Source organism: Candidatus Parakkermansia intestinigallinarum, assembly GCF_944389695.1.
GTDB classification, from domain to species: Bacteria; Verrucomicrobiota; Verrucomicrobiia; order Verrucomicrobiales; family Akkermansiaceae; genus Akkermansia; species Akkermansia intestinigallinarum.
This window is the reverse complement of the sequence record NZ_CALXNG010000001.1, coordinates 1-115,343: the sequence shown is the minus strand read 5'-3', so window position 1 is coordinate 115,343 and position 115,343 is coordinate 1. Positions and strand designations below refer to the sequence as shown.

Annotated in this window: 82 protein-coding genes and 2 tRNA genes (1 of these 84 running past the window's edge); 43 read left to right on the top strand and 41 right to left on the bottom strand. The window is 64.1% G+C overall.

Going from position 1 to position 115,343, the window contains the following annotated elements; genetic code table 11:
- The 10 genes from pstS to AC6UAL_RS00375 form a co-directional block, all read left to right on the top strand.
- Window positions 1-284: the 3' portion of a phosphate ABC transporter substrate-binding protein PstS gene (gene pstS / locus AC6UAL_RS00420; protein WP_500681373.1), read on the top strand. The gene continues 703 nt to the left of window position 1, outside the view; 284 of the gene's 987 nt are visible here — the last part of the coding sequence; its start codon lies beyond the left edge, outside the window; the stop codon is at window positions 282-284.
- A gap of 331 nt (window positions 285-615) precedes the next feature.
- Complete coding sequence (gene pstC / locus AC6UAL_RS00415) at window positions 616-1,536, top strand: phosphate ABC transporter permease subunit PstC (RefSeq protein ID WP_500681372.1); 921 nt, start codon at window positions 616-618, stop codon at window positions 1,534-1,536.
- A 112-nt stretch (window positions 1,537-1,648) separates the two neighbouring features.
- Entirely contained in the window at window positions 1,649-2,548 is a 900-nt protein-coding gene (gene pstA / locus AC6UAL_RS00410; protein WP_500681371.1) for a phosphate ABC transporter permease PstA, read from the top strand.
- A gap of 145 nt (window positions 2,549-2,693) precedes the next feature.
- Window positions 2,694-3,455 carry a phosphate ABC transporter ATP-binding protein PstB gene (pstB, locus tag AC6UAL_RS00405; RefSeq protein WP_500681370.1) on the top strand — a complete coding sequence of 254 codons (762 nt, stop codon included), beginning with the start codon at window positions 2,694-2,696 and terminating at the stop codon, window positions 3,453-3,455.
- A gap of 109 nt (window positions 3,456-3,564) precedes the next feature.
- On the top strand, window positions 3,565-4,224 hold the full coding sequence (gene phoU, locus AC6UAL_RS00400) for a phosphate signaling complex protein PhoU (RefSeq protein WP_500681369.1): 660 nt from the start codon (window positions 3,565-3,567) through the stop codon (window positions 4,222-4,224).
- Between the two features lie 188 nt (window positions 4,225-4,412).
- On the top strand, window positions 4,413-5,537 hold the full coding sequence (locus AC6UAL_RS00395) for an N-acetylmuramoyl-L-alanine amidase family protein (RefSeq protein ID WP_500681368.1): 1,125 nt from the start codon (window positions 4,413-4,415) through the stop codon (window positions 5,535-5,537).
- Window positions 5,537-6,772, top strand: coding sequence for an N-acetylmuramoyl-L-alanine amidase family protein (locus AC6UAL_RS00390; RefSeq protein ID WP_500681367.1), 1,236 nt, complete (start codon window positions 5,537-5,539; stop codon window positions 6,770-6,772). The genes AC6UAL_RS00395 and AC6UAL_RS00390 overlap by 1 nt, the downstream gene beginning before the upstream one ends.
- 777 nt (window positions 6,773-7,549) lie before the next feature.
- Window positions 7,550-7,678: a hypothetical protein gene (locus tag AC6UAL_RS00385; protein WP_500681366.1), complete on the top strand. Its 129-nt coding sequence runs from the start codon at window positions 7,550-7,552 to the stop codon at window positions 7,676-7,678.
- 211 nt (window positions 7,679-7,889) lie between these two features.
- Window positions 7,890-8,885 (top strand): hypothetical protein, encoded by a 996-nt coding sequence (locus AC6UAL_RS00380; protein WP_500681365.1) that lies wholly within the window; start codon window positions 7,890-7,892, stop codon window positions 8,883-8,885.
- A 173-nt stretch (window positions 8,886-9,058) separates the two neighbouring features.
- Complete coding sequence (locus tag AC6UAL_RS00375; protein ID WP_500681364.1) at window positions 9,059-11,257, top strand: AMP-binding protein; 2,199 nt, start codon at window positions 9,059-9,061, stop codon at window positions 11,255-11,257.
- Window positions 11,258-11,396: 139 nt separating this feature from the next.
- Here the strand turns inward: AC6UAL_RS00375 and tilS are convergent, their stop codons facing one another.
- Together tilS and AC6UAL_RS00365 are read right to left on the bottom strand one after the other, a co-directional pair.
- Window positions 11,397-12,380, bottom strand: a complete 984-nt coding sequence (gene tilS, locus AC6UAL_RS00370) for a tRNA lysidine(34) synthetase TilS (protein WP_500681363.1) — start codon at window positions 12,378-12,380, stop codon at window positions 11,397-11,399.
- Entirely contained in the window at window positions 12,380-13,189 is an 810-nt protein-coding gene (locus AC6UAL_RS00365) for a type II secretion system protein (RefSeq protein ID WP_500681362.1), read from the bottom strand. Before AC6UAL_RS00365 ends, tilS begins: the two co-directional genes overlap by 1 nt.
- Before the next feature lie 592 nt (window positions 13,190-13,781).
- Here AC6UAL_RS00365 and AC6UAL_RS00360 point away from each other — a divergent pair.
- The gene (locus AC6UAL_RS00360) at window positions 13,782-14,549 is read left to right on the top strand and encodes a 4Fe-4S binding protein (protein WP_500681361.1); all 768 of its coding nucleotides are present in this window, start codon (window positions 13,782-13,784) and stop codon (window positions 14,547-14,549) included.
- A 91-nt stretch (window positions 14,550-14,640) separates the two neighbouring features.
- Here the strand turns inward: AC6UAL_RS00360 and AC6UAL_RS00355 are convergent, their stop codons facing one another.
- The gene (locus tag AC6UAL_RS00355) at window positions 14,641-15,678 is read right to left on the bottom strand and encodes a tyrosine-type recombinase/integrase (protein WP_500681360.1); all 1,038 of its coding nucleotides are present in this window, start codon (window positions 15,676-15,678) and stop codon (window positions 14,641-14,643) included.
- Between the two features lie 296 nt (window positions 15,679-15,974).
- Here AC6UAL_RS00355 and AC6UAL_RS00350 point away from each other — a divergent pair, with 296 nt between their 5' ends.
- The 4 genes from AC6UAL_RS00350 to AC6UAL_RS00335 all read left to right on the top strand — a co-directional run bounded on the left by AC6UAL_RS00350 (window position 15,975) and on the right by AC6UAL_RS00335 (window position 21,112).
- The gene (locus AC6UAL_RS00350) at window positions 15,975-17,150 is read left to right on the top strand and encodes a radical SAM protein (RefSeq protein WP_500681359.1); all 1,176 of its coding nucleotides are present in this window, start codon (window positions 15,975-15,977) and stop codon (window positions 17,148-17,150) included.
- Window positions 17,151-17,590: 440 nt separating this feature from the next.
- Window positions 17,591-18,709, top strand: a complete 1,119-nt coding sequence (locus AC6UAL_RS00345; protein WP_500681358.1) for a radical SAM protein — start codon at window positions 17,591-17,593, stop codon at window positions 18,707-18,709.
- Between the two features lie 38 nt (window positions 18,710-18,747).
- Window positions 18,748-20,448 (top strand): ATP-binding cassette domain-containing protein, encoded by a 1,701-nt coding sequence (locus AC6UAL_RS00340; protein ID WP_500681357.1) that lies wholly within the window; start codon window positions 18,748-18,750, stop codon window positions 20,446-20,448.
- Window positions 20,429-21,112 carry an ATP-dependent Clp protease proteolytic subunit gene (locus tag AC6UAL_RS00335; RefSeq protein ID WP_500681356.1) on the top strand — a complete coding sequence of 228 codons (684 nt, stop codon included), beginning with the start codon at window positions 20,429-20,431 and terminating at the stop codon, window positions 21,110-21,112. Before AC6UAL_RS00340 ends, AC6UAL_RS00335 begins: the two co-directional genes overlap by 20 nt.
- 191 nt (window positions 21,113-21,303) lie before the next feature.
- Here the strand turns inward: AC6UAL_RS00335 and AC6UAL_RS00330 are convergent, their stop codons facing one another.
- From AC6UAL_RS00330 to lpdA, 3 genes are all read right to left on the bottom strand, one after another.
- Window positions 21,304-22,248 (bottom strand): trimeric intracellular cation channel family protein, encoded by a 945-nt coding sequence (locus AC6UAL_RS00330; protein WP_500681355.1) that lies wholly within the window; start codon window positions 22,246-22,248, stop codon window positions 21,304-21,306.
- A gap of 77 nt (window positions 22,249-22,325) precedes the next feature.
- On the bottom strand, window positions 22,326-22,679 hold the full coding sequence (locus AC6UAL_RS00325; RefSeq protein ID WP_500681354.1) for a GYF domain-containing protein: 354 nt from the start codon (window positions 22,677-22,679) through the stop codon (window positions 22,326-22,328).
- A gap of 16 nt (window positions 22,680-22,695) precedes the next feature.
- Window positions 22,696-24,081 carry a dihydrolipoyl dehydrogenase gene (gene lpdA / locus AC6UAL_RS00320; protein ID WP_500681353.1) on the bottom strand — a complete coding sequence of 462 codons (1,386 nt, stop codon included), beginning with the start codon at window positions 24,079-24,081 and terminating at the stop codon, window positions 22,696-22,698.
- A gap of 154 nt (window positions 24,082-24,235) precedes the next feature.
- On the opposite strand from lpdA, the gene AC6UAL_RS00315 reads away from it, so the two are divergent.
- From AC6UAL_RS00315 to pheT, 8 genes are all read left to right on the top strand, one after another.
- Entirely contained in the window at window positions 24,236-26,929 is a 2,694-nt protein-coding gene (locus AC6UAL_RS00315; protein ID WP_500681352.1) for a hypothetical protein, read from the top strand.
- Window positions 26,930-27,138: 209 nt separating this feature from the next.
- Window positions 27,139-29,949: an alanine--tRNA ligase gene (gene alaS, locus AC6UAL_RS00310; RefSeq protein ID WP_500681351.1), complete on the top strand. Its 2,811-nt coding sequence runs from the start codon at window positions 27,139-27,141 to the stop codon at window positions 29,947-29,949.
- Window positions 29,950-30,125: 176 nt separating this feature from the next.
- A complete protein-coding gene (locus AC6UAL_RS00305) occupies window positions 30,126-31,679 on the top strand; it encodes a hypothetical protein (protein WP_500681350.1) in 1,554 nt (517 codons plus the stop codon).
- Window positions 31,680-31,769: 90 nt separating this feature from the next.
- Window positions 31,770-34,004 carry a hypothetical protein gene (locus AC6UAL_RS00300; protein WP_500681349.1) on the top strand — a complete coding sequence of 745 codons (2,235 nt, stop codon included), beginning with the start codon at window positions 31,770-31,772 and terminating at the stop codon, window positions 34,002-34,004.
- 53 nt (window positions 34,005-34,057) lie between these two features.
- Window positions 34,058-36,421 (top strand): hypothetical protein, encoded by a 2,364-nt coding sequence (locus AC6UAL_RS00295; protein WP_500681348.1) that lies wholly within the window; start codon window positions 34,058-34,060, stop codon window positions 36,419-36,421.
- Between the two features lie 224 nt (window positions 36,422-36,645).
- Complete coding sequence (gene pssA, locus AC6UAL_RS00290) at window positions 36,646-37,500, top strand: CDP-diacylglycerol--serine O-phosphatidyltransferase (RefSeq protein ID WP_500681347.1); 855 nt, start codon at window positions 36,646-36,648, stop codon at window positions 37,498-37,500.
- 180 nt (window positions 37,501-37,680) lie between these two features.
- Window positions 37,681-38,691 carry a phenylalanine--tRNA ligase subunit alpha gene (gene pheS / locus AC6UAL_RS00285; protein WP_500681346.1) on the top strand — a complete coding sequence of 337 codons (1,011 nt, stop codon included), beginning with the start codon at window positions 37,681-37,683 and terminating at the stop codon, window positions 38,689-38,691.
- 21 nt (window positions 38,692-38,712) lie between these two features.
- Window positions 38,713-41,205, top strand: a complete 2,493-nt coding sequence (gene pheT, locus AC6UAL_RS00280; RefSeq protein WP_500681345.1) for a phenylalanine--tRNA ligase subunit beta — start codon at window positions 38,713-38,715, stop codon at window positions 41,203-41,205.
- A gap of 244 nt (window positions 41,206-41,449) precedes the next feature.
- Here the strand turns inward: pheT and AC6UAL_RS00275 are convergent, their stop codons facing one another.
- The 7 genes from AC6UAL_RS00275 to nifJ form a co-directional block, all read right to left on the bottom strand.
- Window positions 41,450-42,004 (bottom strand): hypothetical protein, encoded by a 555-nt coding sequence (locus tag AC6UAL_RS00275; RefSeq protein WP_500681344.1) that lies wholly within the window; start codon window positions 42,002-42,004, stop codon window positions 41,450-41,452.
- 52 nt (window positions 42,005-42,056) lie between these two features.
- Window positions 42,057-42,695 carry a hypothetical protein gene (locus AC6UAL_RS00270; RefSeq protein ID WP_500681343.1) on the bottom strand — a complete coding sequence of 213 codons (639 nt, stop codon included), beginning with the start codon at window positions 42,693-42,695 and terminating at the stop codon, window positions 42,057-42,059.
- Window positions 42,695-43,294, bottom strand: a complete 600-nt coding sequence (locus tag AC6UAL_RS00265; protein WP_500681342.1) for a hypothetical protein — start codon at window positions 43,292-43,294, stop codon at window positions 42,695-42,697. Before AC6UAL_RS00265 ends, AC6UAL_RS00270 begins: the two co-directional genes overlap by 1 nt.
- 9 nt (window positions 43,295-43,303) lie before the next feature.
- Window positions 43,304-43,927 (bottom strand): hypothetical protein, encoded by a 624-nt coding sequence (locus AC6UAL_RS00260; RefSeq protein WP_500681341.1) that lies wholly within the window; start codon window positions 43,925-43,927, stop codon window positions 43,304-43,306.
- 34 nt (window positions 43,928-43,961) lie between these two features.
- The gene (locus tag AC6UAL_RS00255) at window positions 43,962-46,709 is read right to left on the bottom strand and encodes a hypothetical protein (RefSeq protein ID WP_500681340.1); all 2,748 of its coding nucleotides are present in this window, start codon (window positions 46,707-46,709) and stop codon (window positions 43,962-43,964) included.
- A 450-nt stretch (window positions 46,710-47,159) separates the two neighbouring features.
- Window positions 47,160-48,539, bottom strand: coding sequence for a CCA tRNA nucleotidyltransferase (locus tag AC6UAL_RS00250; protein ID WP_500681339.1), 1,380 nt, complete (start codon window positions 48,537-48,539; stop codon window positions 47,160-47,162).
- Between the two features lie 438 nt (window positions 48,540-48,977).
- Window positions 48,978-52,508: a pyruvate:ferredoxin (flavodoxin) oxidoreductase gene (gene nifJ, locus AC6UAL_RS00245; protein WP_500681338.1), complete on the bottom strand. Its 3,531-nt coding sequence runs from the start codon at window positions 52,506-52,508 to the stop codon at window positions 48,978-48,980.
- A 263-nt stretch (window positions 52,509-52,771) separates the two neighbouring features.
- On the opposite strand from nifJ, the gene ppdK reads away from it, so the two are divergent.
- The 5 genes from ppdK to AC6UAL_RS00220 all read left to right on the top strand — a co-directional run bounded on the left by ppdK (window position 52,772) and on the right by AC6UAL_RS00220 (window position 60,234).
- Window positions 52,772-55,483, top strand: a complete 2,712-nt coding sequence (gene ppdK, locus AC6UAL_RS00240; RefSeq protein ID WP_500681337.1) for a pyruvate, phosphate dikinase — start codon at window positions 52,772-52,774, stop codon at window positions 55,481-55,483.
- Window positions 55,484-55,739: 256 nt separating this feature from the next.
- A complete protein-coding gene (locus AC6UAL_RS00235; protein ID WP_500681336.1) occupies window positions 55,740-56,723 on the top strand; it encodes a thiamine pyrophosphate-dependent dehydrogenase E1 component subunit alpha in 984 nt (327 codons plus the stop codon).
- Window positions 56,724-56,798: 75 nt separating this feature from the next.
- The gene (locus AC6UAL_RS00230) at window positions 56,799-57,773 is read left to right on the top strand and encodes an alpha-ketoacid dehydrogenase subunit beta (protein WP_500681335.1); all 975 of its coding nucleotides are present in this window, start codon (window positions 56,799-56,801) and stop codon (window positions 57,771-57,773) included.
- Window positions 57,774-57,817: 44 nt separating this feature from the next.
- Window positions 57,818-59,062, top strand: a complete 1,245-nt coding sequence (locus tag AC6UAL_RS00225; protein WP_500681334.1) for a 2-oxo acid dehydrogenase subunit E2 — start codon at window positions 57,818-57,820, stop codon at window positions 59,060-59,062.
- Window positions 59,062-60,234, top strand: coding sequence for an LpxI family protein (locus AC6UAL_RS00220; protein WP_500681333.1), 1,173 nt, complete (start codon window positions 59,062-59,064; stop codon window positions 60,232-60,234). The genes AC6UAL_RS00225 and AC6UAL_RS00220 overlap by 1 nt, the downstream gene beginning before the upstream one ends.
- A 79-nt stretch (window positions 60,235-60,313) precedes the next feature.
- Here the strand turns inward: AC6UAL_RS00220 and ppk1 are convergent, their stop codons facing one another.
- Window positions 60,314-62,401, bottom strand: a complete 2,088-nt coding sequence (gene ppk1 / locus AC6UAL_RS00215) for a polyphosphate kinase 1 (RefSeq protein WP_500681332.1) — start codon at window positions 62,399-62,401, stop codon at window positions 60,314-60,316.
- A gap of 420 nt (window positions 62,402-62,821) precedes the next feature.
- Here ppk1 and AC6UAL_RS00210 point away from each other — a divergent pair, with 420 nt between their 5' ends.
- The 3 genes from AC6UAL_RS00210 to AC6UAL_RS00200 all read left to right on the top strand — a co-directional run bounded on the left by AC6UAL_RS00210 (window position 62,822) and on the right by AC6UAL_RS00200 (window position 67,645).
- A complete protein-coding gene (locus AC6UAL_RS00210) occupies window positions 62,822-63,367 on the top strand; it encodes a rubrerythrin family protein (protein ID WP_500681331.1) in 546 nt (181 codons plus the stop codon).
- A 67-nt stretch (window positions 63,368-63,434) separates the two neighbouring features.
- Complete coding sequence (locus tag AC6UAL_RS00205; RefSeq protein ID WP_500681330.1) at window positions 63,435-64,592, top strand: glycosyltransferase family 4 protein; 1,158 nt, start codon at window positions 63,435-63,437, stop codon at window positions 64,590-64,592.
- 74 nt (window positions 64,593-64,666) lie between these two features.
- The gene (locus AC6UAL_RS00200) at window positions 64,667-67,645 is read left to right on the top strand and encodes a chondroitinase family polysaccharide lyase (RefSeq protein ID WP_500681329.1); all 2,979 of its coding nucleotides are present in this window, start codon (window positions 64,667-64,669) and stop codon (window positions 67,643-67,645) included.
- A 157-nt stretch (window positions 67,646-67,802) separates the two neighbouring features.
- Here AC6UAL_RS00200 and AC6UAL_RS00195 read toward each other — a convergent pair whose 3' ends face one another.
- From AC6UAL_RS00195 to AC6UAL_RS00135, 13 genes are all read right to left on the bottom strand, one after another.
- Window positions 67,803-68,384, bottom strand: coding sequence for a hypothetical protein (locus AC6UAL_RS00195; RefSeq protein WP_500681328.1), 582 nt, complete (start codon window positions 68,382-68,384; stop codon window positions 67,803-67,805).
- A gap of 317 nt (window positions 68,385-68,701) precedes the next feature.
- Window positions 68,702-69,301, bottom strand: coding sequence for a hypothetical protein (locus AC6UAL_RS00190; protein WP_500681327.1), 600 nt, complete (start codon window positions 69,299-69,301; stop codon window positions 68,702-68,704).
- 231 nt (window positions 69,302-69,532) lie between these two features.
- Window positions 69,533-73,801, bottom strand: coding sequence for a DNA-directed RNA polymerase subunit beta' (gene rpoC, locus AC6UAL_RS00185; RefSeq protein WP_500681326.1), 4,269 nt, complete (start codon window positions 73,799-73,801; stop codon window positions 69,533-69,535).
- Between the two features lie 63 nt (window positions 73,802-73,864).
- Window positions 73,865-77,935, bottom strand: coding sequence for a DNA-directed RNA polymerase subunit beta (gene rpoB / locus AC6UAL_RS00180; RefSeq protein ID WP_500681325.1), 4,071 nt, complete (start codon window positions 77,933-77,935; stop codon window positions 73,865-73,867).
- Between the two features lie 241 nt (window positions 77,936-78,176).
- Window positions 78,177-78,551, bottom strand: coding sequence for a 50S ribosomal protein L7/L12 (gene rplL, locus AC6UAL_RS00175; RefSeq protein ID WP_500681324.1), 375 nt, complete (start codon window positions 78,549-78,551; stop codon window positions 78,177-78,179).
- 150 nt (window positions 78,552-78,701) lie between these two features.
- Complete coding sequence (rplJ, locus tag AC6UAL_RS00170) at window positions 78,702-79,232, bottom strand: 50S ribosomal protein L10 (protein ID WP_500681323.1); 531 nt, start codon at window positions 79,230-79,232, stop codon at window positions 78,702-78,704.
- 20 nt (window positions 79,233-79,252) lie between these two features.
- Complete coding sequence (gene rplA / locus AC6UAL_RS00165) at window positions 79,253-79,954, bottom strand: 50S ribosomal protein L1 (protein WP_500681322.1); 702 nt, start codon at window positions 79,952-79,954, stop codon at window positions 79,253-79,255.
- 49 nt (window positions 79,955-80,003) lie between these two features.
- Complete coding sequence (gene rplK, locus AC6UAL_RS00160) at window positions 80,004-80,432, bottom strand: 50S ribosomal protein L11 (RefSeq protein ID WP_500681321.1); 429 nt, start codon at window positions 80,430-80,432, stop codon at window positions 80,004-80,006.
- A 67-nt stretch (window positions 80,433-80,499) separates the two neighbouring features.
- Window positions 80,500-81,132 (bottom strand): transcription termination/antitermination protein NusG, encoded by a 633-nt coding sequence (gene nusG, locus AC6UAL_RS00155; protein ID WP_500681320.1) that lies wholly within the window; start codon window positions 81,130-81,132, stop codon window positions 80,500-80,502.
- A gap of 34 nt (window positions 81,133-81,166) precedes the next feature.
- Entirely contained in the window at window positions 81,167-81,403 is a 237-nt protein-coding gene (locus AC6UAL_RS00150) for a preprotein translocase subunit SecE (RefSeq protein WP_500681319.1), read from the bottom strand.
- A 61-nt stretch (window positions 81,404-81,464) separates the two neighbouring features.
- Window positions 81,465-81,540 (bottom strand) — tRNA-Trp (locus AC6UAL_RS00145).
- 115 nt (window positions 81,541-81,655) lie between these two features.
- Window positions 81,656-82,837 carry an elongation factor Tu gene (tuf, locus tag AC6UAL_RS00140; protein WP_500681318.1) on the bottom strand — a complete coding sequence of 394 codons (1,182 nt, stop codon included), beginning with the start codon at window positions 82,835-82,837 and terminating at the stop codon, window positions 81,656-81,658.
- Between the two features lie 45 nt (window positions 82,838-82,882).
- Window positions 82,883-82,954 (bottom strand) — tRNA-Thr (locus tag AC6UAL_RS00135).
- Between the two features lie 414 nt (window positions 82,955-83,368).
- On the opposite strand from AC6UAL_RS00135, the gene AC6UAL_RS00130 reads away from it, so the two are divergent.
- Window positions 83,369-84,022 (top strand): hypothetical protein, encoded by a 654-nt coding sequence (locus AC6UAL_RS00130; protein WP_500681317.1) that lies wholly within the window; start codon window positions 83,369-83,371, stop codon window positions 84,020-84,022.
- Window positions 84,023-84,083: 61 nt separating this feature from the next.
- Here the strand turns inward: AC6UAL_RS00130 and truA are convergent, their stop codons facing one another.
- From truA to AC6UAL_RS00070, 12 genes are all read right to left on the bottom strand, one after another.
- Entirely contained in the window at window positions 84,084-84,914 is an 831-nt protein-coding gene (gene truA / locus AC6UAL_RS00125) for a tRNA pseudouridine(38-40) synthase TruA (protein WP_500681316.1), read from the bottom strand.
- Window positions 84,915-85,021: 107 nt separating this feature from the next.
- On the bottom strand, window positions 85,022-85,903 hold the full coding sequence (locus AC6UAL_RS00120) for a hypothetical protein (RefSeq protein WP_500681315.1): 882 nt from the start codon (window positions 85,901-85,903) through the stop codon (window positions 85,022-85,024).
- 100 nt (window positions 85,904-86,003) lie between these two features.
- Entirely contained in the window at window positions 86,004-86,483 is a 480-nt protein-coding gene (locus tag AC6UAL_RS00115; protein WP_500681314.1) for a GNAT family N-acetyltransferase, read from the bottom strand.
- A gap of 187 nt (window positions 86,484-86,670) precedes the next feature.
- Complete coding sequence (locus AC6UAL_RS00110) at window positions 86,671-87,735, bottom strand: Mul1B family putative transporter subunit (RefSeq protein ID WP_500681313.1); 1,065 nt, start codon at window positions 87,733-87,735, stop codon at window positions 86,671-86,673.
- A 39-nt stretch (window positions 87,736-87,774) separates the two neighbouring features.
- A complete protein-coding gene (locus AC6UAL_RS00105) occupies window positions 87,775-88,479 on the bottom strand; it encodes a hypothetical protein (RefSeq protein ID WP_500681312.1) in 705 nt (234 codons plus the stop codon).
- A gap of 30 nt (window positions 88,480-88,509) precedes the next feature.
- A complete protein-coding gene (locus AC6UAL_RS00100; RefSeq protein ID WP_500681311.1) occupies window positions 88,510-91,998 on the bottom strand; it encodes a tetratricopeptide repeat protein in 3,489 nt (1,162 codons plus the stop codon).
- A 109-nt stretch (window positions 91,999-92,107) separates the two neighbouring features.
- Window positions 92,108-92,599, bottom strand: a complete 492-nt coding sequence (locus tag AC6UAL_RS00095) for an ExbD/TolR family protein (protein ID WP_500681310.1) — start codon at window positions 92,597-92,599, stop codon at window positions 92,108-92,110.
- Window positions 92,600-92,619: 20 nt separating this feature from the next.
- A complete protein-coding gene (locus AC6UAL_RS00090) occupies window positions 92,620-93,159 on the bottom strand; it encodes an ExbD/TolR family protein (RefSeq protein WP_500681309.1) in 540 nt (179 codons plus the stop codon).
- An 83-nt stretch (window positions 93,160-93,242) separates the two neighbouring features.
- Complete coding sequence (locus AC6UAL_RS00085) at window positions 93,243-94,034, bottom strand: MotA/TolQ/ExbB proton channel family protein (RefSeq protein WP_500681308.1); 792 nt, start codon at window positions 94,032-94,034, stop codon at window positions 93,243-93,245.
- Between the two features lie 467 nt (window positions 94,035-94,501).
- Window positions 94,502-94,690: a hypothetical protein gene (locus AC6UAL_RS00080; protein ID WP_500681307.1), complete on the bottom strand. Its 189-nt coding sequence runs from the start codon at window positions 94,688-94,690 to the stop codon at window positions 94,502-94,504.
- Between the two features lie 80 nt (window positions 94,691-94,770).
- Window positions 94,771-95,634, bottom strand: a complete 864-nt coding sequence (locus AC6UAL_RS00075) for a hypothetical protein (protein WP_500681306.1) — start codon at window positions 95,632-95,634, stop codon at window positions 94,771-94,773.
- A 33-nt stretch (window positions 95,635-95,667) separates the two neighbouring features.
- Window positions 95,668-95,835: a hypothetical protein gene (locus AC6UAL_RS00070; protein WP_500681305.1), complete on the bottom strand. Its 168-nt coding sequence runs from the start codon at window positions 95,833-95,835 to the stop codon at window positions 95,668-95,670.
- A 106-nt stretch (window positions 95,836-95,941) separates the two neighbouring features.
- Here AC6UAL_RS00070 and AC6UAL_RS00065 point away from each other — a divergent pair, with 106 nt between their 5' ends.
- The 6 genes from AC6UAL_RS00065 to clpB all read left to right on the top strand — a co-directional run bounded on the left by AC6UAL_RS00065 (window position 95,942) and on the right by clpB (window position 103,289).
- On the top strand, window positions 95,942-97,573 hold the full coding sequence (locus AC6UAL_RS00065; RefSeq protein WP_500681304.1) for a hypothetical protein: 1,632 nt from the start codon (window positions 95,942-95,944) through the stop codon (window positions 97,571-97,573).
- Window positions 97,574-97,666: 93 nt separating this feature from the next.
- On the top strand, window positions 97,667-97,900 hold the full coding sequence (locus AC6UAL_RS00060; RefSeq protein WP_500681303.1) for a hypothetical protein: 234 nt from the start codon (window positions 97,667-97,669) through the stop codon (window positions 97,898-97,900).
- 74 nt (window positions 97,901-97,974) lie between these two features.
- Window positions 97,975-99,381 carry a sugar transferase gene (locus tag AC6UAL_RS00055; RefSeq protein ID WP_500681302.1) on the top strand — a complete coding sequence of 469 codons (1,407 nt, stop codon included), beginning with the start codon at window positions 97,975-97,977 and terminating at the stop codon, window positions 99,379-99,381.
- A 46-nt stretch (window positions 99,382-99,427) separates the two neighbouring features.
- A complete protein-coding gene (locus AC6UAL_RS00050; protein ID WP_500681301.1) occupies window positions 99,428-99,901 on the top strand; it encodes a tRNA (cytidine(34)-2'-O)-methyltransferase in 474 nt (157 codons plus the stop codon).
- 54 nt (window positions 99,902-99,955) lie between these two features.
- The gene (locus AC6UAL_RS00045) at window positions 99,956-100,531 is read left to right on the top strand and encodes a ribonuclease H-like domain-containing protein (protein WP_500681300.1); all 576 of its coding nucleotides are present in this window, start codon (window positions 99,956-99,958) and stop codon (window positions 100,529-100,531) included.
- 181 nt (window positions 100,532-100,712) lie between these two features.
- Window positions 100,713-103,289: an ATP-dependent chaperone ClpB gene (gene clpB / locus AC6UAL_RS00040; protein ID WP_500681299.1), complete on the top strand. Its 2,577-nt coding sequence runs from the start codon at window positions 100,713-100,715 to the stop codon at window positions 103,287-103,289.
- A gap of 254 nt (window positions 103,290-103,543) precedes the next feature.
- Here clpB and AC6UAL_RS00035 read toward each other — a convergent pair whose 3' ends face one another.
- Both AC6UAL_RS00035 and AC6UAL_RS00030 read right to left on the bottom strand, forming a co-directional pair.
- A complete protein-coding gene (locus AC6UAL_RS00035; protein WP_500681298.1) occupies window positions 103,544-104,803 on the bottom strand; it encodes a hypothetical protein in 1,260 nt (419 codons plus the stop codon).
- Between the two features lie 30 nt (window positions 104,804-104,833).
- Window positions 104,834-105,892, bottom strand: coding sequence for a polysaccharide pyruvyl transferase family protein (locus AC6UAL_RS00030; RefSeq protein WP_500681297.1), 1,059 nt, complete (start codon window positions 105,890-105,892; stop codon window positions 104,834-104,836).
- 801 nt (window positions 105,893-106,693) lie between these two features.
- On the opposite strand from AC6UAL_RS00030, the gene AC6UAL_RS00025 reads away from it, so the two are divergent.
- The 5 genes from AC6UAL_RS00025 (at window position 106,694) to AC6UAL_RS00005 (ending at window position 115,181) form a co-directional block, all read left to right on the top strand.
- On the top strand, window positions 106,694-108,001 hold the full coding sequence (locus tag AC6UAL_RS00025; RefSeq protein WP_500681296.1) for a tetratricopeptide repeat protein: 1,308 nt from the start codon (window positions 106,694-106,696) through the stop codon (window positions 107,999-108,001).
- 52 nt (window positions 108,002-108,053) lie between these two features.
- Window positions 108,054-110,177, top strand: coding sequence for a sugar-binding protein (locus AC6UAL_RS00020; RefSeq protein ID WP_500681295.1), 2,124 nt, complete (start codon window positions 108,054-108,056; stop codon window positions 110,175-110,177).
- Window positions 110,178-110,410: 233 nt separating this feature from the next.
- Entirely contained in the window at window positions 110,411-112,087 is a 1,677-nt protein-coding gene (locus tag AC6UAL_RS00015) for an SLC13 family permease (RefSeq protein WP_500681414.1), read from the top strand.
- A 213-nt stretch (window positions 112,088-112,300) separates the two neighbouring features.
- Entirely contained in the window at window positions 112,301-114,313 is a 2,013-nt protein-coding gene (gene tkt / locus AC6UAL_RS00010) for a transketolase (protein WP_500681294.1), read from the top strand.
- A gap of 604 nt (window positions 114,314-114,917) precedes the next feature.
- Entirely contained in the window at window positions 114,918-115,181 is a 264-nt protein-coding gene (locus tag AC6UAL_RS00005; RefSeq protein WP_500681413.1) for a transposase, read from the top strand.
- Window positions 115,182-115,343 lie beyond the last annotated feature (162 nt).

The following is a 115,343-nucleotide window of genomic DNA, read 5'->3' as shown; positions in this document are numbered from 1 at the left end:
ACGTGAAACCCAGCCTCGAGAGCTTCTCGGCCGCAGCCGCCGGAGCCGACTGGAGCAACGCTCCGGGCTTCTACATGGAGCTCACGAACGTGCCCGGCAAAAACTCTTGGCCGATCACGGGCGTGACCTACGTCATCATCCGCAATGACACGCCCGCCGAGCGCCGCCAAGCCATTCTGAACTACCTGCGCTGGTGCTACACCGCCGGAGCGCCGGAGGCCGTCAAACTCAACTACGTGCCGCTGCCCATGAGCGTCGTCAAGCTCATCGAAGAGCGCATGTGAGCCCCGCCCCTCGCGGCACGCTGCCGGCAGCAGCACAGGCAAAACTGCCGGCAGACGTGCCGCCCGACCGGGAAAAGCGCCTTTTCCCCGCGACCCGGCACTCCCCCGAACCCGCCACGCCCCGAGCGCCTTCCCCGCCCTCCCGGCACCACCCGCACGCGGCACCCGGCGCACACCGAACTCCCGGCACTCCCGAACTCCGCCGCTTCGCCGCTCCCTGCCGCTTCGCCTCCCCGCCTCCCCGCCTCCGCATTTTGCCGCATCGGACCCCGCCCCGCGCTCCCTGCGCGCACCATCACCCACACCCGTCCACCCACCGCACGTCACCACGATGCAACACACCGACAAACTCTTCCGCACCGTCTGCCTCAGCTGCGCTGCCCTCATCGCCCTGCTGACCGTCGGCATCTTCCTGCAGCTGGGCATCCACTCGTCGGATGCCTGGAGCAAGTTCGGCCTCTCCTTCATCACCTCAGACGCATGGGATCCGGCAACGGATACCTACGGCGCCCTCGCCAACATCGTCGGCACCCTGCTCACCACGGGCATCGCCCTGCTCATCGCCATCCCGCTCGCCTTCGTCTCCGCCCTCTTCGTGACGGAGGCCCCCGCGTGGATCAGCCGCATCCTCAGCCAATGCCTCGACCTGCTGGCCGCCATTCCGTCCGTCATCTACGGCATGTGGGGGCTCTACGTTCTCGTCCCGCTGGTGGACAAAGTCCTGCTGCGCCTCATCGACGAGCACAGGCTGCTCGACATCGACTTCTTCCGCCTGCTGCTCGGCGAGACCTGCTACGGCATGTCCTTCCTGACGGCCGGGCTGATACTCGCCCTGATGATTCTGCCCTACATGAGCGCGGTCATGCGCGACGTCTTCCGCATGACGCCGCCCATGCTGCGCGAGTCGGCCTACGGCATCGGCTGCACCCGCTGGGAAGCCACGCGCGACGTCGTCATGCGCTACGGCATTCGCGGCCTGCTCGGCGGCATCTTCATCGGCATGGGCCGCGCGCTGGGCGAGACCATGGCCGTGCTCTTCGTCATCGGCAACATCATGGAAATGCCCGACGGCCTGCTGAGCAGCGGCACCACCATCGCCGCCACCCTCGCCTGCAACTTCGCCGAAGCGGACGGCATGCAGCGCAGCGCCCTCTTCGCCCTCGGCCTCATCCTGCTGCTCATGAGCTTCGGCATCCAGATACTCTCGCAATACTACCTGCACCTCACCCGTAAAAACCGAGGCGAAAGCTGACAGCCCCCCTATCGGCCTTCGGGCATCGCGCCCCATGTTGCCTCACACGCCTTTTCCCCTCCCCTCTTATTCCCCTCCTCTTATTCCCCTTCCCCACACAGACCTCCCCGCCATGCCACACCCCCACCACACCTGCACGCCTCCCGGCAGCATCGCCGCCGCTCCGCGCCCGCTGCTCTGGCGCAAGGCGCAAAACAGCCTGCTCGGCCTCTTCTCCTTCTTCTCCATCATCATCGCCGTCGGCGGCATGGGCTGGATTCTGCAAACCGTCCTCGAGCAAGGCATCGGCGTCATCAGCCTGAGCTTCCTCACCGAGCCGAGCAAACCCTACGGTGAACTCAACGCCGGTATCGCCAACGCCCTGCTCGGCACCGTCCTCATCGCCGGGCTGGCCACCCTCATCGCCGTGCCCCCGGGCATCGCGGCGGGCATCTACCTTGCCGAATTCGGCAAAAACTCCCGCTTCGCCGCCGCCCTGCGCTTCTGCGCCAACGTCATGATGGGGGTTCCGTCCATCATCGTCGGCCTCTTCATCTACGTGCTCATCGTCATACCGAGCGGGCACAACTCGGGCTTTGCGGGCTCGGTGGCGCTGGCCGTCATCATGTTTCCGGTCATCATGCGAACGACCGAAGACATGCTGGCCATGGTGCCCGACACCCTGCGCGAGTCGGCGCTGGCGCTGGGCATGTCGCGCAGCCGCGCCACCCTGAGCATCGTCGCACGCGCCGCCCGCAACGGCATGATCACCGGCGTACTCCTCTCGCTGGCCCGCGTCAGCGGAGAAACGGCCCCCCTGCTCTTCACCGCCATGTTTGCGGACTCCTGGCCGACGAGCTTCTTCAGCCGCCCCACCGCCAACATGCCCGTGCTCATCAACGAGTACACCATGAACTCCCCCTTTGAGCAAATGAACGCCGCCGGCTGGGGCGCCGCCCTCATCATCACCCTCATCATCCTCGCCCTCAACATCGGCACCCGCTGCCTCTTCCGCGACCCCAAAAACCGCTGACGAGCCCCCCCATCCCGAGCCCCTCAGCCCACCCACCGGCACTTCACAACACCCGCACTTCACAACACCCGCACTTCACAACACCCGCACTTCACAACACCGCGCTTCACAACACCGCGCTTCGCACACACAACCGCAACACCGCATGAACACCAACATCAAAATCTCGGCACGCCACCTCAACTTCCACTACGGCGACCACCAAGCCCTCTTCGACAACAACCTCGACATCCCCGCCAACACCGTCACCGCCGTCATCGGCCCCTCGGGCTGCGGCAAATCCACGCACCTGCGCATCTACAACCGCATCTTTGAACTCTACCGCAACCAAAAAGCCAGCGGCGAAGTCCTGCTCGACGGCAAAAACATCCTGGACCCCGACGTCGACCTGCTCAAGCTGCGCCGCCGCGTCGGCATGATCTTCCAAAAGCCGACCCCCTTCCCCATGAGCATCTTCGACAACGTTGCCTACCCCCTGCGCCTCCACTACAAACTCAGCCGCCGGGCCATCGCCGAGCGCGTTGAACAAGCCCTCATCGGCGCGAGCATCTGGGACGAAGTCAAAGACAAGCTCAAGAGCAGCGGCCTCGCCCTCTCCGGCGGCCAGCAGCAGCGCCTCTGCATCGCCCGCGCCATCGCCGCCGAGCCCGAAGTCCTGCTCATGGACGAGCCGACCAGCGCCATCGACCCCGTCGCCACGCTCAAAATCGAAGAGCTCGTGCTCGAACTCAAAAAGCGCTTCACCATCGTCATCGTCACGCACAACATGCAGCAAGCCTCGCGCATCTCCGACCAAACCGCCTTCTTTTACAAAGGCCAAATCATCGAGACGGGCCCCACCCCCCTCATCTTCACCAACCCGCAGCAAAAAAAGACCGAAGAATACATCACCGGCCGCTTCGGCTAAAGCCACCGCCGCATAAGCCACCGGTCCCACAACGCAACTCAACGCAACTCAACGCAACTCAACGCAACTCAACGCAACTCACCCCCGCACACCATCACCGCTCCGACACATGAAAGAACACTTCGTCAACGAACTCCGCAACCTGCTCAACACCATCGTCGCGCAGGGCGGCCAAGTCGAAACCGCCATCCGCCGCGCCATCGACGCCGTCACCTCACGCGATGCCGCCCTCGCCCGCCAAGTCATCGCCGACGACGCCGTCATCGACGCGGAAGAAATCCGCATCGAAGAAGAGTGTCTCAAAATCCTCGCCCTCTACCAGCCCGTCGCCTCCGATCTGCGCACCGTCGTCGCCATCCTCAAAATCAACGCCGCCCTCGAGCGCATCGCCGACTTCGGCGCCCACATCGCCGAACGCGCCGTCGAACTCGCCGAGCTCGGCAGCGACACCCCCGCCGACGGCGTCGACTTCAGCCAAATGGAGCAAAACGCCCTGCGCATGCTGCGCGACTCCATGAAAGTCATGCGCCACGCCGACACCGTCCTCGCCTACAGCGTCATTGAACGCGACGACGCCGTCGATCAAGCCCACCGCGACAACAGCCTGCTCATCGGGCGGCTCCTCAGCCGGCAACCCCTGCATGTCGCCTACTGCCTCGCCTGCATGGGCATCTCGCGAGACCTCGAGCGCATCGCCGACATCGCCACCGACATCTGCGAACACATCATCTATCTGGAAACCGGCAAAATCATCCGCCACCGCCACTGAGCCCCCCCCCGCGGAACACATCGTCCCCACCCGAGCGGCGCAGCCTTCCCCGCAAGGCTGCGCCGCCCTGTCATCTCCCCCGCCCGCCCGAGACCGCAAGCCGCAAAAAAAAACAGCGCCGCCGCCGCAAAATCTTCCCTTTAGCCTTGCACACCCCCCTTCTCGTCTGCTATATTAGCTTCGAATCTATGCCCCGACCCTTCGTCTACCTGATCTGTGCACTGGCGGCATTCCTCACCCTCTCCGCCGAGACGGCCTCAGCCGCCCCGCGCAGGTGGGATGTCACCTCCATCAACGGAACCGAATACGTGCGCGTCAAAGACCTCTGCGACTTTTACCGATTCAGCCCGCGCAAAGGCCGCTCGGGCTTTGTCTCCTACGGCGCCGGCAACCGCACCGTCTCGCTGCGTGCGAATCGTCAGGACTTCTACGTCAACAATTACCGCTACATCCTCTCCTACCCGGTGCGCCGCATCGGCAGCGAGCTCTACATCTCGACCACCGACATCAAAAAACTCGTCGATCCCGTCCTGCGCCCGCGCTACTCGACGGAGGCCTCCACCGTGCGCACCGTCGTCATCGATCCCGGCCACGGCGGGCATGATGCCGGCGCCGTCAGCCCGTGGGCTCGCGAGAAAGACTGCAACCTCGCCGTCGCGCTCAAGCTGCGCGACAAACTCGTCGCGCGCGGCTACAAGGTCGTCATGACGCGCGAGGACGACCGCTTCCTCACCCTGCAACAGCGCGTGCGCATCGCCAACCGCATCCCCGACTCCGTCTTCGTGAGCATCCACCACAACTCCAGCGGCCGCCACGCCACCGGCATTGAGACCTTCACGCTCGCCCCGCAGGGCACCACCTCTCCCTTTGCGCGCACGCGCCGCTTCGAGGAGCTGGCCGGCAACGACCAGGACGCCGAGAACATCGCTCTGGCCACCTCGATACACAGCCGAGCCATCAAGAGCACCGGGGCGGATGACCGCGGCATTCAGCGCGCCCGCTTCTCGGTGCTCTGCACCATCTGCCGCCCGGCCATCCTCTTTGAGGGCGGCTTCGTCTCCAACCCCGAAGAGGGACGCCGCATTGCCACGGAGGACTACCAGAACAAGCTGGCCGACAGCATCTGCGACGGCATCGTCAACTACACCGCCGTCGTGAGCCGGAGCCGCATCAAACCCACGGGCAACCGCCGCATGGGCGCCACCTCGATCGGCGGCCGCTCCAAGCGCAGCGAGAGCGCGCCGAGCGCGTCCCGCGGCAGCGCCACCCGCATCCACGGCAACAACAACTACCGCGGCACCACCCGACTGTAATGCCAGCCCATCCCCTCCGCCGCGCTGAGCGCGGATTCCGCGCCGCTGCGCCCGGCTCTCTGCTCGCGGCTCTGGCGGCGTTTGCCCTCATCGCCGCGCCCGCCGCCCTGCACGCACAAGACGCCGTCCCCTCGCGCTGGGATCCGCAGACCGTCAACGGCGTCCCGCGCATCTCGCTAGAAACGCTGCGCAGCTTCTACAAGTTTCCCCCCGAGCGGCACAATCCCCGCAGCGGCACGACGGACATCAGCAACGGCAGCCTCCGCATCAGCTTCGGCCCCGGCGAGCGAGACATCGCCATTCAGGGCTACCGCCTGCAGCTCGCCCACCCGCTGCTCACGAGCAGCGACGGCAAGCTGCTCATCTCTCAGCTCGACCTCACGAAGCTCATCGACCCCATCCTGCGCCCCTGCTACATCCGCAACCGCGAACCCGTGCAGCGCGTCGTCATCGACCCCGGCCACGGCGGGATCGACCCCGGTGCCGCTGAAGCGGAATACCGCGAGGCCGATCTGGCGCTCTCCCTCGCTCTCGAGCTCGAGAGCATCCTTAAGCAAAAGGGCTACGAAGTCATCCTCACGCGCCGGGGCAACGCCTACGTCTCCGACCGCCGACGGGCAGACATCGCCTGCGGCGCGGCAGACTCCGTCTTCATCAGCCTGCACCTCAACAGCGGACGCAGCGACATGCGCGGTGTGCAGAGCTACATCGCCGCCCCCGCCGCCCCGGGCTCGGGCCACATGCCCGGCAACCGCCACGACGCCGCCAACACCGCCCTCGCCTTTGCCCTGCACAGCGCCGTCATCGCCGCCACCGGAGCGCAGGACGGCAGCATCCGCCACGCCCGCTACAGCCTGCTGAACTCCATCACCCACCCCGCCGTCATCATCGAGGCCGGCTACGCCACCAACCCCGACGACATCGCCCAACTCAGCCAAGCCGCCTACAGGCGCTGCTTCGCTCAGGCCATCGCCGACGGCCTCGATGCCTACGCCGCCGCCATGAAGCCCGACGCCACCCTCAAAGTCGCGCGCGAAACAAGCGCCGGCCCGCCCAGCACCTATCAGGAAGAAGCCCCCGAGCTCGGTGATAGCGCTGACGCGTCCTCCCCCTCCGGCAGCAAAGCGGCCGAGGGCGGCGGCAAAGCCAAGGACGACAGCTCGAAGAGCCGCGCCAAGAGCACCTCGTCGGAAAAGCGGCGCAGCAGCAGCTCCCGCCGCCGGCGGCGCAACTGACTGCCAGCGGCGGCGAACCCGAATCGCGCCGCCGCCTCTCCGCCCATCCCCGACGATGCCGCGAGACAAGCGAGCCGCTGCCCCCTTGCTGAGGGGCAGCGGCTCTGTTGCATCCATAACGACGGCGGCGCCTCGGGCGCCTCTCATCAACTGATACGAAACAAAAAAGCCGCCTTGCGGCGGTTATGAAGCAGCGGAAGCTGCCTTGCAGGATGCCCGCTCTCTGAGGGCATCGCCGTAATGGCCGAGCTCAGTCCTGAGCAATCGCGGCCGTCTGCTCCGGAGCCGGAGGCAGAGTGTTGGCTGTAGCAACCATCGCAGCCATGCCGAGAGCAACCACAATCATTTTCATCATCGTAAGAGTCCTTTCTAAGTGAGGATATGTGCCATTAAGAAGGCGGCGACATTTTACGCCTTTTCGCGCGGATGTCAAGCGGAATTTTTGCATTATCTACAATTTTTTCCAACATATTGAGTACGCGCGCGTAAGAGCGAGACAGCAGTCGGCAGGACACGCAGAGCAATCGCGCGCATCGCGTTCCGTCGAAGCTCAGGCAGCCCTTTTGTGGTCTTCTGACCCGTTTTCCGGCCGCCACCGGAGAGCTTTTCGCGCAAAAGGCGGATAAAATCAGGGCTCACCGGGAAAAATTTGCAGTTCTTTGTCACTTTTGCACCATTTTAGGCTTGCAATACGATGCAGATTGGGTATACTGGCGTCGTTGCAAGTCCTATCATTGGCCTTGCAACACCAAAACAACAAACCTAAACAAGATAATTATGAAGACTATCGCTGTTCTCATGGTTGCCGCCGCTGCTCTCGTTTCCTGCCAGCAGCAGCAGCAGCAGCAGGTTCCCCCTCCCGCTGATCCCGTCACGCCTCCCCCGACCGTCACGGACAAGAAGTAAGCGGACTGCGGGGTTAACCGCAATCGATACTTCCGAACGCGCTCGCTTTGCGAGCGCGTTTTTTTGTGTCCGCGCGTCTTTGCGGCATTTTCTTCACGACAAAGCTTGACTCAACTCAAGCTATCAGGTAAACTAAGGCCGCCGCGGACGATAACAACTGCTCCTCAGGAGCGGAAGCGCCGCTAGCACATAACACAACAACAAGATAACTATGATCCGCAACTCGCTACTGACCGCCCTCATGGCTCTGGCGGCCCCGGCCATCAGCTTGGCCGAAGGCACGCAGCCGGTGATAGACACGACGACCAAAGACACTTCCGCCGCTGCCAACGGCACTCTCGGTACCGACGCATCGGCCTGCCCGCTGAGCGGCTCGCTGACCGTCGGCTACAACACGAACTACATCGGCCGCGGCATCGTCATCTCGCACTCCGTTGCCGAAGGCGACAGCAGCGAGTTCGCCGCCCTGAAGCTCAACTACGAGCTCAACGAGAAGTGGTCGATCGACAGCACGCTGGCCTACACGATGGTGAGCTCGGGCCACACGCTCTACGGCAACCCGAACTTTGCGCCTGCCTTCGAGATCATGGGCATCAAGGGCCCGATCAAAGAAGCGAACATCGAAAACGAGTTCGCCGTTGTCACCGCTCTCACCTACCGTGAGAAAGAGTGGGGCGTCTCCTTCGGCCACGACTTCATCCACGGCGGTCTGCTCGGCGTGATGGCCAAGCACTACCGCGACCAGGGCGCCTCCTGCGTCAACGAATTCTTCATCAACCCGATGTGGACGCCCAGCTCCGCTCCCTGGTTCGACGTTGAATGCACGGTGCGCTACAGCTGCCAAGGCATCACGGGCTGGTGGTTTGAGCCCAAGATGCACTTCAAGGCTCCCCTCATCGGCACCGCCGAGAACCCGCGCCTTGCCGGCGTGATCGAAGTGGGTCTTTCCGCCACGGCCGACTACTTTGAGAGCCGCTACTTCGCCTGCTCCAACGGCTGCCAAGCCTACTGGGTGAAGTTCATGCTCCCCTACTTCATGACGGACGACTTCATCGTCACGCCCAGCCTCAGCCTCAACTGGATCGGCCGCGCCGCCATCAAGGCCAACAAGGTCTCCGAGTACTCCATGCTGAGCGGCAACCCCGATAACCGGCCCTTCCGCAACTTCGGTCTGGTCGCCGGCATCAGCTGCACCTACCGCTTCTGATTCCGAACGGCAAACACCGCCCCGCGCGCTTTGCCGACTAAGGGGGAAGAGCCGAGGCTGCACCACGCAGCCCGACTCCTCCCCCTTTTTTCGGTGCGCGCGCCGGAGCGGAAGCGCCGCCCGGCTGCCCGCCACCCGCCTGCCCGCCACCCCTCTACCCTCCCCCTGAAAACATGCCGAAACTCACCATCTCCGGGCGCGACAATCTCCAAAGGCCGGGCTTCTACATGCCCAACCGCCTGAGCGCCGAAGCCGCCTGTGCCCTGCACGAGCTCCTCGACGGCCGCGTCAGCTACCTCGTCGACGAGCACTTCCCGCCCGCCAAACCCACCATCCGCGCCCTCCGGCAGCGCCATGCCCGCCTCCTCAGCTTCGACTTCCGGCAGAGCAGCCCCCGCGGCATGCGAGAGCTCATGCTCAGCGAGCTCGAAGCCGGCCGCAGCCTGATCTTCCTGCCCGGAGAGCCCGCGCGCCTCATCGGCACCCTCAGCAACGTCCCCTCGCCCTTCCTGCAGCACCTCGGCAGCGTTCACATCGCCCCCGTCCCCGTCTTTCTGGGCTACTACGGCGAAAGCCTCGACACCCTCAGCAGCGACCGCAACACCGAAGGGCGCCAGCAGCTCTGCATCCTGCCCAAACTCGCCGCGGGGCCTCAAGCCGGCGCGCGCCTGCTGGCCGCCTGGCTCGAACAAAGCGCCGCCGCCTTCAGCGAGCAACGAGCCCTGAGCGGCTCGCTGACCGAGCAGCTCGTGCGCTCCATGCGCCGCCACCCCGACACGCCCATCATCGACGGCATGACCGGCAAGAGCCTCAGCTTCGCGCGCGCCCTCGGCGTCGCCCTCCTCGTCGCCCGCCGCCTCAAGCGCGACTACCCCGGCGACAAGCGCATCGGCCTGCTGCTGCCGCCCAGTGCCGGCGCCGTCATCGCCACCCTCGCCTGCCTGATTGCCGGCATCACCCCCGTCATGCTCAACTACGTCTCGTCGCACAGCGCCTTCACCAGCGCCGTGCGCCGAGCCGAACTCCGCCGCTTCATCACCGCCCGAGCCTTCCGCGAGAAACTGCCGCAACTCCCCTGGCCCGACGACTCGCAGCTCATCTACATCGAAAAACTCATCGCCTCCCTCAGCAAAGCCGCCCTGATCGGCAGCATCCTCATGGCCCGCAGCGCCCCGGCCGGGCTGCTGAGCCTCGCGAGCGGCGCGGGTCGCCGGCGCGACCGCGATGAAGCCGTCATCCTCTTCACCAGCGGCTCATCGGGCGAGCCCAAGGGCGTCGTCCTCACCCACCGCATGCTGCTGGCCAACGTCGCCCAGAGCGCCGCCAGACTCGACCTGCACGACGCCCGCTTCCTGAGCAGCCTGCCGCTCTTCCACAGCTTCGGGCTGACCGTCACCATGCTGCTACCCCTGCTCATGGGGCGCCCCATGTGCACGCACCCCAACCCGACCGAAGCCCGCAGCCTCTGCGAACTCGTCCGGCGGCACCGCCTCACCCTCATCTGCGCCACCCCGACCTTCGCGCGCGCCATGCTGCGCCGCGCCCGCGACGACAGCTTTTCGAGCGTCAAACAATTCATCGTCGGGGCGGAAAAACTGCGCCCCGAACTCGCCGCCGAATACCGCGAACGCTTCGGCGTCGAGCTGCTCGAAGGCTACGGACTGACCGAAGCCAGCCCCGTCTGCTCCGTCAACCTGCCGGATGAGCCCCTGCGCGAAAACTGCCCCTACTACATCCCCGGGCGCGTTGCGGGCAGCGTCGGCGCGCCACTGCCCGGCATCGCCGTGCGCCTCACCGCGCCCGATGACGACAATCGCCTGCTGCCCCTCACCGAACAGGGCATGATCTGGCTCAAAGGCGCCAACATCTTCAACGGCTACCTCGGACTCCCCGAACTCAACGCCGCCATCCTCCGCGACGGCTGGTACAAGACCGGAGACCTCGGGCGCCTCGACCTCAACGGCTTCATCACCCTCGACGGCCGCCTCGCGCGCTTCTCGAAAATCGGCGGCGAAATGGTGCCCCACGAAGGCGTCGAGCAAGCCCTGGCCCGCCTGCTGAAGCTCTCGGCCGACGACGGCATCCGCCTGGCCGTCACGGGCGTTGCCGACGCGCAGAAAGGCGAAGTCCTCGCCCTGCTCTCCACCCTGCCCGAGCACCGCCTCCACTCCGAAGAAGCCCGCCTCCTCGCCGAACTGCGCGACGGCCTCAGCAGTCTCAGCATCCCCAACCTCTGGGCACCCAAACACATCATCCCCGTCGAAGAAATCCCCCTGCTGCCCACCGGCAAACTCGACCTGCGCGCTTGCCGCCTGCTCGCCGAAGAGTCCCTCCGCCACCCCGCCGCCGACAAGGCAGCCCCTCAGCCCTGAGCGGGTCGGGCAATCCTGCGCGGCGCAGCGCTCCGCAGCTCTCGTCGGATCCGAGCCCCGTGCTCCCCTCGCCGTCGCTGAAAAGCGGGCGCGGGTCGGGGCGACTTTCGCCGCAGCAGCCCCTCGCCCGGAGACAAGCTCACGCGGCACCCCCGGCAGCGGCTCCTGCGCCCGCCTGCCCGCGCTGCGGCAACAGCTCCAAGCGCCGATGGCGGCGGCGCACCTGCAGCCCTCCCGGCAAATCGAGACAGTGCGCCTTCGCCTGCGGATCCAGCAAAGCCTCGACCGCCCTCACCATCTTTTCGGAAAGCTGCGGCACCGCCCCACGCTTCAGAAAACGATGCAGCACCGCCCGGCGAAAAGACGGCGAACGCCCCTCGAGAAAAGGCAGATACAGACGCCCCTGCGGATCGAGCAGAGGCAGAGCTTCCAGCGCCTCCTCCAGCGCCTCGGCGCACTCACTCTGAAGCCGCGCGCTGCGGCAAATCACCGGAATGACATCGCGGCCGAGCGCCTCGCAGAGCGCGGGCAACACCTCGTGGCGCAGGCGGTTGCGAGCCGCATCGAGCTCGCCGTTCGTCGCATCCTCGCGCCACTCCAGCCCCCGCTCGCACAACCAATCCGTAATCTCGCGGCGGCGGCAGTGCAGCAACGGGCGCAGCCAGGTCAGATTTTCAGCGCGGCTGACTGCCAGCATCCCGCGCCAACCCGCCGCCCCGCGGGCGAGGCGAAAGAGAGCCGTCTCCGCCTGATCATCCGCGTGATGCGCCAGAGCAATCGCCGTGCAACCCGCGCGCCGGGCCGCGGAAACCAAGGCCGCGCGGCGCAGGCGGCGAGCCGCCGTCTCCGGAGACTCCCTGCTCGCGCGCACCTCCGCCGGCACATCGACCCGCAGCCGCTGCAAGCGCAGCCCCAAGCGCGCACAAAGCTGCGCGCAAAACTCCTCATCGGCATCGGCGGCCGCCCCGCGAATACCGTGGTGCACGTGGCAAGCCTGTACCGCGACCCCCTGCTCGAGCAGAAGATGCAGCAGCGCGACCGAATCGCGCCCGCCGCTCAGCCCCAGCATCACCGAAGAGCCGCGCAGGGCGGGCAAGCACTCAGGAGCAAGCGAGAGGCCCATCAGTCGTCCTCGCGGCTCGCGCGCGACTTCTTTTTGCCCTTCTTGTCCTTTTTATCCTTCTTGCCCTTCTCCTTAGCCGCCTTGCCGGGGGCAGCGGCATCGGGCATCAACGGCGCTATCTGCTTGTACACATCCTCGTCGCTCATGTCATCGAGCACCTCGACGGGGCGCACCACCAAATCGGCGTAAAGCACCAGAATCGTATTCTTGTGGCGAGTCACCGCGGGCATCACCATGCTCTTGAAGGACGCGAAGTCCGTCACGCTGCTGCCCTTCACCGGCTCACCGTCCGAGAGCCACGGCGTGCGCGACAAATCCCTCTCCGACAAAGCCGCCGTGCGAATCGGCCCATTCTCCTCATCAGGCGTCCAGGACACATACGAAATCGTCTCCGCCGAAGCCTCAAAAAGCCCCTCGGGCTTCGCGGCGCGATCATCACCCGGGCAGCGGAAGATACCGTCAACCTTCACCGGATCCCCGTCGGCCGTGGGCATGACGCAGGTATCGCTCTTGCGGGCGATGGACACCCACCAACCCTCGGACTCGTCAAAATTCTCCGTTGCCTCATTGTCCGGCATGCCGCCGGTGGGCAGCATGCGGCCTCGGTTAATCGCCTTGTCATCCTTGTACAGCTGGGCGAGAGCGCCGATCTGGCCGAGGTTCTCGCGGCATCGGGCCACGTCCTTCGACTCGGACGAGCTCATAATCGTCACGGCAGCGATGGTGCCCAACACCACAATGATGGAGATCACCACAATCAATTCAATCAGCGTAAAGCCGGTGCGTCGGCGCGTCAGGGAAAGCTTCATACGATCATTACTCTATCACAAACCCGCCCTCGTTCAAGCAAAAAGCAGCGCGCAGCCATCGCCAAATGCGAAAAATCCGCCGCCGACGGCTCCGACATCCCGCAACCCGCCCCGCGGCAGCGCGAATGCGCCGCCTCTTTTCGCCACAGCCCTCCAGGGCAGACGCATTTGGATTACGTCACGACCATAACGACATCCAGAAAAGACTGAACAGGGCCAAATTGCTCGATTTCACCCAACTTCACCCTCGTGCAAAGGAGAATGCGCGTTGTTATTACAAGAAACAACTTAAAATCCGACGTGAAATTCTCTAATGCGTCTGCCCTGCACAGCCCTCGGCGGACCTTGATTCCGAGCGAGTTTTCTGCTATAAGAGGGGGAGACAGGCGACCCCGCCGCGCGAAAGCGCCGTGCGCTCCCCGCAGCCCCGCTTCGGGCAGACATCGCGCCACCGACTCCGCCGAACCCCACCCGTCTCATCTCCACCGCGTCTCACACCACCGCACAGCCCACCGCGACACACACCACCGCACAGACCATCGCGTCGCACCCCACCGCAGCACAGCCCATCATCACACCGCAGACCGCACCTGTGAACACCGTACGCCTCATCTTCAGCCCCACGGGCGGCACCCGCCGCGCGGCCGACGCCCTCAGCGCCGATTGGATTTCACCGAACAGCTCCCGACGCGATTGCGAGCTGAGCGACCCCGGCACCGACCTCTCCTCGCTGCCGCTCAGCAAGAGCGATCTCGTCCTCATCGCCCTGCCGTCGTACGGCGGGCGCGTCCCCGCGCTCGCAGCCGAGCGCCTCGCGGCACTGCGGGGCAACGGCGCCGCCTGCGTCCTGCTCTGCACCTACGGCAACCGCGCCTACGAAGACACCCTCATCGAGCTCGCCGACCTCGCCGAGCGAAGCGGCCTGAGCGTCCTCGCCGCCGTCACCGCCGTCACGGAGCACTCCATCGCGCGCTGCTACGCAACAGGGCGCCCCGATGAGCAGGATAGGCAAGAGCTCCGCGCCTTCGGGCAGCGCATCGCCGAAACTCTTTCGGCGCGACCGACGACCACCCCGGCCCTGCCCGGGAATCGCCCCTACAAAGCCCTGAGCACCCGCAAGCTCATCCCCGTGCCCGACGAGAGCTGCAACCACTGCGGCCTGTGCGCGGCGAGCTGCCCCGTGCAGGCCATCGACCCGGAGACGCTGCACACGGACGACGCGAGCTGCATCGGCTGCATGCGCTGCGTCTCCGTCTGCCCGCAGCAGGCGCGGCGCCCGGATCCGGCAACGCTGGCTCTGCTCACCGAAGCCCTGCGGCCGCTTTGCTCAGACCGCAAAGCCAACGAACTCTTCATCTGAACACCCGCACCGCTCCCGCCGCGCACCGACCTCCCCGCCTCAGCCGTCAGGCACGGCGCAAACTCGGCGCATGAAAGAGAGCGACGCGGGCTCATTCACCGATCTCTCCCCAAAAGTCTCGAACCGCTTGACGCGTGCCGTACTGCGGATTCAAATAACGCGAACTGAGCAGCGAAAGATCGCGGTGCCCCATCTCCATCTGCAACGCCGGCAAGTTCTGAAAATAAGCCGCATGATTGCTCGCAAAGGTATGGCGCAGCACATCGGCGCGCCACTCCCTCAAGCCCGCTGAGCGACGCAGAGCCCGCCAGCGGCGCTCCCAATCGCGCGGAATCGTCAACGCCCCCGCCCCGCACCTCAGCGCTCGCGCCCCGCGCAGCGGCACCAAGCGCCCGCCGCCCGTCTTGCTGCGCCCGGGCCGGATGATCACCCGCCTCTCACGCCAGTCGATATCAGACTCAGGATTGATGCGCTGCACCTCGGCAGGGCGAATCCCGCAGTAGAGCATCAAATGCAGCGAAAGCCGCATCACCTCATGCTCCGGGCGGTGCGCCGCCCGGTGCAAACGCCGCACCTCATCGGCGCTCAGCGGGCGGATCTCGCGCTCCTTGACCCGCGGCATTTCAATGCGATCCACCGGATTCGCATCACACCATTCGCGCCGAAACCCGTAGGCAAACACACTGTGCAGAATGGCGCGTCCCTTGCGGTAAGCGTGCAAACTGCCGCCGAAAGCTTTTTGAAGCAAGGCCCGGCATTCCTCTGCGCTCATGGCGCGAAGCGGGCGAGCAGCCACACCCGCCACCCTCAGCATCCGGCGCACGAAAGTACGCAAATCGCGCAGCGTCACCGCCCGCCTATCGCGCCGCGCCTCCACACTCGCCCATGCAGCCTCCTCAAAACTCACGGTTTTCTCAGCGAGGCGCACCGTCTCAACCCCGGCGCGAATCACGCGCCGCACGAGGGAAAGGAAGGCCTCGCCCTCGGTCGACTCCCTTCCCGACGGCCAGATTCCGGCGGCGACCAATTCCTCTTTAATCTCCAGCATCATCCTCGCCGCCGTCTTAGCCGTCACCGGGACGTCTCTGAGCAGCGCCTTCATCACCATCATCGTTTCGTTCTCTCTCATGGGATCAGCTTTCTGTATGCTTCTGTCAATACCCAATCTATCTATTTTTGAATTAAAAGCCTAATTTTTTCATCTTACGGCCTTGTCTTTTGTCGGATGGCGGGATCGGAGTCACGCCTTCCCCCCGCCGGAAGATCCTTTTACATTACACTTATAATCAACGCTGTAAGCTGATTAAGCATACAGAATGCTGTATACTGTGCGGCGAAGACAGCTTATCGGAACGCACAAGCCACCCCGAACCGACACTCTTATCACCTACCAAGAAAGCGCAATAAACATATTCAGGCCAAGCCATGAATGCCGACACCCCTCTCCGCCCCTTCGAATCGTGCCACGACCACCCCAAACGCCGCACCTGCATGCTCATGGTGACGCACGGGTGCAACCTCAACTGCACCTACTGCTATGAGAAATTCAAGAACGGCGCAAAGCAGATGCCCGTCTCGCTCGCCAAGGAAATCATCACCAAGGAAATCGAAATCGTCAAGGCTGACGAACGCTTCGAAGAATTGGAGGTCGACTTCATGGGCGGCGAGCCCCTCCTGCGCTTTGATCTCATCAAAGAAATCACGGAATGGATGGAGCAAAGCTGCGACATTCCCTTTATTTGCTTTGCCACCACCAACGGTACTCTGCTCAACGACGAGATGAAGGAATGGTTCCGAGAGCACAAGCGCTCTGCCTGTCTTGGCGCCAGTTACGACGGTGCCGGAGGCAACGCTCAAGGCGTCAACCGCGGAGAAACAGCCGCTGAGGTCGATCTTGATTTCTTCCGTGAGACTTGGCCCTTCCAAGGCCTCAAGATGACGATCTCCAAAGACAGCCTTCCCTATGTGTTCGACTCTTTGGTGGCTGCTGCCCGGCAAGGCGACCATATCGAATCCAGCATGGCACAGGGAGTAGACTGGAATGTGGACGACGCTATCCTTTTTTACGAACAACTTCAGAAACTCTCAGCCTTTTATCTGGAACACCCTGAATATCCCCCTTCCAACCTGCTGACTCGTCCGCTCTCGAGCATCGGCGACAGGACGGAGCACCAAGTCAAGTTCTGCGGCAGCGGTACCTATATGGCCACCTACGATGTTGATGGGACTCTGTACGGCTGCCATATGTTCACGCCTCTCGTGCTGGGCAATCGCGCCCTGAAACACGCCGACTTCACCGGCTGGAATAATGACCAAGCCGTAACCGATCCGGCATGCCGCGGATGCGGCATGATGAACTGGTGCTCCACCTGCATCGGCTTCAATTTGAAAGATCGCGGAGCCGTCCACCTCCGCGATCATCGCTGGTGCGCCATCAACGCAGCCCAAGCCATGGCCGCATGTCAATTTCAAATCGAGTATTTCTCGCGCCTCACGCGGGAGAAGGAAATACATGAGCGCGAAGCCGCCACACTCAAGGGAGCTCTGGATGCGTACGAATACCTCTCAACGATCAAACTCTCCGCCCCATTCCCCCAATAAATCCCCTAGCTGCCCTCAGCCTTCGCTTCTAGGCGAAGCCGATCCCCTTTCCTTGCTCATTTCCGTGCAAGGCAAGAAGCAACAAACCAACACAACATCCATCATGAAAATCGATACGAGCACAATCGAAAAACTGCGCGAGACGATCTCTCGCTACGAGTTCAACAACGGAGCTATCTCGGAAACCAGCACTCCGAGCACGAACTGCCGTACAGGCTGCGTTATGGCGTGCGTCGGCAGCTGCGACAACACCTGCGCCGGTGGTTGCAGAAATAGCTGCAGTGGCCATAATTACGCATAAAGGCGGTATATCGAACACGCCCTGATGAATCAGGGCGTGTTCTTTGCACTCGATGTCCGCCCCTTCTGAACCTCTGTTCGTGTGCGAGCAGAATCCCGAAGCACCAACGCCCTCATAACATTTCAAACACATTGTTCTGATGACCTCTCTTATCGACAGAATGTGTCTGCTCTTTGTGACGCATCAATGCAATCTCAACTGCGTTTACTGCTACGAAAAGTTTAAAAGCCCGAAACGCATGACTTTGGAAACGGCCAAGCGAGTCTTGGCAGATGAATTAAGGGTATTTGAAGAGAGAGCCACGGGCGGAACGTTGACCATCGACTTTATGGGGGGCGAACCTCTGTTAAACTTCGACGTGATACGGGAGACCTGCCGGTGGCTGTGGGAGTCGTATCCGAATGCGCCCTATCGTCCGGAGATGCGAACCAATGGCACCGCCCTCACGCCCGAGTCCATGAAGTGGCTGGAAGAAAACCGAAGCCGCATCCGTGTCGGACTGAGCCTCGACGGGGTTGCGGAGCTGCAAGACATGAACCGCTCCGGCAGCAGCAGCAAAATCCCCGTGGAATTCTTTCTCCGCAACTGGCCGGACATCCCCCTCAAAACGACCATCTCGCCGCAGAGTCTGTCTCTGCTGGCCTCGTCTGCCATCAATTTTCACGAGCGCGGCATTCCCTTTAGTCTGACACTGGCGCAGGGTGTCGATTGGGGGGACGAGGCTCCTCAGCTGCTCAAGGAACAACTCCTCACCTTGGCTGATTACTACACGGAGCACCCGGAGCTTAAACCGGAACCCTCCCTTTTTGTCGACGATTTTCGAGGGCTCAGCCGGTCTGATCCCCCCTCTTTTCCCATGTGCGGCACACGCGAAGAAATCGTGGCCTACAACGCCGATGGAGAACGATCCATCTGCCACCTCTTCACCGAACCAACGATCGGAATCGAATTAGCCAAGCTCTACAGAGACAAAACAAATACTCCTACCATATTGCCGGAAGATCCCGACTGTGCTCCCTGCCCCGCGCGCCCCATTTGCAAGAGGTGCCCGGGCTTCAACCTCGTAGCCACCGGGAGTCTGCATCTTCAGGACAAACGGGTATGTCGGATGATGCGGACGCTTGTTCATGTGAACTGCATTATCTGGTTGAAAAAGAATGAGCAGCGCGCACTTCGGGGAGAGTTGGACGAAGAAGAGATGCAGCTGTTGCGCTGGGCACTTGATCACCTCGAACCAACAGACCCGTCACTGACCTAGTTTCCCCGGCATCCGCCTTCTCGCCAAACCTTCTCTCCATGCGGCAGCTTCTTGCACTCTATCGGCGCTACGGCCGCCATTCTTGGCCGCTGTTCATGCTGCTGCTGTTGGCACAACTGGCGGCCACGAGCTCACCCCTTGTCTTCGGCAAGCTCATCACGCTGCTCGGCACCCCGGCAACATCTACAATGCGGATTTGGGGAATCGTCGGCCTGTTGTGCCTCTTGGATGCCCTGCACATCGCCTGCCAATACGGCTTTAATCGAGCCATGATCCTCCGGACGGCGGCCATGGCCCGTCGGATGAAGGACGAGGCGCTGCGCCGCTTTCTGAACCTCGACTGCGAGCAGCAGGAGGCCGGATCCGCCGGGGAGTGGGAACGGCGCATCAGCGCGGATACCGAAGTTGTCGCCCAAAGTGTTTGCTCCGCCCTCGGAGAAATCGCCGCTACGCTCATCGCCTTCTGCCTCGTCAGCTTGGTGCTGGTCTGCCAACAGCCTGTTTTTTTGGTCTTGATGACGGTGCTGGCCGTCTGCTTTCTGGGCGTGTACCAGGGCAACAAGCTCCGCCTGATCAACAGCGCCCGCCATGCGCGCACCACCACCTACGAGGAAGGCACCACCCTCATCGACCTCATTGCCCTCACCCCCGTCATTCAGCTCTTCCGAGCCGGTCGCAACCTGCGCAAGCGTTTTTCCCGCGTCACCCGACGAATGGAAGAGCATACCGGAGCCGCGGAACTGAGTGCGAACGCCTACACCTCGCAAATCCGCGCCATCATGGTGCTGGGCTCGGCGGCTTGCCTCATTCTCTCGGTGGCGCTGTTTCTGCTGGGGGTGCTGGAGGCCGGCGCCATCGTCGCCTACACGATGCTGGTGGGCCAAATCGCCGGGCAGATGGGGCAGCTTGTTTTCGTCGTTCCCACCCTGGCCCGAGGCAGTGAAAGTGCACACTCTCTCGAGCAGGCCTTTCGCCTCACCTCTTCGCCCGACGCAGATGAGGCGGAGGATGAGGGGGCGCCTCAAGCCCCGTCGGCCGACCATGCGTCTTCTCTGATTCAGCTGCAAGGGGTCAGTTTCTCCTACCGCAACGGCAGGCGCATCCTCGACGGGCTCGACTGGGACATCCGTCCCGGCGAATACCACTCCGTGCTCGGCAGCAACGGCGAGGGCAAGAGCACGCTCATCCGCCTCATCCTCGGCTCGCTGCAAAACAGCGGAGGCTCTCTTCAACGCCGTTTCTCCCGCCCGGGCTATGTTCCTCAGCAAACCGCCATCTTTCACGGCAGTCTGCGCGACAACATCACCCTCTGCAATGACGCTATTGCTGCGGACCGCCTCAGAGACATCCTCCGCCTCTGCCACTTGGAAAAACTCATCGCCCGGCCGGGCGGGATCGACGCTCCCATCTCCCGCGAGCAGCTCTCCGGCGGGGAGATTCAGCGCATCGGCATTGCCCGCGCTCTGGCCATCGACCCGGATCTCATCGTGGTGGATGAGATCACCAACAACCTCGACATCGTGAACAAAGCGGTCATTTTCAACACCCTGCGTCAACTGAAAGGCGATCGCACCATTATCTCCGTCTCGCACGACACGGATGCCCTCGCCGATTCCGACTTCTGCTGGCTCTTGCATCAGGGCCGCCTGCACCTCATCCCCGGCAACTCCATCGAACAAAGACGTTCCCATGCCTTCCGCATCATCGAATCTCAACACCATGCCGAACTCTCGAAGTGACCTCGTCATTCTGGGCGCTATTGACGACAGCCTCGTCCGACACCTCACGGAGGAACTCCGGGACGACCGCTACCAGCGGCACATTCCCCTGCGCCTCTTCATCAGCTCGCCCGGGGGCAGCATGCCTCTGGCCCTAGCCGTAGCGCGCCTCTTGCTGAGCCTCTTTGAGCATATCGAGACCTACAACCTCGCGACTGTCGATTCTGCCGCCGTCTGCCTCTACCTCACGGGCAGCAAGCGGCACAGCTTCGCCGGCTCGCGCTTCTTCCTGCACCCCGCCTCCATCTCCCTCACCCAACCCGTCACCGAGGAGCAGCTTCGAGAAAATATCCGCCTCATCCGCTCCGACACCGAATCCATGATTCGCTTCTACCGCGAGCGAACGAACCTTGACGAAGCCACTCTTCGCCACTGGTTCACCACCCCCACCGTTTTCACCGGCGACGAAGCCGTCGCTCAGGGTATCGCCACCGATCTCTGCACCCGAATTGATGACTTCTCACCTCACTACCTGAGCTCAGACCTCCCCCTCCCTCTCGGCGACATGGCTCCCGCAGTGCCCGGAGCGCGCCCGGAGCTTCCCTCCTCCCTGCCCCTGCGCAACGGCACAGCTCAACCTCCCCGTGACGAACCGAGCGGGGACTGCTCGGTCATCGCTCCCTGACGCCGCGCTCCGAACTGCGTAAAGCGCGGCAAAACAACGATGAGTCGCGCTGCCTCCCCAGCTCACAGACAGCCCTCAACTCGTGCGCTTCTCCATCGCACGGCCGGGTTTTCCATCACGCGGTTCGCTTGCCGCAGAGCCTCGCCACGCAGCTTTCGTCGCGCGGCTTTTCCGCAACGCGCGACCTCTCGTCACGCGGCCCCGTCGCGGGGGCTTTGCTCGTCGGAGGGGGCGGGGGATGCGGGTTCTGCGGGCGGCTCCTGCGGCACGTCGCGCGGGCAGGCGTCCGCTGCGGCGGCCGGGGGCACTTGATTGCCCGCCGCGGGTGCGGCGGCTCCGGTGCGGGCGCGGGGCGTCGGGTGGCAGGGGATGAAGGCGCGCAAGCTTCGCATGACGGCGGCCGACAGGCCGCTGAATCCCGGCCGGGCATGGGAGGGATCCGTCTCAAAAATCGGCATGTAGGAGGGCAGCTCCCAATTGAGGTAGACCGCAGCCATGCGCGTCACAAACACCAGCACCGTGCCCGCAATAAAGGCCGCCGGGTAGCTCGCCCCCATCGCCTGCATCGCGATAAAGGCCACCGCCCCGACAAAGGCCGCTGCGGCGTAGAGCTCGCCCGGGCGGAAGATGTAGGGGACGTTGCCCGTCGCCAAGTCGCGCAGGGCACCGCCGGCGACGCCCGTGCACACGCCCATGCAGACCGATACGATCCACGGGCAACCCAGGTTGTTCGCCTTCGCCACGCCGATGAGCGTGAAGAAGGCCATGGCAAAGGCATCCGCCACGCGAATGGTGCCCACGGGCGGCCGCGCGAAGCGGGTGATGTAGAAGATCGCCAGCGAGGTGCCCATCGCGTAATAGAGGTATTTCACCTCGGCTTCGGTCACCCAGTAGACCGTGATGGGCGTGCCGTCATCGCGAATCAGTCCCGTGAGCAGGATGTCGCGCAGGGTACCGCCGCCGAGCGCGGCGAGCGTGCCGCAGGTCACGATGCCGACGATGTCCATGCGCACGCGGCAGGAGGCCGTGGCGCCGCCGATGGCCGCCGCCACCGTTCCGAAGATGGCGCAAAATTGAAAAATCCAGTGTTGCTCGAAGGCGGAAGCGTCCGCCAGCGTCGGAATCAGATTCATCATGCCGTATTGCAGAGGGAGAGAGATGAAAGACGAGCGATGATGCGAACTGTCGTTGTGTTCCGATCGGAGCGCGACACTCAGCGCGTGAGGCGGCTCAACAGCCAAAGCACCAGCAGCACCAACAGCACCGGCCACATGAACGCCGCCAGTGTCACCAGCACCGCGACGACGACGACGAGCACGGCCAGAATCTTGAGCACGCCGAGCAGGGTCATGTTGCGCAGCAGCAGCTTGAGGAGACTCGGGTTGCGCATCTCCTCCTCCTCTTCGCGCAGATCCACACCCCGCAGGGGGCGCCAGGTGCGGCTCGTTTCGCGCCGCACCCACGTGTCGTTATCGATCTCGCCCTCGGCGCGCAGGCGCAGGAGATCTTCCCCGCTCACGGGGCCGATTTCCTCTTCTCCGGAGTCGTAGAAGTAGCGGCGAGCCATGGTGATCGTTGAGCAATCAGGCGTGGACGGCTCGTCCGTCGGCCGCGAGCACCGCCTCGTGCAGCGCCTCGGCAAGTGTCGGGTGGGCGTAGATCATGGCGTTGAGGTCGGCGTCGGTCAGCTCGCTGCTCAGCGCGAGTTCGGGAGCGGCGATGAGCTCGGTGGCGCTCTCGCCGATGATATGGGCGCCGAGAAGTTCGCCGTTCTCCTTGCCGAAGAGCAGCTTGACGAAGCCCTCCGTCTCGCCGGCTGCCACGGCTTTGCCGATGGCTTGGAAGGGGAATTTGCCGACCTTGTACTCGACTCCCTGCTCCTTGAGCTCGCGCTCGCGCTTGCCCGCGCTCGCCACCTGCGGGTGGCAGTAGGTGCAGCTCGGCACAATCTGCGGCTTCTTCGGGCAGTGACCCGGCACGAACATCCCCTCGACCGCCTGCTCGGCCTCATAGCTGGCCGTATGCGCCAGCATGATACCGCCGATGCAGTCGCCGGCGGCGTAGACGCCCGGGATGTTCGTTTCGTAGCGCTCGTCGACCTTGATGAAACCGCGATCCGTCAGCTTGAGTCCCGTGGCTTCGGGCACGACGGGCACCACGCCGATGGCCACAAGGCAAACGTCGGCCGTCAGCTCCTGCGATCGGCCGTTCTTGTCCGTCAGGGTCGCCGTCACGCTCTCGCCGTTGTCCTTGAGGGCCTCTACCTTGGCACCGGCCATGCAGGTGATGCCCTGCTTCTTGAACGAACGCTCGATGGCCAGGCTCACGTCATCATCCTCGTTGGGCAGGATGCGGGGCAGCGCTTCGACGAGCGTCACCTTTGTGCCGAAGCAGTGATAGACGTAGGAGAGCTCGGTGCCGATGGCGCCCGAGCCGATGACAATCATGCTTCCGGGGCGCTCGGCACGCACCAGCGCGTCCTTGCTGCCGATGATGGTGCGGCCGTTGAAGGGGAAGGCGGGCACCTCGCGCGTGCGTGCGCCCGTCGCGATCAAAATCTTCTCGCCCTCCAGCAGCGTCACGGAGCCGTCGGCGGCCTTGACTTCGACCTTGCCGGGAGCTGCGATCCGCGCCTCGCCGGTGAGGCTTTCAATCTTGTTTTTCTTGAAGAGGAAGGCGATGCCGTTGCTGAGGCGCTCGCTGACTTGGCGGGAGCGCGCAATGACCTGCGTCCAATCGACGCCGAGCCCCTCGACGGTGATGCCGAACTCGGAGGCCCGCTTCGCCATCGTGTGATAAAGCTCGCCGTTGCGAAGCAGCGCCTTCGTGGGAATGCAGCCCCAGTTCAGACAGGTACCGCCCACGCGCTCGCGCTCGACACAAATGACACGCTTGCCCAGCTGCGCCGCCCGGATGGCGCCGACGTAGCCGGCAGGGCCACCGCCAATGACGATCAGATCATAACTCATGCCGCCATTGTATCGCATGCGGCCCGCAGTGGCAATCGCAAAGCGCGGCGTATGCCGCAAATTGATGGCCGCCGCTCGGTCGCCGAGCGCATTTTTGTTGCGCGAACGGTCGAATTTGCTTGTCCTGAGGCATCCTTATCGTTAGAATGGGGCAATGACATCCGAGCGCGATTTGCCCTGGCAGGCACAGGTGGTCAAATTATGCACCCGACTCGGGTTGCCGACCCCGCAGCGCCCCTTGTTTGCCGAAGAGGCGGGCGAGAACTCGCGCCTGCCTGCGGACGAGGAGCCGGCGGAGGGCAGCGACAGCGATGCCGCCTTTCGACGTCTGGTGCGCGCCCGCGAGCAACAGCTCGGTCAGGAGCGAGGCGGGCGCCGCAAAAATCTCGGCAGCTACTACACCCCGGACTGCCTCATCGCGCTGCTGCTCGATACGACGCTGGAGCCGCTGCTCGATGAATGCTGCGACGCGCCCGACCCCGAGCAGGCTCTGCTGGCTCTGCGCCTGCTCGACCCGGCCTGCGGCGCGGGTGACTTTCTGCTGGCGGCGGCGCGGCGCCTAGCTCTGCGCCTGCTCGAGATCCGGGGCGAAGCCGCATCGGCGGAAGGGAGCGATGCGGCGGCCGACGAACGGCACCTCCCGGCCGAACAGCGCAGCTTCTGGCGCCGCCCGGAATGCAACGCCCCGCGCGCCGCGCTGCGCGAAGTCGTCGCGCACTGCCTCTGCGGCATCGACGAAGACCCCGTCGCCATCGGCCTGACGCAGCTCAATCTCTACTTGGCCTCCGCCTCGCCGGGCATCGCGGCGGAGCTGCCTGCCGAGCACTTCATCTGCTGCAACGCTCTGCTGGGCTGGCGCTGCGTCGATGAGCTGCTGCTGCCCATCCGGCGCGACGCCTACACCGCCGCGCCCGGCGACAACCCGCTGGTGGCCCGCCGCCTGCGCCGCCGCAACGGCGAAGAGAGCCAAGCCATCCTCAGCGAAGCGGCCCGCCGCAGCGAAACCTTGCGCCTCCACCCCGAGCGCTGGGCGGACATGGCTGACCTCACCCTCGCCGCATGGCTGCTGCCCAAGCAAAGCGATATCGCCGTGCCCACGACCGGCAGCGTCGACGCCTGCCTGCGCGGCGCCATGCCCGCGGATGCGCCGGAGTTGCTCGCCGCGCGCGACATCTGCCGGCGCTTCCGCATCCGCCACCTCTTTGAGCTCTTCCCCGGCGTGCCCCACGACGAGAACGGCAGCCCGAAATTTGATTGCGTCATCGGCAACCCGCCTTGGAATAAGCTTGAAATCAACGAACGCGAGTGGTTCACGGGGCGCTGCGACAGCGTGGCCGGCACGCGCGGTGCGGCACGCAAGACGGCCATCCGGCGCCTGAGTGCGACGCAGCCCGAACTGGCGGAGGAGCTGGAACGCGAGCGGCGCAGCGTGGCGGTCACCTCCAACTACCTGCGCCACGTCTGCGCGCACCGCATGCCGGAAAGCAGCGGCATCAGCAACCTCTACGTCCCTTTTCTGCATCGCTATGCGCTCTGCTGTCGGCGCGGCGGGCGCCTCGGTATGATTGTGCCCACGGGGCTCATGAGCGACTGCGGCGCCCAAGCTCTCTTTCGCCGCCTGCACGGCGGCGACTACATCCGCCATTTTTACGACTTTGAGAATCGCCGCCGCCTCTTTCCCGACGTCGACCAACGGCAGCGCTTCGCCTGCATCAGCCTCGGCCGCGCGGGCAAGACGGCGCGCTACGCCTTCTTTCTCAAACATCCCGCCGAGCTCGAGCAACGGGAGCGCAGCCTCGAGCTCTCGCCGAAGCTCTTTGCTCTGCTCAACCCGGGCACGGGCGGCGGCGTGAGCTTCCGCTGCGCGACGGATGCCGCCATCGCGGGGCGCATCTGCTCCGCCCTGCCGCTGCTGGACGCCGACGGCGACGGGGGGCCTTGGCAGATCGAGCTGCGCCAAGGGCTCTACAACATGACCACGGACAGCCACCGCTTCTACCGCCGCGCCTGCGCCGGCACGGTGCCGCTCATCGAGGGCAAGATGTTTCACCTCTACGAGCCCCGCTTTGCCGGCGTCAACAGCCGCGGTCTCGCCGATGAATCGCGCCCCGCGCAGCTGGCCGACCCCGGCTTCCGCCCCGGCGTGCGCTACCACGTCGTACGCGCCGAGGCCATGGCGCGCCTGCCCGAGGCCGAGCGTCGGCGCGGCTGGCTCATTGCCTTTCGCATGGTCACCAGCCCGACCAACGAGCGCAGCTTCGTCTGCTCGCCCATGCCGCTGGGCGGCTACGGCAACTCCGTCGGCCTGCTCCTCTCGGCGCAGCCCGATGCCCGGCGGCTCGTCTGCCTGGCCGCCAACCTCTCCAGCCTCATCTTCGACTACCTCGTGCGCCTCAAACTCAGCGGGCTGAATCTCAACTTCCACATCGTGCGCCAGCTTCCCGTTCTGCCGCCCGAGGCCTACAGCGACGCCGACGTCGCCTACATCTGCGGGCGCATTCACCGCCTCCTGCACAACAGCCGCCTCATGGACGTCTGGGCGCGCTCCTGCGGCTTTGAGGGCGCTCCCCGTCCTTACGACGAAGACAGGCGCAGCCGCCTGCGTGCCGAGCTCGACGCTTGGTTCGCCCGCCGCTACGGCCTCAGCCGCGACGAGTTCGCCTACATCCTCGACCCCGCCCTCGCCCCGCAGCTGCCCGGCAACCGCCCGGGCACCGCCACCTTCGCCGTGCTGCGCAGCAAAGAAGAGCGCCTCTACGGCCGCTACCTGAGTGCCGAGCTCGCTCTCGCCGCTTGGGATGCCCTCGACGCGAGTCTCGGTCGCCCCGGCGGCACCCCCGAGCCCTGAGTTCCCGCCCGGCAGCCCTCTCGACGCCCCTCCCTGCACCCTCCGGGCACACGTCCGCGACCCGCGCGGCAGTTGCCGACACGGCCGGGCTGCGCGCCGCGCGGTGGCTCGGGCGACACTCAAAATGCGCTTTACAGAGCCGCGCAAAGGGTGTATGCTGAGGCGCGAGCACGCGTGCGCGTGCCCGAAGCCCCTTTGCTCAAACCGATATGATGACCGCAGCGCAGATCCGCCAGAGCTTCCTCGACTTCTTCGCCGAGAAGCAGCACAGCATCGTTCCTTCTGCCTCGTTGATGCCGCAGAGCCCCGGCCTGCTATTCACCAACGCCGGCATGAACCAATTTGTCCCCTACTTCCTCGGCGTGCTCACCCCGCCTTGGAGCCCCGCCCGAGCCACCGACACCCAGAAGTGCATCCGCGCCGGCGGCAAGCACAACGACCTCGAAGATGTCGGGCAGGACTCCTACCACCACACCTTCTTTGAGATGCTCGGCAACTGGTCCTTCGGCGACTACTTCAAGAAAGAGGCCATCAGCTGGGCTTGGGAGCTCACCGTCGAGCGCTGGGGCTTCCCCGTCGAGCGCCTCTACGCCACCGTCTACTGCCCCGACAAGAGCGCCGGCGACCCCGGCGAGTTCGACCAAGAGGCCTACGACACTTGGGCCTCGCTCTTCGCCGCGAAGGGGCTTGACCCGAAGGTGCACGTCGTCAACGGCAACGTGCACGACAACTTCTGGATGATGGGCGAGACGGGCCCCTGCGGCCCCTGCTCCGAACTGCACGTCGACCTCACCCCCGAGGGCGACACCCAAGGGCGCCTCGTGAACAAAGACAGCGACCAGTGCATCGAAATCTGGAACCTCGTCTTCATTCAGTACAACGCCGAGAGCGACGGCAGCTTCCGCAACCTGCCCGCGCGCCACGTCGACACCGGCATGGGCTTTGAGCGCGCCTGCGCCATGATGCAGTGCACCAACGGCTTCACCGACTTCAGCAAGCGCATCTCCAACTACAGCACCGACGTCTTCCGCCCCATCTTCCGCAAGATTGAAGACATCTCCGGCCGCCGCTACGCCGACATCTACCCGCAGGACGCCGATGAGAGCAACCGCGAGACGCTGCGCGAGAGCATCGCCTTCCGCGTCATCGCCGACCACATCCGCACCCTGAGCTTCAGCATCGCCGACGGCATTTTGCCCGGCAACAGCGGCCGCAACTACGTTCTGCGCCGCATCCTGCGCCGCGCCGTGCGCTACGGCCGCGCCCTCGGCCTCGTCAAACCCTTCCTCTCCGAGCTCGTCGACACCCTCGTCGGCGAAATGGGCGGCGTCTTCCCCGAGCTTCAAGCTCGCAGCGCGACCATTAAAGAGGTTCTTCAGCGCGAGGAAACCGGCTTCAACGAGACGCTCGACCGCGGCCTTGAGCTCTTCGACCGCGAAGTCAGCAGCGCGGGGCGCGTCACGGGCGACTTCGCCTTCAAGCTCTACGACACCTACGGCTTCCCGATCGACCTCACCGAGCTCATCGCCCGCGAGCGCGGTCTGAGCGTCGACAGCGCCCGCTTCGAAGAGCTCATGGAAGAGCAGCGCCGCCGCGCCAAGGCCGCGCAGAAGAAGCAGGTTGTGCGCGCGCTCGACCTGCGCACCGACAACGTCACCGCCTTCACCGGCTACGATGAAGACAGCACCGAGGCCACCGTCACCGAAGTGCACGAAGCCGACGGCGCCCTCTTCGTCATCACCGACAAGACGCCCTTCTACGCCGAGATGGGCGGCCAGGTCAGCGACAGCGGCACCCTGCAGCTCGGCGGCGACAGCGTCGCCGTCATCGGCGTGCGCCAGATCGGCGGCGCCCGCGCACATCTCATCTCGGCGGCCGACGGGCTGCGCCCCGCCGTCGGCGACCGCGTGCTGCTGAGCATCGACACCGCCGTGCGCCGCGCCATCGAGAACCACCACAGCGCCACGCACCTGCTGCACCGCGCCCTGCGCCGGCTCATCAGCGACGACATCGCCCAGCAGGGCTCCCTCGTCGACGTCGACCGCCTGCGCTTCGACGTCAACAGCGGCGCCATCAGCAAGAGCGACCTGCGCCGCGTCGAAGAGCTCGTCAACGACTGGATCGCCCAAGACCTCCCCATCGTCTGCCGCGAATACCCCATGAGCGAAATCCGGCAGCACAAAGAAGTCTGCCAGTTCTTCGGCGACAAGTACGGCGACATCGTGCGCCTCGTGCAGGTCGGCGGTGAGCCCGGCGCCTTCAACGGCGTCTCGATGGAGCTCTGCGGCGGCACGCACGCCGCATCGACCGCGCAGCTGGGCTTCTTCAAGATTCGCAGCGAGGGCGCCATCGCCAGCGGCGTGCGCCGCATCGAAGCCGCCGCCGGAGCGGCCGGCTACGCCGTCGTGCGCGAGATGCTCGAGGCTCGCAAGCCCGAGATGCAGGACGACCTGCAAAAGCTCGCCCGCGCCAACGCCGCGCTGGCCGCCGCCGGGCAGCCCGAGCAAGCCGTGCCCGCCTGCGGCAGCGACCTCGAAGACCGCCTGCTGGCCGCCCGCGACATCCGCGACATCAACCGCCTGCTCGACGAGTGGAACGCCTGCGCCGACGCCCTCAAGGAGGCCGCCGTCGAGGCCGAGAAACGCCTCAAGAAGGCTCAGGCGGCCGCTGCCGCCGGCCTTGCCGACGCCCTGCTCAGCGAGCAGCTTAGCGGCGGCAACATCGTGCTGAGCACCGAGGGCGGCACCGAGCTGCTCACCGAGCTCTTCAACGGCCTTCGCAAGCGCCACTACCCCGCCGCCGCCTTCCTCATCGCGCGAGACGGTGATGCCCTTATGCTCGGCGCCTACTGCGGCGAGCAGGCGCAGGCCGCCGGGCTCAAAGCCGGAGACCTCATCCGCAGCCTCGCCCCCATCGTCGGCGGCAAAGGCGGCGGCAAAGCCGACATGGCCCGCGGCTCCGGCCGCGACCTCGCCGCCAAACCCGCCCTCATCGAGGCCGCGCAACAGGCCCTCGCCTAAGCGCAGCACCTCCTGCGCGGCGAGCGCCCTCGCCCCATCAACCCAAGCCGGGCAGCTGTGGTCAGCACAGCGGCCCGGCTTGTCGCGTACCGCCCTCCCGCCGAGCCCCGCGCGTCCTCTCCCCCGCCCTTGACAGCGAGCGGCTCGTGTCGTACCATAGTGACAATCCCCCCACCATGAAACTCTCCGCCCTGCTCCTGCTCGCCGCCCTGCTGCCGCCGCTCGCCGCAGCTGATGCCCCCGCCTCTTCCGTCGCCCCCGCCCACGCCGAAGCCGGCGCCGAAGGCAGAGCGCAGGACGCGCAGAATGAATCGGTGCAGGAAACACAGAAAGCCCGGCCCACCGCCATCTTCTGCCCGTTCAACCGCGCCGATGAACTGCTCCCCGACACGCTCGAACTCACCCTGCGCGTCCCCCGCCCCCAAGGCCTGAGCCCCCTCACCTCCTTTCTGGACGACGAAGAACTGCGGCACCTGAAAGCCACGGATGCCGCCGGCCCCCTGCCGCTCCGGTCGGCCTTCGTATCCCCGGACGACCCTACCGGCGCAAGCACCCTCACACTCACCTTTGAGCGTCCCACCGTCGGCGACCTGCTGAAACTGGAGGGAACCCTTCAACTACCGATGTACGCGGGCAAACAAAAGAGCGCCCCCCTCAGCTGCGCGAGCTCCTTTCAACACGAGGGCATCACCTTCCGCATCAGCCGCGTCAACAACCGCCTCACCATCGAGCTGGACGAACGCGAAGCCGTCTTCGTCGATGACATACAACTCATCACCGCGCAAAAAAGCCTCGGCATCTTCGACGGAAGCTTCGGCTGCAGCTCCGACGGCACGCACAGCTACTCCTTCGATACAGAGACCCCGAACGACGCCTGCGACCTCGTCGTCACCACCTACACCGGTCTCTGCACCGTCCCCGCGCACATCAGCGCGCAGCTGCGCCTGCCCGCCCTGCTGAACAACACCGCCTCACCGAACAACAAACAAAGCGAGCCGAAGGCCGAGCCGACGAACGGCGACTCCGCCCCTGCAGCCGCCTTCCTGCCGCCGCAACAAGCCCGTCTCAGCTCCCTGAATGGCCCCCTGAACCGCCGCTCGGGCAGCACAAGCGGCACCTTCGTCCTGCGCTACACCGTCACCGTACCCCGAGGCATGCGCAACCTCACCCCTCTCGGCAACGAAGCTGCAAGAAAGCTCAAAATCGCCGACAGCATCGGCCCGATTGCCCCGGCCATGCTCCGGATATCGCAACGCGACGATTCGGACGAAATCAGCATGGAACTGTACCTCAAGCGCCTCCCCGTCGGCGAGCAACTCGCGATCACCGGCCTCATGGAGCTAGCCCTCAGCACAGGGGAGCAAATCTGCGAGCCGCAGAGCTGCCTGCGCTCCTTCCGCCTCAACGGCGTCACCTTTCGCATCAGCCACGAAAACGGCGGGCTCTGCGTCCGCATCAGCGGGCGAGACAACCGACGCCTTCAGAGCCTTCAGCTCGCGCCCCCGCAGCAAAGCCCCGTATCGCCGAGCAGCATCCGACACAGCGGCACCACCTGCTGCTACAACTTCAACGCAGCCCCCCCGTTTGACGACCACCGCCTGCTCATCACCATGTACACCGGCCTCTGCACCCTGCCCGTGCGCTTCGACACCCGACTGCGCCTGCCCGCCGCGCTGAACGACCCGAAGAGCGATGAGGACAACCAAGAGCCGATCCTGCCCCGCGAGTAAAACTTCCGGAATTCATCTGAATTTGAATCTCGACAAGCCCGGCATGATGTTGTAGTCTACAGAAAAAACCAACCCACCCGCCTGACAAGCATGAAAACCCGCGCCCTGTTTCCCCTTGCCGCCCTACTGATCCTGCCGCTGCCCGCGCACGGCAACACCGAATCCGCCCCCGCACCCGCCGCCCCGAGCCTTGCCGCCAAACCCGTCGAAGATCGGCCCGCCGCCGAGCTGCTGGATCTCATGCCGGCAGACGCCTCCGTGGTCTGCAGCCGGCGCACGACCGATTTCACTCTCGTCTTTGCCCTGCGGGGAGACCCGAGCGGCATCAGCCGCGATGTGCGGATCGCCGCACAGCTGATGTCGCCGAGAGTCGGCGAGGAAACGTTTCGTCAGCTCGCGCAGGCTTTCAGCAGCGAAGCCCGGAGCGAGCGGATGCCCGAGCTCTTCCTGAGTCTCGCCTACAGCAAAGACGAGAGCTTCGCCGTCAACAGGACGTGCCGCAGGGTCATCTCCACGCTCTCCCTCATCCCGGGCTCGCGCAACATCTCTCAGGGCGACTGGAACGGCTTGAGCGTCGATTTGGTAAGCGTTTTCAGCGAATTTGAGCCCCGATCCAACGAGCTCGCAGGGCAGCAGCTCGGCTCGCGCCGCATCGCGATTCTCTACCGCCTCGACGGGCAGCGGCTCGACATCCGCTGCGGCGAAGACGTCGACAAGCTCATGACCTGCGACCCGATCGACGCCTCCGACCCGGCGCATGCCGACCTCCTCCTCGAACCCTCGAGGGGCGAAGCTCCATCGGCAGTCGATGCAAGCGAAAACACCACCCTGTGGTGCAACAGCGAAGGCCTTAAAGCCCTGCGCAGCCTCGCCGAAATCACCCCGACCCTGCCCGGCCTCGCGACCGCGCTGAGCCTCATCGATGAGAAAAGCACCGTGAGCTTCTGCGCCGAGGAAAGCAGCTGCGGCTACCGCATCCGCGCCAAAGCCGCCCTCAAGGGCCTGCACTTCAGCCCCGGCACCTTCAGCGGCGCGGCGCAGGCCGATGCTGACGGCACTATCGCCTACGCCGCCTCCACGCCCGTGAGCATCACGAACCCGCTGCTACTCGCCGCCTGCGGCGAGCTGCCGAGCCTCCTAGAAAAGGGCGGCGCCGCCCTCATCAGCGAGCAAGACGGCCGGCTGAGCTTCAGCCTGCGCTTCGACGCGACAAGCCCCGCCGCCCGCGACGCTGCCCGACGGCTCTTCCTCAGCCCCGACGGCGCAGGCCTCCCCCTGAGCGAAGCGGCCGATGCCGCCCGCGTCGTCCTCAAGAGCCCGGAAGCCCCCGAGCTGGAGACGAGCGCAGAACCTGCCTGCGGCCTCAGCGTCCGCCTCCGCGCCGACCGTCTCGCGGCAGCCGTCGATCGGAATGAGTCGTCACTGCAAATCCTGCAGCCCCGGCTGATCATCGACTACCTCGCGCTGCGCGGCGCAAACGGCCTCTGCGAACTGAAGCTCAGCGAGCAAAACGGCCAAGCCGACATCAGCCTGAACGTCCGGAAAGAGGAAGCCGCCTCTGCCTCCGGCACTCCCGTGTGGGACGGCAGGCAGAGCGAACTGCCCCCGGTGAAGGCCAAGCCCGTGTTCATCAGCTGCCCGATGGAAGAGCGTGGAGCCTCAAGCTCGCCGAACAATCTCCGCTTGCAATTCGTCGTTGACCTCCCCCGGAATTGCGACGAAGCCTTCATCAGCGACGAGTATGCAGACGGCCGAGGGATAAAAATATCCGACGGCAACGGCATCAAACCCATCAAGCGTGTGTTCAGCGACACCCGGGATGAGAACTCTCGCACCGAAATCCTCGTGGAAAGCCCCTCCGTCCCCACCGGGCGGCAACTCAAGATCGAGGGTCGGCTGCCCCTGACTCTCTGCTTCGGCGAACAAAGCTTCGAGCCTCAGAGCTGCCTGAAATCCTTCCGCCTCGACGGCGTCACTTTCCGCGTCAGCTTCAAGGATGACGAGCTCGGCGTCCGGCTCAACAAGCGCGACGCCGTGCGCGTCAAAGACATTCGCCTTCTGGCCCCCGACGGGGAACAGTCCAGCAGGTGGACCATGAGCGACGAACACGGCCAAACTTACTACTTCTCGGCCACCCCGCCGCTCGACGACTACGCCCTTCGCGTCACCATGTATACCGCCATCTGCACCCTGCCCGTGGAGTTTGACACCAAGCTGCGCCTGCCCGTCCTGATCGAGGAGCCGAGCGACACCCCGACCCCGGCGCCGACCCAGGCCCCTGCCGCCTCGGGCGAAGCTGCGCCTGCTGCCGATACTGCCGACTGAGCCCAGACGGCACCCCACCTCCCAAACCCATCAACCAAACGCACCCGACCGCTATGAAAACCCGCGCCCTGCTTTCCCTCGCTGCCCTGCTGGCCCTGCCGCCGCAGAGCATCGCCGCCCCCGCCGATCCGGCCGCTCCCGTCACCTCAGCCACCCCCGCCGCTCCCGCCGATGCGCCCGCCGGAGACCCGGCGGCAGCGGATGCCGACACGGGCGACAAGTTTCTGCCCTTCAACGCCCTCGTGGGGCACATGCCCGCCGATGCCTCCGTCATCTGGGGCTTACAAATTGAAAATCGGCTCAGCTTCGCCTTTGCCCTGCGGGGCGACCTGAGCTTCATCACCCGCGACGTGCCGGCCTTCGTTCAACTAATGGCGGAGCGCGACTCCGCCCGAGCCGCGGGCGGCGCCCTGCCGGCATCGGATGCGCAGGCTCAGAGTCGGCAGATGCCCGAGCTCTACATGAGCGTTTCCTGCACCGATGAGGAGAGAGACAACAGCAGAGACGGCATCAGCTCCCTCGTCGCCGAGTTATCCCTCACCCCCGGTGCTCGCTTCATCTCACAGGGGGAATGGAACGGCGTGAACTTTGACCTCGTAGCCCTGTACCGCAACATCGCCCCCCCTCTCGCCGAAATCGCGAGTCGGCAGTTAGGCGAGCGTCGGCTTTCGCTGATCTACCGCGTCGGCGAACGAAGCATCGATCTTCGCTGCGGCGAAGACCTCGAAGCGCTCACCCGAGCGATCCCGAGCGACAACGCCCTGTCTCCCATGCAAGCCGAGCTCTCGGAGCTGGTGCAGCGCGCATCCGCGAATCGGCAAGCGGAGTCCGAAGTCATCGCTTTGGGATTCAGCCCCGAAGGTCTCGAAGCCCTGCGCCTCTTTGTCGCCAACATGGTGAGCGCCGCTCCGGAGGGCGAGCTCCTTCCGCCCGCCCTCGTCGCCGCGCTCGGCCTTCTGGATGAGAAAAGCCCCGCAAGCCTGTACATCGAGACCGACGACCAAGGCTACCGCGTCCGCGCCAAAGCCGCCCTCAACGGCCTGCACTTCAGCCCCGGCACCCTCAGCGGGGCAGAGCAGGCCGATGCTGCCGACACCCTGGCCTACGTCGCCACAAGCCCCGTGCGCCTCACGAACCCGCTGCTGACCGCCGCAGCCGGCCAACTGCCCACCCTCCTCGAAGAGGGCGCCTCGGCCCTCATCAGCGAGCATGAGGGGCAGCTGAGCCTCAGCCTGAGCCTCGGAGCCAAGACCCCCGAGGCTCTCGCGCAGCGCCTCGCCGCTCTCTGCCGTCTGCTTGGCGTCCCGGCTCCCGCCGACCCCGGCAGCCCCCTGAGCATCACCCCGGTGCCGCAGCTAAGCCTGAGCGCTGCGCCGAGCGCCGGGCGCCTCCTGCTGAAAAGCGCGGGAGCACCCGACCTCGCGGCGGGCCAAGAGCCCGTCTGCGGCCTGCGCTGCCGCCTCAACACCGACCGCCTCGCGGCAGTCGGCGAGCAAAGCACCTCGGCACTCGAGGCCCTGCTGCCGTCGCCGATCCTCGACTTCCTCGCGAACGAATGCGACTCCGGCCGCTACGAACTCAGCCTCAGTGAGCAGAACGGCCGCGCCGACATCAGCCTCAGCTTCGGCCACGAGCAAGGCGATGACGCCGCCGCCGTTGATCCGAGCAGCGACATACCGCTCACCGAGCTGCCCCCGGCGAAGGCCAAACTCATCTCCGTCACCGGCTCTCTCCTCAACTCGGACGGCTCCAAGTCGAGGGAAGAGCTGACGCTGAAATTTGAAATTGCGTCCCCGATGGAGGGCGGCAAAGTCATCGACAGAAGCATCTCGGAGCCGGAAATCGTCAAAAACGTCAAAACAACCGTGCTCGGCGGCACCGAAAAGTCGATACCCGTCGATTGGCTGCTCACGGGGGAGGACGAAAAGAGGGGCTCCGTTGTTCTGAATTTTTACTACGACGAGGTTCCGGCCGGCGCGATGCTGAAAACGGAGGGCTCGACCGTCGTGACGGTCGCTTTCGACAAACAAGTATGCGAGCCGGAGGACTTCACGAAATCCTTCAGCCTCAACGGCGTCAATTTCCGCGTCAGCCGCGGCAGGGATGAGCTGAACGTCACTGTCAGCGCCCGTGATGCCCTGCGCATTAAAGAGCTCACTCTGCTCTCCCCCAACGGAGAGATGTACCCCAGCAGCGGGTTCGCCACCAACGGCAAGGTCAATTATTTCTTCGCAGCGCAGCCTCCCTATGACGGCTATCGGCTCATCGTCGTCATGTACAACAAGCTGGGTCGGATGCCGGTTGCGTTTGACACTCAGGTGCTGCTGCCGGCTGCAATCGACGACGCGGAAGGCGATGCCGCCGCTCCCGCCTCTGAGGCGCCGTCCGGCAGCTCCGGCGCAGCAGTCGCTCCCTGAGGCCCCGCCGCCCGGCCGCCCTTGCGCGGGGCGGGTCGCCCGCGGTTCGCTCGGAGACATGAGTTGACAAGCGGCGCGAAATCACCGATAATAGCCGCCGACGGCACAGGCGCCGTCGGCGGTTCGGCGCAGGGAGCTTTCCGGCGAACGGCGCCGAACCGCCGCCTCCGCCTCCGCATTCTCCCCCGCCTCAGCCTTCCCCCACCCACCATTCTCTTACAGCCATGGACAAAAACAAGATGCCGGCCTATCCGGACGAGCCCAAAATCCCGGTTCTGCCCAACCTTCTCACGGCGGGCAACCTGCTCTGCGGCTTCTTCTCCATCCTCACCATCTTCAAGGGCATGAACCTGCCCGACGGCACGCCCGAGGCCTTTGAATGTTACCAGAAGGCGACCTACTTCATCTTCGCCGCCTGCATCTTCGACCTGCTCGACGGGCGCGTGGCACGCATGTGCAAGTGCGACGGCCCCTTCGGGCGCGAGTTTGACTCGATTGCCGACGTCGTCTCCTTCGGCATTGCTCCGGCGCTGCTGCTCTCTCGCGCCGTGCTCTTCGACCTGCCGGGCGAATACGTCGGGCAAGTCATCGCCGTGCTCTACCTGCTCTGCGCCGCGCTGCGTCTGGCTCGCTTCAACTGCATGGCCGCCGCGCCCAAGAAAGAGAACCAGAGCACGGACTTCGTCGGCCTGCCCGTTCCCATGGCGGCCGGAGCCGTCGTCAGCACGATGTACCTCGTCATCGACCTGACGACCAACCGCAACCTCGACATCGCCCAGCCTTGGCAGATCACCATGGCCATCTGCATGACGGTCGTCTCGCTGCTCATGATGAGCCGCGTCATCTACCCGAGCTTCAAGCACGTGACCTTCGAGAAGCGCGGCACCGTCGCGGCCATCCTCATCGCCACCGTGGCCATCTGCGCCCTGGTGCTCTTCCCGTGGATTGCCCCGGCGCTGCTCTTCCTCTGCTACCTGCTCTACGGCCTCATCGTGCGCCCCTTCCTCAACCGCCGCCTGCGCCGTGCGCTCGAAATCTGCGAGGATGAGGAGGACGACGACGAGGTCAAGCGAGGCTGAAGCCCGCGGCATGCCCGTCGCTCACCTGCCGCACGCCCGCCGCATGCCCGTCGCTCGCCCGCCTCACGCCCGCCGTGCACCCGCGGCATGTCTGCCGCAGGCCGCCGCGCGAACGCGTGTCGCGCACGAGAATCGCCTTGACAATTCGGCGCGGGGGCGTATAGTTTCTCGTTGTCAGTTATGAAAGAAAAGATAGCAAGCGTACAAGCAGAAGCCCTGGCTCGCATTGCCGAAATCGCCGACATGAGGGGGATTGAGGAGGCTCGCGTGAGCATCCTGGGCAAGAAGGGGTCCTTTACCCAAGTGCAGCAGGGCATGCGCGACGTGCCCAAGGAAGAGAAACCCGCCGTGGGCGCCCTGCTCAACGAAGCGCGCGCCGCCATCACCGCCGCGCTCGACGAGCGCCGCGCGGCTCTTCAGCAGCAGCTCGACGCCGCCGCCGTGGCGGGCATCGACCTGACCATGCCGGGCGCCGCCCTTCCCTCCGGCGGCCTGCACCCCATCAGCATCGTGCGCGACGAAGCCGTCCGCATCCTGCGCCGCATGGGCTTTACGCTTTCTGACGGCCCGGAAATCGAGGACGAGTGGCACTGCTTCGACGCGCTCAACACGCCCGAAGACCACCCCGCCCGCAACGAGAAAGACACCTTCTACTTCGACTCCGGCAAGCTCCTGCGCACGCAGACGAGCACCGTGCAGGCCCGCGCGATGGAGAAACAGGCGCCGCCCGTGCGCATCATCTGCCCTGGCTCTGCCTTCCGCCGCGACGCCATCGACGCGACGCACCTCTCGGCCTTCAACCAGATCGAGGGCCTCTACGTCGACCGCGCCGTCAGCGTCGGCGACCTCAAGGGCACGCTCGAATACTTCCTCAAGGCCCTCTTCGGCAGCGAGACGGCCGTGCGCTTCCGCCCGCATTTCTTCCCCTTCACCGAGCCGAGCTTTGAAATCGACGTGCTGCTGCAGGCCGCGGGGCAGGCGCCGCGCTGGATCGAGATTGCCGGCTGCGGCATGGTCAACCCCGCCGTCTTTGAAAACATCGACCGCGAGACCGGCAAAGAGCTCTACACGGGCTGCACCGGCTTCGCCTTCGGCATCGGTCTGGAGCGCCTCGCCATGATACGCTGGGGCATCCGCGACATCCGCCTGCTCATCGAAAACGACCTGCGCTTCCTCGCCCAGTTCCAATAACCCCCTTTCTCAACAAGACACATGAACGTTTCACTCAACTGGCTTTCCGCCTACATCGACCTCGAGGGTCTCGACACCCGTGAAATGGCCGACATGCTCACCTTCGCCGGCATCGAGGTGGAGGGGATTCAGGAGCGCGGCGTCACCACGGACCTCGTCGTGGTGGCACAAGTCATGCAGAAAACCCCCGTCGAAGGCAGCGACCACCTCAACGTCTGCCAAGTCGATGCGGGCGAGGGCTCGCTGCGCCAAATCGTCTGCGGCGCCGCCAACTACAAGGTCGGCGACAAAGTACCCTGTGCGCTTCCCGGCGCCGTGCTGCCGGGCGGCTGGCAGATCAAGGAGGGCAAGATGCTGGGCGTGGCGAGCTGCGGCATGCTCTGCTCGGCCTCCGAGCTCGGGCTGCCCGACAAAGAGCACGGGCTCTGGATTCTGCCCGAAGACTCCGTCATCGGCACGCCGGTGCGCGAGTTCGTGAAGTCCGACACCATCTTTGAGCTGGAGATCACCCCGAACCGCCCCGACCTGCTCAGCCACTGGGGCATGGCACGCGAGCTCGCCGGCATCACAGGCCGCGCCCTCAAGGCCGATCCCGCCGCCGGCTGCGACGCCTGCAACACCAAACCCGCCGGAGACTTCATCAAGCTCTCGGCGCCCGAGATCTGCCCCTTCTACACCGCCACGCGCATCCGCAACGTCAAGATCGGCCCCTCGCCCGAGTGGCTCGCCGAGCGCCTCATGGCCATCGGCCTGCGTCCCATCAACAACGTGGTTGACATCACCAACTACTGCCTCTTCGAGCTCGGTCACCCCCTGCACGCCTTCGACGCCGCCAAGCTGACGGGCCATCTCAACATCCGCCGCGCCGAGCCCGGCGAGCGCTTCACCAGCCTCATGAACGAGACTTACACGCTCACGAGCGACGACGTGGTCATCTCCGACGACTCCGGTGCGGCACTCTCCATCGGCGGCATCATGGGCGGTCTCGACTCGGGCGTCACCGAGCAGACGACCGACATCGTGCTCGAGTCGGCCTGGTTCCTGCGCAGCGCCATCCGCTTCACCGGGCGCCGCCTCGGCCTCGCCTCCGACTCCTCGTACCGCTTCGAGCGCGGCGCCTCGCCGTGGAACGTGCTGCGGGCGGCCTCTCGCGCCATCGAGCTCATTCTCGAATGCGCGGGCGGTCAGGCCGAGCCGATTCTCGTCGGCGGGCAGGCTCCCTGCCTCGTGTCCGAAGCGCTGGCGCAGACGGCCACCGTGCTCGAACAGGGCAGCGAGGCCAAGGTCTACTACGCCCTCGACCAGGTGCATCTCGACTGGAAGGAGCTCGACGTCATGACCAACGGCTCCATCCCGCACCTCGAGGCCGCACGCATCCTCCGCAACCTCGGCCTGCGCGACACGGACGGCAAGGGCAATTGGGACTGCCCGCCTTGGCGCCTCGACCTCAAGCGCAGCTGCGACCTGCTCGAGGAGATCGTGCGCGTCTACGGCATCGACAACGTCCCCGCCACCAACAGCTCCATCTACGTCGAAGAAACCGCCCACGACCGCGCCCACGACTACCGCATGGCGCTCTCGCGCAAGCTGGCCGGAGCCGGCTTCTGGGAGGTGCAGACCTTCAAGCTGATCGCCGACGAGAGCATCGACCCGACCATCGCCTGCGTGAAAAACGCGCTGCCCATCAAGCCGCTGACGGACGGCGACGTGATTCGCGTCTCGCTGCCCATCTCGGAGGATCACTCGACGCTGCGCCCCTCGCTGGCGCCCGGCCTCATCGCCGTCGCCGCCCGCAACATCAACCAAGGCGTCGAATCGCTGCGCTTCTTTGAGTGCGGCCGCGTGTTCCGCAACACGGGCGGCGGCAAGGGCCGCGACATTGAGACGGAGGTGCTGGGTATCTTCATGGCCGGCAAACTGGGCCCGGCCTCGTGGGTCAACACCAAGCCTGCCGAGGTGCGCGAAAGCGACCTTCGCGCCGTCATCGACTTGCTGCTGCCCAAGGCGAAGGTCAGCTTCGTGCCGAGCCGCCAGCCGCGCGAGGCAGCCGCTCTCGGCGCGGATATCCAGATCAACAACCAAGCCTGCGGCTACGCCGCGCGCCTCTCGCTGGCGAAGTGCCGCGAGCTCGGCCTGCCGATGGAGTCGTATTACGCCGAGCTCGACCTGCGCAAGCTGCAACAGCTGGCAACCGCGCCCTTCAAGGCCGCCGAGCTGCCGCAGTTCCCGGGCTCGAGCCGCGACTCCTCGCTCGATCTGCCGGCCGCCGTGCGCCACGCCGACGTGGTGAAGGCGGTCGAAGCGGCGAAGCAGAAGCTGCTGGTTGACTGCCGCCTCAAGGATCTGTTCTGCGACCCGACGGGCGAGAAGCTGGCGGCGGATCGCAAGGCGATGACCTACACCTTCCTGTACCGCGACGCGAAGAAGACGCTCACGGCCGCCGAGGTCGACGCCGCGCACAAGCAGGTGCTCGACACCCTCGCCGCCAAGCTCAAGGATCTGCGCTTCCGCTGAAGCCCGTCCGCGTGCCGACGGCGCGTCTACTGCGTGCCGGCCGCGCGTCAACCGCGCGTCTAGCTCGCACCGGCCGTGCGTCTACCGCGCACCGATCGCCCAAAAAGCCCCGCACCTTCCTCAAGGTGCGGGGCTTTTTTCGGGTTGCGTCCGGGCGGCGGGAGGGCTCTCAGGATGTCGCCGAATCGCGCGCTGCAGCCTCATCGGCGATGAGTCGGCGCGCGCGGGCGAGGGAAGTCCCGTCTCAGAAGGAGACGGGGGCATCCATCTGCTTCAACACCTCGCGATTGCGCTGTTCAAGCTCGCGGATGCGCCCTTCGGCGTCCAGGGTGTTGTTGTTGATGTAGCCTTCGGCGTATTCCTGCTCGGCGATGGCGACGCCGGCCTTATACTGCCGAAGCAGATCTTCGTTCTCGCGACCCATCTGCGCCAGCTTCTCGGAGACAAGCTTGTCGACACTGGCGGGCAGCATATCCAAATCCTTCAGCTCGGTGAGCTTGCGCTCGACGACGGCGATGACCTTGTGGCGGCGGTTGTAGCGCCGACGCATCTCGTCAATCTGCGCCTTTGCCGTCGGAGAGCTCATACTCTCCACATGAGGACTCGGCTTTTCAGCCTCGTCATCCGAATCCGGCGCCAACTCCTCGGTCGAAGCAATTTCCAGCAAATCCTTCTTGACCGCACCCAGACGGATCGTTGCGACGACGTCCGCCAGAACAAGGACACCGAAAATGACCGCAAAGATGCGAATGAGCAGCGTGCGATAGCTCATTTTTTTGAAGAAATCGTCGTCTTTCATACAAGGTTGCCCGAACGGCATGAGAAAAATGAAAAGGATGTCAAGGGTATCGTCATTCTGCGGGACGGCTCAAAGCTTGGTTACTTTCCGACACAAGGCGGGCCATCTGCTCTTCGAGAGAGCTCGAGTTGACCTTTTCGCCGAGATAGAGGAGCATCTCGGCGAAATAGGCGCAGCCGGCGACGTGCTCCGTCGCCGCAATCATGCGCTCCACCCGGCGCAGATCGGCCTCTTTCTCGCGAATACCCTTCTCAAACGCACGCCGCCCGCCTTCCGTACTCATGGTCTGCATCTCCTCGCGAAGAGCGCGGAGGGACTCCTCCATGGACGCGTGGAGACGGAAGAGATCGCCGTAGTTGTCGGCCAAATTCGGATGGCTCCGCGAGACATAATCGACCATGACGTTGCTGTGCTTCTGCAGCATCGGGTGAACAAGCCTCAGCTCACGGGGAACGCTGCTCTGCATGTCATCGGCGTGGTACATGAGCCAGTTGCCGAGGATCAGGATGGACAGGATGCAAAGAATCACCACCAAGCAACCTCGATTGTCGCCGTCCGCCCCGCGATCGGGCATGACAAAACTCAAAACCCGCAGAAAGCCCGTGATCACCAGAGCTGCTCCGGCGCTCAGCACCAGAAGCCAGATGATCCCCATCCAGAAGTCATATCCGAAATACCAGCTTCCCATCATCACTCGGCCAGGTTGAGAACTTCCGCTTCAGCTTCCAAGAGATTGAGGCGACCGTGGAGGCGATCCACAAGCTCCTCCGCACGCTGCAATTCCTCGTCCTCGCCCGTGTCTTGGAGCGCATTGCCGGCCGAGCGCACAAAGGCGATTCTGCGGCGCACGAGGGCAACATCCTGTCGAGCGTTTTCTCTGAGTTTATCGAATTGCTTGAGCTGCTCGGTAAGCTTGGTGATACGCGCATCGTATTTACCGGATTCCTCGCGATACCACGCTTTCTCCTGCTCCAATCGGACGGCCTGCTCGATCTTGCCCTGCTCGCGAGCTTCGGCGGCTTTGCGCTCCATCTCCTGCTCGGCATGCAGGGCATCCTTGCGGTGTGCGATGAGGATTTGCAACTGGCGAGCCTTCTTGTTGTAGAGCGTGTTGTATTTCTCCAGCGCCAAATCACCGGCTTCCGCACTGTCTTCCAGCATGCGAATGGCGTTCTTCTCCGTCACGTGAAAGACGGCAAGCAGCGATTGCCGGAAGTCCGACGAAAAGCAGCAGAGCAGCACCAGCAGGCCGCCGGCGGCGTACAGGAGGTATTTGACGGCTTTTTTCATCGACGTGTCTTATTGGAGTTCCTCATCGAGCTTGGTGATATCCATCTCTGCCTCCAAGCGGCTACAGGTGCTGCGCACCTCTTCCTCGAGCTCCTGAGCGCGTTTCAGCGCATAGTCCGACTCGCCGCCCTGCATGGCCTTGAGCTCGCTGCGCAGGGCCGTGGCTTGCGCTTTGAGGCTGTCCAGCTCGACCTTCTTGTTGCGTACAAAGAGGGTGAACTCTTTGTAGGCCGCCTCCTGCCTGTCGATGCGTTCGGTGAGCGAAACGAGCATCTCATCGTAGGTCTTCTTCTCTTTCCCTTTGATGGCCAGAGCCTGCGTATCTCCTGCGGCCTTTATACCCTCGATCTTGACCGCCAGATCGTTGGCCTTTCGCTCCGTATCGAGCTTGAGGGCTTTAAGATCAATGAGGGCTTTGCGCTTAGCTGCCAGAGCCGTTTTGTAATGCTCCAGCGCGACGTCGGTCTTGCCCACTCTTTCCTCCATCGCGGAAATGAGGCGATCCACGGCCACGGCACCCGTGGCCTCGACGGAGGCCAGCGTTTTGGCACTGCGCTCGGGGTAAAAGATACTCCATGCTCCGACGACGATGACGACGCCGGCGGCACTGGTGATGATCCATTTAAGTGACATAGTTTACTGAAGGGATAATGGGTTGTGAGGGGTTTTACTTGGAAGCGATGTAGTTGCGATAGAAGTGGCAGAGCGCAAAGCTCATGAAGAAGAAGGGCGCCATGAAGACAATGAAGGCGATGAGGAGAGCCGCAAGGAAGCATCCCGTCGACTGCTCATCGCGCGAGATGTACGCGTTACCCCACCTATCCCGATAGACGGTGGCGTATTTCGACGACGCCATGTCCACGGCCGTCTTCACGGAAGCGATACCGACGCCAATCAAAACGGCGACAAAGAAGCGGTAGTATCCCGGCTCTTCGTTCAGGAGCTTGTAGTTCGGGCACTTCATGGAGAGGAAGTATACGGCCGTCATGAACACCCAAATGATGGAGACCAAGATGGCGGAAACGGTCGGCGCGAGGAAAATCGCGGGGCCGAAAACGAGGAGGGTCAGCGCACTGCCGAGGTAGGGAATCTTCATGTTCCCATTGAAGACGCGCTCCTGAGCTGCGTTGAGCTCCTGCCCGAACTGATTGATGCGGTACCGCGTGGAGGGGGACATATCCTTGAGCTCGCCGAGCTTCCTGAGGATGGCGTAGCCGGTGTCCACCTCGCGTTTGCGCGTGATGAAAGCGCGTTCTTCTCCGTTGTACTCGAAGGTGCTGAGGTGATCGTAAAAATCGCGAATCTTCTGACATTCGGGGGCGACTTCCTCCGGCTTGACGTCGTCTTCCGTCATCCCTTCGGGCAGCGGCAGGGGGACGTGAGCTCGGCGCTTCTCCGTAACGAGCACCCAGATCATGTAGGGCAGAGAGAGCACGGAGGAGATGAGAATCACCAGCAACACCAAGAAGAACAGGTTGCCCTCTGAGCCCGAGCCTTCCCCGCCGCCCGTCGGCGTATCCTGCGGTTTCTGCAGGCTGAAGGAGACCTTCAGTTGCTCCGGCGTTTCCGCGCGGAAGGGCGACGTTTGATAGCGGACGCTGAGGGTCGGTATGCTGTGGGGTCCTATCGTCCACCAGTTGTTCCCTGCCTCAAAGACCAGATTCGACCAGCTGAAGGCTTCGGAACTCACGCGCTCGCCGTCTTCGATGACGCAGTAGACGGTCTGCGTCACTTTCTTGCTTCCGTCCAGCCCGAAAGCCCGAGGCAGTTGGTAGGAGTAGTAGCGGAACGTCACGACGTCTCCGTCCTGCGGACGGAGCAGCTTTTCGGGTTCCGCAATTTCGGAGACGATGTAGCTGACGGTGCCGTCTTTGACGAGCTGCGGAATGGGGCTGCGAAGCACGCGCATCTTGAAGCCGCCATTTCCGTCGCCTTCGAGCTTGAATTGGGCTTCTGCGGCTGCGCGGCCGATGGCCAGCGGCTCGAAGAATCGGTGCAGCGCCGGTGCAATCGTCTTGTGGTAGTAATCAAACCACTCGGCGCTCTCGCTCACTTCGATGATACTCGGGCCGAACCAGTTTTTCCCGCGCCCGGCCTGCTTGGCCGTCAGCTGCTCGAAGGGAATCGGTGCAGACGTTTGACGGAGAATGACTCGGAAGCCCGGGACAAGGTTGCGTTCGATGCTGAGCACGGCTTCTCGGAAGCCGGCGACATCCTGCTTGTCAGCCAAGGGGGTGAAGCCTTCCCAGAAGGCTTTTTCCTCGGCCGTGACCTGACGATTGATGACGACGGAACCCGCTTCACCGAGAATCGGTCCGGTAGCTTTTTCGTCGAACGCAAGTTCCTCACCGGGGAAGAGATCCTGCTGCTCGGCGCCGGGTGCCGGGGTAACGGGCTCGGTACTGCCGGGTGCCGGGGCGACGGGCTCGGCGCTGCCGGGTGCCGGAGCGACGGGCTCGGTACTGCCGGGCGTCGGGGCGACGGGCTCGGCGGAGGGCGAAGGCATGTCAATGGGCTTGGCCGCGAGCTCGTCTCGGAATGACAGTTTCAGCCGCGGATGTTGCGCTTGCCTGACGGGGCAATCCGCTGTTTTAAAGGCCCATCCCAGCTGAAGGTTGCTCGTCGTGAACAAAGAATACATCGAGGCCTGAGACCCGGCCCACATCGGGTTGGCTTTCCACTTGTGGATTTCGGTATGGTCAACGTCCAGCTTGTTGCCGTTCTCCAAAAACTCGTAGCATTGGAGATCCATTCGACGGGTCACCGGCTTGAAGTTTTCAGGGAGGTAGTAAGCCGTGTAGCGAATGTTGAAGGTGCCGCCGTCCTTGGGGTTCAGAATGGGGGTGATATCCGACGCCTCGGGAACGAGGACGGTATACTGCCCGCGCTTCGCCATCTGCCGTTCGGGTCCGGAACCCTTGACGGACAGGCGAATCATTCCGTTGCGATCCTGCTTGATCCGGTAAGTGGTCTCCGTCGTTGCCTTCGAAAGGGCGAGTGCCCCATAGAAGCGGTGCAGAGCCGGAGCAACCGTGCGATGATAAAATTCAAGGCCGCCGCGGCTCGGACGCACTTGAAGAATGGCCGGGCCGTACCAAGTCGCATCTGACTCCCGCCGCGCGGAGGACAGGCGGTTGAGGGGGATGGGCTCCGGGACAGAGAAGAGGTGAATGCCGTACCCGTAATTCAGGTGCTCCGCCATCTCTTCCGTGGCCTCAAGGTAGGCATCGTGGTCGCTCGGATTGGCCAAAGGCTCGAGTCCTTCCCAGAAGCGGACGGTCTCCGAATCAACGGGAGACTCGATCAGGATTTCACCCTTGGTATTGGCAAAATCGGTGGGATCGGCCGCAGCTTGCGCGTGCTCGCGGGGGGTCGGTTTGCTTGTGTCAAGCCGCAGAAGGGCGCCGGTTCGCACGGCGGACAATCCGGATTCGGCCGGTGAGGGGCTATTGACGGCGAGGGCCGGAAGTGCACAGAGAGCGATCCCGACAAGACATGCGCGGAGAGAAAAAAGACGGCGGCTCATAAGCGGTACGGAGAGAAAAGGCGAGCGGAATGGCGTCGCGCCTGTGACTCCACTTTACCATATGCCTATCATATTGTCTAGTTGATTTTTCCGCTTTTGACTTTTCACAACGTAGTTTTTTCCTATGAATTTGAAGGGATTATGACTCATTCCGTCATCACGCGCAGAGAGGCGTCAAGAATGGGACGACTTGCCTTCTCTCTCGGCGTGGCCGTCGCCAAGGCGGAAGGAGCGACGAGGCGGCAGGCGGAGGTGCGCTCGCCGATCGTCCAAAAAGCCCCGTACCTTCCTCAAGGTGCGGGGCTTTTTGCAGGTTGCGTCCGGGCGGCGGGAGGGCTCTCAGGATGTCGCCGAATCGCGCGCTGCAGCCTCATCGGCGATGAGTCGGCGCGCGCGGGCGGCGAGGGGCTCGGCTTCGTTGGCGACGGCTCCGTCCTGCACCTCGCGCAGCAGGGTGGCGAGGATGCGGCCGATGGCGGGGCCGGGGGGTAGCCCGAGGCTGATGAGGTCTCGCCCGTTGAGGTCGAGGTCGCCGATGGTGAAGGCGCAGTGGGCCTCGAGGACTTCTTCAAAGAGGCACTGCGCTTCGAGCAGGGGGCCGCGGCTCTTGTCCTGCGCGTAGGGCGACTGGGCGGCGTTGTCGGCTTTCTTGACGGCAAAGAGGGCGCGTACGCCGTCGATGCTCAGGCGGCCGATGAGGCGGCTCATGCCGGCGCGGGTCTCGGGCAGGTTGTCGTCGTGGTGCTCGACGAGGGCGAGAACGCGGCGGCGCGTGGCGTTGTCCGATTTGAGGCGGCTGAGGATGGCGGCGGCGGCTTCGGCGCTTTTTTTCGGGTGCCCGTGGAAGTGGCCGATGCCTTGTTCATCGAGGGTGAAGCAGGCGGGTTTGCCGATGTCGTGCAGCAGCATGGTGAGGCGCAGCACGGGCTCGGGGGCGATGGCTTGCACGGCGAAGGCGGTGTGCGTCCAGACGTCGAAGAGGTGGTAGGGGTTGTGTTGCTCAAAGCCGATGCAGGGGGCGATTTCCGGCATGATGACGGCGAAGACTTCGGGGAAGCCGCGCAGCATGGCGGCCGCGCCTTTGCCGCAGAGGATGCCTTTGAGTTCGCTGAAGATGCGCTCGGCGCTGATGTTTTCGAGCAGGTGGCGGTTGCGGCGGATGGCGTAGGCGGTTTCGGCTTCGATGTCGAAGTCGTAGCGCCCGGCGAAGCGCAGGGCACGCAGGATGCGCAGGCCGTCTTCTTCAAAGCGTTCGTCGGGTTCGCGCACGCAGCGGATGAGGCCGCGCCGCAGGTCGGAGAGGCCGTCGTAGGCGTCGATGAGGCCGCGGGCGGGGTTGTAGGCCATGGCGTTGATGGTGAAGTCGCGCCGCGCGAGGTCGTCGATGATGTTGCCGACGAATTGCACGGTTTCGGGGTGGCGGTTGTCGCTGTAGTCGCCGTCGATGCGGTAGGTGGTGACTTCGACGGGCAGGCGCTGTTCGATGACGGTGACGGTGCCGTGTTTGAGGCCGGTTTTGATGACGGGTTGGCGACGGAAGACGCGCAGAACCTGCGGCGGGGTGGCGTTGGTGCAGACGTCCCAGTCTTTGGGCTCGTCGCCCAGCAGGCTGTCGCGCACGCAGCCGCCGACGACGAAGGCTTCAAAGCCGTGGGCTTCGAGGCGCTCGACGATGCGTTTGGCGTGCTCGGGCAGGGTGATGGTGGGGGTTCCGGTCATGGGGCGGGGGGTGGAGGCTGGAGGAGGGAGGGGCAAAGCTTTGTCGCGGCGTGCCGAGGTGGCTTGCAGAGGCCTGCGGGGGTCTGCGGGAGGCTGTGTGCGGAGGGCTGCGGCGGGGGCTTGCGGGAGGCTGTGAGGCGGGGCTTGCGGCGGCTCAGCAATGGCTCTGCGGCGGCTCTGCAATGGCTCTGCGGAGGTTTGCGGCGGTTGCAGCGGTTGCGGCGGTGTGCGGCGGTTGTGAGGGGGGCTTGCGGCGGGAGGCGGCCCTGAGGCGGCTCTGTGCGGCGCTTGCTCAGGCGGGTCGGTGTGCGGCGGTTTGCGGGGTGGGGCGCGGGGCTTTGCCGTGCGCGGGGGTGCGGCGCTGCGGGAGAGGGGCACAAAGAGGGGGAGCGGCCGAAGCCGTTCCCCCTCGTGAGTCGGTGCGGTCAGGCAGATCGCTTACTCGGCCGAGGGCTCGGAGTAGTCGATGGCGGCCAAGGCCTGGTACAGGCGCCAGCGGTGGCGGATGTCTTCGGCCTCCAGCTCGATGAGGCGATCGAAGTTGGCCTTGTTGTTCTTGGCCAGCAGGCGGAAGCGGTTCTCGGCGAGGAGTGCTTCGCGCACGTCTTTCTTCGGAGCCTTGCTCTTGATGGTGAGCGGGTTCTTGCCTTCCTTGATGCGGTCGGGGTTGTAGTTGTAGAGCAGCCAGCGCCCGCAGTCGACGGCGTCCTTCTGGCGCTCGAGGCCCTGCGCCATGTTGATGCCGTGGTTGATGCAGTGGCTGTAGGCGATGACGAGGGCGGGGCCGTCGTACTCTTCCGCTTCGAGGAGGGTCTTGAGCGTGTGCTCGTCATTGGCGCCCATGGAGACGGAGCCGACGTAGATGTTGCCGTAGGTCATGGCCATGTAGCCGAGATCCTTCTTGACCTGATCCTTGCCGCGAGTGGCGAACTTGGCCACGGCCGCGCGCGGGGTCGACTTCGAGCACTGGCCGCCGGTGTTGGAGTACACCTCGGTGTCGAGCACGAGCACCTTGACGTTGCGGCCCGAGGCCAGGATGTGATCGAGGCCGCCGTAGCCGATGTCGTAGGCCCAGCCGTCGCCGCCCAGAATCCACACGGACTTGCGCACCAGATAGTTGGCGTGTGCCTTGAGGGCTGCCAGCTCGGGTTTGTCGCCGCAGGCGGCCTTGATGGCGGCCACGGTCTCGCGAGCTTGGTAGATGTCCGCCTCGCTGCGCTGCGGGTTGTTGAGGATGGCCTGCACGAGCTCGTCGCCGATCTGCGGGGCCGCGGCGGTGAGCAGTTCGGTGGCGTACTGCTGCTTCTTGTCGAGCGAGACGCGGAAGCCGAGGCCGAACTCGGCGTTGTCCTCAAAGAGGCTGTTGGCCCATGCCGGGCCGAGGCCGTCGTTGTCGTGCGTCCACGGCGTGGTGGGCAGGTTGCCGCCGTAGATGGACGAGCAGCCCGTCGCGTTGGCGACCACCAGACGGTTGCCGAAGAGCTGGGTGAGCAGCTTGACGTAGGGCGTCTCGCCGCAGCCGGCGCAGGCACCCGAGAACTCGAAGAGCGGGCGCAGGAGCTGGGCGTCCTTCACTTTGTCGCGGCCGACCTTCGTGCGATCCGGATCAGGCAGCTTCTCGAAGAAGTTCCAGTTCTCGGACTCGGGCTTGAGGGATTCGGAGGCGGGCGTCATCGTCAGCGACTTGGTCGGGCAGACGTCCGAGCAGAGCGTGCAGCCCGTGCAGTCGGCGGCCGAGGCCTGAATGATGAACTTCTTGCCCTGCCAATCCTTGTGCATCTTCTTGGCGTCTACCGCCTTGAAGGTCGCGGGGGCGCCTTCGAGGTCGGCGGGGTCGGCCATCTTGGCGCGGATGACGGCGTGGGGGCAGACCATGGTGCACTTGCCGCACTGGATGCAGGTGTCGGGGTTCCAGACGGGAATTTCGAGCGCCAGGTCGCGCTTCTCGTACTGCGTCGTGCCGCTCGGGAAGGTGCCGTCGCAGGGCATTTCGGAGACTTTCACTTCGTTGCCTTCGCCGCGCACGATCTTGCCGAGCACGTTCTTGACGAAGTCGGGCGGGTTGCCGGCCAGCGCGGGCGGAATCTCATGCCCCGTCACGGCCGTGCCGATGACGGCTTCGTGCAGGTTCTCGAGGGTGGCGTCGACGGCGGCGATGTTCTTGGCGACGACTTCTTCGCCCTTCTTGCCGTAGGTCTTCTTGATGGCTTCCTTGATGTAGCCGATGGCTTCGTCAGCCGGGATGACGCCCGAGAGCTTGAAGAAGCAGGTCTGCATGATCATGTTGATGCGGCCGCCCATGCCCGTGGCCTTGGCCACCTTGAAGGCGTTGATGCAGTAGACCTTGATGTTCTTGTCGAGGATCTGCTGCTGCATGCGGGCGGGCAGGCTGTCCCAGAGCTTGTCGGGGGCAACGGGCGAGTTGATGAGGAAGGTGCAGCCCGGGGCGGCGTCCTTGAGGAAGTCGAAGGTGTTGAGCAGGCTGGGCTGGTGCAGCGCGATGAAGTTGGCGCTGGTGATCAGGTAGGTGCTGTGAATCGGCGTGGTGCCGAAGCGCAGGTGGGAGACCGTCGAGGAGCCCGACTTCTTGGAGTCGTACACGAAGTAGCCCTGCACGTAGAGGTCGGTGTGCTTGCCGATGATCTTGATGGCGTCTTTGTTGGCGCCGACGGTGCCGTCGGAGCCGAGGCCGTAGAACATGCAGCGCGTGACGGTGTCCGACTCGGTCGAGAAGCTCGGGTCGTAGCTGATGGAGAGGCCCGTGACGTCGTCGTCAATGCCCACGGCGAAGTTCGTCATGGGTTCGTCTTTCTTGAGCTCGTCGTACACGCCCTTGACCATGGCCGGCGTGAACTCTTTGGAGCCGAGGCCGTAGCGGCCGCCGACCACCTTGGGCATCGCAAAGCCGAGGGTGCCGCGCACGTGGGCGTCGGCAAGGGCCTGAACGACGTCTTGGAAGAGGGGCTCGCCTTGGCTGCCCGGTTCTTTGGTGCGGTCGAGCACGGCGATCTTCTCAACCGTCTTGGGCAGGGCGGCGATGAGGTCTTCGGCCGGGAAGGGACGGTAGAGGCGCACCTTGAGCACGCCGATGTCTTCCTTGAGGGCGTTGACGGTCTCGAGGCAGGCTTCGGCGCCGGAGCCCATGATGACGATGACGCGCTTGGCGTTCGGGCAGCCGATGTATTCGACGAGGTCGTAGCAGCGGCCGGTCAGCTCGCCGAACTTCTTCATCGTCTTCTTGACGATGGCGGGAACGGCTTGGTAATACTTGTTGACGGTTTCGCGGCCCTGGAAGTAGACGTCGGGGTTCTGCGCGGTGCCGCGCACGACGGGGGCGTCGGGCGTCAGGCCGTGGGCATGGAAGGCGTCGACGAGTTTCTGGTCGATGAGGGCGCGCAGCTGGTCGTCGGTGATGTCGGCAATCTTGCCGACTTCGTGCGAGGTGCGGAAGCCGTCGAAGAAGTTGACGAAGGGCACGCGGCTCTCAAGCGTGGCGGCGTGGGCGATGGCGGCCATGTCCGGCGCTTCCTGGGTGTTGGCGCCGCAGAGCATGGCGAAGCCCGTCGAGCGGCAGGCCATGACGTCGCTGTGGTCGCCGAAGATCGAGAGGCCCTGTGCGGCCAGAGCGCGGGCGGCGATGTGGAAGACGCAGGGCGTCAGTTCGCCGGCGATCTTGAACATGTTGGGAATCATCAGCAGCAGGCCCTGCGATGCCGTGAAGGTCGTGGCCAGAGAGCCGGTCTGCAGGGCGCCGTGAACGGCACCGGCGGCGCCGGCTTCGCTCTCCATTTCGACGATGCTGGGGACGGTCCCCCAGAGGTTCTTGCGATCCACGGCCATCCATGTCTCTGCCGATTCACCCATCGGAGAGGACGGGGTGATGGGGTAGATGGCGGCCACTTCGGAACAACGGTAAGCCACGGAGGCGACGGCCTCATTGGCGTCAATTGTGCTGTATGTAGTGCTCATATGTGAGTGGTTTGAACTTCGTGTATGTGAGGGGACATTCCTCGCCCGCCAAGCGGGCTTTTCACGCTCATATAATACACCCCCACCCCTGCCATGGCAACCCCAAAAGCCCCCCGGGAGGTGTTTTTTTGTGTTCCTCCGGCACGCGCACCGAAGTCGTTATCAGAAAGTCGTTATCATATTGAAACGGATGCTTGACGAGGCGCTTCGGGGATGCTAGAATGGGCGTCCGTTTTACAGAAAAAAACAAACGCATCACAACCATGGATAAAATTGTCTACCATTTCGGCGGCGGTACGGCCGACGGCAACGGGAGTATGAAGGAGTTGCTGGGCGGCAAGGGTGCCAATCTGGCCGAGATGGCCCGCATTGGTCTGCCGGTGCCTCCCGGCTTTACGATCACGACTGAGATTTGCACGTACTTTTACAAGAACGGGCAGCGCTACCCCGAGCAGCTCGATGCTCTGGTCAGGGGCGGGATTGCCCGCATGGAGGAGCTGGTGGGCTGCCGCTTCGGCGATACGGCGGCGATGCCGCTGCTGGTGTCGGTGCGCTCGGGTGCGCGCGAGTCGATGCCCGGGATGATGGATACGATTCTCAACCTCGGCCTGAATGATGAGACGGTCGAGGCGATGGCGAAGGCGACGGGCAATCCGCGCTTCGCATGGGATTGCTACCGCCGCTTCGTGCAGATGTACGGCGATGTGGTGATGGGGGTGCAGAAGGCGCCCGGGGAGGATCTCGAGCCATTTGAGCAGGAGATTCACCAGCTCAAGCAGGAGCGCTACGGCAGCAATGTGGCGGATTCGGATCTGACGGCGGATGATAACGGCGAGCTGGTGCAGCGCTTCCGCCGCTTGGTGCTGGCGCGCACGGGGCACCCTTTCCCCTCTGATCCTTGGGAGCAGCTCTGGGGGGCTATCGGGGCGGTGTTCGGCTCGTGGCAGAATGAGCGTGCGATTACGTACCGCCAGAAGTACGGTATTCCGAGCGAGTGGGGCACGGCGGTGAATGTGCAGTGCATGGTGTTCGGCAATACGTCGGATCGCTCGGGTTCGGGCGTGGCGTTCACGCGCGACCCGGCCGTGGGGGCCAATGAGTTTTACGGTGAGTTCCTGATGAATGCTCAGGGCGAGGATGTGGTGGCGGGTGTGCGCACACCCGAGCCGGTGGCGCGCTTAGCCGAGGTGATGCCCGAGGCTTTCGAGGAGCTTTGCCGCATCCGCCACACGCTTGAGGAGCATTTCCGCGATATGCAGGACTTCGAGTTCACGATTCAGGACGGCAAGGTTTACATGCTTCAGACGCGCAACGGTAAGCGCACGGGTATCGCGGCTTTCCGCATTGCCTGCGATCTGGAGCGCGAGGGGCTGATTGATCGCAATACGGCGGTGAGCCGCATTCCGGCCGACCAGGTGGACCAGGTGCTGGCTCCGATTTTCGATGAGCGCGCGAAGCGCACGGCTCTCTGCATCGCCAAGGGTCTCAATGCAGGGCCCGGCGCGGCGTCCGGGCGCATTTATCTGAATGCGTCGCGCTGTGTCAAGGCGCACAAGGAGGGCGAGAAGGTGCTGCTGGTGCGCCTGGAGACGTCACCGGAGGATTTGCGCGGGATGATGGCGGCCGAGGGTATTCTGACGGCGCGCGGCGGTTTGTCGAGCCACGCGGCTTTGGTGGCTCGACAGATGGGCAAGGTTTGCGTCTGCGGTGTGTCGGATATGGAGATTGATTACGTGGGACGCAGCATCACGATCGGCGGCAAGGTTTACCGCGAGGGGGATTATTTGTCTCTCGACGGCACGGCGGGCTTCGTTTACGAGGGCAAGTTGCCGACGGCGCCTTCCGAGATTATTCAGGTGTTGCTCAACCGCACGATGAAGCCTGAGCAGAGCCGCATTTACCGCGATTTTGCCAAGGTGATGGAGTGGTGCGGGCAGCTCAGCCGGCTGCAGGTTCGCACGAATGCCGATTCGCCTGATCAGGCGGAAGCGGCGATCGCTTTCGGCGCGACGGGCATCGGTCTGTGCCGCACGGAGCATATGTTCTTCAACGGCAACCGCATTGATTACATGCGCCGCCTGATTCTCTCGGAGAGCATCGAGGATCGCCGCGAGGCGGTGGCTCAGTTGCTTCCCTTCCAGAAGAGTGATTTCAAGGGTATGTTCAAGGTGCTGGAGGGGCGCCCGGCGACGATTCGCCTGCTGGATCCGCCGCTGCACGAGTTCCTGCCGCAGACGAAGGAGCAGCAGCTCGATCTCGCTCAGAAGTTCCGCATTCCGGTCGAGATTATCATGCGCCGCGTGCTCGAACTGCATGAGTTCAACCCCATGCTCGGGCACCGCGGCTGCCGCCTCGGCATCTCTTACCCCGAGATTACGGAGATGCAGGCGCGCGCCATTCTCGAGGCGGCCATCGAGGTGCAGGAGGAGTGCGGCATAGAGACGAAGCCCGAGATTATGGTGCCGCTCGTTGCCTTCCGCCGCGAGTTGGAGCTTCAGAAGGAGGTGATTGATCGCGTGGCCGAGCAGGTCTTCAAGGAGCGCGGCTGCCGCATCAGTTACAAGGTCGGTACGATGATCGAGATTCCGCGCGCGTGCGTGACGGCTGATCAGATCGCCGAGGTCGCCGAGTTCTTCAGCTTCGGCACGAATGACCTGACGCAGACGGGGCTCGGCATGAGCCGCGATGATTCGGGCAGCTTCCTCGGGCTTTACCGCAATCTGGAGATTGTCAGCGGCAACGTCTTTGCCAGTCTCGACCAGCAGGGCGTGGGCGGCCTGATGGAGCTTGCCGTGGAGCGCGGACGCAGGTCGCGCCCGAATATCAAGTTGGGCATCTGCGGTGAGCACGGCGGCGATCCGGCTTCGGTGCGCTTCTGCCACAGGCTGGGGCTCGACTACGTTTCATGCTCGCCCTACCGCGTGCCGACGGCTCGCCTCGCTGCCGCGCAGGCGGTGCTGGCGGAGCAGGCATGAGGGCCGCTTGAGCCGTTTGACGCGCGGGCGGCGGACGAGGTTTCCCCCGCCGCCTGCGCGCCCGAACTGCGCGCCTGCAACGGGGCCTCGGGCAAAGCGTGGAGCTGCGGCGACTAAACGGCAGGAGGCGGATTTCGCGGCCGTCGCTGCCGCGGAGAGCTTTTTTGGTGCGGGGCGAGGTCTGTGTCCGCATTGCTCCGTCTGACGACACAGTTTCCGCTTGCTTTGGAGTGTTGAAATGCGTAAAATGAGGGACGTGACAGGCACAGACATGAGAGAAGCCGCTCTGCGCGCCTACGAAGCTATGGCGATGGCTCGCGCATTCGATACAAAGGCATCGGCCCTGTACAAGGCCGGCAAGGTGTTCGGCGGTGTGTTTCTGGGGCGAGGGCATGAGGCTATCGCTGCCTGTGAGGCTGTTTTTCTGCGCAAGGGCTACGATGTCTACGCACCCTTCATCCGCGAGCAGGCGGGGCGCTGCGCTTGGGGCGACAGTGTGCTCGAGAGTGCACGCACGTATTTCGGCAGCGTCGAGGGCTGTATGCGCGGCCGCGATGGGAATGTGCACTGGGGGCATCCGCTCGAGGGAACGCCGGCGCCGATTTCTCATCTGGGCGCGATGGTGTCCGTCGTGGCGGGAATGATGATGGCCAAGCGCATGCAAGGTGTTACGGACGCCGTGGGCGTGGCCTGCTGCGGCGACGGGACGACGTCGGTGGGTTCTTTTCATGAGGCCTGCAATTTGATTGCAGTGCAGAAGTTGCCGGTGGTGGTGGTGGTTTCCAACAATCGTTTTGCCTATTCGACGCCCAACAGCGAGGAGTTCGCCTGCGATCTGCTCGACCGAGGCCGCGGCTACGGGATGAAGGCGCTGGGCTGCGACGGGACGGATTTCATGGAGACGCTCGAGGTGATGGAGCGCGCCGTCGGCGCGGCTCGCCGAGGCGAGGGGCCGCAGTGGGTGGTGGCGACGACGCTGCGCATGTGCGGCCACGGCGAGCACGATGACTCGTCCTACATCCCCGCCGAGCTCAAGGCGGCCTACGCTAATCGCGATCCGCTCGAGGTCGCTCGCCGCCAGCTCACCGAGCTGGGCTGGCTGAGCCCCGAGGCAGATGCCGATTTGCGGCAGCGCTGCGCCGACGAGGTGCAACGCTGCGTGGCTCAGGCACAGCGCGAGCCCGGCCCCGACCCGCGCACGGAGGACTGGCACGCGACATCTTGGCTTCCGATTCGCTGAGCGGCCATGCACCGACTCCCTCCTTCTTCGATGATGCGATAAGTTTTCTCCCCATTTCCACCAACACGAGCTATCATGAGTGTGACCTACATCGACGCCATTCACCGGGCGCTTTTCGAGCTGCTGGAGGAGGACCCGCAGGTCTTTCTCTTCGGTGAAGATATTGCCGGCAGCTTCGGCGGTGCCTTCAAGGCGACCAAGGGGCTGGCCGAGCGCTTCCCGGGGCGCGTGATCAATTCGCCCATCAGCGAAGACGCGATTGTGGGGCTCGGCATCGGTGCGGCACTGGGCGGCATGAAGCCGATTCTCGAAATGCAGTTTGCCGATTTCGGCACGCTGGGTCAAAACCAGATGGGCAACAACGCCGGGGCTCACTATTACCGCACGGGGTTGCCCGTCAACCTGACGCTGCGCATGCCCTGCGGCGGCACACCCGGCGGCGGTCCCTACCACAGCCAGAGTCTCGAGGCGCTTTTTGCCCACTACCCGGGGCTCCACGTGCTGACGCCGGCGACGGTGGCCGATGCCTACTACATGCTCAAGCAGGCGGTGCGGATTCCGGATCCCGTGGTGTTCATGGAGCACAAGTTCCTCTACCGCTGGCTGAAGGCCGAGAGCTGCGTCGAGCCCAATCCCCTGCCCGTGGGCAAGGCGCGCATCGCCCGCCCCGGCGAGCATGCGAGCGTGATCGCCTTCTCGGCCATGGTGCCCGAGGCGCTCAAGGCCGCGGATTTGCTCGAAGCGACGAGCGGCTACCGCATCGAGGTGGTCGATCTTCGCAGCGTCAAGCCGCTGGATACCGACACGATTCTCGCCTCGGTGGCGCGCACGGGCCGCCTGCTGGTGGTCAGCGAGGATTTTCCGTGGGGCGGCGTGGCGGCCGAGGTGGTCGCGCGGGTGGCGGCCGAGGGCCTGCATCTCTTGGATGCGCCGCCGCTGCGCCTCTGCTCCAAAGACACGCCCATTCCCTATCATCCCGATCTCTGGAAGGCGCATCGCCCGAGCAGCGAGAGCATTGCTCAGGCCGTTCGCTATCTGATTTCGCTCTGACCCATGTCATTTTCGCACTTACTCTCTCATTCATCTTCTCTGCCATGCCTCAAGTACCGATTCTGATGCCCCAGTTGGGCGAATCCATTGCTGAAGCCACCATCATGCACCTGCTGGTGAAGCCGGGCGATGTCGTCGCGGCTGATCAGGAGGTTTTTGAGGTGGAGACAAACAAGGCCGTGATGGGCGTGACCTGCTCCTGCGGCGGCACGATTGCGAGTCTCTCGGTCAGCGAGGGGGAGACGGTAGCCGTCGGCACCGTGATGGGCATCATAGAGGCGACGGCGGAGGAGATTGAACGCTCCGGAGCCCACACGCTCGAGCAAATGCAGGCCGCCGGCAGCGCCCTGCCCTCCGCCCCCGCCGCCGACAGCCCGTCGGGCGACGATACCGCCCACTTCCGCACCGAGGGAGAGTACCGCGAGGCCATTGCCGCAGCGGGCGCCGACGGGCGCGGCCTGCCCGTGCCCATCGGGGTGCGCGGGGCTCACTACCTCTCGCCGCGCATCCGCGCGCGCATGGACGAGCTGGGCATCACCGAGGCCGATCTGGGCTTCATCAGCGGCACGGGTGCGGGCGGACGCATCACCATTGACGACTTCGAACACTTTCTCAATTACGTGGACGGCTGGCCGTCGCGCAAAGCCTCGCCGATGCGGCGCAGCGTCTCGAGCAGCATGCAGCGCACCTGGAGGCGCCCGATTGCGAGCGCGGGCAGGCCGATTCTGATGGCTCCCGTGCTGCTGCACCGCCGCCACCACCCGCGCAAGCCCGGCATCACGCTCTACTTCCTGCGCGCGCTGGCGCTGGCGCTGGCGGAGTTTCCGGAGTGCGCGGGCTACATGGTCGGCGACCGCATTCTGACGCCGAAGCGCATCGACCTCGGGGTGGCGGTTCAGGTGACGGACGGCGTGATGGTTCCGGTGATGCGCGGCGTCAACGAGTACACGCTCGACGAGTTGATCGACAAATACAACAAAGTGGTCGCTCAGGCTCGCTCGCGCCGCCTCGACGACGCCTACCTCGGCGGCGGCATCGCCACGGTGACGAACTTCGGCGGCTTCGGCCTGACGGACGGCACGCCGATGCCCCTGCCCAGCGAGAGTCTGATTCTGGGCGTGGGAGCCGTGCAGAAGGTGCCGGTGTGGAGCGATGAGGTCGAGTGCTTCATCCCCGTCGAGCAGGCGCGCATCGTCGCCTCCTTCGACCACCGCGTCGTCGACGGCGGAGACATCGGCCGGCTGATGCAGCGCATCGCCTGCTACCTGGAGCACCCCGACAAGCTCTGATGCCCGTCCTGCCCGACCAGATCGGTACGCTCGCCGTCTTTGCCGGCGCGGGGGAATACCCGCGGCTGGTGCTGGAGGGCGCGCGGCGCGCGGGCGTGCGCGTGGTCTGTCTGGCGCTCAAGGGCTCGGCACCCAAGGGGCTTGAGGAGCTTTGCGAGCTCTGTGTGCGCTTCCGCATCGGCGCGGTCGAGCGCATCCGCGATTTTCTCTGCGCGCAGAAAGTGACGCATCTGATGATGGCGGGGCAGATTCGCCCGTCGTCGATTTACACCCTCTGGCCGGATGCGATGGCCCGCCGCCTGCTCGCCGGGCTCGATCGGCGCAACGCCCACACCATCTTCGGCACCATCTGCACCGAGCTGGCGCGCATCGGCATCACCGTGCTGCCCGCCACCACCTTCATGGAGGAGCGCGTGCCCGGCGAAGGGCACCTCGCCGGCCCGGCACCCACCGAAGCCCAGCTTCGCGAAGCCGACGCCGGGCTCGTGCTGGCGCGAGAAATCGCTCGCCTCGACATCGGGCAAAGCGTCGTCGTGCAGGGGGAGCGGCTCACCTGCGTCGAAGCCTTCAAGGGCACCAATGAATGTCTGCAATCCGGAGGACATCGGGGGGCGCCCGTCACTCTCTGCAAGGTGACAAAACCCGGGCACGACATGCGCTTCGATGTGCCCTGCATCGGCCTGAGCACCATCCGCAACTGCTTGGATGCCGGCGTGAATCACATTGCGATTGAAGCCGATCGCACCATCATCTTTCAGCGCGACGAAGTGCTGCGCCTCTGCCGCGACCACGGCATCACGCTGCACGCCCGCCGAGTGCCCTCGGGCGGCCCGACGCTTCGCGAACCCGGGCACATGGCGAGCGACCTCGAGCACGCACGCTTCATCGCCGAGCAAATCGAACGCCTCGGCATCGGGCACAGCGCCATCGTCTGCGACGGAGTCGTCATTGCCGTCGAAGATCCCGACGGCCCCGAGAAGTGCCTCGCACGCGCCGGAGCCTACATGAAGCGCCTGCGCTTTGCACGCCTGCTCAACTGGCTGGGCAACCTGCTGCTGGGGCGGCGCTGTGCACCGCCCGCCCCCATGGTCATGGGCGGCACCGACGCCCTGCACCTCACGCCCGAGCTGCGCCGCTGCGCCCGCCGCGCAGGCGTGCAGCTGCCCGAGTAAAACCCGGCCGCCGCTCAGCCTGCTCTGCCCTCTGCCCTCTGCCCACTCTGTCCACTCGGCCCTCTCCCCTGCGAGCCGCTCAGCCCTGCGTCTTGCGGGGCAAATGCGGCACGAGCGTGCGCTGGCTCGCCTGCGCGCGGGATCGCGCCTGCTGCGATGCGCGGCGGTGCAGGTACTCCTGCATGCGAAAAGCCTTGCCGACCCTGCGGACGGGGTGCGAAGAGCCGTCCGGCTCGATGAGGTAAGCCTGCGTATTATCGCGGAAGCAGGCATCCAGAATCTCCGTCACGCGACGCGCCACAGCCGGATCGAGCACCGGAATCATCAACTCCACGCGCCGATTGAGGTTGCGGTTCATCCAGTCGGCACTCGCGATATAGACAAGCGCATTGCCGCCGTTGTGAAAGCTGAAAATGCGCGCATGCTCCAAGTAGCGGTCGACGATACTCACCAAGTGTGCATGCCGACGCGCCTTCGCCGTCGACGGCGCCCAGCAGCAAATACCGCGCACATTGAGGCTCACCTCCACCCCGGCATCCGCCGCGCGATCGAGGGCGCGAATCATCTCGGCATCATTCAGCGAGTTCATCTTGGCGCGAACATAGGCGCGCTCGCCGCGCTCGGCGCGGCTGATCTCGCCCTCGATCAGCTCGAGCAAACGCGCCTTCATCATCGCCGGAGAAGCGTAGAGGCGGCGGAACTCCATCAGGCGCGTCAGCCCCGTCACCGAATTGAAAAACTGCGACGCATCCGCCCCCAGCTCCTCGCGGCAGGTCAGCAGCGAAAGATCCGAGTAAATGCGCGCCGTCTTCTCATTGTAATTCCCCGTGCCGAAATGACAATAGCGGCGCAGCGAACCGTCTTCGCGGCGCACAATGAGCAAAATCTTCGCATGCGTCTTAAACCCGCGCACCCCGTAGACCACCTGCACGCCCGAGCGCTGCAGGCGCTCCGCCTGCACGAGGTTGTGCCCCTCATCAAAGCGCGCCTTGAGCTCGACGAGCACCGTCACCTGCTTGCCGTTCTCCGCCGCCCGACAGAGAGCGGCAATAAAGCGCGAGTGATGCGCCGTGCGATAGAGCACCTGCTTGATCACCAACACATCGGGATCATCAGCCGCCTCTTCGACCAGACGCACGACAGGCTCGTAATTCTCATAGGGATTGTTGATGAGAATATCACCTTGGGCGATATTCTCAAACATACTCAGGCCCGGATCCACCGACGCCGGATACACCGGCAGCCAAGTCTCAATCTTCAGGTGATCATTGCCGGGCTCAAAGGCCAGAGAGCCCCAGTCGACGAGGCGCAGCATGCCGGGCACGCGATCCGTCATCGCCGTCTCATCCGCCTCGGCAACTGCCGCGATGCGGTCGGCGAAATCGCGCGGCGCCTCTGCGGGCAGCTCGAGGCGCACACAGCCGGAGAACTTGCGGGCGACGAGCACCTCCTCCATCTCGCGGGCGAAGTCTCCGCCCTCAGCCTCCACAACGGCAATATCGCCGTTGCGCGTCACGCGGAACGGCACGGCGTGCAGCACGCGCTCCCCCGGGAAAAGCCCGCCGATGAAACTCATCACCAAATCCTCCAGCATCACGTACCCCTCCTTGCCGAGAGCCGCCGAGTGCACGCGGCGCGGCAGCGACTCGGGCAGAGGAACCGCGACGAAGCGCGTCTCCTCGCTCTCGCCGTGCCCGAGCTCCAGCGCGATAATAAGGCTGAGCGAGGGGAGCGTCGGCGGCTGCTCGACCTCCATCGCCAGCGGCGTGAGCAGCGGCGCAACATTGTCGCGGAAGAGCTGTTCGAGCGCGGCGTACGAAGCCGCGGGCAGCTCGTGCATCGCAACGGGCGAAAGCCCCTCGCGGCGCAGCAGCGGCAGCAGCTCATCATTCATCAGCGCGTACTGCTGCCGCACCATGTCAGCCACGCGGACGCGAATACTCTCCAGCTGCTCATGCGGCGAAAGCCCGGCCGGATCCGTCGTCAGCTTGCCCGACTGATGCAGCAGCATCAAACCGCCGACGCGCACCTGAAAAAACTCATCGAGATTGCTCGCCGTAATGGCGAGAAACTTGATGCGCTCCAAGAGCGGCAGATCCGTGCGGCGAGCCTGATCCAGAACCCGCTGATTAAACTCCAGCCATGAAATCTCGCGATTGATGTACATAGTCACCTCCAAAGCCTCCGACGTACCCTCTCATGCTAGCACAGGCCGCCGCACTCGGTCAAGCGCACAATGCTGATGCGTCCAAAAGCTCACATCGGCCGACGCCGCATCACCAACCGTCCGGCCGTCCAACAGTCCGGCGCCACGCTCAACTGTCCGGCGCCCACTTGGCCACCCAACCAGCCACCCAACCAGCCACCCAACCAGCCGCCCAACCAGCCACCCAACCAGCCGCCCGGCCTCTTCGCCCGGCACCCCGCCCAACCACTCGGTTCCCCGTCGCTCATCCCCCGTCGCTCGGCTACCCGCCTGCTCAGCACCCCGCCCGCTCATCCGCCCGCCCGAAGCGCGGAGAAATTAGGGCGTCGGGGCACACTCTGCGCTTGTCATGTCGGCCGGCTGTGCTACAATGACGACGTTATGACAACAACCATCGACAACCTCCGCACCGCCCTCATCGGCGAGAGCACCGCCTGCGCCACCTACGCCGCCTACGCCAGCAAAGCCCTGCAGGAAGGCTACCCGCAGATCGCCAAACTCTTCGAGGCCGCCTCCAAAGCCGAGCGCATCCACGCCGGCAACCACGCCCGCGCGCTGGCGAAACTCGGTGCCGAGCTGCCGCAATTCGACATCAACATCAAACTCGGCACCACGCTCGAAAACCTCAAAGCCGCCCGCGCCGGAGAGGTGTACGAGTTCACCGAGATGTATCCGCCCATGATTGCTCAGGCCGAAGCCGACGGCGCCACGCAGGCCAAGACGGGCTTTGCCTGGGCCATGGAAGCCGAGAAATCGCACGCGCGCCTTTACTCCGCCGCCATCCGCCAGCTGGAATCCGGCGAAAAGCTCAACCTGCCGTCCCAATACTGGGTCTGCCCGATGTGCGGCGAGACCTTCGACAGCCTTGAAGGCGTCGAGAAGTGCCACCTGTGCAACGTGCCGGTCGGCCGCTTCCTTGAGTTCTGATTCTCACGAGCGTCGGCGGCATGCCCTGCCGCCGACGCCTGCCATCTCTCTCCCTCACCCTTCGGTCGTGAGTCATTCCCTTCGCGCCATCTACACCTGCACCCCCGTCGCCTTTCACGCCAACCGAGCTTTTCACATCCGCGACAGCGGTCTGATTGCCTCGGAACTCCGCAAGATGGGGCTGGAGAGCAAGTGCATCATGCCCCTGCCCTTCTACGAGGACGACAGCCTCACGGAGCAGCTCATCCGCGTCGAAGCCGAAAAACTCAGCGACCCGGCCTGGTGGCGCACACTGGGCATCGACGCGGTCGTGCTCTACTCCTGGGGCGCACCGCGCTACCGCAGCATCGCGCGCGCCATTCAAAAGGCCGGGCTCAAGCTCCTGATTCATCTGGACAGCAGCGGCGACTTCTGGGGCGGCATACGCCTGCGCGATCTGCAGCTCGGCCGGGCTCTCCGCGAGATGATCAGACGCCCTCTGGTCGATCTCCTGCGCGCGCGCCACCTGAGCTACGCCGACTACATCACCGCCTCGCCTCCCACGCGCGACATACTGCGCTTCAACTTCTTTTACGGCCCGGCCATCGCGGATAAAATGCGCTCGATGCCCTGCCCCGTCGCCTCCGACAAACGCTACGACGGCACACCGAAGCGCCCGGAAATACTCCTCATCGGCCGCTGGGATGACAAACGCCAAAAAAGGCCGGAATATTTGGCGGAAGCCCTGACCTACCTCTTCACTCAACTCAGCGGCTCCCTGCCGACAGAGACATGCGTGACACTCTGCGGTAACCTGACGTCCGAATTAAAAGAGTGGCATGCCCAACTCCCCGACGAGCTCCGCCCGAAAATCAGGCTGGTCGGTTACGTCGACAATGCAGAGCTCAATAAGCTCTACTGCCGTGCACAAATCATAGGCTGCCCGTCGCTCTTCGAAGGCTCGCACAACGTCTCCGCCGAAGCCCTCTGCTGCGGCTGCTCCGTCGTCGTCAGCAATCGCCCGGCAGCCCTCCGCACCGTCATCTGGTACACCACGCGAGACTCCGGCCGCGTCTCGGAACAAGACAGCCCCGCCTCCTTCGCCTGCGCCCTGCGCGACGAACTGCTGGCTTGGCAGCGCGGCGAGCGAGACGCCGTCACCATCGCCCGCGCCTGGCAGCCCGTCTTCCACGTCGACCGCGCCCTCACGCGCATCTTCGGCCTCGATCAGCCCGATTCGGCATAAACCGATTCGGCACAAAAGCGCCGCTGCAAACCTTCAAGCTTGAAGCGCAAAGCCCGGCATGTTAACATCACCCCGTGACGACACATCGCGTACGCGAAGCAGCGGCAGCTCTCCTTCTGTGGCTATCGGCAGGGGGAGCAGCGGCTCAGCAGACCCTCAACTTTGAAGCGCCGCAACTGCCCGCCGACCTGAGCTGCACGGAGGGCAGCTCCCTGAGCCTCAGCTCGGCTCGCTACAAAGACGGCAAACAAAGCCTGCAATGGCGCTACAGCGCCGGGAATTCTCTGCTCATCGCCCTGCCCCCGCAGCACATCACCCGGACGATCTGGAATCAGGGCGGCCTGAACATGTGGATCTACCACAGCCGCAGCGAGAGCGCATCGACGAAAAACGCCGCGAGCCGCACGAGCGAGCATCCCGCCGAGACCCGAGCCGAAAGCGCCGCCCCCTGCCTGCGCATCGAGATGCTCGACACCGAAGGCCGCGTCTTGGGCGGATTCGACTACCACCTTCAGGCTTCGGGCTGGCGAGCCTGCCGCATGTCCTTTCGCCGCATGCGCGAGCTAGCCGCCGCCCCCGCCCCGAGCTCGCGGAGCGGGCAGGCGAACCCGCCGAGCGCCCTGCCCGTCGCCTGCCGCATCACGGCAGCGCATGCAGGCGGAACCCTGTGGCTGGATCGTGTGATGCTGCCGGAGCCCAAAGCCGATCCGCGCACAACCCCCGACGCCCAGACGCCTGACAACGCCTTGGTCGAGCCCCTGCAACTCGGGCACTGGAGCATGCTCCAGCCCTGGCATCAACTCCGCTGGGATCTCCCCCTGCGCCGCCCCGACGCCCGCGCACGCCGCCACATGAGCGACATCGAGGCGCGGCTCGATGCCGCCATGAGCCTGCCGCAGCTCAGCGCCGTCGATCGGGAACGGCTCGCAGGGCTGTGGGAACGCTTCGGCATTGCGCCCTCCCCGGCCGGCAGCGGCTACTGCGGAGCCCCGCTGCTCTGCGCCGATGAATGCTTCAACGCAGCGGGCGAAGTCAGCTGGCGCGAACTCGATGAACTGATGAACCTGCTGGCTCGCGCGGCCCTCGGCGGCGACGCCGACGCGCGGCAGCGCTACCTGCTGCTCTGGGAATACGCGCTGGATCAGGGCTTTGCCTCCGGCAGCTGCATGGGCACCAACCACCACTACGGCTACGCCACCCGCAACATCTTCCGCAGCGCCTGGCTGCTGCGCGAAACCATCGCCGGGCACGCCGCCGGACGCCGGATACGCGACGCGCTCACCTACTGGTCGGGCCTTCCCGAAGTCAGGCAACGTCCGGCAGCCGATCGCGCCGACCGCTGCGACAGCTGGAACACCCTGCTGCTGCCCCGGCTCATGGTCGCCATGATGGAGCCGAAGCCCGACGAACGCGAGCGCAACCTGCGCGGCCTCGCCCGCTGGCTCAACGCCTCTCTGGAGACAACACCCGGCACCATGGGCGGCATCAAGGCCGACGGCACGACCTTTCACCACAGCGGCTTCTACCCAGCCTACGCCAACGACGGGCTCAGCGCCGTGGGCCAGTACGCTGAACTCTGCGGAGGCACGCCCTACGGCCTCGACGCGGGCGGGCGCACTCAACTGCGCCGCGCTCTGGAAACCCTGCGCAACTGCTGCAACCTGCGCGACTGGCCCTTGGGAATCTCGGGCCGCCACCCCTTCCGCTTCGGCATGACCGACGGCTGCGCGCAAGCCTTTGCCCGACTCGCGGCCCTCGAAAAAGGAAGCGTCGCACGCAGCCTTGCGCGCGACTACGAAAGACTGAGCGCGACCGAGCCCGCCGCCGCGGCCCGGCGCGGCGCGCGCGAACAAACCCCGCGCAGCCCCCGTGCGCCCGAAGCCTTTTTCGCCTACAACCACGCCGCCGCGGGCGTGTACCGCAGCGGCGAAGCCCTAGCCCTGATGAAAGGGTTTAACCAAGACGTCTGGGGCAGCGAAATCTACACCCGAGACAACCGCTACGGGCGCTACCAAAGCTACGGCAGCGTCTGCATCCTCAGCAGCGGCAAGCCCGTCTCTCAGGCCGCCAGCGGCTTCTCCGAGCCCGGCTGGGATTGGAACCGCATACCGGGCGCCACGACGATACACCTGCCGCTCGAAGAGCTTGAAAGCCCCCGCAGCTCGACCCTCATGGCCTACAACCCGCAGTCCTTTGCGGGCGCCGGCTCTCTGGAAGGGCGGGCGGGTCTCTTTGCCCTGCACCTCCAAGAAGCCGACGAAAAGCGCTTCACGCCCGACTTCACCGCCCGCAAATCGGTCTTTTGCTGCGGCGGCCGCCTGCTCTGCCTCGGCTCGGCCATCCGCAACGGCAACAGCCGCTACCCCACGGAAACCACCCTCTTTCAGTGTGCGCGCTCAGCCTGCACCGACGAAACTCCGGCCCCCGAAGGCTGGCTGGCCGACGGCACGGGCAACTACTTCCGCGTCCTGGAAGGCGAGCTGAGAGAAACCTCCGGTCTGCAACAATCGCGCCACAACAAAACCAAGCGACGAACAGAGGGCGAGTTTCGCACCGCGTGGCTCGACCACGGCAGCGCCCCGACAGACGCCCGCTACGCCTACGAAATTCTCGTGCAGCCCGACGCCAAAGCCCGCCGACAGGCCGCCAAACGCAGCCCCTTTGACATCATCGAACTCAGCGACACGCTTCACGCGGCCCTCCACAAACCCTCCGGCACCTACGCCTTCGCCGCCTTCGGTGAGGCAAGCGTAGCGCAGGGCCCGCTTCGCCGCCTCCCGGCCGGCCTGATTGTCCTCTGCCGAACGAATAGCGAAGGCATCCTGACCCTCAGCGTGACGGACCCCGACCTGCACCTCCCCCGCCACGGCCGCAACGTCACGGAAGAGGGCCGAGCCTGCCCCCGCGACATCGTGCTGCGGGGCTCGTGGAGCTTGGCCGAAGCCACTCCGGGCGCATCCGTCACCCCCGTCGGCGACGCAGACAGCCGCCTTCACGTCAACTGCCGCCTCGGTCTGCCCGTCGAAGTGAAACTGCGACGCGCTCCCCGCTGACAGACCGAAGCGCCTCCCCTCCCCCTCGCGGCATCACCCCCCCCTCGCCGGCATCACCCCCTCCTCTCAAGCAGCGCAAAAGCCCCCTCCCGCCGATCTTGGCGAGAGGGGGCTTCTTCATGAAGCGGTTTCGTATCGGATTCGTATCTCTGTTTCCTCAGGGCTGAGCGGAAGCAGCAGCATCCTCCGTCGGCAGCTCAAACGTCAGCACCTCGAAGGTACCGACGCCGACTTCGGCGTCATTCCGAGACATCTTAGCCGTTCCCCCCGGGAAGGCGAAGGTGACCTCATACGTGTCACTGTCCTTCAGCTCACTGCCTTCAGGAATTTGCCAGAAAGACCTGAAAGCTTCGTCCTCCTCGAGTTTCGCGATATCGTCGGTCCTAAAGCTCAGCGTCAGGGTCGCCTCCGTCGCATTCTCCTGAGCACTCAACTTGTAACGCATCGCGCAGTAGTAATTCTGATGAGCACGGGAAAGGATGAAATAGCCTCCCAGAGCCGGAATGTCGGCCGTCGTATCCCCGGCCTGCCCGTTGCTGCCCTGCAAGCGGCAGGTCGCCCCTTGCGCTGTAATCGAGTAAGCCCGGAAGCCCCCGGCGAAGGCTGCCGTCGTAATCGGCTCGAGAGGCTTTTTGGAGCTGTTATTGGAATTATTGCTGTCGTTACAGGCGCTCATACCCAGCAGCGCGGTAGCTGCCGCTATCATCGTTGTAAGGTTTTTTTCATGGGGTTTGATCATGTTTGTTCCCGCGAACATGACGCGAACAAAAGCGGGCATTGTAGCAGACCGCAAAGCTCTGTCAAGGGAAAAGCGAATCGCGTGATGATAAAGCTGCGCGAAAGGCCGCAAAATCGCGGCATTCTGCACCGCGAGCTCTTGGCCTCTCACCCCGGCCTCTCACCTCGGCCTCTCACCCCGGCCTCTCACCTCGGCCTCTCCTCCTACGCCGCAGCTCCTCCTGCGCTGCGGCCTCGGATGCGGGAGGCAGCCCGCAGACAAGCAAAAACCCTCTCACCCGGACGGTGAGAGGGTTGAACCCGACAAGATCAAAAATCTTACGGCTGCGTGGGCGTGTCCGAAGAATCGTTGCCCGACCCGTACCCCATCTCGACGTGCAAAACACCCTGAACGGGGGTCGCCGCCAAGGTGCCGGAGCGAGCGGACGCGATCGCCGTCGCAGCACCGGACGGGAACTCAACGACGATACGGTAGTCAACTTCCGTCTCGAGATCCGCATCACTTTCATCGGTATCAATATTCCAGAACTCGCAGAATTCGGACGAAGACCTGAGTGCATTATCCGTCGTGCCGGCGAAATTGAAGCTCATCGTAGCCGTCGTCGGCTGCTGCTCATTCGGCTCAAGGCTGTAAGAGACCAAGCACTCGAAGGGAACCGCCGCGCCCTCAATAACCAATCCGGCAGGCAAATCGGTCACCTGGCTGCTCCGCGCCAAAGCGGCCTGCGCCTTGACCAACACCGAGCACCCCATCCCGCCGATTGTACCGCTGTAATACTCTGTTCCGGCGGCAAAATCAGTCGTTGAAATAGCGTGAGTCACGCTCGTGTTGCCACCGCCTCCGTTGCTATCGTTACAAGAGTTCAGGGTCAACAGCGCCGCAGCTGTCGCCATCATCAGTGTGTGAGTTTTTTTCATGTCGATATCAGTTGTATATGTTGTCCTGTTCGCTAGAGTGAACGTCCTTATTCTATCTGACATTCAAACAGAATCAAGCGCAAAATACAATCATCGGCATTTCCCCCTTCCGGCGCCCGCCGCAGCGGGGACAGCGAGAAGGACATCTCCCGCAGCAACCGCGGCACGAAAAAGCCCGCCCGGCATGTAGCCGGGCGGGCGAGAGTATGTCAGAGGCGCGGCGCGACCCGATCAGTCATCGGCGCCGACGGAAATCGCATCATCGGCAGCGGCGGGCTCCTCCTCGATCTCGTACATGGCACGCGGCACCGGAACCGCCCCGGGCGCGGGCTCGACGACGATGTTGCGGTAGCGGCTGAAGCCCGTGCCGGCCGGAATCAGGTGGCCGAGAATCACGTTCTCCTTGAAGCCCTCGAGCAAATCAACCTTGCCCAAGCTCGCAGCCTCCGTCAGCACGCGCGTCGTATCCTGGAAGGAAGCCGCCGAGATGAAGGACTCCGTCTTGAGAGCGGCCTTCGTGATACCGTTGAGCACGGGCTCGTAATCGGCGGGGCGACCGTTCATGGCGATCGTCTCCTTGTTGATGCGGGCGAGCTTCGTGCGATCGACCTCATCGTCCCAGAGCAGGCCGGTATCGCCCGGATCCTTCACGCGCACCTTGCGCAGCATCTGCGAGACGATGATCTCGACGTGCTTGTCGTTGATTTCCACACCCTGCACGCGGTAGACCTGCTGCACCTTGTTGACGAGGTGCTCCTGCAGAGCCTCCTTGCCGCAGATGCGCAGAATCTCATCCGAAGCCTCCGAGCCGTCGGAGAGCGGCTCGCCGGCGCGCACGTAGTCGCCGTCGTGCACGATGATGTGGCGATCCATGGGCACGAGGTGCTTGTGCGAGATGGCGCCGTCCTCGGCGTCACGCTCCTCGAGCTTCGTCGACCGGCGGCGGCTCTTGGCGGCAGCCTCCTTCGCCTCGGCGTCGCGGTAGACGGTCACGACCTTCTTGCCGCGAATCATCGCATCATCAATCGAGACAATACCGTCCATCTCCGCGAGCGTGCAGACATCCTTCGGGCGACGCGCCTCGAAGAGCTCGGCCACGCGCGGCAGACCGCCGGTAATATCGTTGGTCTTCTGCACCTTGCGGGGCGTCTTGGCCACCTGCGTACCGGCAGAGATCTTCTGCTTGTCGGAGACGGCGAGGTAGGCGCCCGTCGGGATGGAGTAGACGCGCGGCTTGTCCTTGTCACCCTTGCCCGTGTGCACGATCACGCGCGGAGCGAGATCCTGACGGTGCTCGATGATGACCGTCGTGCCGCGGCCCGACTCGGAGTGGCCGCCCTCGGTGCGGCAGGTGATGCCCTCGATCATGTCCTGGAACTCGACCACACCGCCGACTTCCGAAATGACGGGAATGGCGAAGGGATCCCACTCGGCCACGAGCTGCTTGGCCTCGATGTGCTCGCCGTCCTTGACGTGCAGCACCGCACCCATGGCCATCTGGTAAGACTCCAGCTCCTTGCCCTCGGCGTCGTAGATCTTGACGCTGCCGTTCTTGCAGAGCACGACCATGTTGCCGTTCTCATCCTCAACGCAGCGATCGCGCAGGTTCTCGTCGTAAATGACGCGGCCCGCCGCCTTCGAGACGTACTCCGGACGACTGGCCGCAGCCGTCGCCGTACCGCCGACGTGGAAGGTACGCATCGTCAGCTGCGTACCGGGCTCGCCGATGGACTGAGCCGCGATGACGCCGACGGCCTCGCCCACCTTCACCGGCTTGCCCGAGGCGAGGTTGAGGCCGTAGCACTTCGCGCAGCAGCCCTTGGGCAGATCGCAGGTGAGCACGGAGCGCACGCGCACCTTCTCGATACCCACCTTCTCAATCTGCTTGGCAGCCTCGTCGGTGATGATCTCGTTCTTCGCCACGATGGTCTTCTTGGTAGTCGGGTCAATGATGTCGTCGCAAGTCACGCGGCCGTAGATGCGGGTCGCGAGGCTGGCGATCTCATCATCGCCGTCGTAGATGGCCGTCATGGTGATGCCGTTTTCGGTGCCGCAGTCCTCATCGCGCACGATGACGTCCTGCGCCACATCCACGAGCTTGCGGGTCATGTAACCCGAGTCAGCCGTCTTCAGAGCCGTATCGGCCAGACCCTTGCGGGCGCCGTGCGTCGAAATGAAGTACTCGAGCACGGAGAGACCCTCGCGGAAGTTCGAGGTAATCGGGCGCTCGATGATTTCACCCGAGGGCTTGGCCATGAGGCCGCGCATACCCGAGAGCTGCTTAATCTGCGCCTTGTTACCGCGAGCGCCCGAGTCAACCATCATGTAGAGCGGGCTGGCCACGGCCGAACCCTCGTTGTACTCGAGCTTCGTGTAGAGCTCCTTCTGAATGGCATCCGTCGTCGACGACCAGATGTTCACCACCTTTTCGTAGCGCTCGCCGTTGGTGATGAGGCCCTCTTCGTACTGCTCGGTCACCTTGGCGACCTGCTCGTAGGCGTCGGCAATCATCTTGTTCTTGTTCTCGGGCACGACCATGTCCACAATACCGATCGAGCAGCCCGAGCGCGTCGCCTCCTTGTAGCCGAGAGACTTGAGCGCATCGAGCGTCTCCACCGTCTTCTGCTGGCCGCAGACCTGGTAGCAGCGCCAGATAATCTCGCCGAGCTGCTTCTTGCCGACGTTGCGGTTGATGTAGCCGATTTCATTGGGCCAGATCTCATTGAAGCGCACGCGGCCGGCCGTCGTCACGATCGTCTTGCGGTGCACGTTCTCCTGGTTGAAGGAGAGCTTGTCGAAGGCCTCGCCCTCCTTGCCGTAATCCGGGTTCTTGAGGCGAATCCACTCGTGGTAGCCGATCTTGCGGGCCGCGATGGCGAACTCGACTTCGGAAATCGACTCGAAGAGCGGCAGCAGGTGCTGATTGTCCTGCTTCTCCTTCACCTCCTTCGCGCGGGTGTGCGTCAGGTAGTAGGCACCCAGAATGATATCCTGCGTCGGCGTGCTGATGGGCTTGCCGGAAGCGGGCGAGAAGATGTTGTTGGGAGCCAGCATGAGCAGGCGAGCCTCGAGCTGAGCCTCGACGCTCAGCGGCACGTGCACGGCCATCTGGTCACCGTCGAAGTCGGCGTTGTAGCCCGTGCAGACCAGCGGGTGCAGGCGGATGGCCGAGCCCTCGATGAGCACCGGTTCAAAGGCCTGAATCGAGAGGCGGTGCAGCGTCGGAGCACGGTTGAGGAAGACCGGGTGTCCCTTGGTCACCTCTTCGAGGATATCCCACACAATGGCCTCCTTGCGGTCGATCATCTTCTTGGCCGAGCGCACCGTGTGCACATGGCCCAGCTCCTTGAGGCGGTGGATGATGAAGGGCTCAAAGAGCGTGAGCGCCATCTTCTTGGGCAGACCGCACTGGTTCATCTTGAGGTGCGGACCGATGACGATCACCGAACGGCCGGAGTAGTCGACGCGCTTGCCCAGCAGGTTCTGGCGGAAGCGGCCGCCCTTGCCCTTGAGCATGTCGGAGAGCGACTTGAGCGGGCGGTTGCCGGCACCCGTCACGTGGCGGCCGTGGCGGCCGTTATCGAAGAGGGCATCGACGGCCTCCTGCAGCATGCGCTTCTCGTTGCGCTTGATGACTTCGGGCGTCTGAAGAGCCGAGAGCTCCTTGAGGCGGTTGTTGCGGTTGATGACGCGGCGGTAGAGGTCATTGAGGTCGGAGGTCGCGAAGCGGCCGCCGGGCAGCGGCACGAGCGGGCGCAGATCGGGCGGGATGACCGGCAGAATCGTCAGCACCATCCACTCGGGCTTGCAGCCGCTGCTGCGGAAGCCCTGAGCGAGCTGAAGGCGCTTGGCAATCTTGCGCTTGTTCTGCTTGGAGTTGGTCTTGTCCATCTCCTGGCGCAGCTGGTCGATGAGGGCCTCCAGATCAATGGTGGCGAGCAGGCGCTGAATGGCGGCGGCACCCATATCGGCCTCCGGGGCATCATCGCCGTACTCGTCCTGAAGCTCATCGTACTCCTCCTCCGAGAGAAGCTGGCCGCGCTCGAGCCCGGCCACGTCCTTCGGGTCGATGACGACGTAGTCCTGGTAATAGATCACGCGCTCCAGGTTCTTGACGCTCATATCGAGCATGAGGCCGATGCGGCTCGGGGCACACTTGAAGAACCAAATGTGCGTCACCGGCACCGCCAGCTCGATGTGGCCCATGCGCTCGCGGCGCACGCGCGACGACGTCACCTCGACGCCGCAGCGATCGCAGATCATGCCCTTGTTCTTGGCGCGCTTGTAGCGGCCGCAGGAGCACTCCATGTCGCGGGTCGGGCCGAAGATGCGCTCGCAGAACAAACCGCCCTTCTCAGGCTTGAAGGTGCGATAGTTGATCGTCTCAGGGTTTTTGACCTCGCCGCTCGACCAGCTGAGGATGACCTCGGGGCTGGCCACGGTGATGCAAACCTGGTCGAAGTTTTTGGGCTTCTCTGTGTTAAGGTCAATGAAAGGCATATAAGTGGAATGGGTAAGGGTTGGTTGCTGCCCGCCCGACGGGGGCGGGCAGCGGTGACAGGTTTACATCTCGGAGTCCTCGTCCTCGTCCGGGGTCGCGGACTCTTCGTCCTCATCGGCGAGATCGGCGTCGAACTCGAGCTCGTAGTCGGAGCCGGCGCTCTCATCGTCGTCATCATCGAGGCCCTCGCCCGAAGCGAGCAGCTCGAAGAAGTCGTCGGTGTTCTGCGGCGCGTTCTCGCGATCCTTCTTCTCCGTGGGCTGAACGTTGAGGCAGAGAGACTGCATCTCCTTGATCAGCACGTTGAATGACTCCGGCGTGCCTGCCTCGAGCGAATTGTCGCCGCGCACGATGTTCTCGTAGATGCGCGTGCGGCCCTGCACGTCGTCGGACTTCACGGTGAGCAGCTCTTGGAGCGTATAGGCTGCACCGTAAGCCTCCATGGCCCACACTTCCATTTCACCGAAGCGCTGGCCGCCGTGCTGAGCCTTGCCGCCCAGCGGCTGCTGCGTCACCAGCGAGTAGGTACCCACGGCGCGAGCGTGCACCTTGTCGGCCACGAGGTGGTTGAGCTTGAGCATGTAGGTGTAGCCCACCACGACGGGGTAGTGGAAGTACTCGCCCGTCAGACCGTCGATGAGGCGGCTCTTGCCGGCCACCGTGCCGTCCTTGCCGTCGCCCACCCACGTGAAGCCCTCGACCTTCTTGGCCTGGCTCATGTAGTCCCAAATCTTCGCCTCGTCGATGCCGTCAAACACCGGCGTTGCCACCTTGAAGCCCAGCGCCTTCGCGGCCACGCCCAAGTGAGCCTCGAGCACCTGGCCGACGTTCATGCGCGAGGGCACGCCCAGCGGGTTGAGAATGAGGTCGACGGGCGTGCCGTCCTCGAGGTAGGGCATATCCTCCACCGGCAGCACGCGCGAGCAGACGCCCTTGTTGCCGTGGCGACCGGCCATCTTATCGCCCACGCCGAGCTTGCGCTTCGTGGCGATGTAGACCTTGACTTCGGTGACGACGCCCGGATCCATCTCCGCACCGGCCTCAATCTGGTCGAGGCGGCGGTCGCGCTCTTCGTTCAGATCGGCGAAGCGCGGCTCGTAGGCGTTGATAATCTCGAAGATCTGGTTGCGCACCGGGCTCTCGTTCATCTCAATCTGGTCGTGATAGACCGCGAGCTTGCGGAGCAGCGTCTTGGTGATCTTGCGGTTGGCGGGGATGATAACCTCGTTCGTGCCGGCGCGCGTCACCTCCAGCGGAATCTTCTCGCCGAGCAGGCGATCGGAGAGCTTGCCGGTGAGCTGATCGATGAGGCTGTCCTTATCGCGCTCGTACTCGCTGACAACCTTCTTGCGCTGCTTCTGCGTCTCCTTCTCGGCATCGACATTGGGCGAGCCGGGAGCATTCGAACGAACGACGCGCACGTCCATCACCACGCCCGTCGTGCCCGGGGGCACGCGCAGCGAGGTGTCCTTGACGTCGGCAGCCTTCTCGCCGAAGATGGCGCGCAGCAGGCGCTCCTCGGGCGCGAGATCCGTCTCGCTCTTGGGCGTGATCTTGCCCACGAGAATATCGCCGGGCTTCACCTCCGCACCGATGCGGATGACGCCGTCGCTGCCGAGGTTCTTGAGGGCTTCGTCGCCGACGTTGGGGATGTCGCGCGTGATTTCCTCAGGCCCGAGCTTGGTGTCGCGAGCCTTCTCCTCAAACTCCTCGATGTGGATGGACGTATAGGCGTCCTGCTGCACGAGGCGCTCGGAGATGATGATGGCGTCTTCGAAGTTGTAGCCGTACCAAGACATGTAGGCCACCAGCACGTTGCGGCCGAGAGCCAGCTCGCCGCCGTCGGTGCAGGGACCGTCAGCCAGCACGTCGCCGGCCTTGATGACGTCGCCGCGCGAAACGATGGGCTTCTGATTGATGCAGGTGGAGGCGTTCGAGCGCATGAACTTGCGCAGGTGGTAGACGTAGATGCCCTTGTCGGGATCGCTCTTCACGCTGTCGGGATCGCTCAGCCAGACCTGCGACGAGACCGGGAGCTCGCCGTCGGGCGTGGTGACGATGACTTCGGCCGTGGCGGAAGCGACGATGCCCGGCCCCTTGGCGCAGATGACCGCGCAGCTGTCCAGCGCGCACTTCTTCTCAATGCCGGTGCCGACGAGCGGTGCCTGATTGACCATCAGCGGCACGCCCTGGCGCTGCATGTTGGCGCCCATGAGGGCACGGTTGGCGTCGTCGTGCTCGAGGAAGGGAATGAGGCCGGCGGCAATCGAGATGATCTGCTTGGGCGAGACGTCCATGTACTCGACGCGGCGCGGGTCAACCTCGATGAACTCGCCGTGCTCGCGCGCCGTGACGCGCGGCGTGGTGAAGTGGCCGGTGCCGTCGTCGTGGTCGATGGGGTTGTTGGCCTGAGCGATGAGGTGGTACTCCTCCTTGTCGGCCGTCAGGTAGTCAACCTCGTTGGTGATGATGACCTCGGTGTCGACGACCTCGCCCTGCTCGTTCTTCTTCTCCACCTTGCGAACGCGGCGGAAGGGCGTCTCGATGAAGCCGTACTCGTCGATGCGGGCGTAGGTGCAAAGCGAGTTGATCAGACCGATGTTCGGGCCTTCAGGCGTCTCAATCGGGCAGATGCGGCCGTAGTGCGAGGGATGCACGTCTCGCACCTCGAAGCCGGCGCGATCGCGGTTGAGACCGCCCGGACCGAGGGCGGAGAGGCGGCGCTTGTGCGTCAGTTCGGCCAGCGGGTTGATCTGGTCCATGAACTGCGAGAGCTGGCTGCGGCCGAAGAAGTCGCGCACGACGGCGCTGAGGGCCTTCGGGTTGATGAGCTTGCTGGGCGTGATGTCGTTGCGCGTGGTGTCGCAGAGCGTCATGCGCTCCTTGACGAGGCGCTCGGTGCGGGCGAGACCCACGCGGCACTGGTTGGCAATAAGCTCGCCGACGGCGCGGACGCGGCGGTTGCCGAGGTGGTCGATGTCGTCCACCTGCCCCTCGCCGTGGCGCAGGCGCAGCAGGTACTTGATGGCCGTCAGGAAGTCGATCGGCTGGATGAGGCGGCAGTCCTCGGGCACGTCGAGCCCGAGCTTCTGGTTGATCTTGTAGCGGCCCACGCGCGTGAGGTCGTACTTCTTCTCCTCCTTGAAGAGGCGATCGAGAGCCGTCGCCGCCTGCTGCACCGAGGCGGGATCGCCCGGGCGGAACTTGCGGAAGATCTCCTTGAGGGCGCTCTCGCGGTCGTGCGCGAGGTCCTTCTTGAGCGTCTTGACGAGCGTCTCCTCTTCGCGCTGGTCGATGACTTCAATCTCGGTGATGCCCAGTTCGACCATCTTCTTGATGCCGGCGAAGCTCAGCGGCTCGTAGGCCTTGGCGATCACCGTCACCTTGCGCGAGCTTTCGTCGCCGTGCTTGACGTCCTCGAAGGGGATGAGATACTCCAGCTCGCTGCCTTCCACGTCCGTGAGCTTGAGCTTCTGAATGGTGTAGAACTGCTCGACGATGGAGCGATCGGTCTCGTAGCCGAGGTAGCGCAGGAAGGTGGTCGCGAGGAACTTGTGGCTGCGGCGGCGGCGATCCAAGAAGACGTACATCAGATCGCTGGTGTCAAACTGCACCTCCAGCCAAGAGCCGCGATCCGGAATGATGCGGAAGGAGTAAATGGGCTTGCCGTTCGTGTGGTGAGACTTCTCAAAGCAGATGCCCGGCGAGCGGTGCAGCTGCGCGACGATCACGCGCTCCGCCCCGTTGATGACGAAGGTGCCGCGGTCGGTGATCATCGGAATCTCGCCCATGTAGACGTCCTCGTCGGCCGAGTAGTCGCCGCACTTGAGGCGCAGCTTGACGTAGAGCGAAGCGCTGTAGGTCTCGCCGGAACGAATGGCGGCAATGTCGGAAATGCGGGGCGGCGAGATGCTGTATGATTCGTACTCCAGTTTAATCTGCCCGTCGTAGCTCTCTATCGGGAAGTGCTCGGTGAGAACGGCCTGCAGCCCCATTTTGAGCCGCTTGTCCGGCTCGGTGAAACGTTGGAGAAATTCCTCATAGGATTTGGTCTGGATCTCAATCAAGTTGGGCGGGTCAATGACCTCCTTGATCTTGCCGAAACTGATTCGCTCTTGCTTGGGCTTGGACATGGAGTGGCGGAGATGATGTTGTGCATCCTAATCCGGATGCGGGGTTCGGTTTCAGTACCATAAAACCGACCCGGAGCTCCCCCTTTCTGAGAGTCCCGCGGCGGGAAGACCCGGGTCGATTTATGAACTTATCTTGACAATTGCGAAACGATAAAAGTTGAGTTAACAATTAGCATTTCGCGTAGGGACACGAAGGCAGGAGGGGATGAAAATCCCCCCCTGCTTTCGTAAAATCGGTCGCTTACTTGATCGTGACCTTGGCACCGGCCTTCTCGAGCTCGGCCTTGGCCTTCTCGGCGTCCTCCTTGGAGGCGCCTTCGACGACGACGGCAGGAGCGCTCTCGACGAGCTTCTTGGCGTCGGCGAGACCCAGACCGGGCTTGACGGTGCGGACGGCCTTAATGACGGCAATCTTGTTGGCACCGGCCTCGGTGAGTTCAACGTCGAATTCGGTCTTTTCTTCAGCAGCCTCGGCAGGAGCGGCGGCCACGGCGGCGGCAGCCACGGGAGCGGCGGCGGAAACACCCCACTTCTCCTCGAGCATCTTCACGAGTTCAGCAGCTTCGAGGATGGTCAGCTTGCCGAGTTCTTCAGCGATTGTATTGAGATCAGCCATTGTAGTATTGTCTTTTAATTGGTTCTTGTCGCAGGTGGGGGCTCCCCACCCATTTCAGTTCTCACCGGCCGGAGAGCCGACAGAGAACCTCTTGTTGTTTCAGGCGGCGCGCAGGTTTACCACAGCACCGCCATCTGTTCAAGTCTTTTTTTACTCGGCAGCGGGAGTTTCTTCGCTGCTGCCGCCGTTTTCCTTGTCCACGTAAGCCTGGATGACGCGAGCCAGGGCAGAGCCGGCGGCGTTGATGGTACCAAGCAGGGTGGCCAGCAGAACTTCGCGGCTGGGAAGATCGCCGAGGGCGGTGATCTTCTCGGGGCTCAGTTCGGCGCCGTCGAGAATGCCGGCCTTATAGGCGGCCTTCTTGGAAGTCTTGGCGAAGGTGTTGACGGCCTTGGCCGCGGCGCAGACGTCGCTCTCACCCATGATGTAGGCGGTCTGGCCCTTGAGGGCGGCGGAGATGTCGGGAAGGCCGGCATCCTTGATGGCCTTGACCATGTAGGTGTTCTTGGCGACGACGCACTTGGCGCCGGCGGCCGCGAGCGAAGCGCGCAGCTGCGTGAACTCCGGCACGGTGATGCCCGTGTAGTCGATCACCAGCAGGAAGGGCGAAGCATTCACCTTGGCCTGCAGCTGATCGATGATGACGGTCTTATCGGGATTGAATTTCGTGTTATCGTTCATAATCGTGTGTGCGGTTCAGGTTACAGCTTGGAGAACTCGACCTGGCTGAGCGGAAGGCCGGGGTTCATGGAGCTCGAGATGGTGACCGAGGCAATGTAAGCGCCCTTGGCGCCGCTCGGGCGAGCCTTCACGACGGCGTTGATGAGGCTGCGGATGTTCTCGGCGAGCTTGTCGGACTCAAAGGAGAGCTTGCCGACGGGAGCCGAGATGTTGGCGTTCTTGTCGACCTTGAAGTCGACACGGCCGGCCTTGACCTCGCGAACGGCCTTGGCGGTATCCTCCGTCACGGTGCCGGTCTTGGGGTTGGGCATCAGACCGCGCGGGCCGAGCACTCGGGCAATCTTGCGCACCTGGGCCATGGCGTCCGGGGTGGCGATTGCGCTATCGAAGCTCAGGAAGCCGTCCTGAATCTCTTTGATGAGGTCTTCAAGACCGACTTTCTCAGCGCCGGCCTCAAGGGCTGCCTGAGCGGCTTCACCTTGGGCAAAGACGATGACGCGGACGTTTTTGCCGGTACCGTGGGGCAGCGCCACGGAGGCGCGCACCATCTGATCGGACTTGCGGGGATCCACCGTAAGGCGGAACGAGACAGTGACCGTGGGGTCAAACTTGGGGGCGGGGAAGCTCTTCATGACTTCCACGGCCTCTTCCACAGCGTAAGTCTTGCCGGGGGCGACGAGCTTCGCTGCTTCGTTGTAGCGCTTGGAGCGTTTTGTAGACATATGTGAGCAGTACGTTCGGGTTAGTGTTTCCCTCCTGCAGAAGGGTGAATCAGAGACCTTCAACCTCGATACCCATCTGGCGGGCCTGACCGGCGATGATGCGGGCGGCGGCTTCCGGGTCTTTCGTGTTGAGGTCGGGCATCTTGGTGTTAACGACTTCCATCAGCTTCTCTTTGCTGATCTTGGCAACCTTCTTCTTGTTCGGCTCGCCGGAGCCGGACTGAATGCCGGCGGCCTTCTTGAGGAGGTTGGCTGCCGGGGGCTGCTTGGTGATGAAGTCGAAGGACTTGTCCTTGTAGACGGTGATGATGACGGGGAGAACGTCGCCGGCCTGCTTCTGAGTCTTAGCGTTGAACTCTTTGCAGAAGCCCATGATGTTCACACCGGCCTGACCGAGTGCAGGACCCACGGGCGGCGAGGGGTTCGCGGCGCCGGCAGGAATCTGCAGCTTGATGATTTTGACTACTTCTTTTGCCATGGTTTTGTTTGTTGGGTTGACCGACGGGCCGGGGTGCGAACACCTGCGGCGAGCCGCCGGAGAAGGCTTACTTGTTCAGCTCGTCATCAGGCACGTGCTGAACTTGGGTATAATCGAGGTCGAGCGCATTGCTGCGGCCGAACATGGTCACGCCGACGCGCAGACGGCCGCGCTCGGCATCCACTTCTTCGACCACGCCGCGCTCATCTTTGAAGGCGCCGTCGCGCACGACGACGATGTCGTTGACGTTGAAGACGACTTTCGGACGCGCGATGCCCTCGCGGCGCTGCACTTCCTCGAGAAAGTTGCGCACGTCGGAGGCAGGCATGGGAAGCGGCTCTTTGTTGCGGCCGCAGGCAAAGCTGATCACGCCGTCGACGGCCTGAATCTTGTACCAGGCGTCGTTGCAGAGGCTGTTGTCGGGGCGGCGCAGGGCGATGTTCAGGTAGATGTAACCGGGGTAGAGCTTGCGCTCAACGGTGTATTTTTTACCGTTGCGGACTTCCTCGATCTTCTCCATATACAGTTTCGGCTCGCTCTGGATGAGCGAGCGCACTTCCTCGTCTTCTTCGATGAGGCGCTTGAGGTTATCGAGCGTACGCTTCTCTTTGTTCGAGAGAACATGCAGAACGTACCACTGATCCTTGGCCTCCGGCACGGAGCGGGAACCGGCGGGTTTGCGATCGTAAGGGCGTGACATAGTGCTGATCTTCGGGTGCTTGTGGGGAGTGAGATCAGGAGAGGAAATTGATGGCGGCGTTGATAACCTGCGCCATCACGAAATCAAAGAAGGCGACATAGGCGCCCAGCAGCAACATGGCAACGAGCACCATGAGCGTTGACCCCCACAGTTCGCGATACTTCTTGAAGCCCTTGACCTTGGGGTCGCTCTCCCACGGCCAGGAGCACTTCTTGAGCTCCGACTTGAGGTTGGAGATGGACGTGAAGACGGAACGGAAAAACTTGCTCATTGATTCTTGGAGGTGTCGGGTGATCCGGTTGTGAGATCTGTCGAAAAAAAAAGAGGAAGGCTGGCAGGGTATGAGAGACTCGAACTCCCAACACGCGGTTTTGGAGACCGCTGCTCTACCGATTGAGCTAATACCCTATAACCTTGCTCTGTGTTTCGGTCATTCGGGGGATGCCCGGTTTGGGACGGGCATCCCCCATGACCAAGGGCTCATTCCATTCGAATGTCAGCCCAATTTTTGCGGGGAAGCGGATTAGGCCACGATCTTGGCGACCTTACCGGCGCCGACCGTGCGGCCGCCTTCGCGGATAGCGAAGCGCATACCCTCTTCCATGGCGACGGGGGTGATGAGCTCAACGCCGATGGTGACGTTGTCGCCGGGCATCACCATTTCCGTGCCCTCGGGCAGGCTGACCGTGCCGGTCACGTCCGTCGTGCGGAAGTAGAACTGCGGGCGGTAGTTCTTGAAGAACGGGGTGTGACGGCCGCCTTCTTCCTTCGTCAGCACGTACACGGCGGCCTCGAAGGTGGTGTGGGGAGTCACGCTGCCGGGCTTGGCAAGAACCTGACCGCGGACGATGTCTTCCTTCTTGATACCGCGAAGGAGCACGCCGACGTTGTCACCGGCCTCACCCTTGTCGAGGAGCTTGCGGAACATTTCGATGTCCGTCACAGCGGTCTTCTGGGTCGGGCGAATACCGACGATTTCAACTTCCTCCATCTTGTTGATGATACCGCGCTCGATACGGCCGGTAGCCACGGTGCCGCGGCCGGAGATGGAGAACACGTCTTCCACCGGCATCAGGAAGGGCTTGTCGATCGGACGCTCGGGCGTCGGGATGTAGCTGTCGACAGCGTCCATGAGGTCGAGGATGCTCTGCTTGGCCTCGGGGTCGCCCTCGAGAGCCTTGACGGCGGAACCCTTGATGATCGGGATTTCGTCGCCCGGGAAGTCGTAGGAGGAAAGGAGGTCGCGGATCTCCATCTCCACGAGCTCGGCGAGCTCCGGATCAGCGAGGTCCATCTTGTTCATGTACACCACGATGTAGGGAACACCCACCTGACGGGCAAGCAGAATGTGCTCGCGGGTCTGCGGCATGGGGCCGTCAGCGGCGGAGACCACGAGGATGGCGCCGTCCATCTGGGCAGCACCCGTGATCATGTTCTTCACATAGTCGGCGTGGCCGGGGCAGTCGACGTGAGCGTAGTGGCGCTTGTCAGTCTCGTACTCCACGTGAGCGGTCGAGATGGTGATGCCGCGCTCGCGCTCCTCGGGAGCGCCGTCGATCTGATCGTAAGCCTTGTACTCAGCCTTACCCTGCTCTGCAAGAACGCTCGTAATTGCAGCGGTAAGGGAGGTCTTACCATGGTCAACGTGACCGATGGTACCCACGTTCACGTGGGGTTTGGTGCGCTGGAATGATTCTTTGGCCATAATTGGATTGTTTGTTTGGGCTGCTATTCTTGCATCGGAGTCGGAAGCTTCTGGCGGGATTTGAACCCGCGACCTCATCCTTACCAAGGATGCGCTCTACCCCTGAGCTACAGAAGCGTGAACTCCCTGTCGTCCTGTGGGGACGTGAAAGCAGGCGTATTTTACACGTGTTCGCGTGGTGCGTCAACTCTAATTTATCGTCATTGTTGATTTTTTCCGATTTTTTTGCCGATTTTGCCCTGTTTTCGGTTTTTTTTCGGCGCGGCGGGGCGGATTTTCGCTGCGGCGGGGGCGGCGGCGCTGCTCCGGCGCAATCCGCGGCTGCTGTTGCCTCGGCTTCGGCAGGAGTTGTTCTCGGCTTCGGCGCGTGCGCGGCGGCGCGTCTCCCCGAGTCTCGGCCGTGCTCAGCGACGGTGCGGGCGAGCGGCGAGCGGTGGCGAGCGGTGGCGTGCGGTGGCGTGCGGTGGCGGCGCCGTGACAGGTGGAAAGTTGGGTTGCGCCGCTCTTTTCTCCGTGTCACACTACAGGTCTATGAAGCATTCTGCATTCACGATGATGGTGGCTCTGCTGTCCGCGCCGATGGTGTTCGCGGCAGAGGAGCCGGAGCAGCAGGCGCCGATGCCTGCAAGCGAGCAGCCTGCGGCGGCTCAGAACGCGGGCTGCCCCGAGGGGGCGGCTTGTGCCGATGAGGCTTGGCTCCAAGTGGAGTCGGTGACGATTGCCGCCGAGAACGGTGATCCGCTGGCTCAGTACACGCTGGCTTGGCTCACGGAAACGGGTCAGGGCGGTATGGAGGCCGACGCCGAGAAGGCGCAGGAGCTCTATGCCAAGGCCTTGCCGGGGCTCAAGGCGGCGGCCGACGGCGGCCATGCCGATGCCTGTCTGGCGCTGGCGGCGATGTACGGCATGGGCAAGGGGGTTGAGGCGGACGCCGAGACGGCGGCGAGCTATGCGGCTCGCGCTGCCGAGTGCTGCGCCGAGGCTCCGAAGGCTCCGAACTGCTGCGCGAAGGGCGACACGTGCTGCAAGGGCCGGGAGGGCAAGTCCGCGGACGGTGGCAAGGCTCGCGGCTGCAAGGGCGGCAAGGGCAAGGGCGGCAAGCCTGCCTGCTGCGACAAGGCGGGAGCCTGCGCTCCGGCTGAGGATGGCGCGAGCGGCGCTCCGGCTCCGCAGGGCGCACACTGAGGCGCGCTGCGGCTCTTATGTCACGCCCGCGCTGCCGTTGAGCAGCGCGGGCGTTTTGTCTTCAGGCGGGTGTTGTCTTTTCGCCGGGTGTTGCGGGCGGCGGGCTGCCGCCGGGGGCGGAGTTTTCGGGCGGCGGGTCATACTGAACGTCGCGCAGGTAGAGTCCGTCGGCGGGGGCGCAGTAGCGGGTGGTTTCGCCGGGTTGGGTCATGTAGGCGCGCAGTTGGTCGAGGTTTATTTTGCCGCGAGCGACTTGGTGCGCGGTGCCGACGAGCAATCGCACCATGCGGTACATGAAGCCGTTGCCGCAGAAGCTCAGGCGCAGGATGTCGCCCTCTTCGCACAGGGCGGCGCGGTCGATGCGGCGGCGGTAGTAGCTCGGCGGGGGCTCGGCGGGCTCGGTGCCGCGGCGGGCGCTGAGGCGGCGGAAGTCGTGTTCGCCTTCGTAGCAGCGCAGGGCTTCGGCCATGAGTGCCGGGCTCCAGTCGCGCGGCAGGTGCCAAGCGCGCCCGGCGAGAAAGGGGCTGAGGACGGGGGCTCGGCAGATGAGGTAGTCGTAGCTCTTGGCGACGGCGTTGAAGCGCGCGTGAAAGTCGTCGGCCACGCCTTGGGCGGCCGTGATGCGGATGGAGGGGGGCAGCAGGGCGTTGAGGGCAGCCTGCCACTGCGCGGCCTGCATGCGGCAGCTTGCGGGGATGTCGACGTGGAAGCGCTGCCCGAGGGCGTGGACGCCGGCGTCGGTGCGGCCGGCGGCGGCGATGCGCAGGGGGCGTTTGAGGATGCCGGCCATCGCGGCTTCGATGCAATCTTGGATGGTGCCGCGGCCGCGCTGGCTCTGCCAGCCGAGGTAGCTTTGGCCGTCGTAGGCGCAGGTGAAGAGGATGCGAGACATGGGGAGGGTTGCGGGGTGGCTCGGGGCGGCAAGAAAGCCGCAGCGTCAGCGACGCTGCGGCTTTCGGAAGGGGGCGCTGTTATGCGCGGCGACGCGGGCGCGGCGCATCAGATGTCGATGGAGATATCTTCGAGATCATCGAGGCCGTCGCTGCCGGAGTCATCGGAGCTGTCGCCCGAGTCGTCGGGAATCTCGTCGATGGAGGGCTCGACATCGCCGCTGTCCTCACCGGCATCGTCGCTGCTGTCGTCTGCGTCATCCGCGGCGGGTTCGACGTCGCCCGTATCGGCGCTGTCGTCCGCGCTGTCATCGGCGGGCTCGACGTCATCGGCGGCATCGTCCGCCGGGGCGGCATCGGCGCTCTCGTCAACGGGCTTCTTGTCCGGCACGGCCTCGAGGTCAGCCGAGCTGTCGAAGCGGAAGACGGAAACCTCGGAGGGCTTGACCGTGTAGGCGAGAGCCTCCTGCAGCGCCTCGGAGCCGTAGCATTCGGCAAAGGGCGGCGGCTCGGCATTGTCCTTGACGCGTTCTTCGTGCAGGTAGTTCAGGCCGGCTTCCTTGCGGGTCGCCTCGGGGTCGAGCTGGCCGCCGCCGGGCACCGAGGCACCGACGGCCAGAACGAGCAGATCGCGATCAACCTCGCCGTCGTACGAGGTAACGGGGATGCTGGCCTGCACGCGACCGAGCTCGCGAGCAAGGCCCTCCAAAGCCTGCACCAGCTCATCCGCCTCGCGCCCCTCGGCGCCGACGCTGCGGCGCAGGGCGTTGGTGTTGAGCGTGCAGGTGCGTGCCATGGCGTCCTCAAGCCTCTTGTAGAGCACTTTGACACGAGGGGCTGCCGCCTCGGCCGTCTTGTAGTCGGTGACGGTCTGCAGCTCGGCAGTCAACTCCTTGGCAAGCGTGGTCACGGACTTATCCTCGCGCTGGCAGGAGGCGAGTACGCTGACAGCAAGAATGGCACAGGCCGGAACGAAGAGAAAATCTTTCATAGAAGAAGTGATAAGCTACGTATTGGAAGTTAGCAGGATTTTGACATGATGTCAAGGTAAAGTGTGGTCTGACCTGAAAAAAATCCCGTTTCGGGGGCTTTCAGCGCGGGTCGGGCAGCAGGTCGGCGTAGATCCCGGGCGAGGAATCGGGGATGGGCCACGCGCCGACGCAGTGCTCGTAGAAGGCGCAGGGGCCGGCGCCGCCGATGATGCCGTAGGCGTAGCCGAGGGCGCGCAGTTGCTCGGCGGCGGTGATGAGCAGGGCGCGGCCGATGCCGCTTCCGCGCTCGTCGTCGCCCACGCCCATGGGGCCGATGAAGCCCCGAGCGGTGACGTCGAAGCAGGCGAAGCCGATGATGCGCTGCTGCCGGGTGGCGATGATGCAGCCCGCCGGGCTGTGCGCCATGGCGATGCGGCATTCGCTGACCCACTTCGGGCTGAAGTTGCGCCCGACCCAGTCTTCGAGGATGTGGGCTTCGTAGGGGTTGCAGCGGCGGATGAGGACGCCTTGCCCGGCGAGGCGCTCGCGCAGCGGGGCGGCGTCCGGCAGGGCATAGAGGCGCACGAGCATGTCTGTCATGGGTCTGTGTGTGCGGGTGCGGGGTGAAGGTGTGTGTGAAAACGGGCGGGTCGGCGCGGGCGGCCGGGCGGCCGGGCGGCGGGCGGCCGGGCGGCGGGCGGCCGATGCAGCTCAGGCGGAAGCCGCGGCGCGGGCTTCCGCCTGAGGGTCGGCGCGCTGTCGAGCCGAGGGACGGGCGCGTGCCTGCTCAGTCTTTCTTGGCGGCTTTCGCGTCGTCGCCGGCGCCTTCCTGGGCGTTGAAGAAGCGCGGGGCGAGGCGGGTGACGACTTCATCCTGGCATTCGGTGTCGTAGACCGTCAGGATGAGGTGGGCCAAGGCGACGGCTTCCTTGAAGTCGGCCGGGGCGTTGCTCCAGCGCTTGGCGTCGAGCTTGCCGAGCGCGGCGCTGCTGTTGAGGAAGTCGGCGACGCCCGGCATCGCATTGAGCAGGTGCACGGCGCGCAGCAGGGCATCCTTCTCCAGCTCCGGGGCTCCGCCGTGGCTGCATACCACAAATTGGCAGTAGCGGTCAACCGCGCGGCTGGCCGCGGCGGCGTTCTCCTTGCTCAGCCCGCCCTGAATTTCGGCGGCGGGAATCTGCTCTTCCGTCAGGCGGGCCAGGCCGTAGCAGTACCAGCCGTAGGCGCGGAGGTTGATTTTGGCGGCTTTGCCCTTGCCGGATTCAAGCGCGGCATATTGGAGGATGCTCTGGCTGAGCTGCTCGCAGGCTTGGGCGAGTTTCTCCTTGTCCGCGGCGTCGATCTGCAGGAAGCCGGCGACGGCCTTGGCGGCCTCGGCCGTGCGGATTTCATCGGCCGTGGCGGCACCGTAAACCTTGCGCTCGATGGCGGCGGCGAGGGTCTCGGCGCGCTTCCAGTCCTGAAGCCTCATGGCGCAGTCCAGCTCGCAGAGTGTGGCGCGAATGGCGGGGTTGCCGCGCACGTAGCGGAAGCCGGCGTAGTCCTTGCGGACTTTGGCGAACTTCTTGACGGCTGCCTTGAGGTCGCCGCCGTAGTAGAGGTCAAAGCCTTCGCCGAGATCTTTGGGGCTCTGCACCATGTAGGGCGACTTGAGGCGCCTCTGCTTCATGGTGCCGTGGTCGTCGTAGAGGATGCCGTCTTTGTTGGATCCGGAGGCGGGGTAGGTTCTCCACCTTTTGTTTTCAAAGACGGAGACGTTGAGTCGGGTTTCTTCTTTGGGTGCCGGCTCCTGGGCGCCGACGAAGCTGCCGAAGGCGACCAGAGCGAGGCTCATGAGGTTAAGTGTTTTCATATGAATGGTTGAGAAATGGTTGAGAGATGGTGGATGGGTTTAGGGTTGCCGGAGGCTGCGATGCCGATACTCTTCGGCTTGGACGTCGGCGCTGCGGCCGCTGCGCGCGACGCAGGCTTCCACGGCGGCGATGAGTTGCTTGTCGCCCGGGGCGGCGGTCTGCTCGAGGCCCGCGGCCCGCAGCTGCCGGATGTAGTCGTCGCCGATGCGCCAAGCCAGCCAGCAGTCGGGCGGAGCGTAGTTGCTCGTGCCGATCTCGCCGACGGCGGGCCGGTTGCGGCGGCGCAGCAGCTCCATGAGCTTCAGGCAGGCCGGGGCGGAGATGCTCAGCTTGCCGGTCTGCCCTTGCACGAGGCTGTCGCAGATGCGGATGGCTCGGTCGAGGTCGCCCTGCTGCCCGCGGTGGGCGTAGGCGTCGGCCATGATCAGCCACATCTGCGGGCTGTCTGCCCCGCGCATGTTGAAGTAGCTGCCGGCGGTCTCCAGCGCGAGGGTGTCATCCCCGCTGTCGCGGTAGCACGCGGCAAGGGCGATGTAGGCGTCGGTGAGGGCGGCGAGGTCGGTGCAGCTCTCATCGCTGATGAAGGCGCGCAGCAGCGCGACGGCTTCATCCGTCTTGCCCTCCGCGCGGAGACGTGCGGCTTGCGCCGCCGGGGTTTCGGCATCGGCACGCGGCAAGCTCTGAGCCGCGGCCATGCTGCCGCAGGCCGCCAGAATCAGAACTGTGAGGCTCAGAGCTTTCATCCGCGCGTCGCGTGGGGGTTGGCGTTAGCGTCAGTTGCGCGTGCGTGCGCGCAGGTTGCGCAGCTTGCTCTCTTCGCCTTGGACGGTGCTGTCCTGGCCGTACTCTCTGACGAGGCTGACCACTTCGTCAAACATCCTCGTCTCGGCCACGGTCATCTTCTCCTTGAAGCCGCTGCCTTCCAGCAGCTTGACGTAGTCCTCACCCGTCTTCCAAGCCAGCCAGCGATCCGGGGCGATGTAGTCCTTGCCCATGATGTCGCCGCTGCTCGGCCTGTTGCGCCGCCAGAGCTGCTCCATGAGCCGCTTGCAGGCCGGGGCCGAGACGCTGACGGTGCCGGTCTGGCTCTGCAGGAGGTTGTCGTAGGTCTTGATGGCGTTGTTGATGTCTTCTTCGCTGTTGCTCTGCGCGTAGGCATCCGCCATGAGCATCGAGATTTCGGTGCGGCGACGGCCGTTCTTGCTCAGGTAGTTGTTGCCCGCTTCGATGGTCTTGGCGGTGTCTCCCTTGGCCTTGTAGCAGTTGGCGAGGGTGAAGTACACCTCCGGGTCGCTCATCGTGCCGCTGTTGATGACTTCCTGCAGCAGGGCGACGGCGTCGTCGATCTTGCCGAGGATGCGCAGCGCGTCGGCCTTGCGAGCCTTGCCCTTGACGGAGTCGGCGGTGTTGCGCGAGATGACGGCGTCGTAGAAGGAGTTGGCGTCGTTGAGGTAGCTGGCACCCTGCTCGCGGTCGGCGTCGATGATGGATCCACCGAAGTCGCGGAAGTTGTCCGCGATGCGCAGGCAGATGCTCGAGGTGAGTTCTTCAGGCTTGAACTCGCGACCCATGGTGCGAACTTCCTGAGCGATTTCTTCGCGCATCTCGGCGTAGCGAGAGGCCGCTTCCTTGCTCTGTTCGCCGTTCTCGCCGCTCTCGGGCTTGTTCTTGGTGAGTTTGTTGGTCAGCTCGGTGATGCGGGCGTTGCGAAGGATGGCGCTGAAGTATTTGTCGCCGGCCTCGACGCCGAAGGCTTCGAGGTGAGCGATGACTTCATCCTCGGAGCTCTTGTCGCCTTCCAGTTTGCGGAAGCCCTTGTCGTAGGCGTTCTTGTAGGCGTCGACGTAGGAGTTGACGGCTTCTTCGAGCGATTCGTCCTTCTTGTTGTTCCGGAAGGCGTAGGCGGCTTCGCGCAGGATGACTTCGCGGAACTTGGCCAGCGCGGCGTCGCAGGTTTCGCGTGCACCGGGATCGTCGGGCTTGACTTTGTCCGTCGAGCGGCGCACCTGCGTGCCGGCCATGTTGAGCGCGTAGACGTTGCCCGCGCTGTCGACCTCCTGCCAGAAGGTGTCGGCATAGCCCTTGGTGCGAGCCATGCGCGCCGCTTCATCCTCGCCTTCGCGCGGGATTTCCGGCGCCAGCGAGTAGAGCAGGTAGAGCGCGTTGGCGGCCATCAGGCGGCCGTCCTGCGAGAGCTTGCCGTCCGCGCCCTTCTTCTTGAGCGAGGCCTTGTAGGCTTCTTCCAGCGCGGCGATGCCTTCGCTCTTTTCAGCCTCGCTGCGCTTGCCGTCCGTGCAAAGGATGCTGCCGCGCACCAGCTGGGCGTTGGCGTAGACGGGGCTCTCAGGCCAGTTCTTGCCGATGGTGCGGCAGTATTCGAGGGCCTTCTCGATGTCGGCCTTCGTCTGCTCTTCGTCGCCGCGCGTGGTCGACAACTTCAGCAGGCAGTCCGATGCGAGGTAGTAGGAGTGCGCGACGAGGGCGTTTTCCGCGACGTCCGTCGAGGGATACTTCTCGCAGTACTTGGCGAAGATTTCGAGGGCCTTGGTGTAGTTGCCCGTGTCGACGGCTCCGAGCTTGTAGTAGGCGTCCATGACGAAGTAGAAGAGCTGCTTCTCGTAGTTCTCTACGGCGTCTTTCTTGAGCGCTCCCTTGCCGGTGCCGGGCACGAGGTTGCCGCTATTGAGCAGGGCTTCGCCGCTCTTGATGACTTCTTCGGGCTTGTTGAGCTTGAAGTAGGCCGAGGTGATGATGAACTCGGCCGTGACGGCTGCCGCGCCCTTCGGGTCGTTGGCGTTGAGTTTGACGACTTCCTGCGCGGCAGGAATGAGGGCCTCCCAGTTCTGCGCCTTGAGCAGGCGGCGCATCTTGTTGAAGGCCAGGTTCTTCACCTGGCTGTCACCGAGGCTGCCGGCATCGCTGAGGGTGGCTTCGAGCTTTTCGCCTGCGGCTTCATCGCCGGTGACGTAGTGAAGCTGGGCCAGCTGGTATTTGAGCTTGTCGCCGAGTTTTTCCTCCTTGCCGTCTTTGTCTTTGGAGACGAGGTTCGGGTAGCGATCGAGCAGCACCTGATAGCCGGCTTTGCCGAGGCGGTTCGAGCCGAGGGCGAGATGGACGTTGGCCGCGCTGACGATGGCGTAGGCTTCGGGGTCGGTGTTGCCTTCGATGAGCTTGGCGTAGTCGCTGCTGATGCGCGTGATGTATCGGACGTTGTAGACTTTGCCGGTCTCGCGGTCCAGCGCGTTGCTGACGTTTTCCTCCGTGCCCATCCACTGCAGCTGCAGCCCGAATTGATCCATCACCTCGCTGCTCGGCGGCACGAAGGAGTAGAGGGTGCTCATGATGCGTGCGGCGGCTTCGGCGCCGCGCAGGTCGCCGGCGCGGAGGGCTTTCTGCGCGTAGCTCGAGGCGCGGCCGCCGTAGGAGATGAAGCGCGAGGTGTTGACGGCGGCGGTCGTCGTTTCCATCATGGGCAGGGAGGCCAAGGCGCTGTGCGCGAGGTCGAGCACGTCGGCGTTGGTCTCTTTGCCGTCCTGCAGGGCGACGCCGATGATGGTGTTGAGGCCGCGCATCACCATGTCTTCAGGCAGGCGTCCCTTGCCCTTGCGGCTGCGCTCGAGGTATTCCTTGCCCTTGCTGAAGTCGGGTTTCTCTTTGAGCAGGTAGGATTGCAGCAGCAGGAAGCAGACTTGGCCGTTGAGGCGCTTCTCGCGCTCGGCTTTCGAGACCTTGTTGGCTTCGAGCAGGTTGAGGTATTCCTCCAGGTAGGTGATGGCTTCGTCGAACTTGCTCACGTCGCCCTTGGTGTCTTCGTCGCCCGCGGCCTGCTTGAAGCGCGCATAGCCTTTCTGGAAGACGGACATCGTCAGCAGCGGGTCGTAGCCGACGGCCTGCCTCGGGTCGCGCATGTTGGCACGCTGCGCGTTTTTCGCGCGCTCGCGCATGGCTTTGTCCTGCCACTTTTCATCGGCGAGGAGCCCGAAGGTTGCCACGGCAGCGTCGTATTTCTTGAGCTGGACCTGCGCGATGCCTTTCTGCCACAGGTAGAAGGGCATCAGGTATTCAAACTGTTGGGTGACCTTCGACTTGGCGTTGAACTTCTTGATGATGGTGTCGCAGAGTTTCTCGGCTTCTGCGTACTTGCGCGCCGCATTCAGCTTCTCGGCCTGTGCGACCGAGCCCACGAGGTCCTGCGCCTGGCAGACAATCGGCGCGCAGGCCGCTATGGCGAGCAGCGCTGCGGTTTTGGTGTATGAGAACATGGTTGGATGGAGTTGTTGTTATAGCTGTAATGAGGGATTCAGACAAGAAGAGGGGAGCGGCGGCGACAACCGCTCAGCTCCCCTCTTGTCCGGGAAGGATTGGGGATCTTTACTCGACGCTGCCGCGCTCGACGGCAACGGCGCTGATGCCGGCCTCAGCCAAGGCGGAGAGCACGTCGATGACGCGCTGGTGCGGAACGCTCTTCGCGCAGCGGAGCAGCACGAGCGGTTCGGCACCCTGAGCCTTGGTGCGCTGGCGAAGCGTCTTGAGGCGCTCGACGAGCTGGGTGAGGTGGCCTTTCTGGCGGGCGTAGTCCTTCGATTCAAACTCGGAGCTGCTGATGGCTCCGCCGACGGTGAAGTCGTTGTTGTAGAGGACGGCACCGCTGGACTGAATCGTGATGCTGGCTTTGTCGGGCGGCGGGGCTTCGTTGCTCTCGCTCTGCGTGGCCGGCGCCGCCATGTCAATCTTCTTTTCGCTGACCAGCGTGGTGGCGACGAGGAAGTAGATGAGCAGCAGGAAGCAGCAGTCGATGAGCGACGAGATGTTCATCTCGGGATCTCCCTGCTCTTCGGTCTCGATTCTCTTATGTCTTGCCATAGTGAATAATCAGTGCAGGGTTAGTTCGCGGCACGCGTGCCGAAGACGTGGTCGGCTATGCCCGCTTTGACGGCGGCTTCGATGGCTCCCTGGGTGCGCTCCCACGGGGTGTTCTGGTCGCCGCGGAAGTAGGCGCGGACCTTGACGGGCTTGCCGTCTTCACCCTTGGAGTTTTTGTAGAGATCCTTCATCTTGGTGATGGCCGTCACGAGTTCGGACTGCTGGTTGACGCTGTAGCCGGTGGTTTTGCCGTTGGCGTCGGCGAGGCTCCAGATGACGTCGGCGCGGCCGCCGAAGGTCTTGTTGAACTTCGCGCGTGCCTTATCGGCCATCTTGTCGGGATCCGCGTAGACGTTGATGACGATGCAGCCCTTGGCGTCTTTCAGATCCGTGCAGGAGACGGCGCTGGGTATCTTGACGCTCGGGTCTTTCGCCACGGTGATCTGGGTGGCGTTCACCACGAAGAAGATCAGCAGCAGGAAGCAGCAGTCAATCATGGGCGAGAGGTTCACATCGCCGCTCACCTCATCATTCGCTCTGGCGTTCTTTTTCTTTGCCATCTTGATTCTGAGATTGATTGTTCAGGGTTCACGCCGATCCGCATGCGCTCAGGCAGCAGACCGGCCCGGAACTCGGGTAGGCATCAGGCCTGACCCTCCGCTGCGTATTCGCCTTCGTAGGCTTCGCCTTCCTCGCCTTCATCGCCGCTGAGGCCTTCGGGAATGCGGGCCAGCTGGGCGTCGGCGTTGAGCACGTTGATGGAGGTGTTGACCATCTCTTCAACGGTGTTGATGCACAGAGCCTCGAGGCTCTGGGCTTTCTTCTTGAGGAAGAAGAAGGCCGGGATGGCGATGATGGAGATGATCAGACCCCAGAAGGTCGTGAGCAGTGCCACGGAGATCGAGCCTGCCAGCTGGGTCGGGTCAGCCTGGCCGGTTTCAGCGAGAATGGCGAAGGCGCCCACCATGCCCTGCACCGTACCGAACAGGCCGATGGAGGGAGCCAGCGAACCGGAGAGGGCGAGCATGTCCACCGTTATCATGATCTGCGGGCGTTCGTTGGCCGTGAAGTCGGCAATGGCGTCTTCAATGCCGTCCTTGCCGAGGTCATCGGGGCGGTTGGCGTCGATGTTCGGCAGCGCGTAGGCGACGAGGCGGCCGAGGTAGGTGGGGCTGGAGGTCGCCATCTCGATGGCGGAGCGCACGCGGCACTCACCCATCAGGGCGATGAGCTGGGCCTTGAGAGCCTCGGGGCAGTACTTTTCGCGCTTGAGGCTCATGCAGCAGTAGATGATGAGGAAGATGGTGATAGCCAGCAGGATAACGAGCGGAATCATCGTCCAGCCGCCATCAATCACCCACTTGTCAAGCATGTTCTTGTCGCCAGCGGATGTGGCGGCCTCTTGCGCGAAGGCTGTCGAGGAAAGTGCGAACATGGCAACCACTCCGAGGGAGAGAGCCCGGACACCGATACGAGTAATCGTTGCTTTCATAATGGTAAAACTACGGTAATGCAGATTTGACGTCCTCTATTTAACCATATTATCCGACGAAGGCAAGAAAGATTTGCGCGGGAGGCAAAAAAAACTTTCAGCCGCGCGGGGGAATCGGCGTCGGCGGGAAGAGGCGCGGGAGGCGGCTTTGTTTTGCGTCTGTTGCCGATGGCTGATGTCGTGTGCCTTGCGCGCTTTCCAACGGCGCAGGGCAGGGCTCTGCGCGCGGCCGACGGGGCTTGTGCATCGGCGGGCGGTTGTTTCGGTTTTGTCAATTATCGGCGTTTCTGGGCGCTTTTCGGCGGCGGTCGGCGGGCTTTTCGGCGGGGCTTCGCTCTGTGTCATACGGCAAAAAAAAGCCGCCGCGCCGTTGAAAACGGCGGGCGGCCCGATAAGAATGAAGACAAAATTTACTTGCCCTTCTTGTCCTGATAGACCTTGATGGGCTGATCCGGAACGTTACCCGGGATGTCGTTATCAACGTCGTTATCGAGGTCTTTGGGCATCGGATGCAGCTTGGGGGCGGGCTGCGACTGGCAGCAGCATGCGCTGAAGCTCAGGGCCGTGGCGGCTGCAAGAATGAGAGTGATGGCTTTCATGGTGTATATGCGTATAAAGGGCTTCGCGATTATTGAAGCAAATTCGACGCGAGGAGTCAATGTCTTTTGTTCGATTTGCATCATTTTTTCTCACTTTGTGCCGCCGGGGCGCCGTCGAAGCGGGTGTCAAAGACGAGAACTTCGAAGGGTTCGAGGCTGATGGTGACGGTGCCGTCCTCCGGCAGGGTGATGTTTTTGATGCGCTGGTCGGCGTAGGAGCTGCCGAGGCTGATGCTGCCTTTCTCGGTGGGCTCGAAGATGGCCGCGCTCAGGGTGATGCTGCGCGGCTGATCATCGGGGTTGCGCAGCGCGAGCGTGGCGCCGCGATCTTTGCGCCACGAGCAGTAGCCGTAGACTTCGAGCTTCTCGGGGTCTCCGCCCACCCAGTGGCTATCGGCGGTGACGTCGGCGAAGCGGCGGCTCCGGCGAACGGCCTCGGCGACGTCATCCCAGACGCGCTCGTTCATCATGGCAGGGGTAAGGTAGAGCTCCTGCAGGTTGGCGCCGGCACCCGGCAGCATGCGGATGTCTTTGCGGAGGTCGTTGTTGACGGGGAAGTCGGCGTGGTGCTTGGTGGTGTCGGCGAGGAAGTCGCCGTCTCCGGCCTTGGGCTCCTGCGCCTTGCCTTCAGCGTAGGTGCGGGCGTCGGAGGTGCGGTAGCCCTGAAACTCCGTGCCCGGCACGATGCCGTGGTGCATGATGGAGTTGAGCGGGTAGAGCGGTGCCTGCTGCACGATGATGCGGTAGCAGGCGGCGTCTCGGTAGGTGATGTACTGCTCGCGGTTGCTGCCTTTGCCGATCCGGTTGACGTCGCTCGAGCCGGTGCGCCAGGTGCAGTCGATGAAGTTGAGCCGGAAGGGGCTCGGCCACGTGCCCACGGTGGTGCTCAGGAAGACGTCGGGGTTGATGCGCCGCAGCTCTTCGGAAATCTTGAGCAGGGCCATGAAGTGCGGTGAAACGCCCGCGGCCTGCGCGTTCTACGCGCCGGGAGCCGTGCCGACGGTGCTGAGCGAGGGTTCCGCGCCCGGGTAGGGGACGGTCGTGGCGGGTCGGCTGTCAGCGGTTTGTCCGGCCACGGTCGGATGGGACATCAGCACGGGGAGACCCAGTGCCACGGCTGCGGTAAGAAGTGAGCGTCGCGCCATGGTTCTGATGCTCTATCACGCCGAGCCCGCGCCGGCAATCCGATTTTGCGTCAACGCCCGAGTTCTTCCTTGTCTCGCGCGCCGTCCTGTGGTATACACGGTGCCGATGACGAGCCGACGCAAACGCAGACAATTTTCGCTCAAGAAGTCTTCCGCCGGCGGGCCGCTGTGGCGCCGCTGGCTCATCCGCCTTGCCGCAGCCGCGGCGCTGCTGCTGATTCTGGTCGTGATCGGCTATTACCAGCTGCTCTCTTACCTTCAGGGTGATTCGTTCCGCGCGCGGATGGAGGAGGGGCTTGCCGAGCGCCTGCAGGCCGACTCTTTTTCGATTCCGTCCAACCTCGCCATCGACGGGGCGCACCTCCGGCTCGATGCGGCGACGATGCAGCGCGATGACGCGCTCAGTCGCCTCGAGCTCCGCGAGATTGCGGCGGATATCCGCCGCTGGCCTCTGCTGGATCGCTGCCTGCACGTGCTGGACTTGCAGCTGGGGCACGGCCGCCTCGACCTCGACCTCGCCTCCGCCTTCAAGGCGACGCCGAGCCGCGAGGAGGAGGAGGGATTCTGGGAGAGTTTTTCACCCGATCACGTGGTGGTTGAGAAGTTGTCCTGCGCGGATACGCAGCTGGAGCTGCGCGCGGGCTCTCTTTCGATTTTGTCGCTGAGCGGCTCGGAGGTGACGGCTACACCTGTTTCTCCCGGTCGAACGGATGGCTGGACGATTCATTTTGCCGGCGGTACGCTCGAGACGCCCTGGGATTTGCTGCGGCAAGCCGAGGTGGAATCCGCCGCGCTGGAGACGCAGGCCGGCGGCCTGCGCATGAGCCGCACGACGCTGCGCCTCACCCCGGGCGAGGGGATTTTGCACGCGGAGGGGCGCTTGGGCGGGCAGCACCGCTGGTCGCTGAAGTTTCAGGCGTCGCGCGTCGGGCTCGAGCGCCTGATTTCGGAGCGCTGGAGCCGCCACCTCAGCGGCACGCTCAGCGGGCATCTGGAGCTGAGCGGGCGCGGGATGCAGCTGCTCAAGGCGGAGGGGATGCTGTCGCTGCACCACGCCACCTTGTCCGATCTGCCCGTGCTGGCGGAGTTGCCGCTGCCGGGTGCCGAGCGCTACAAGCGCCTCGGGCTTCAGAAGGCCGTCTGCCGGGTGCGCTACCCCTACAACGAGCCGAGCCACATGGTGAAGAACGCTTGGATTTTCGACCGCATTGACGTGCGCACGCAGGGGGACAATCTGCGCCTCGCCGGGCGCGTCATTGTCTGCGAGGACGGGAGCTTGCGGGGCACGCTGCGACTCGGCCTGCCCGATTCCTTCCTCAGCCCGCTCACGGCGGTGATGCCCGAGACGGTGAATGATATCTTCAACGCGGAGGGCGACGAGGGCTTCCGCTGGCTGACCATCAACCTGAGCGGCACGCTGAGCTCGCCGCAGGAAGACCTCAGCGCGCGCCTGCGCGAGAAACTGCCCGATGTCGGCACGCTGAAGTCCGCCGCGAAGCAGGGCGCGGAGCTGACGTCTCAGGTCGCGACGTCGATTTCCTCACTGCTGAGTTCGACGAAGGGCGCGGAGCCCGCCCCCCGCGGCGCGGACGCCGAAAAGGATGGCGAGCCGTCGGAGCCGAGCGATGCGGACAAGCCGACTCCGCCGTCCAAGCCGACTCCGCCCTCCTCGCTGCCGGGGCGCCTCCTCCACGAGGCCGGTGAAACCGCCGACGGCCTGCTCAACGGCTGGCTTTGACGGCGCGGCCGCGTCCTTCAGGCGTAATTCTGCTTGACAAAGCGCTCCCTTGCGGAGAGAATCCCCCTACTGACGGTAGGATCATCTGACCTCATGAGTTCATATTACCCATCCGAGTTTATCGACGCGCGCTGCACGATTCTGGAGCGCTTCGCTCCGGCAGCCTATCACGCCCTGCTGCCCAACGGCAAGCCGACGGTGGCTTTCGTGCAGCGGCGCGAGGCAGCACTGCTGGATGTGATTCAGCCGGGCGATGCGGTTTGCGTGACGATCAACCCGGCGGACTTCAGCCGCGCGCGCATCCGTTCGCTGGCCCCGCGCGACTGAACGCCGCCCGGCCGATGTTCCCCCCTCCTCTGCGTCGCTGATTTTCTCTCGACTCCTCACGACTCTTCACGGCTATGACCGGCAAAAAGGCTTTTCTCTTCAAACTGTTTCCGCTGCTGGACCTGGTGCTGATTCTGCTCTGCGTCTGGGTGGCTCCGTACATTGCCGACCACGTGCTGGCCGATCCGCTGGGCTGGTCGAAAAACCCCCAATACCAGCTCCTGTCGGTGGCTCCCTACCTCGGCGGCGCGGTGATTGTGCTGGCTCCCTTCGTGCTGCATCTGGTGGGCTTTTATCGCAAGCAGGGTCTGCAGCGCGTCTCGACGGCTCTGCGCCAGATTGCGCTGGCCGGGGTCTACTACCTCTGTATGCTGGCGCTCTACCAGACGATTTCTCCGCTCACGGAGGCCACGAATCACGTGGTGCTGGTGAGTATAGTGCTGGTGGCCATCGCGCTCTTCCTGCGCTATCTGACGACGCGCTGGCTGCGTCTCTCCATGAGCAGCAGCCCGGCGTCGCGCATTCCCGTTCTGCTCATCGGGCAGGATGAAGACGCCATCGAGCGGGGCTGGAGCTCTCTGCCGAAGTTCTGGAAGAGCACGCTGCATGTGGTCGGCCGCGTGCAGCCCGACACGCCGATTGACGACGTGCAGTCTCTCATCGAGCAGAACCACGTGCAGCAATGCCTGCTCATCGGCGGCATCGGCGCCTACCACAACAACGCCGAGGTGCTCATGCTCTGCGAGGTGCAGGGCATCGACGTCTACATCCACCTGCGCGAAGAGCAGCCCGTGACGCTGCGCGCCGAGGTGACGGAAATCGGCGAGCAGAGGCTCATGATTCTCACCTCGACGCCCGTCTACTCGTGGTCGCGCCTCGTCAAGACCATCATCGACCGCCTGCTGGCTCTCGTGCTGCTGGTGTGCAGCTCACCCTTCTGGCTTCTGGCCGCCGTCGGCATCAAAATCAGCGATCCCAAGGGGCCGATCTTCTACCGCCAAATGCGCTCGGGTCTCTACGGCAAGCCCTTCGCCATCTGGAAGTTTCGCTCGATGTACGCCGATGCCGACAAGCGCCTCGACGAGGTGAAGGCGACCTACGGCAACGAGATGAGCGGCCCCATCTTCAAACTGACGAACGACCCGCGCATCTTCCCCTTCGGGCATTTCATCCGCAAGTTTTCCATCGACGAGCTGCCGCAGCTCATCAACATTCTCAAGGGCGATATGAGCATCGTCGGCCCGCGGCCGCTGCCGATCTACGAGACGGCCGAGTTCCCGGACGTGGCGCACCGCCGCCGCCTCAGCGTGCGGCCGGGTCTCACCTGCTTCTGGCAGATTGAAGACCGCAGCGACAACGGCGATTTTGACAATATGATCCGCAAGGATCTCAAGTACATCGACAACTGGAGCCTCTGGCTCGACGTCAAGCTCTTCCTGCGCACGATTCCGGCCGTGATCTTCGGCAAGGGCGCCAAGTGATTCACCGCCTGCCCTCCCCCCCTGCCCTCCCCCTTCCCTCACCCTCATGCTGCATCTCGTTCTGGTTCACCCTGAAATTCCGCACAATACCGGAGCGGCCGGGCGGCTGGCCGTTGCCACGGGCTCGCGGCTACACCTCGTGCGTCCGCTGGGCTTCAGCTTGGATGAGAAACACCTGCGCCGCACCGGGCTCGACTACTGGCAGTACGTCGACCTGCGCCTCTGGGATTCGCTCGAGGAGGTCGAGGCCGCCGCCGAGCCCGGGGCTCACTTCTGGTATCTCTCCACCAAGGCGAAACAGGGCATCTGGGCACCCGAGCTGCCCCTGCGCGACGGCGATTACTTCGTCTTCGGCCCCGAGTCGAAGGGGCTGCCGGAATCTCTGCTCGCCGCCCATCCCGAGCGCGGCCTGCGCATCCCGATGCCCGGAGAACACGCCCGCTCGCTCAACCTCTCCACCTCGGTCGCCATCATGCTCTACGAGGCCATGCGGCGCATCAACGGCGCCGCCGGCGCCTGAATCGCCCGCGCCTCTTCGCCCTCCGCCGCGATCACGACACCCCTTCCGGCCGCCATGAAAAACATCGTCTGCTTCGATCTGGAAACCCGGCGCTCCGCCGCCCAAGTCGGCGGCTGGGGGCCCGAGGCCTGCGCCCGCATGGGCGTCTCCGTCGCCGTGACCTACTCGTCGAAAGACGACGCCTACCGCATCTACACCGAAGATCAGGTCGGCGACCTCATTGCCGAACTCCAAGCCGCCGATCTCGTCGTCGGCTACAACCACCTCGGCTTCGACTACGCCGTGCTGCAACCCTTTGCCTTCTGGAGCATCGCCGGCTCCACCCGCAACCTCGACCTCTGCACCTACCTCAGCGAGCGCACCGGCCACCGCCTCAAGCTCGACTCGGTCGCCAAAGTCACGCTCGGCGGCTGCACCAAGACGGCCGACGGCACCGATGCGCTCAAGTGGTGGGCGGAGTACGAGCAGAGCGGTGACCCCGAGCTGATGATGCAGATCGCACGCTACTGCTGCTTCGACGTCAAGGTCACGATGGAGGTGTTCAAGTTCGGCGCGCGCGAAGGCTACGTGCTCTTTGACGATAAAGAAGGCAAGCGCGCCCGCGTCGAGGTCGATTGGAATCTCCTCTGAAGCTCCCGCGGGCAGCGCCTCCCCTTCCCCCGCGCCTCCCGCCCCGCGCAGCGTCCCTTTCCGCCCCGCGCAGCGCCTCCCGAGACGGCGCCGCGGCTCCCCGCCGAAGCCCTCCCCTAAAATGTAGAACTTCGCATAATTTTTTGAACAAGACGAAGGGCACCCGTGTCTATACGGCAAGATGAACAATAACCTGACAACAAAATTCATGGAGGCCCTGCAAGCTGCGCAGCGCAACGCGCAAGCGGCGGGGCGTGCACAAATTTACCCGGCGGAACTGATGCTGGCGCTGGTCAGGCAAGAAGGCGGCGTTCTGGCGTCCGTTCTGAACAAAGCCGGCGTCGACCCGAAGCGTCTGGCCAAGGAGCTGGAGGCCCTGTTGCAGAAGCAGCCGCGGCAGCGCGGCGCCGTGGCGCAGAGCCCCGGGCTGAGCGCCGAGCTCGACCGCGATCTCAACGCGGCCGAGGCCATGCGGCAGCAGATGAAGGACGACTACCTGAGCGTCGAGCACTTCGTGCTGGGCGTCTTCCGCGACGATGCGGAACTGACGCGCACGCTCGAGGCGGCGGGTCTGACGCAGGCGAAGTACATGCAGGCGCTCAAGGAGGTGCGCGGCAACCAGCGCGTGACGGATCAGGACCCGGAGGAGAAGTACCAAACGCTCGAGAAGTACGGCACGGATCTGACGGCTCGCGCCCGCCAAGGCAAGATCGACCCCGTGATCGGCCGCGACGGCGAGATTCGCCGCGTGCTGCAAATTCTCTCGCGCCGCACGAAAAACAACCCCGTGCTCATCGGCGAACCCGGCGTCGGCAAGACGGCGATTGCCGAGGGGCTGGCGCGGCGCATTGTCAACGGCGACGTGCCGGAGAGCATGAAGGGCAAGCGGCTCATCTCGCTGAACATCGGCTCGATGCTCGCAGGCGCGAAGTACCGAGGCGAGTTCGAGGAGCGTCTCAAGGCCTTCATCAAGGAGGTGACGGCGAGCAACGGCGAGATCATCCTCTTCATCGACGAGCTCCACACGCTGGTGGGCGCCGGTGCGGGCGGTGACAGCTCGATGGATGCGGCCAACCTGCTCAAACCGGCTCTGGCGCGAGGCGAGCTGCGCACCATCGGCGCGACCACGCTCGACGAGTACCGCAAGTACATCGAGAAGGACGCCGCGCTCGAGCGCCGCTTCCAGCCCGTCTACGTGGCCGAGCCGAGCGTCGAAGACACCATCGCGATTCTGCGCGGCCTCAAGGAGCGCTACGAGGTGCACCACGGCGTGCACATCACCGACGGCGCTCTCGTGGCCGCCGCGACGCTGAGCAACCGCTACATCACCGACCGCTTCCTGCCCGACAAGGCCGTCGACCTTGTGGACGAGGCCGCCGCGCGGCTCAAAATCGAGCTCGACTCGATGCCCAGTGAAATCGACGAGCTGAACCGCTCGGCGATGCAGCTGGAGATGGAGCGCCAGGCTCTCGCCAAGGAGAAGGACGATGACTCGCGCCAGCGCCTCGAGAAAATCACCCGCGACCTCGCCGACACGAAGGAGAAGGTCGACGCGATGATCGCGCAGTGGAAGAGCGAGAAAGAGGTGGTCGTGAAGGCGCGCGAGGCGCAGAAGAAAATCGACACGCTGCGCACCGAAGCCGAGCAGGCTCAGCGCCGGGGCGACCTCGGCCGCGCCTCGGAGATTCTCTACGGCGAGATTCCGGCTGCCGAAGCTGCCTCGAAGCAGGCTCGCGAAGCGCTCACGAAGCTGCAAAGCAGCGGCGACGGCCTGCTGAAGGAGGAGGTGACGGAGGCGGATATCGCCAAGGTCGTCTCGACCTGGACGGGCATTCCCGCCGCGCGCCTCGCCGAGGGCGAGCGCGAGAAGCTCCTGCACATGGAGGAGCGCCTCGGCGAGCGACTCATCGGGCAGAAGATGGCCGTCAAGGCCGTGGCCGACGCCGTGCGCCGCTCGCGTGCGGGGCTACAGGACGAGAATCGCCCGCTGGGTTCGTTCATCTTCCTCGGCCCGACGGGCGTGGGCAAAACGGAGCTGGCGAAGGCTCTGGCGGAGTTCCTCTTCGACGATGAGGCGGCCATGGTGCGCATCGACATGTCGGAATACATGGAGAAGCACAGCGTCTCGCGCCTCATCGGAGCGCCTCCGGGATACGTGGGCTACGACGAGGGCGGCCAGCTGACGGAGGCGGTGCGCCGCCGTCCCTACAGCGTGGTGCTCTTCGATGAGATCGAGAAGGCGCATCCGGACGTGTTCAACGTGCTGCTACAGGTGCTCGACGACGGCCGCATCACTGACGGCCAGGGCCGCACGGTGGACTTCACGAACACCGTGCTGATCATGACGAGCAACATCGGCAGCCAGTTCATTCTGAATGAAACGGACGCCGCCGCCCGCAACACGAAGGCACTCGACGCGCTGCGCGGCCACTTCCGCCCCGAGTTCCTCAACCGCATCGATGAAATCATCATCTTCGATCGCCTCGAAGGCGAGGACCTCAAGCGCATCGTCAACATCCAGCTGCGCCGGGTGCACAAGCGCCTCGCGGCCCGCGGGCTCAAGCTCGAGCTCAGCGACGCTGCAGCCGAGCTGGTGGCCGAGCACGGCTACGACCCCGTCTACGGTGCCCGCCCGCTCAAGCGCGCCATCCAGCACGACATCCTCGACCCGCTCAGCCTCGCCATCCTCGAAGGCCGCTTCCCGGAGGGCAGCACGATTCACGTCGACGTGCACGACGGCGCCATCGTCTTCAACTAAAGCTGAGCACCCGCAGCGGCACCTCAGCTCATCACAGCCCGGCCCCTCGGCCGGGCTGCTTTGTTTCTCGCCCCCGCTGCGCCCCGGCACAGGACAAAGCGCGCGACCTGCTGCCCCAGTCAGAAACAGGTCGCGCGAAGAGCAGCAGGAACGAGCAGAGGAGAACTCAGGGCCGACTCTACTCCTTCGGCAGAAGTGGACGAAAGCTCTTTGCTCAAGGGAGAATGCGTCCGGACATGAGAAATAGTCTCCCCTTATTTGCCCGTCAACGCACGACGAATCTTCGAGAACATATGCTGCAGTTTTCTGACATACTTCCGGCGCAGAAAATAGAGCCGATCCTGCATCGGGCAATGCCTGAGATCCTTGATTTTGAAGATCCAATTCACACGACTGTCCTCAGCGTAGCACCTCGTTTCTCGGAACCGCAAAAGAATCGGTTCCCAATTTGCCAATCTGAGGTTCTTGCTCTGACTAAACAGCATTCTCCGACTCTGATCAGGAAGCAGCGACGACATGTCGAATCCGTAGTGCGAGGGGTCTTCGCCCTCCGCCATGAGTCCGTACATGGTTCTGAGGCACTTTTCACATTGGCTGCAATTCTTGCCACCCGAGGTAATCCAACACACCCTCAACTGAGGATATGCCCCAGTGCCGTGGGCATACTCAACGATGGATTTGAGCTTCCGTTGCCGATCCCATTCATACCCGTCGTGAACAACGGAAGAGGAGAACCAACAGACTTTTTCGTCAATCGAAGGGTCAGTGGCCGATATGACACTATCCTTAGCCGTATATGTGCTTGCAATACAAACCGTCCCTATTTTGCATTTAAAAGCCATTGGTGCGGCGTGCCCGATCAGGCCAATGCCGCATTGATACCCATGCCAGTAATTATCGCCGGACGCCTTCACGAGATTCGTCAGCTCACCCTCTCGGAGGAAGGTGCGAAAATTCGACGTGATGAACACCGGCTCCGGTAAACCAAACTGCCGGGCCGTCTCCAGCGTATGATCATGCACCACCTGCCAGCCCTCCTCATCGGCGAGATTGATATCCGCCCCTCGCATAGTCAGCAGGATCGGCTTCTCTTCATGATGGCGGATGAGCGTCGCGAAAGCATCAACGCCGCCGCTGAAGAAGGCGGCTACCTGCTCCGAGGGTGAGACATCATGCTCCTCAAGCTCGTCCACCTCCACGCGTCCCTTGAACGTCAGCATGGGCGACATGTCAGCATATCCCTTCTTAATCTCCGGGATGCTCTCATAAAAGACTCGATCGAGGCGAGGCACCTGCAAGACGGCATCCGTCAACCAGATGATCGGGAGCACGTTCGTGATGAAGGGAATCACCAGAATACCCTCAGGCACCCCCGAGATGTCCTGAGAATACTCCACACGAAAAACATGCGGCTCATTGAAATAGCGATTCAGATTCGCACTCAGAGAAAAGGCGACCGTCAGGGAGCGGGAGTCCGCCGAGACGGAATCAACGCGGATGAATGATGGAGTCATGGGTGATCAGGTGAGAGTGAGTCAAGTGCATCAGGACCGAGACAGCCGCCGGCGCAGACCGCGCCTCCACTGTTTCATGGTTGAGCTGCATTGTTTGCGGGCCGATTTCAGCTTCGCCCAACACTGCCGTAAAACGACCAGCCAGGGCGGGTTCAAACGCTTCCACGCTGCTCTGAGCTCCGGAGTCAGTTCGGCGTGCGCCAACAGATGCACATGAGGCTCATCGCTGAGGGAAAGCCGGTAGACCCCGCTGAGTTTGCCGTATGAGTTATCGAGCATATACACCTCCAACCCCGCCAAGTAGGCCATAATGCAGACATGCAGACGATCCGACACAATGACATCCGCCTGTTTGAGGGCCGAGGAGAACTGCCGAAGGATCTCAGCGTTGTAGGCCATATCCCGAGCATCAGTGTAGGGGATCACGGCCGACAAATCAAAAGAGACCTCTGACATGTACGCCACTTCCTTTTCCGCATCGCGACGCAAGAGAAAGGCCACTCGGCGGGGCTTCCCCTGTTCCGTCATCATCACGGAGGCCCGTCGAACGCCCGCTCTCATTTTGCGGAAGAAGCCTCTCTTAATGCTACGTGCCATCCGGCACTCCTCGTCGGAGGTGGGCTTGATGGACGAGAGCTCCGTTGGCGGTAGCTCCTCCTCGCGGAACTCAAAAGCCATGTCGTCGGCCAAATAGCAGTGGCTCCGGGATGCAGCTTTCCTGCAGTATTCGAACGTCTGATGGTCTCGGCAATACAGGTGGTGCCTTTGGTCGAGCTTCCCCATCAGTTCGTCAAGACCGTATATGCTGTGAGGCAGAATCACGCATTCGGTGATTCGCGGATCGGTAAAAAACTCAGCAAGTTCATCCTGATGAGGGCTCCACAGGGGAATAAGCCTCCCGCCCCCACCGAACACCAGAGCATATTTCTCCGGCAAATTCCTTTCGTCGTACTCGCGAAAGTCGATTCCGTTACGTCTGAAAAACTGTCGTGAAGCCTCCGCAATTAACAAATCCCCCAGATTCCCGGGATTCGGATAAAAATAAAAAGTCCCCAGAGACTTCAAATGGGTGATCAGAGCTTCGTGCATGGGTCTGTTTTGCTAGGGCCAGTACGCTTAATTCGTCAGGAACGTTGAGGAGCGCTTCTTCAGGGCAAGAGGAGGAAATCAGAACGGGCTCATGCGCGGCTCCTGAACTTTGCGTTCATTTTAGAGAGCTGCAAGAATGATGTACGACAGAGAACGTGAGGGAAGCTCACCACCGAACTCATTCTATAGGCACGGCATCAGGCTGTCAAGCACGTATTGCGTCAAAAAGAAAACGCACCGAAAGGAATGGATGCGTCAAAAATGAGCGCACCCAAGGTAGCACAGAATATGTGCGGTATGCAAGCGTATTTAGGCATGCAAGAATGGATGCAACGTCACGTTGCCGCGGGAGGGGTTTGGGGAGTGGGCGCGTAGCCCCTCCCCATTCTCTCGAGCAGTGCCGCAGAGAGGATTCCAAAGGAGATGAGCGAGAAGCTCTCTCCTTTGGTCCAAGGGGACAGGGGAGGCGGACAGCCTCCCCAGCCCGGCTTCACCCTGATGGGTGGCTTTACTCAGACTCGATCTCTTGGCTTTGGCGCAGTAAATGCAAGATAGCTCTACGGCATTGCTGCACCATCGAGGTTAAGTCGATAGGGTCGCATGAAAGCTGATGACATCATCCGCATGCCCCCTCCCCAAGCAGTCACATTCAAGGTTCAAAATCATCAACAGGCCCCGGAATTTCGGATGCAGGCAACTCCTTGCCCTTGCATGCACTCAGGAGGGCGCATTCGGATGTTGACAGGAGGCCGGCGCTTGCGTAAAATTCAGAAGGCGCACGGAACGCGCGCCGCTCATGCCATGACCCGAGCTCTTTCCTCTATCACGCTGGCGGTCGCGCTGACCGCCGCCGCATCCGCAGCGCTCGACGTGCCGAGCGAGGCGGTGTCCGATGTGTCGCCCGCAGCCGGGGCGGGAGCGAGTGCCGCGACGCCGAGCGACGTCGACTCCTCGGCGGCGGCGGCCGATGAGGAGGCGAGCGCGGAGCAGGACTCAGGCTTCAGCCAGGAGCAGCTCGATGAGCTGCGCCGCAAGGCCGAGGCGGGCGATGCCGCGTCGCAGAGCCTCATGGGCGATTTTTGTTACGCGCAGATGAGCAGCGAGGATGAGACGCCGAGCGAGGCGATGGCCTGGTACCGCAAGGCCGCCGATCAGGGGCTGGCCGAGGCGCAGGTGAAGCTCGCGATTTGCTGCGAGGCTCTGGGAAGCGATGCGGGCGATGCCGAGGCTGTGGCTCTGCTGCGCCGCGCGGCCGATCAGAACAACGCCCATGCGCTCTATCTGCTGGCTTACTGTTACCTCGAGGGCGTGGGGGTGCCTGCGTCGAATGTCCTCTACTTCGCCTATCTGCAAGAGGCGGCGGCACAGGGCAGCAAGGAGGCCTGTTGCAGTCTCGGGAGTTGTTACGAGTTCGCCATCGGTACGGCGGCGGACAAGGCGGCGGCGCTGAAGTGGTACCGCAAGGGCGCGGAGGAGGGCGATGCCGAGGCTGCGTACAATGTCGCTATCTGTCTGGAGTACGGCACGGGAACGGAGGCCGACCCGGCGGGGGCGTTCCGGATGATGCAGCAAGCTTACGAGGGGGGTTATGCGCCGGCCTGCGCGGCACTGGCTCTCTACTACCGCGAGGGTGTAGGCACCGAGGTGGACGAACAAAAGGCGCTCGAGTACATACGCGAGGGTGCCGAGGCGGGGGATCCGACCTCTCTGCTCTACCGCGGGCTTTGTTTTGCGGAAGGGCTCGATGAGGTCAGCGCCGAGGAGGCCTACCGCTGTTTCGCCGAGGCGGCGGAGCAGGGCTATTACGAAGGCTGCGTTTTCATGAGCATCATGCTGCGCTACGGCGTCGGTACGGCGGGGGATGCGCAGCAGGCGCAAGACTGCTACGAGCGCGCGGTCTCGCTGGCGAGTGAAGATGAGGCCTACGCGGTTTTCAGCTCGGCTCAGGGGCTCAAGCTCGATGAGCGCTGCGCCGCGCTGGGGCAGGACACGATGGCCGACGACGAGGCAAGCGCAGCGGAGTCGGGCACGGCCGAAGCGGGCACGGCGGCGTCGGATGCAGCGGCGGCCGGGCAGTCGTCTGCCGCTGCTGACACAGAAAACAACTGACGGGGCCTCATTTTCCTTGCGAGGCTCTCTCGCGCTGTGTTAGCATGAGAGCATGATCGAGCCTCGCACCCTCACGGCAGCAGCTCTCGCGCTGTCGGCCGCCGCCCCGATTCGGGCGGATCTGGAGAACCTGCCCCTGCCGCCCGTCAGCGTCTGCCAGCGCTGCACCGGGCTCATCACGATCGACGGCAAGGCCGATGAGGCGGACTGGAAGGCGGCCATTCCCCTCAGCCCGCTGCGGGATATCGAGGGCGGGGCTATCGCGGATGAGACGCGTATCCGCCTGCTCTGGGACGATCAGTACCTCTATGTGTTGGCCGAGATGAAGGAGCCGGATTTGCGTGCGACGCTCACCGAGCACGACTCCGTTATTTATCAGGATCCGGATTTTGAAATTTTCATTGATCCCGACGGCGACGGGCTCAACTACGTCGAGTGGGAGGTGAATGCGCTCGGTACGACTTGGGATCTCTTCCTGCCGCGCCCCTACCGCCACGGCGACAATCTCGTGCTGCACGACTGGGAGATGCCCGGCCTGCGACACGCCGTCGCTCTGCACGGTACTCTCAACCGCCCGGGCGACCGCGACGAGGGCTGGACGGTTGAGGTGGCGATTCCTTGGCGCAGTATAACGTCGCACGCTTCTCTGCCCCGCCGCGATGAGGCGCCCGCGGCCGGCAGTTCGCTGCGCATGAATTTTTCGCGGGTCAATTGGCGCGTGGCCGCTGATTCGACGGCTCCCGGCGGCTACCGCAAGCTCTGCGATGACGCCGGGGTGCCGCTGCCCGAGAGCAATCACGTTTGGGCGCCGACGGGGCGGGTCAATATCCACATGCCCGAGCGCTGGGGCGAGGTCATTCTCAGCGAGAAGCCCGCGGGGGTCTGGGAGTCTCGCCTGCCCGGCCCCGATGAGGAGCTGCGGCTGAGCCTCTACGGCTACCTCAACGCTCAGCTCGAGCAGCGCAACCGCAGCGGCCGTTTCGCCCTCAGCCCCGAAGAGGCGAGTGAGGCCGGCTGCACGCTGCCCCGCCACGCGCGGCTCGTCTGCCTCAGCGAGCAGCATTTCGTGATCGAGGCTCGCTCGCCGCGCACCGGCAGGCTCTGGCGGCTGGACAGCGAGGGGCGGCTCTCGCACGGAGAAGCGACCTTCGAGCTGCCCGAGATCTGCCTCTGGGTGCACGGCAATGCCCCGATGTCCGATGCCGACCGGGAGCGCGAGTTCGCCCGCATGGCGGAGGCCGGGGTCACGACGGTGATTCCGGGCGGCAGTATCGAGGATTTGCGCCGCCTCACGCCGATGGCGCGTCGCGCCGGGCTGCGCGTGATCACTTGGCTGTGGGCGCTCAACCGACCCGACGATGAGGAGGCGCTGCGCCACCCCGATTGGTACGCCGTGAGCCGCGAGGGCAAATCCTGCCACGGCGAGGGGGATCGCCCCTATGTGGCCTACTACCAGTTCCTCTGCCCGAATCACCCGGAGGTGCGCCGCCACCTCTGTGCTCTGGCGGCCGAGCAGGCGCAGATTCCCGGCAGCGACGGGGTGCAGCTCGACTACATGCGCCTGCCGGACGTGATTCTGCCGCGCGCGCTCTGGGAGCGCTACGGCCTCGTGCAGGATAGGGAGCTGCCGCCCTACGATTTCTGTTACTGCGAGCGCTGCCTGAAGCTCTTTGCGGAGCAGTACGGCCGCGCTCCGCTCGAGGACCCGACGCAGGATGCCGAGTGGCGCGAGTTTCGCCTCGCGAGCGTGGCGCGGCTCGCCAACGCGCTCTGCGATGAAATCCGCCTCCGCAACAAGTATGCCGCCTGCGCCGTCTTCCCGACGCCGGAGATTGCGGCGCGCCTCGTGCGGCAGGACTGGAGCCGCTTTCGGCTCGATCTGGCGCTTCCGATGGATTATTACTCTTTTTACGCCGAGCCGCGCAGCTGGCTGGGCCGCGTGCTGAGCGAGGCGCGGCGGCAGACGCAGGATCGCTTTGAGCTGGCCCCCGGGCTTCACCTGCCCGACGTCCGCCCGGATGAGCTGCCGCGCGAGCTCGATCTGCTCTACCGCGGCGGTGCGCGTCGCATCGCTCTCTTCTGCGATTCCGAGTTCACGCCCGAGCACGCCGACGCTCTCCGCCGCTGGCTCGATGCCCTGCGCGACAAGCGACGCCCCGAGGCTCTCGCCCCCTGAACCCGCTCGACGCCCGCGCCGCCGCTGCCCCCCCTCAACTCGAGCATCCTCCGCACCCTCCGCCCGCCGCCGCGCCGCACCTTCCTTCCCGCCCCATTCCGCCCTCCTTCCCGCCCTAATCCGCCCCATTCCTCCCCACCGACTCCAGCCCCCCTGACGCCACCGTGAAAAGAGCCCGCAAAATACGCATCCTCAAGGTCATCCTCATCTTCCTGCTCAGCGCCGCCACCTTTCTGATACCCTTCGAGAGTCTGGGGCTGCACCTCAGCCACATCGAGGTCGGCGCCATCGCTCTCTTCCTGCTCGCCGCTCTGCTGTGGATCACCGAGCCGATACCCATCTGGGCCACCTCCGTCATCGTCATCGCGCTCTCTCTGCTCTGCCTCTCCAACAAATCTTTCTCGTTCTTCCAGCCTGAGAAATATGATGCGGAGGCGGTTACGCTGCTGGTCGCCGATGTCTGCGGCCCGGAGACTGAGCCGGCGACCACCCGCGCCCTGACCGAGAGCATCCTCAACCGCCTCAACAGCAAGACGCGCCTCACGGCAGAGGAGATCCGCCTCACGATGACTCAGCAAACTTGGGAGGCCTACGAGAGAGCGCAGCTCGACAAGCTGGCGGCCGACGAAGCCGGGCGCAGCGCTGAGGCCGCCGCGGCGGAGTTTCGCGCAGGCAGGCTCATGGCGGCGGCCGAGCGGCTCTACCGGCCCGAGTACGCCGTGCGCATCCGCGAGATACGCATCACCAACGTCATGCAGCAAAAGAGCACCATGGCGACCTTCGCCGACCCGGTCATTATTCTCTTTTTGGGCGGCTTTTTCCTCGCGGCGGCGGCGACGAAGTACCGCCTCGATATCAACTTGGCCAAGGTGCTGCTCAAGCCCTTCGGCACCCAACCCAAGTACGTGCTGCTCGGCCTCATGAGCATCACCGCCCTCTTCTCCATGTTCATGAGCAACACCGCCACCACCGCGATGATGCTCGCCATCCTCGGGCCCGTGCTTGCTCTCTTTGAGCCGCACGACCGCGGGCGCATCGCCTTCGCGCTCGCCATCCCGCTCTCGGCCAACATCGGCGGCATCGGCACGCCCATCGGCACACCGCCCAACGCCATCGCGCTCAAGGCGATGGAGGAGATGGGGCTGACGGTCTCCTTCGGCAAGTGGATGAGCTTCGGGGTGCCGCTGGTCATCGTGCTGCTGCTGCTCGCGTGGCTGCTGCTCGTCAAGCTCTTCCCCATCGAGCGCGAGCGCCTCGAGCTCAAGATGCGCGGGCGCTTCATCCGCACGCCCAAGGCCATGGTCGTGTACGGCACCTTCATCGTGACGATTCTGCTCTGGACGACGGGTGAATTCTTCGGGCTGGACAGCAACACCATCGCCATCATCCCCATCGCCGTCTTCGCCGCCACGCAGGTCATCACGAAGCGCGATCTTCGCAACATGAGCTGGGAGACGCTGTGGCTGGTGGCCGGCGGCTTCGCCCTCGGCCTCGCTCTGCAGGACACGGGTCTGGCGGGCAACCTCATCAACGCGATTCCCTTCGACGGCTGGAGCATCCTGCTGCTGATGATAGCGGCAGGCTTCATCTCCGTCTTCATGGCGACCTTCATGAGCAACACCGCCACGGCGGCTCTGCTCATGCCCATCATGATGACGGCGGCTCTGCAACTGCTCGAGAGCGGCAGCATCAGCACCGGCAGCTCCGTCGCTCTGCTCAGCGCGGTCGCCGTCAGCTGCTCGCTGGGCATGGCGCTGCCCATCAGCACGCCGCCCAACGCTCTGGCCTACGCCACGGGCTATGTTCCGGCGCGCGCCATGGCTATCTGCGGCGGCCTCATCAGCGTGCTGGCGCTCGCGCTGGTCATCGTCGTCATGAACCTGCTGGCGGGTATCTCCTTCTTCGGCTAAAGCCGCGAGCAGCCGCGCCGAGGTCCGCCGCGCCGCGAGCCGCCGCTGCCCTCGGCACCTGCAAGCCCGCCGCCGCCTGAGCGCCGACGCCGCCTGCTAGGTCGCGCACGGACGCGGCGGCGGGGTGCCTGCGCGGCGGGGCCGTCGATGCGCGCGAGGGCGGCAGTTTGTTTTGTCTTTACAATCGGGCACTTTTTTGTATAATGACCGCGCATGAACACGGATATTCTTCTGAAGGCGGCCAATCAGGCCAGGGGACTTGCCATCGACGCGATCTATGACAAGGCCTCGGGGCATATGGGGCTGCCTCTGGGCTGTGCTGAGATCGGAGCCGTGCTCTTCGGCGAGCTGCTCAAGGTGAACCCGAGCGAGCCTCGCTGGCTCAATCGCGACCGCTTCATCCTCTCAGGCGGCCACGGCTCCATGTTCCTCTACGCTTGGCTGCACCTGAGCGGCTTTGACGTGCGCATGAGCGACATCCGCGCGTTCCGCGCCAAAGGATCCCGCACCCCGGGCCACCCCGAGTACAACTGCTGCCCGGGAGTGGAATGCACCACGGGCCCGCTCGGTCAAGGCATCGCCAACGCCGTGGGCTTTGCCGTCTCGGCCAAGCACGCCGCCGCGCGCTTCAACACGCCCGAGCATGAAATCTTCAACCAAACGATCTACTGCCTGGCCGGCGACGGCTGCATCCAAGAGGGCATCAGCCGCGAAGCGGCCGCTATTGCCGGTGCGCTCAAGCTCGACAACCTCGTGCTGATCTACGACGCCAACGGCATCACTCTCGACGCGCCGGTCGAAATGACGCAGGTCGATGACATCGCCGCCTGCTTCCGCGCCCAAGGCTGGGATGCCTGCACCATCGACGGCCACGACCTGCAGCAGGTCGAAGACGCCCTGAACGTCAGCCGCCTCGAGCGCAACGGCCGCCCCAAACTCATCATCGCCCGCACCGTCATCGCCAAGGGCGTTCCCGGCTTTGAGGGCACGACGAAGGGCCACGGCGAGGGCGGCGCCAAGCTCTGGCAGGAGGCGCACGAGGCATGGGGTCTGCCGACCGACGAGCGCTACTACGTCTCCGACGAGGTGCGCGCCTACATGGCCACCCTCAAGCAGCAGCGCGAGGCCGCCTACGCCGAATGGAAGGCCGACTACGAGGCCTGGCGTGCCGCGTACCCCGACAAGGCAGCCGAGCTCGACGCGGGCATTGCGCTCGAGGCCGAGGGTCTCAAGCCCGAGGTGAGCGGGGCGATGATTCCGCTCTTCCCGGCGGGCACCAAGGCCGCCACGCGCGTCTCGGCCTCGAAGGCGGAGAACGCCGTCGCCGAGCACTGCCCCGCCCTGCTCTCGACGAGCGCCGATCTCTTCTCATCGAACAAGAATTACCTCAGCCACGGCGGCGACTTCAGCGCCGATGACTACGCCGGGCGCAACTTCTGGTTCGGCATCCGCGAGCACGCCATGGCCGCCATCTGCAACGGCATCGCCTACGACGGCCTCTTCCGCCCGACGGCCGGCACCTTCTGCGTCTTCGTGGACTACATGCGCGCCGCCATCCGCGTGGCGGCACTCGCCAAGCTGCCGGTGACCTACGTGCTGACGCACGACTCGGTGGCCGTGGGCGAAGACGGCCCAACGCACCAGCCGGTGGAAACGGTCTCGGGTCTGCGCGTCATCCCCAACCTCGACGTCGTGCGACCCGCCGACGAAGAGGAGACGGCCGGCGCCTGGATGTGCGCCCTCGAGCGCAAGGAAGGCCCGACGGCCCTCATCCTCACCCGTCAGGACGTGCCCAGCCTCACCGCTGCCGCGCCCGAACTCACGGCCGAGACGCGCCGCCAAGGCACGCTGCGCGGCGCCTACATTGCGAAGCGCGAAGCGACGGCGCAGCCGGGCACCATCATCATCGCCACGGGCTCCGAGGTCTACCTCGCCCTCGAAGCGGCCAAGCAGCTCGGCGACGACGTGCGCGTCGTCTCGATGCCCTCGATGTGGCGCTTCAACCAACAGCCGGCCGCCTACCGCGACGAGGTACTGCCGGCGAGCTGCACGCGCCGCGTCGCCATCGAAGCGGGCAAGACGGATCTCTGGTACCGCTACGTCGGCCCGCAGGGCGCCATCATCGGCATCGACGGCTTCGGCTTCTCGGCTCCGGGCGCCCAGGTGCTCTCCGACCTCGGCATGAACGTCGAAAACATCGTCAACACCGTCCGGTCTCTCGGCTGAGATTTTTCCCGAACGCGCCTCGGGGCTCCGCCGCCCCGAACGCAGCCCCGAGACCTCCCCGCCGCGCGGCTCCGCCCGCCGGCAAGGCCAAGCGCCCCCGCCGCGTTCATCCGCGGGGGCGCTTGGCCTTGTTGATCGGCGATGAGTATCGGGCAGTTCCGTTGAGCCAAGAGACGTCCGCCAAAGACAAAAAAACTGACTCTTCGGCCTTGCCTCCCATTGTAACACTCGTTACAATAATTTGATGTTCAACTTATTATTCGGAGGTCAAGGCTGGAGAGCCCGCGAGTCCATTATCGGTAAAAACAGCATTGAGGTCAAGTCGGTCATTGACAAAAGATACAAATTCTTATGTCCGGACTGCGGCTGCGGACTTACTAGATACTTACGTAGAGAAACTTACGCGCGAGCTTTTCCTATCGAGGGTCGAAAAGTTACTCTTCACGCCGAAGTATTCTGTGGTTCGTGTCCGGGCTATTACAAGTTCTCTTCTTTCCGCCCGCCTTGCCTCCACCCGAGCAGGCACTTCACCCACTCGTTCATGCGAACCGTTTCCGCTGAGTTCGTGTAGGCATCCGCTGAAAATCCGGGCTTCAAGTACGACATCGACCGTGGTAACGCGTATCGAGCCTCTGCTCTCTATAACATACTGACAATCAAAGTATGCTATGATCCCTTCCACCTCATTGCCAATATGAACGAGGTGGTGGATCGCGTGCGACGCAAAAGCTGTGGCTTGACCGATATCCCCTATCTCTTTGCAAAGCTAAGACAGAGATTTTTGCTCAATCGGCAAATATATCGCTTCAAGTTGATGCGAGGTCTGCGTCTCTGGGTGAAAAATGACATCGTGACACCTCTCGGTTGAACCAACAAGTCTGCCCGAGACCCCTCGCGCCATCGCAGGCTCACTTCAAGCTTGTCATACGGGGCGCACCCCTGTACAATGAGCTGCGGCGAGCAACAGCTCTCCCGCCGATGCGGAAGAGCCCGGCCTTGCCGCCCTTTGACCACATGAAGACAGCCGCAG

Coding starts and splice junctions, on each gene's coding strand:
- pstC (WP_500681372.1), top strand. CDS start 616: ATGCAACACACCGACAAACTCTTCCGCACCGTCTGCCTCAGCTGCGCT.
- pstA (WP_500681371.1), top strand. CDS start 1,649: ATGCCACACCCCCACCACACCTGCACGCCTCCCGGCAGCATCGCCGCC.
- pstB (WP_500681370.1), top strand. CDS start 2,694: ATGAACACCAACATCAAAATCTCGGCACGCCACCTCAACTTCCACTAC.
- phoU (WP_500681369.1), top strand. CDS start 3,565: ATGAAAGAACACTTCGTCAACGAACTCCGCAACCTGCTCAACACCATC.
- AC6UAL_RS00395 (WP_500681368.1), top strand. CDS start 4,413: ATGCCCCGACCCTTCGTCTACCTGATCTGTGCACTGGCGGCATTCCTC.
- AC6UAL_RS00390 (WP_500681367.1), top strand. CDS start 5,537: ATGCCAGCCCATCCCCTCCGCCGCGCTGAGCGCGGATTCCGCGCCGCT.
- AC6UAL_RS00385 (WP_500681366.1), top strand. CDS start 7,550: ATGAAGACTATCGCTGTTCTCATGGTTGCCGCCGCTGCTCTCGTTTCC.
- AC6UAL_RS00380 (WP_500681365.1), top strand. CDS start 7,890: ATGATCCGCAACTCGCTACTGACCGCCCTCATGGCTCTGGCGGCCCCG.
- AC6UAL_RS00375 (WP_500681364.1), top strand. CDS start 9,059: ATGCCGAAACTCACCATCTCCGGGCGCGACAATCTCCAAAGGCCGGGC.
- tilS (WP_500681363.1), bottom strand. CDS start 12,380: ATGGGCCTCTCGCTTGCTCCTGAGTGCTTGCCCGCCCTGCGCGGCTCT.
- AC6UAL_RS00365 (WP_500681362.1), bottom strand. CDS start 13,189: ATGAAGCTTTCCCTGACGCGCCGACGCACCGGCTTTACGCTGATTGAA.
- AC6UAL_RS00355 (WP_500681360.1), bottom strand. CDS start 15,678: ATGAGAGAGAACGAAACGATGATGGTGATGAAGGCGCTGCTCAGAGAC.
- AC6UAL_RS00350 (WP_500681359.1), top strand. CDS start 15,975: ATGAATGCCGACACCCCTCTCCGCCCCTTCGAATCGTGCCACGACCAC.
- AC6UAL_RS00345 (WP_500681358.1), top strand. CDS start 17,591: ATGACCTCTCTTATCGACAGAATGTGTCTGCTCTTTGTGACGCATCAA.
- AC6UAL_RS00340 (WP_500681357.1), top strand. CDS start 18,748: ATGCGGCAGCTTCTTGCACTCTATCGGCGCTACGGCCGCCATTCTTGG.
- AC6UAL_RS00335 (WP_500681356.1), top strand. CDS start 20,429: ATGCCGAACTCTCGAAGTGACCTCGTCATTCTGGGCGCTATTGACGAC.
- AC6UAL_RS00330 (WP_500681355.1), bottom strand. CDS start 22,248: ATGATGAATCTGATTCCGACGCTGGCGGACGCTTCCGCCTTCGAGCAA.
- AC6UAL_RS00325 (WP_500681354.1), bottom strand. CDS start 22,679: ATGGCTCGCCGCTACTTCTACGACTCCGGAGAAGAGGAAATCGGCCCC.
- lpdA (WP_500681353.1), bottom strand. CDS start 24,081: ATGAGTTATGATCTGATCGTCATTGGCGGTGGCCCTGCCGGCTACGTC.
- AC6UAL_RS00315 (WP_500681352.1), top strand. CDS start 24,236: ATGACATCCGAGCGCGATTTGCCCTGGCAGGCACAGGTGGTCAAATTA.
- alaS (WP_500681351.1), top strand. CDS start 27,139: ATGATGACCGCAGCGCAGATCCGCCAGAGCTTCCTCGACTTCTTCGCC.
- AC6UAL_RS00305 (WP_500681350.1), top strand. CDS start 30,126: ATGAAACTCTCCGCCCTGCTCCTGCTCGCCGCCCTGCTGCCGCCGCTC.
- AC6UAL_RS00300 (WP_500681349.1), top strand. CDS start 31,770: ATGAAAACCCGCGCCCTGTTTCCCCTTGCCGCCCTACTGATCCTGCCG.
- AC6UAL_RS00295 (WP_500681348.1), top strand. CDS start 34,058: ATGAAAACCCGCGCCCTGCTTTCCCTCGCTGCCCTGCTGGCCCTGCCG.
- pssA (WP_500681347.1), top strand. CDS start 36,646: ATGGACAAAAACAAGATGCCGGCCTATCCGGACGAGCCCAAAATCCCG.
- pheS (WP_500681346.1), top strand. CDS start 37,681: ATGAAAGAAAAGATAGCAAGCGTACAAGCAGAAGCCCTGGCTCGCATT.
- pheT (WP_500681345.1), top strand. CDS start 38,713: ATGAACGTTTCACTCAACTGGCTTTCCGCCTACATCGACCTCGAGGGT.
- AC6UAL_RS00275 (WP_500681344.1), bottom strand. CDS start 42,004: ATGAAAGACGACGATTTCTTCAAAAAAATGAGCTATCGCACGCTGCTC.
- AC6UAL_RS00270 (WP_500681343.1), bottom strand. CDS start 42,695: ATGATGGGAAGCTGGTATTTCGGATATGACTTCTGGATGGGGATCATC.
- AC6UAL_RS00265 (WP_500681342.1), bottom strand. CDS start 43,294: ATGAAAAAAGCCGTCAAATACCTCCTGTACGCCGCCGGCGGCCTGCTG.
- AC6UAL_RS00260 (WP_500681341.1), bottom strand. CDS start 43,927: ATGTCACTTAAATGGATCATCACCAGTGCCGCCGGCGTCGTCATCGTC.
- AC6UAL_RS00250 (WP_500681339.1), bottom strand. CDS start 48,539: ATGACCGGAACCCCCACCATCACCCTGCCCGAGCACGCCAAACGCATC.
- nifJ (WP_500681338.1), bottom strand. CDS start 52,508: ATGAGCACTACATACAGCACAATTGACGCCAATGAGGCCGTCGCCTCC.
- ppdK (WP_500681337.1), top strand. CDS start 52,772: ATGGATAAAATTGTCTACCATTTCGGCGGCGGTACGGCCGACGGCAAC.
- AC6UAL_RS00230 (WP_500681335.1), top strand. CDS start 56,799: ATGAGTGTGACCTACATCGACGCCATTCACCGGGCGCTTTTCGAGCTG.
- AC6UAL_RS00225 (WP_500681334.1), top strand. CDS start 57,818: ATGCCTCAAGTACCGATTCTGATGCCCCAGTTGGGCGAATCCATTGCT.
- AC6UAL_RS00220 (WP_500681333.1), top strand. CDS start 59,062: ATGCCCGTCCTGCCCGACCAGATCGGTACGCTCGCCGTCTTTGCCGGC.
- ppk1 (WP_500681332.1), bottom strand. CDS start 62,401: ATGTACATCAATCGCGAGATTTCATGGCTGGAGTTTAATCAGCGGGTT.
- AC6UAL_RS00210 (WP_500681331.1), top strand. CDS start 62,822: ATGACAACAACCATCGACAACCTCCGCACCGCCCTCATCGGCGAGAGC.
- AC6UAL_RS00195 (WP_500681328.1), bottom strand. CDS start 68,384: ATGATCAAACCCCATGAAAAAAACCTTACAACGATGATAGCGGCAGCT.
- AC6UAL_RS00190 (WP_500681327.1), bottom strand. CDS start 69,301: ATGAAAAAAACTCACACACTGATGATGGCGACAGCTGCGGCGCTGTTG.
- rpoC (WP_500681326.1), bottom strand. CDS start 73,801: ATGCCTTTCATTGACCTTAACACAGAGAAGCCCAAAAACTTCGACCAG.
- rpoB (WP_500681325.1), bottom strand. CDS start 77,935: ATGTCCAAGCCCAAGCAAGAGCGAATCAGTTTCGGCAAGATCAAGGAG.
- rplL (WP_500681324.1), bottom strand. CDS start 78,551: ATGGCTGATCTCAATACAATCGCTGAAGAACTCGGCAAGCTGACCATC.
- rplJ (WP_500681323.1), bottom strand. CDS start 79,232: ATGAACGATAACACGAAATTCAATCCCGATAAGACCGTCATCATCGAT.
- rplA (WP_500681322.1), bottom strand. CDS start 79,954: ATGTCTACAAAACGCTCCAAGCGCTACAACGAAGCAGCGAAGCTCGTC.
- rplK (WP_500681321.1), bottom strand. CDS start 80,432: ATGGCAAAAGAAGTAGTCAAAATCATCAAGCTGCAGATTCCTGCCGGC.
- nusG (WP_500681320.1), bottom strand. CDS start 81,132: ATGTCACGCCCTTACGATCGCAAACCCGCCGGTTCCCGCTCCGTGCCG.
- AC6UAL_RS00150 (WP_500681319.1), bottom strand. CDS start 81,403: ATGAGCAAGTTTTTCCGTTCCGTCTTCACGTCCATCTCCAACCTCAAG.
- tuf (WP_500681318.1), bottom strand. CDS start 82,837: ATGGCCAAAGAATCATTCCAGCGCACCAAACCCCACGTGAACGTGGGT.
- AC6UAL_RS00130 (WP_500681317.1), top strand. CDS start 83,369: ATGAAGCATTCTGCATTCACGATGATGGTGGCTCTGCTGTCCGCGCCG.
- truA (WP_500681316.1), bottom strand. CDS start 84,914: ATGTCTCGCATCCTCTTCACCTGCGCCTACGACGGCCAAAGCTACCTC.
- AC6UAL_RS00120 (WP_500681315.1), bottom strand. CDS start 85,903: ATGAAAGATTTTCTCTTCGTTCCGGCCTGTGCCATTCTTGCTGTCAGC.
- AC6UAL_RS00115 (WP_500681314.1), bottom strand. CDS start 86,483: ATGACAGACATGCTCGTGCGCCTCTATGCCCTGCCGGACGCCGCCCCG.
- AC6UAL_RS00110 (WP_500681313.1), bottom strand. CDS start 87,735: ATGAAAACACTTAACCTCATGAGCCTCGCTCTGGTCGCCTTCGGCAGC.
- AC6UAL_RS00105 (WP_500681312.1), bottom strand. CDS start 88,479: ATGAAAGCTCTGAGCCTCACAGTTCTGATTCTGGCGGCCTGCGGCAGC.
- AC6UAL_RS00100 (WP_500681311.1), bottom strand. CDS start 91,998: ATGTTCTCATACACCAAAACCGCAGCGCTGCTCGCCATAGCGGCCTGC.
- AC6UAL_RS00095 (WP_500681310.1), bottom strand. CDS start 92,599: ATGGCAAGACATAAGAGAATCGAGACCGAAGAGCAGGGAGATCCCGAG.
- AC6UAL_RS00090 (WP_500681309.1), bottom strand. CDS start 93,159: ATGGCAAAGAAAAAGAACGCCAGAGCGAATGATGAGGTGAGCGGCGAT.
- AC6UAL_RS00085 (WP_500681308.1), bottom strand. CDS start 94,034: ATGTTCGCACTTTCCTCGACAGCCTTCGCGCAAGAGGCCGCCACATCC.
- AC6UAL_RS00080 (WP_500681307.1), bottom strand. CDS start 94,690: ATGAAAGCCATCACTCTCATTCTTGCAGCCGCCACGGCCCTGAGCTTC.
- AC6UAL_RS00075 (WP_500681306.1), bottom strand. CDS start 95,634: ATGGCCCTGCTCAAGATTTCCGAAGAGCTGCGGCGCATCAACCCCGAC.
- AC6UAL_RS00070 (WP_500681305.1), bottom strand. CDS start 95,835: ATGGCGCGACGCTCACTTCTTACCGCAGCCGTGGCACTGGGTCTCCCC.
- AC6UAL_RS00065 (WP_500681304.1), top strand. CDS start 95,942: ATGACGAGCCGACGCAAACGCAGACAATTTTCGCTCAAGAAGTCTTCC.
- AC6UAL_RS00060 (WP_500681303.1), top strand. CDS start 97,667: ATGAGTTCATATTACCCATCCGAGTTTATCGACGCGCGCTGCACGATT.
- AC6UAL_RS00055 (WP_500681302.1), top strand. CDS start 97,975: ATGACCGGCAAAAAGGCTTTTCTCTTCAAACTGTTTCCGCTGCTGGAC.
- AC6UAL_RS00050 (WP_500681301.1), top strand. CDS start 99,428: ATGCTGCATCTCGTTCTGGTTCACCCTGAAATTCCGCACAATACCGGA.
- AC6UAL_RS00045 (WP_500681300.1), top strand. CDS start 99,956: ATGAAAAACATCGTCTGCTTCGATCTGGAAACCCGGCGCTCCGCCGCC.
- clpB (WP_500681299.1), top strand. CDS start 100,713: ATGAACAATAACCTGACAACAAAATTCATGGAGGCCCTGCAAGCTGCG.
- AC6UAL_RS00035 (WP_500681298.1), bottom strand. CDS start 104,803: ATGACTCCATCATTCATCCGCGTTGATTCCGTCTCGGCGGACTCCCGC.
- AC6UAL_RS00030 (WP_500681297.1), bottom strand. CDS start 105,892: ATGCACGAAGCTCTGATCACCCATTTGAAGTCTCTGGGGACTTTTTAT.
- AC6UAL_RS00025 (WP_500681296.1), top strand. CDS start 106,694: ATGACCCGAGCTCTTTCCTCTATCACGCTGGCGGTCGCGCTGACCGCC.
- AC6UAL_RS00020 (WP_500681295.1), top strand. CDS start 108,054: ATGATCGAGCCTCGCACCCTCACGGCAGCAGCTCTCGCGCTGTCGGCC.
- tkt (WP_500681294.1), top strand. CDS start 112,301: ATGAACACGGATATTCTTCTGAAGGCGGCCAATCAGGCCAGGGGACTT.